96 protein-coding genes and 3 tRNA genes (1 of these 99 cut by a window edge) are annotated in these 114,683 nt (G+C 71.7%); 50 read left to right on the top strand and 49 right to left on the bottom strand.

Annotated features, from left to right (window positions below; genetic code table 11):
• Positions 1–727, top strand: the 3' portion of a protein-coding gene (locus AC07DF_RS24610; RefSeq protein WP_478975214.1) for an SAM-dependent methyltransferase. It extends 86 nt beyond the left edge of the window; only the last 727 of its 813 coding nucleotides appear in the window; the start codon falls outside the window, past its left edge; its stop codon occupies positions 725–727.
• Here the strand turns inward: AC07DF_RS24610 and AC07DF_RS24605 are convergent.
• Genes AC07DF_RS24605 through AC07DF_RS24595 form a run of 3 tightly spaced genes read right to left on the bottom strand, consistent with a single transcriptional unit; the run spans position 717 to position 3,445 of the window.
• Entirely contained in the window at positions 717–2,039 is a 1,323-nt protein-coding gene (locus tag AC07DF_RS24605) for a GH1 family beta-glucosidase (protein WP_478975211.1), read from the bottom strand. The genes AC07DF_RS24610 and AC07DF_RS24605 overlap by 11 nt on opposite strands.
• Before the next feature lie 57 nt (positions 2,040–2,096).
• Positions 2,097–2,363 carry a protealysin inhibitor emfourin gene (locus AC07DF_RS24600; protein WP_478975208.1) on the bottom strand — a complete coding sequence of 89 codons (267 nt, stop codon included), beginning with the start codon at positions 2,361–2,363 and terminating at the stop codon, positions 2,097–2,099.
• Between the two features lie 20 nt (positions 2,364–2,383).
• A complete protein-coding gene (locus AC07DF_RS24595) occupies positions 2,384–3,445 on the bottom strand; it encodes a M4 family metallopeptidase (protein WP_478975205.1) in 1,062 nt (353 codons plus the stop codon).
• A 332-nt stretch (positions 3,446–3,777) separates the two neighbouring features.
• Between AC07DF_RS24595 and leuA the strand changes: the two genes are divergently transcribed.
• From leuA to AC07DF_RS24565, 6 genes are all read left to right on the top strand, one after another.
• A complete protein-coding gene (leuA, locus tag AC07DF_RS24590) occupies positions 3,778–5,499 on the top strand; it encodes a 2-isopropylmalate synthase (RefSeq protein ID WP_478975202.1) in 1,722 nt (573 codons plus the stop codon).
• Positions 5,500–5,685: 186 nt separating this feature from the next.
• Positions 5,686–6,384 carry a tellurite resistance TerB family protein gene (locus AC07DF_RS24585; protein WP_382493448.1) on the top strand — a complete coding sequence of 233 codons (699 nt, stop codon included), beginning with the start codon at positions 5,686–5,688 and terminating at the stop codon, positions 6,382–6,384.
• Positions 6,385–6,531: 147 nt separating this feature from the next.
• Positions 6,532–8,628: an MMPL family transporter gene (locus tag AC07DF_RS24580; RefSeq protein ID WP_478975198.1), complete on the top strand. Its 2,097-nt coding sequence runs from the start codon at positions 6,532–6,534 to the stop codon at positions 8,626–8,628.
• Positions 8,629–8,642: 14 nt separating this feature from the next.
• A complete protein-coding gene (locus AC07DF_RS24575; RefSeq protein WP_478975195.1) occupies positions 8,643–9,851 on the top strand; it encodes a sensor histidine kinase in 1,209 nt (402 codons plus the stop codon).
• Positions 9,848–10,510, top strand: a complete 663-nt coding sequence (locus tag AC07DF_RS24570; protein WP_478975191.1) for a response regulator transcription factor — start codon at positions 9,848–9,850, stop codon at positions 10,508–10,510. Before AC07DF_RS24575 ends, AC07DF_RS24570 begins: the two co-directional genes overlap by 4 nt.
• Positions 10,511–10,549: 39 nt before the next feature.
• Complete coding sequence (locus AC07DF_RS24565; RefSeq protein ID WP_478975188.1) at positions 10,550–11,746, top strand: sialidase family protein; 1,197 nt, start codon at positions 10,550–10,552, stop codon at positions 11,744–11,746.
• Here the strand turns inward: AC07DF_RS24565 and AC07DF_RS24560 are convergent.
• The 5 genes from AC07DF_RS24560 to AC07DF_RS24540 are packed head-to-tail and all read right to left on the bottom strand — an operon-like array spanning position 11,743 to position 18,280.
• Positions 11,743–12,675, bottom strand: coding sequence for a dihydrodipicolinate synthase family protein (locus AC07DF_RS24560; protein WP_478975185.1), 933 nt, complete (start codon positions 12,673–12,675; stop codon positions 11,743–11,745). The genes AC07DF_RS24565 and AC07DF_RS24560 overlap by 4 nt on opposite strands.
• Positions 12,672–13,691 carry an oligopeptide/dipeptide ABC transporter ATP-binding protein gene (locus AC07DF_RS24555; RefSeq protein WP_478975182.1) on the bottom strand — a complete coding sequence of 340 codons (1,020 nt, stop codon included), beginning with the start codon at positions 13,689–13,691 and terminating at the stop codon, positions 12,672–12,674. The genes AC07DF_RS24560 and AC07DF_RS24555 overlap by 4 nt, the downstream gene beginning before the upstream one ends.
• Complete coding sequence (locus AC07DF_RS24550; RefSeq protein ID WP_478975179.1) at positions 13,688–15,661, bottom strand: dipeptide/oligopeptide/nickel ABC transporter permease/ATP-binding protein; 1,974 nt, start codon at positions 15,659–15,661, stop codon at positions 13,688–13,690. Before AC07DF_RS24550 ends, AC07DF_RS24555 begins: the two co-directional genes overlap by 4 nt.
• The gene (locus AC07DF_RS24545) at positions 15,658–16,620 is read right to left on the bottom strand and encodes an ABC transporter permease (RefSeq protein WP_382579235.1); all 963 of its coding nucleotides are present in this window, start codon (positions 16,618–16,620) and stop codon (positions 15,658–15,660) included. The genes AC07DF_RS24550 and AC07DF_RS24545 overlap by 4 nt, the downstream gene beginning before the upstream one ends.
• A 31-nt stretch (positions 16,621–16,651) precedes the next feature.
• The gene (locus AC07DF_RS24540) at positions 16,652–18,280 is read right to left on the bottom strand and encodes an ABC transporter substrate-binding protein (protein ID WP_478975174.1); all 1,629 of its coding nucleotides are present in this window, start codon (positions 18,278–18,280) and stop codon (positions 16,652–16,654) included.
• A 245-nt stretch (positions 18,281–18,525) separates the two neighbouring features.
• Between AC07DF_RS24540 and AC07DF_RS24535 the strand changes: the two genes are divergently transcribed.
• From AC07DF_RS24535 to AC07DF_RS24520, 4 genes are all read left to right on the top strand, one after another.
• On the top strand, positions 18,526–19,239 hold the full coding sequence (locus AC07DF_RS24535; RefSeq protein ID WP_478975171.1) for a FadR/GntR family transcriptional regulator: 714 nt from the start codon (positions 18,526–18,528) through the stop codon (positions 19,237–19,239).
• 41 nt (positions 19,240–19,280) lie between these two features.
• Entirely contained in the window at positions 19,281–19,718 is a 438-nt protein-coding gene (locus AC07DF_RS24530; protein WP_478975169.1) for a protein-tyrosine phosphatase family protein, read from the top strand.
• 113 nt (positions 19,719–19,831) lie between these two features.
• A complete protein-coding gene (locus AC07DF_RS24525; protein WP_478975166.1) occupies positions 19,832–20,974 on the top strand; it encodes an abortive phage infection protein in 1,143 nt (380 codons plus the stop codon).
• A 48-nt stretch (positions 20,975–21,022) separates the two neighbouring features.
• Positions 21,023–21,460: a VOC family protein gene (locus AC07DF_RS24520; RefSeq protein WP_478975163.1), complete on the top strand. Its 438-nt coding sequence runs from the start codon at positions 21,023–21,025 to the stop codon at positions 21,458–21,460.
• Here AC07DF_RS24520 and AC07DF_RS24515 read toward each other — a convergent pair.
• From AC07DF_RS24515 to AC07DF_RS24500, 4 genes are all read right to left on the bottom strand, one after another.
• Positions 21,457–22,926 (bottom strand): alpha/beta hydrolase, encoded by a 1,470-nt coding sequence (locus AC07DF_RS24515; protein WP_478975160.1) that lies wholly within the window; start codon positions 22,924–22,926, stop codon positions 21,457–21,459. The two genes, AC07DF_RS24520 and AC07DF_RS24515, sit on opposite strands and share 4 nt — an antisense overlap.
• Before the next feature lie 65 nt (positions 22,927–22,991).
• Positions 22,992–23,426, bottom strand: a complete 435-nt coding sequence (locus AC07DF_RS24510; RefSeq protein ID WP_478976214.1) for an N-acetyltransferase family protein — start codon at positions 23,424–23,426, stop codon at positions 22,992–22,994.
• Positions 23,427–23,439: 13 nt separating this feature from the next.
• Positions 23,440–23,634 carry a DUF397 domain-containing protein gene (locus AC07DF_RS24505; protein WP_478975157.1) on the bottom strand — a complete coding sequence of 65 codons (195 nt, stop codon included), beginning with the start codon at positions 23,632–23,634 and terminating at the stop codon, positions 23,440–23,442.
• Complete coding sequence (locus AC07DF_RS24500; RefSeq protein ID WP_478975155.1) at positions 23,616–24,446, bottom strand: helix-turn-helix domain-containing protein; 831 nt, start codon at positions 24,444–24,446, stop codon at positions 23,616–23,618. Before AC07DF_RS24500 ends, AC07DF_RS24505 begins: the two co-directional genes overlap by 19 nt.
• 116 nt (positions 24,447–24,562) lie before the next feature.
• Here AC07DF_RS24500 and AC07DF_RS24495 point away from each other — a divergent pair, with 116 nt between their 5' ends.
• The 8 genes from AC07DF_RS24495 to AC07DF_RS24460 all read left to right on the top strand — a co-directional run bounded on the left by AC07DF_RS24495 (position 24,563) and on the right by AC07DF_RS24460 (position 34,552).
• A complete protein-coding gene (locus tag AC07DF_RS24495; protein ID WP_229845541.1) occupies positions 24,563–24,769 on the top strand; it encodes a hypothetical protein in 207 nt (68 codons plus the stop codon).
• Complete coding sequence (locus tag AC07DF_RS24490; RefSeq protein WP_478975151.1) at positions 24,766–24,981, top strand: hypothetical protein; 216 nt, start codon at positions 24,766–24,768, stop codon at positions 24,979–24,981. The genes AC07DF_RS24495 and AC07DF_RS24490 overlap by 4 nt, the downstream gene beginning before the upstream one ends.
• A gap of 26 nt (positions 24,982–25,007) precedes the next feature.
• A complete protein-coding gene (recO, locus tag AC07DF_RS24485; protein WP_359896142.1) occupies positions 25,008–25,754 on the top strand; it encodes a DNA repair protein RecO in 747 nt (248 codons plus the stop codon).
• A 49-nt stretch (positions 25,755–25,803) separates the two neighbouring features.
• Positions 25,804–26,637, top strand: coding sequence for an isoprenyl transferase (locus tag AC07DF_RS24480; RefSeq protein ID WP_478975146.1), 834 nt, complete (start codon positions 25,804–25,806; stop codon positions 26,635–26,637).
• A gap of 94 nt (positions 26,638–26,731) precedes the next feature.
• Positions 26,732–27,886, top strand: coding sequence for a lipase family protein (locus AC07DF_RS24475; protein WP_478975143.1), 1,155 nt, complete (start codon positions 26,732–26,734; stop codon positions 27,884–27,886).
• Complete coding sequence (locus AC07DF_RS24470) at positions 27,874–30,237, top strand: VMAP-C domain-containing protein (RefSeq protein WP_478975140.1); 2,364 nt, start codon at positions 27,874–27,876, stop codon at positions 30,235–30,237. The genes AC07DF_RS24475 and AC07DF_RS24470 overlap by 13 nt, the downstream gene beginning before the upstream one ends.
• On the top strand, positions 30,237–31,238 hold the full coding sequence (locus AC07DF_RS24465) for an AAA family ATPase (protein ID WP_478975137.1): 1,002 nt from the start codon (positions 30,237–30,239) through the stop codon (positions 31,236–31,238). Before AC07DF_RS24470 ends, AC07DF_RS24465 begins: the two co-directional genes overlap by 1 nt.
• A 2-nt stretch (positions 31,239–31,240) precedes the next feature.
• On the top strand, positions 31,241–34,552 hold the full coding sequence (locus tag AC07DF_RS24460) for a caspase, EACC1-associated type (protein ID WP_478975134.1): 3,312 nt from the start codon (positions 31,241–31,243) through the stop codon (positions 34,550–34,552).
• 9 nt (positions 34,553–34,561) lie between these two features.
• Here AC07DF_RS24460 and AC07DF_RS24455 read toward each other — a convergent pair whose 3' ends face one another.
• The 4 genes from AC07DF_RS24455 to AC07DF_RS24440 are packed head-to-tail and all read right to left on the bottom strand — an operon-like array spanning position 34,562 to position 37,689.
• Complete coding sequence (locus AC07DF_RS24455; protein WP_478975131.1) at positions 34,562–34,981, bottom strand: Fur family transcriptional regulator; 420 nt, start codon at positions 34,979–34,981, stop codon at positions 34,562–34,564.
• A 58-nt stretch (positions 34,982–35,039) separates the two neighbouring features.
• Complete coding sequence (locus tag AC07DF_RS24450) at positions 35,040–35,942, bottom strand: metal ABC transporter permease (protein WP_478975128.1); 903 nt, start codon at positions 35,940–35,942, stop codon at positions 35,040–35,042.
• Complete coding sequence (locus AC07DF_RS24445) at positions 35,942–36,709, bottom strand: metal ABC transporter ATP-binding protein (protein WP_478975125.1); 768 nt, start codon at positions 36,707–36,709, stop codon at positions 35,942–35,944. The genes AC07DF_RS24450 and AC07DF_RS24445 overlap by 1 nt, the downstream gene beginning before the upstream one ends.
• Before the next feature lie 20 nt (positions 36,710–36,729).
• Positions 36,730–37,689 (bottom strand): metal ABC transporter substrate-binding protein, encoded by a 960-nt coding sequence (locus AC07DF_RS24440; RefSeq protein WP_478975122.1) that lies wholly within the window; start codon positions 37,687–37,689, stop codon positions 36,730–36,732.
• 194 nt (positions 37,690–37,883) lie between these two features.
• Here AC07DF_RS24440 and AC07DF_RS24435 point away from each other — a divergent pair, with 194 nt between their 5' ends.
• The 5 genes from AC07DF_RS24435 to AC07DF_RS24415 all read left to right on the top strand — a co-directional run bounded on the left by AC07DF_RS24435 (position 37,884) and on the right by AC07DF_RS24415 (position 42,686).
• Positions 37,884–39,266 (top strand): glycine--tRNA ligase, encoded by a 1,383-nt coding sequence (locus AC07DF_RS24435; protein WP_478975119.1) that lies wholly within the window; start codon positions 37,884–37,886, stop codon positions 39,264–39,266.
• Positions 39,267–39,416: 150 nt separating this feature from the next.
• Positions 39,417–40,037 (top strand): LysE family translocator, encoded by a 621-nt coding sequence (locus AC07DF_RS24430; RefSeq protein WP_478975115.1) that lies wholly within the window; start codon positions 39,417–39,419, stop codon positions 40,035–40,037.
• 73 nt (positions 40,038–40,110) lie between these two features.
• A complete protein-coding gene (locus tag AC07DF_RS24425; protein ID WP_478975112.1) occupies positions 40,111–41,115 on the top strand; it encodes an aldo/keto reductase in 1,005 nt (334 codons plus the stop codon).
• A 25-nt stretch (positions 41,116–41,140) separates the two neighbouring features.
• Complete coding sequence (locus tag AC07DF_RS24420; protein ID WP_478975109.1) at positions 41,141–41,728, top strand: TetR/AcrR family transcriptional regulator; 588 nt, start codon at positions 41,141–41,143, stop codon at positions 41,726–41,728.
• A gap of 91 nt (positions 41,729–41,819) precedes the next feature.
• Positions 41,820–42,686 (top strand): GNAT family N-acetyltransferase, encoded by an 867-nt coding sequence (locus tag AC07DF_RS24415; protein WP_478975106.1) that lies wholly within the window; start codon positions 41,820–41,822, stop codon positions 42,684–42,686.
• A gap of 18 nt (positions 42,687–42,704) precedes the next feature.
• Here AC07DF_RS24415 and AC07DF_RS24410 read toward each other — a convergent pair whose 3' ends face one another.
• Positions 42,705–42,911 (bottom strand): hypothetical protein, encoded by a 207-nt coding sequence (locus tag AC07DF_RS24410; RefSeq protein ID WP_189723369.1) that lies wholly within the window; start codon positions 42,909–42,911, stop codon positions 42,705–42,707.
• 116 nt (positions 42,912–43,027) lie between these two features.
• Positions 43,028–44,461 carry an MFS transporter gene (locus AC07DF_RS24405; RefSeq protein WP_478975102.1) on the bottom strand — a complete coding sequence of 478 codons (1,434 nt, stop codon included), beginning with the start codon at positions 44,459–44,461 and terminating at the stop codon, positions 43,028–43,030.
• 102 nt (positions 44,462–44,563) lie between these two features.
• On the opposite strand from AC07DF_RS24405, the gene AC07DF_RS24400 reads away from it, so the two are divergent.
• A complete protein-coding gene (locus AC07DF_RS24400; RefSeq protein WP_478975099.1) occupies positions 44,564–45,454 on the top strand; it encodes an MmyB family transcriptional regulator in 891 nt (296 codons plus the stop codon).
• 34 nt (positions 45,455–45,488) lie between these two features.
• Here AC07DF_RS24400 and AC07DF_RS24395 read toward each other — a convergent pair whose 3' ends face one another.
• Together AC07DF_RS24395 and AC07DF_RS24390 are read right to left on the bottom strand one after the other, a co-directional pair.
• Entirely contained in the window at positions 45,489–46,043 is a 555-nt protein-coding gene (locus AC07DF_RS24395; protein ID WP_478975096.1) for a hypothetical protein, read from the bottom strand.
• 261 nt (positions 46,044–46,304) lie between these two features.
• A complete protein-coding gene (locus AC07DF_RS24390) occupies positions 46,305–47,759 on the bottom strand; it encodes an MFS transporter (RefSeq protein WP_478975093.1) in 1,455 nt (484 codons plus the stop codon).
• Between the two features lie 78 nt (positions 47,760–47,837).
• Between AC07DF_RS24390 and dusB the strand changes: the two genes are divergently transcribed.
• Positions 47,838–48,971 carry a tRNA dihydrouridine synthase DusB gene (gene dusB / locus AC07DF_RS24385; protein WP_478975090.1) on the top strand — a complete coding sequence of 378 codons (1,134 nt, stop codon included), beginning with the start codon at positions 47,838–47,840 and terminating at the stop codon, positions 48,969–48,971.
• Here dusB and AC07DF_RS24380 read toward each other — a convergent pair whose 3' ends face one another.
• The 3 genes from AC07DF_RS24380 to AC07DF_RS24370 all read right to left on the bottom strand — a co-directional run bounded on the left by AC07DF_RS24380 (position 48,972) and on the right by AC07DF_RS24370 (position 54,268).
• Positions 48,972–50,768 carry a sulfatase-like hydrolase/transferase gene (locus AC07DF_RS24380; protein ID WP_478975087.1) on the bottom strand — a complete coding sequence of 599 codons (1,797 nt, stop codon included), beginning with the start codon at positions 50,766–50,768 and terminating at the stop codon, positions 48,972–48,974.
• Between the two features lie 153 nt (positions 50,769–50,921).
• On the bottom strand, positions 50,922–52,859 hold the full coding sequence (locus AC07DF_RS24375) for an amylo-alpha-1,6-glucosidase (protein WP_478975084.1): 1,938 nt from the start codon (positions 52,857–52,859) through the stop codon (positions 50,922–50,924).
• Positions 52,856–54,268: an MGH1-like glycoside hydrolase domain-containing protein gene (locus tag AC07DF_RS24370; RefSeq protein WP_478975081.1), complete on the bottom strand. Its 1,413-nt coding sequence runs from the start codon at positions 54,266–54,268 to the stop codon at positions 52,856–52,858. The genes AC07DF_RS24375 and AC07DF_RS24370 overlap by 4 nt, the downstream gene beginning before the upstream one ends.
• A 121-nt stretch (positions 54,269–54,389) precedes the next feature.
• Here AC07DF_RS24370 and AC07DF_RS24365 point away from each other — a divergent pair, with 121 nt between their 5' ends.
• The 3 genes from AC07DF_RS24365 to AC07DF_RS24355 all read left to right on the top strand — a co-directional run bounded on the left by AC07DF_RS24365 (position 54,390) and on the right by AC07DF_RS24355 (position 60,314).
• Positions 54,390–55,616, top strand: a complete 1,227-nt coding sequence (locus AC07DF_RS24365) for an ROK family protein (RefSeq protein WP_478975078.1) — start codon at positions 54,390–54,392, stop codon at positions 55,614–55,616.
• A gap of 405 nt (positions 55,617–56,021) precedes the next feature.
• Positions 56,022–58,769: a pyruvate, phosphate dikinase gene (gene ppdK / locus AC07DF_RS24360; RefSeq protein ID WP_478975075.1), complete on the top strand. Its 2,748-nt coding sequence runs from the start codon at positions 56,022–56,024 to the stop codon at positions 58,767–58,769.
• A gap of 201 nt (positions 58,770–58,970) precedes the next feature.
• Positions 58,971–60,314, top strand: coding sequence for an erythromycin esterase family protein (locus AC07DF_RS24355; RefSeq protein ID WP_478975072.1), 1,344 nt, complete (start codon positions 58,971–58,973; stop codon positions 60,312–60,314).
• Positions 60,315–60,321: 7 nt separating this feature from the next.
• On the opposite strand, the gene AC07DF_RS24350 is transcribed toward AC07DF_RS24355, so the two are convergent.
• The 6 genes from AC07DF_RS24350 to AC07DF_RS24325 form a co-directional block, all read right to left on the bottom strand.
• Positions 60,322–61,512 (bottom strand): serine hydrolase domain-containing protein, encoded by a 1,191-nt coding sequence (locus tag AC07DF_RS24350; RefSeq protein WP_478975069.1) that lies wholly within the window; start codon positions 61,510–61,512, stop codon positions 60,322–60,324.
• Positions 61,509–62,027, bottom strand: coding sequence for an NUDIX hydrolase (locus tag AC07DF_RS24345; RefSeq protein WP_478975066.1), 519 nt, complete (start codon positions 62,025–62,027; stop codon positions 61,509–61,511). The genes AC07DF_RS24350 and AC07DF_RS24345 overlap by 4 nt, the downstream gene beginning before the upstream one ends.
• Positions 62,028–62,118: 91 nt before the next feature.
• Positions 62,119–62,625, bottom strand: a complete 507-nt coding sequence (locus tag AC07DF_RS24340) for an excalibur calcium-binding domain-containing protein (RefSeq protein ID WP_478975063.1) — start codon at positions 62,623–62,625, stop codon at positions 62,119–62,121.
• 109 nt (positions 62,626–62,734) lie between these two features.
• Positions 62,735–63,892: an alkaline phosphatase PhoX gene (locus AC07DF_RS24335; protein ID WP_478975060.1), complete on the bottom strand. Its 1,158-nt coding sequence runs from the start codon at positions 63,890–63,892 to the stop codon at positions 62,735–62,737.
• A 164-nt stretch (positions 63,893–64,056) separates the two neighbouring features.
• Positions 64,057–65,544: a sensor histidine kinase gene (locus AC07DF_RS24330; protein ID WP_478975057.1), complete on the bottom strand. Its 1,488-nt coding sequence runs from the start codon at positions 65,542–65,544 to the stop codon at positions 64,057–64,059.
• On the bottom strand, positions 65,541–66,392 hold the full coding sequence (locus AC07DF_RS24325) for a response regulator transcription factor (RefSeq protein WP_478975054.1): 852 nt from the start codon (positions 66,390–66,392) through the stop codon (positions 65,541–65,543). The genes AC07DF_RS24330 and AC07DF_RS24325 overlap by 4 nt, the downstream gene beginning before the upstream one ends.
• A 217-nt stretch (positions 66,393–66,609) precedes the next feature.
• Between AC07DF_RS24325 and AC07DF_RS24320 the strand changes: the two genes are divergently transcribed.
• Positions 66,610–67,215 (top strand): carbonic anhydrase, encoded by a 606-nt coding sequence (locus AC07DF_RS24320; RefSeq protein WP_478975051.1) that lies wholly within the window; start codon positions 66,610–66,612, stop codon positions 67,213–67,215.
• A gap of 884 nt (positions 67,216–68,099) precedes the next feature.
• Positions 68,100–69,839, top strand: a complete 1,740-nt coding sequence (locus AC07DF_RS24315; RefSeq protein ID WP_478975048.1) for a SulP family inorganic anion transporter — start codon at positions 68,100–68,102, stop codon at positions 69,837–69,839.
• 79 nt (positions 69,840–69,918) lie between these two features.
• Here the strand turns inward: AC07DF_RS24315 and AC07DF_RS24310 are convergent, their stop codons facing one another.
• The gene (locus tag AC07DF_RS24310; protein ID WP_478975045.1) at positions 69,919–70,347 is read right to left on the bottom strand and encodes a peptidase inhibitor family I36 protein; all 429 of its coding nucleotides are present in this window, start codon (positions 70,345–70,347) and stop codon (positions 69,919–69,921) included.
• Positions 70,348–70,582: 235 nt separating this feature from the next.
• Here AC07DF_RS24310 and AC07DF_RS24305 point away from each other — a divergent pair, with 235 nt between their 5' ends.
• Positions 70,583–71,926, top strand: coding sequence for a helix-turn-helix domain-containing protein (locus tag AC07DF_RS24305; RefSeq protein WP_478975042.1), 1,344 nt, complete (start codon positions 70,583–70,585; stop codon positions 71,924–71,926).
• Here AC07DF_RS24305 and AC07DF_RS24300 read toward each other — a convergent pair.
• The 4 genes from AC07DF_RS24300 to AC07DF_RS24285 form a co-directional block, all read right to left on the bottom strand.
• Positions 71,901–72,839 (bottom strand): SMP-30/gluconolactonase/LRE family protein, encoded by a 939-nt coding sequence (locus tag AC07DF_RS24300; RefSeq protein ID WP_478975039.1) that lies wholly within the window; start codon positions 72,837–72,839, stop codon positions 71,901–71,903. The genes AC07DF_RS24305 and AC07DF_RS24300 overlap by 26 nt on opposite strands.
• A 114-nt stretch (positions 72,840–72,953) precedes the next feature.
• Positions 72,954–73,304 carry a nitrite reductase small subunit NirD gene (gene nirD / locus AC07DF_RS24295; RefSeq protein ID WP_478975036.1) on the bottom strand — a complete coding sequence of 117 codons (351 nt, stop codon included), beginning with the start codon at positions 73,302–73,304 and terminating at the stop codon, positions 72,954–72,956.
• Positions 73,301–75,913, bottom strand: coding sequence for a nitrite reductase large subunit NirB (gene nirB / locus AC07DF_RS24290; protein ID WP_478975033.1), 2,613 nt, complete (start codon positions 75,911–75,913; stop codon positions 73,301–73,303). Before nirB ends, nirD begins: the two co-directional genes overlap by 4 nt.
• Positions 75,913–77,130 (bottom strand): NAD(P)/FAD-dependent oxidoreductase, encoded by a 1,218-nt coding sequence (locus AC07DF_RS24285; protein WP_478975030.1) that lies wholly within the window; start codon positions 77,128–77,130, stop codon positions 75,913–75,915. Before AC07DF_RS24285 ends, nirB begins: the two co-directional genes overlap by 1 nt.
• Before the next feature lie 161 nt (positions 77,131–77,291).
• On the opposite strand from AC07DF_RS24285, the gene AC07DF_RS24280 reads away from it, so the two are divergent.
• Positions 77,292–78,074 carry a sulfite exporter TauE/SafE family protein gene (locus tag AC07DF_RS24280; protein ID WP_478975027.1) on the top strand — a complete coding sequence of 261 codons (783 nt, stop codon included), beginning with the start codon at positions 77,292–77,294 and terminating at the stop codon, positions 78,072–78,074.
• 63 nt (positions 78,075–78,137) lie between these two features.
• On the opposite strand, the gene AC07DF_RS24275 is transcribed toward AC07DF_RS24280, so the two are convergent.
• Together AC07DF_RS24275 and AC07DF_RS24270 are read right to left on the bottom strand one after the other, a co-directional pair.
• Positions 78,138–78,890: a YqjF family protein gene (locus AC07DF_RS24275; RefSeq protein WP_478975024.1), complete on the bottom strand. Its 753-nt coding sequence runs from the start codon at positions 78,888–78,890 to the stop codon at positions 78,138–78,140.
• A gap of 228 nt (positions 78,891–79,118) precedes the next feature.
• Positions 79,119–79,814 (bottom strand): TetR/AcrR family transcriptional regulator, encoded by a 696-nt coding sequence (locus AC07DF_RS24270; protein ID WP_478975021.1) that lies wholly within the window; start codon positions 79,812–79,814, stop codon positions 79,119–79,121.
• 114 nt (positions 79,815–79,928) lie between these two features.
• Here AC07DF_RS24270 and AC07DF_RS24265 point away from each other — a divergent pair, with 114 nt between their 5' ends.
• Positions 79,929–81,308, top strand: coding sequence for a serine hydrolase domain-containing protein (locus AC07DF_RS24265; protein WP_478975018.1), 1,380 nt, complete (start codon positions 79,929–79,931; stop codon positions 81,306–81,308).
• 207 nt (positions 81,309–81,515) lie between these two features.
• Here AC07DF_RS24265 and AC07DF_RS24260 read toward each other — a convergent pair whose 3' ends face one another.
• A complete protein-coding gene (locus AC07DF_RS24260) occupies positions 81,516–82,418 on the bottom strand; it encodes an NAD(P)-dependent oxidoreductase (protein ID WP_478975015.1) in 903 nt (300 codons plus the stop codon).
• A gap of 104 nt (positions 82,419–82,522) precedes the next feature.
• On the opposite strand from AC07DF_RS24260, the gene AC07DF_RS24255 reads away from it, so the two are divergent.
• Positions 82,523–82,915, top strand: a complete 393-nt coding sequence (locus AC07DF_RS24255) for a winged helix-turn-helix transcriptional regulator (RefSeq protein ID WP_478975013.1) — start codon at positions 82,523–82,525, stop codon at positions 82,913–82,915.
• On the opposite strand, the gene AC07DF_RS24250 is transcribed toward AC07DF_RS24255, so the two are convergent.
• Positions 82,853–83,557 carry a class F sortase gene (locus tag AC07DF_RS24250; protein WP_478975010.1) on the bottom strand — a complete coding sequence of 235 codons (705 nt, stop codon included), beginning with the start codon at positions 83,555–83,557 and terminating at the stop codon, positions 82,853–82,855. The genes AC07DF_RS24255 and AC07DF_RS24250 overlap by 63 nt on opposite strands.
• Positions 83,558–83,694: 137 nt before the next feature.
• Entirely contained in the window at positions 83,695–84,213 is a 519-nt protein-coding gene (locus tag AC07DF_RS24245; RefSeq protein WP_478975006.1) for a hypothetical protein, read from the bottom strand.
• A 273-nt stretch (positions 84,214–84,486) separates the two neighbouring features.
• On the opposite strand from AC07DF_RS24245, the gene AC07DF_RS24240 reads away from it, so the two are divergent.
• On the top strand, positions 84,487–85,104 hold the full coding sequence (locus tag AC07DF_RS24240; protein ID WP_478975003.1) for an NADPH-dependent FMN reductase: 618 nt from the start codon (positions 84,487–84,489) through the stop codon (positions 85,102–85,104).
• 645 nt (positions 85,105–85,749) lie between these two features.
• On the opposite strand, the gene AC07DF_RS24235 is transcribed toward AC07DF_RS24240, so the two are convergent.
• Entirely contained in the window at positions 85,750–86,160 is a 411-nt protein-coding gene (locus AC07DF_RS24235; protein ID WP_478975000.1) for a gamma-glutamylcyclotransferase family protein, read from the bottom strand.
• 139 nt (positions 86,161–86,299) lie between these two features.
• Here AC07DF_RS24235 and AC07DF_RS24230 point away from each other — a divergent pair, with 139 nt between their 5' ends.
• Positions 86,300–87,946, top strand: a complete 1,647-nt coding sequence (locus AC07DF_RS24230; RefSeq protein ID WP_478974997.1) for a M4 family metallopeptidase — start codon at positions 86,300–86,302, stop codon at positions 87,944–87,946.
• Positions 87,947–88,048: 102 nt separating this feature from the next.
• On the opposite strand, the gene AC07DF_RS24225 is transcribed toward AC07DF_RS24230, so the two are convergent.
• On the bottom strand, positions 88,049–88,759 hold the full coding sequence (locus AC07DF_RS24225; RefSeq protein WP_478974994.1) for a GntR family transcriptional regulator: 711 nt from the start codon (positions 88,757–88,759) through the stop codon (positions 88,049–88,051).
• 93 nt (positions 88,760–88,852) lie between these two features.
• Here AC07DF_RS24225 and manD point away from each other — a divergent pair, with 93 nt between their 5' ends.
• From manD to AC07DF_RS24200, 5 genes are read left to right on the top strand one after another with little or no spacing between them, the layout of a single operon-like run.
• Positions 88,853–90,061, top strand: a complete 1,209-nt coding sequence (gene manD, locus AC07DF_RS24220) for a D-mannonate dehydratase ManD (RefSeq protein WP_478974991.1) — start codon at positions 88,853–88,855, stop codon at positions 90,059–90,061.
• A 5-nt stretch (positions 90,062–90,066) separates the two neighbouring features.
• Positions 90,067–91,440, top strand: coding sequence for a mannitol dehydrogenase family protein (locus AC07DF_RS24215; RefSeq protein ID WP_478974988.1), 1,374 nt, complete (start codon positions 90,067–90,069; stop codon positions 91,438–91,440).
• A 43-nt stretch (positions 91,441–91,483) separates the two neighbouring features.
• Entirely contained in the window at positions 91,484–92,878 is a 1,395-nt protein-coding gene (locus tag AC07DF_RS24210; protein ID WP_478974985.1) for an MFS transporter, read from the top strand.
• Positions 92,875–93,933: an L-idonate 5-dehydrogenase gene (locus AC07DF_RS24205; protein ID WP_478974982.1), complete on the top strand. Its 1,059-nt coding sequence runs from the start codon at positions 92,875–92,877 to the stop codon at positions 93,931–93,933. The genes AC07DF_RS24210 and AC07DF_RS24205 overlap by 4 nt, the downstream gene beginning before the upstream one ends.
• Positions 93,934–93,973: 40 nt before the next feature.
• On the top strand, positions 93,974–94,942 hold the full coding sequence (locus AC07DF_RS24200; protein ID WP_478974979.1) for a sugar kinase: 969 nt from the start codon (positions 93,974–93,976) through the stop codon (positions 94,940–94,942).
• Between the two features lie 190 nt (positions 94,943–95,132).
• Here AC07DF_RS24200 and AC07DF_RS24195 read toward each other — a convergent pair whose 3' ends face one another.
• The 3 genes from AC07DF_RS24195 to AC07DF_RS24185 form a co-directional block, all read right to left on the bottom strand.
• The gene (locus AC07DF_RS24195) at positions 95,133–97,259 is read right to left on the bottom strand and encodes a molybdopterin oxidoreductase family protein (protein ID WP_478974976.1); all 2,127 of its coding nucleotides are present in this window, start codon (positions 97,257–97,259) and stop codon (positions 95,133–95,135) included.
• A gap of 217 nt (positions 97,260–97,476) precedes the next feature.
• Complete coding sequence (locus AC07DF_RS24190) at positions 97,477–97,785, bottom strand: hypothetical protein (protein WP_478974973.1); 309 nt, start codon at positions 97,783–97,785, stop codon at positions 97,477–97,479.
• 158 nt (positions 97,786–97,943) lie between these two features.
• Positions 97,944–98,642, bottom strand: coding sequence for a SanA/YdcF family protein (locus tag AC07DF_RS24185; protein ID WP_478974970.1), 699 nt, complete (start codon positions 98,640–98,642; stop codon positions 97,944–97,946).
• Between the two features lie 213 nt (positions 98,643–98,855).
• Between AC07DF_RS24185 and AC07DF_RS24180 the strand changes: the two genes are divergently transcribed.
• From AC07DF_RS24180 to AC07DF_RS24160, 5 genes are all read left to right on the top strand, one after another.
• Positions 98,856–99,626 (top strand): sirohydrochlorin chelatase, encoded by a 771-nt coding sequence (locus AC07DF_RS24180; protein ID WP_478974967.1) that lies wholly within the window; start codon positions 98,856–98,858, stop codon positions 99,624–99,626.
• Between the two features lie 114 nt (positions 99,627–99,740).
• Entirely contained in the window at positions 99,741–101,018 is a 1,278-nt protein-coding gene (locus AC07DF_RS24175; protein WP_478974964.1) for a deoxyguanosinetriphosphate triphosphohydrolase, read from the top strand.
• A 134-nt stretch (positions 101,019–101,152) separates the two neighbouring features.
• The gene (locus AC07DF_RS24170; RefSeq protein ID WP_478974961.1) at positions 101,153–102,418 is read left to right on the top strand and encodes an NAD(P)/FAD-dependent oxidoreductase; all 1,266 of its coding nucleotides are present in this window, start codon (positions 101,153–101,155) and stop codon (positions 102,416–102,418) included.
• A 47-nt stretch (positions 102,419–102,465) separates the two neighbouring features.
• Positions 102,466–104,388 carry a DNA primase gene (gene dnaG, locus AC07DF_RS24165; RefSeq protein ID WP_478974958.1) on the top strand — a complete coding sequence of 641 codons (1,923 nt, stop codon included), beginning with the start codon at positions 102,466–102,468 and terminating at the stop codon, positions 104,386–104,388.
• Positions 104,389–104,474: 86 nt separating this feature from the next.
• The gene (locus AC07DF_RS24160; RefSeq protein WP_478974955.1) at positions 104,475–105,752 is read left to right on the top strand and encodes an RNA polymerase sigma factor; all 1,278 of its coding nucleotides are present in this window, start codon (positions 104,475–104,477) and stop codon (positions 105,750–105,752) included.
• Positions 105,753–105,857: 105 nt separating this feature from the next.
• Here the strand turns inward: AC07DF_RS24160 and AC07DF_RS24155 are convergent, their stop codons facing one another.
• The 4 genes from AC07DF_RS24155 to AC07DF_RS24140 form a co-directional block, all read right to left on the bottom strand.
• A complete protein-coding gene (locus tag AC07DF_RS24155; protein ID WP_478974952.1) occupies positions 105,858–107,786 on the bottom strand; it encodes an ABC transporter ATP-binding protein in 1,929 nt (642 codons plus the stop codon).
• On the bottom strand, positions 107,786–109,519 hold the full coding sequence (locus AC07DF_RS24150) for an ABC transporter ATP-binding protein (RefSeq protein ID WP_478974949.1): 1,734 nt from the start codon (positions 109,517–109,519) through the stop codon (positions 107,786–107,788). The genes AC07DF_RS24155 and AC07DF_RS24150 overlap by 1 nt, the downstream gene beginning before the upstream one ends.
• Before the next feature lie 105 nt (positions 109,520–109,624).
• Entirely contained in the window at positions 109,625–111,076 is a 1,452-nt protein-coding gene (locus AC07DF_RS24145) for a xylulokinase (RefSeq protein ID WP_478974946.1), read from the bottom strand.
• Positions 111,077–111,231: 155 nt separating this feature from the next.
• A complete protein-coding gene (locus tag AC07DF_RS24140; RefSeq protein WP_432959910.1) occupies positions 111,232–111,537 on the bottom strand; it encodes a YtxH domain-containing protein in 306 nt (101 codons plus the stop codon).
• A gap of 160 nt (positions 111,538–111,697) precedes the next feature.
• Here AC07DF_RS24140 and AC07DF_RS24135 point away from each other — a divergent pair.
• The 3 genes from AC07DF_RS24135 (at position 111,698) to AC07DF_RS24125 (ending at position 112,115) form a co-directional block, all read left to right on the top strand.
• A tRNA-Asn gene (locus AC07DF_RS24135) sits at positions 111,698–111,770 on the top strand.
• 5 nt (positions 111,771–111,775) lie between these two features.
• A tRNA-Asn gene (locus AC07DF_RS24130) sits at positions 111,776–111,848 on the top strand.
• A gap of 190 nt (positions 111,849–112,038) precedes the next feature.
• Positions 112,039–112,115 (top strand) — tRNA-Ile (locus AC07DF_RS24125).
• Between the two features lie 158 nt (positions 112,116–112,273).
• On the opposite strand, the gene uppS is transcribed toward AC07DF_RS24125, so the two are convergent.
• Entirely contained in the window at positions 112,274–114,019 is a 1,746-nt protein-coding gene (gene uppS / locus AC07DF_RS24120; RefSeq protein WP_478974942.1) for a polyprenyl diphosphate synthase, read from the bottom strand.
• Positions 114,020–114,683 lie beyond the last annotated feature (664 nt).

Raw genomic sequence — 114,683 nt, 5'->3', positions numbered from 1 at the left:
CCACTTCGAGGTCGACAAGCAGGCCGCCGAGCGGGTCGCCGAGGCCTACCCCGCCATCTTCGTGTGCGCCCGTGAGAACCGGGCCTTCATGCACCGGGCCACCCGGGTCCTCGCACGCGAGCACGGCATCCGCCAGTGGCTGGACATAGGCACCGGCATCCCCACCGAGCCCAACCTGCACCAGGTGGCCCAGTCCGTGGTCCCCGACGCCCGGGTGGTCTACGCCGACAACGACCCCCTCGTCCTGAAGTACGCCGAGCGCCTGATGCGCAGCTCCGCCGAGGGCCGTACGACGTACATCGAGGCGGACGTCAACGATCCCCAGACGCTGCTGAACGCGCCCGCGCTGGCCGAGATCCTGGACCTGAGCCGCCCGGTCGCGCTGTCCCTCAACGCCCTGATGCACTTCGTCACCGACGCCCAGGACCCCTATGGCATCGTGCGCCGCCTGCTGGACGTCCTGCCCTCGGGCAGCGCCCTGGCGCTGAGCCACTGCACGCCCGACTTCGACCCGTCGACCTGGCAGAAGGTCACCGACATCTACACATCCGCCGGGACGCCGGTGCGGTTCCGCTCGCAGGCGGACGTCACCCGCTTCTTCGAGGGCCTGGACCTGCTGGAGCCGGGCGTCACGGTGGGCCACCGCTGGCGCCCGGACCCCACCGACGGCGACACCCCGACGGACGCCGAGGTCAGCCTGTGGACCGGCGTGGGCATCAAGCCGTAGCGCCCTGGGCCTTCAGCAGCTCCCGGTACCAGCGGTACGACGACTTCGGGGTCCGCTCCTGGGTCTCGAAGTCGACGTGGACCAGGCCGAAGCGGCGTGCGTAGCCCTCCGCCCACTCGAAGTTGTCGAGCAGGGACCAGACGAAGTAGCCGCGCACGTCGACGCCCGCCTCCAGCGCCCGGTGCAGGGCCCGGACATGGCCGTCCAGGTAGGTGATGCGGTCCTGGTCGTCGACGCCCGGGTACGAGCAGCCGTTCTCGGTGATGACGACGGGCGGGAGCCGGTCGCCGTAGCGCTCGCGGAACGTGGTGAGGAGTTCGGTGAGGCCCTCGGGTACGACCGGCCAGCCGAAGTCCGTGACGGGGTGGCCCGCGATCTCCCGTACGGAGAAGGGCAGTTCGGCGGGCATGGAGACGCCGCCGAACTCGATCTCCGTGCCCTGCGGGGCGCCCACCCGGGTCGGCGCGTAGTAGTTGACGCCGTACCAGTCGACCGGCTCGGCGATCACCTTCAGGTCGGCCTCGACGTCCCCGGGCATCAGCTCGCCGATGCCGTCCGGGTACCGGCCCAGCAGCAGCGGGTCCGCGAAGAGGCGGTTCAGCAGCAGGTCGTAGAACTCGGCCGCCTCCACGTCCGCCGCCTCGGTCGACGCCGCCCAGGTCGGGCCGTGCGAGTTGGCGACGCCGATGTCCGTGGCACCCGAGGCGCGCAGCGCCCGGACGGCCAGCCCGTGGGCCAGCAGCTGGTGGTGCGCGACCGGCAGCGCGTCGAACAGCAGCTTCCTGCCCGGTGCGTGCACGCCCAGGGCGTGGCCCAGCAGGGTGTGCTCGGCCGGCTCGTTCAGAGTGATCCACTTCGTCACCCGGTCACCGAGGCGGTCGGCGACCAGGGACACGTACTCGGCGAAGCGGGCGGCCGTGTCCCGCTCCAGCCAGTCCAGGTCCGCCGGCAGGTCCCAGTGGAACAGGGTCGGCACCGGGCGGATCCCCGCAGCGCACAGGTCGTCCACCAGCCGGTCGTAGAAGTCCAGGCCCTTCTCGGAGCGCACCCGCGGCCAGGAGACCGAGAAGCGGTACGCGTTCACGCCCAGCCCCGCCAGCAGCGCCACGTCCTCCCGGTGGCGGTGGAAGTGGTCGCAGGCCACCGCCGCCGTCGAGCCGTCCTTCACCCGTCCCGGCTCGGCCGTGAAGGCGTCCCACACGGACGGCTCGCGCGCGTCCGCCGCCCCCTCGATCTGGTGCGCCGAGGTCGACACGCCCCAGAGGAAACCGGCCGGGAAACGGGGAATCGGGTTGCCTGCGTCAGTCGCCATGCGCGGATCATCCGTACCGGCGGTAACTCAAGTCAACAGGCCGCCGCCCAGGACCTGTTACGCCCCCTCCTTGAGGACCCGCGAGATCAGCTTGCGCTGCTCGTCCGTCAGCCGGGGATCCGAGCAGTAGACCGTCCTGCCGTCCACCGTGATCTGGTAGCTGAAACCGTCCGGCACCCCGATCGGCGGAGTGCCCCGGCCGGCGGCCACGGCCCGCTCGGCCAGGGCGTGCCACTCGGCGGCATCGGAGCGGCCCGAGGTGTCCACCTCGGCGAACCGCTCGATGCCCGCGAACCCGCCCGTGCGCCTCACCTGAATACGCATGGCACCTGTCTAGTACGGAACTACAGGGTCCGCACCCCGACCTGCTCCCAGGCCTTCGAGACGGCGTCCAGCTCCTCACCGTCGCCGAAGCGCTCCCGCGCGGCCTTGACGGTGAGCGTGGCGAAGTCGGTGAACATCGCCTGCTCCTTCAGCTCCCCGCCGGTCAGCACGTCGTACCAGACCTGTCCCGCGCGCTCCCAGGCGTGGCCGCCGAGGGCCGTGGCCGCGAGGTAGAAGGCGTGGTTGGGGATGCCCGAGTTGATGTGGACACCGCCGTTGTCACGGCCGGTGCGGACGAAGTCGTCCATCGTCGCGGGCTGCGGGTCCTTGCCGAGGACGTCGTCGTCGTACGCCGTGCCCGGCTCCTTCATGGAGCGCAGCGCCACGCCCGTCACCCGCGGGGCGAGCAGGCCCGCGCCGATCAGCCAGTCGGCCTCGGCGGCGGTCTGGCCGAGCGTGTACTGCTTGATCAGCGCGCCGAAGACGTCCGACACCGACTCGTTCAGCGCACCGGGCTGGCCGAAATAGGTGAGGTTCGCCGTGTACTGCGTGACGCCGTGGACGAGTTCGTGGCCGATGACGTCGATCGGGATGGTGAAGTCGAGGAAGATCTCCCCGTCGCCGTCCCCGAAGACCATCTGCTCGCCGTTCCAGAAGGCGTTGTTGTAGTCCCGGTCGTAGTGCACCGTCGCGTCCAGCGGAAGGCCGTTGCCGTCGATCGAGTCGCGCTGGTACGCCGTGAGGAGCAGCTCGAAGGTGGCGCCGAGGCCGGCGTAGGCGCGGTTGACCGTGGCGTCCTTGCCGGGCTTGTCGCCCTCGCCGCGGACCTTGTGCCCGGGCAGGTCGGTGCCGTGCCGGGCGTCGTGGACCGTGCGCTGCGGCTTGCCGTCGGCGACCGACGCGACGGCGCTCGCGCCGATGACCGTGGTGAGGCGGCGCTGGGTGCGCTCGAAGGCGTCGCGCTGGAGGGTGCGGCGGGCCGGGCCGGCCAGCGCGGGGTCCTCGGCCTGGGAGAGCTTGTCGAGGACATGGGGCGGAACGATGGTGCAGAAGACGGGCTCGAAGCCCCCGTGAGTCGTCATGCCTGGCACCCTTGCACTGCGTGACGAGCGTGTCACTGGTCGCCACCATGATTGGTGAAATACGCGGACAAGCGACTTCACGCTCCGTGGCTGAGTGGTATGGCGAAGTGGCATAGCGCACTTTTTGTCCTGTATGCGCGCCCGGTCCCGCATACTGATACGGATCCGCACACCTGGAGGGCCTCGGCTAGCATGCTGCGCATCATGCGTTTCGGGCTGCTTCTCCTTAGCTGCCGCGGCGAGGGCCTGTAGTCGAGGCCGACTCCCTCCCCGCGGAGCTTGGTGCTGCGTCGTCGGCCGTCCATCCGGACATCCTGAGGAGCCCCCGCATCATGGCGAACCGCCAGCAGCCCAGTTCCATGCCGATCCACAAGTACGGCCGCTACGAGCAGGTCGACATCCCGGACCGCACCTGGCCGGCCAACCGGATCACCACCGCCCCCCGCTGGCTCTCCACCGACCTGCGCGACGGCAACCAGGCCCTGATCGACCCCATGTCGCCGGCCCGCAAGCGCGCCATGTTCGACCTGCTGGTCAAGATGGGCTACAAGGAGATCGAGGTCGGCTTCCCGGCCTCCGGCCAGACCGACTTCGACTTCGTGCGCTCCATCATCGAGGAGCCCGGGGCCATCCCCGACGACGTCACCATCTCCGTACTGACCCAGGCCCGCGAGGACCTGATCGAGCGGACCGTGGAGTCCCTGAAGGGCGCCAAGCGCGCCACGGTCCACCTGTACAACGCCACGGCCCCCGTCTTCCGCCGGGTCGTCTTCCGCGGCTCCAAGGACGACATCAAGCAGATCGCGATCGACGGCACGCGGCTGGTCATGGAGTACGCGGAGAAGCTGCTGGGCCCGGAGACGGAGTTCGGCTACCAGTACAGCCCCGAGATCTTCACGGACACCGAGCTGGACTTCGCGCTGGAGGTCTGCGAGGCGGTCATGGACGTCTGGCAGCCCGGTCCGGGCCGCGAGATCATCCTCAACCTGCCGGCGACCGTCGAGCGCTCCACGCCCTCCACCCACGCCGACCGCTTCGAGTGGATGGGCCGCAACCTCTCCCGCCGCGAGCACGTCTGCCTGTCCATCCACCCGCACAACGACCGCGGCACGGCCGTCGCCGCCGCCGAGCTGGCCCTGATGGCCGGCGCCGACCGCGTCGAGGGCTGCCTGTTCGGGCAGGGCGAGCGCACCGGCAACGTCGACCTGGTCACCCTGGGCATGAACCTGTTCTCGCAGGGCGTCGACCCGCAGATCGACTTCTCCGACATCGACGAGATCCGTCGTACGTGGGAGTACTGCAACCAGATGGAGGTCCACCCGCGCCACCCGTACGTGGGCGACCTGGTCTACACGTCCTTCTCCGGCTCCCACCAGGACGCCATCAAGAAGGGCTTCGACGCCATGGAGGCCGACGCCGCCGCCAAGGGCGTCACCGTCGACGACATCGAGTGGGCGGTGCCCTACCTGCCGATCGACCCCAAGGACGTCGGCCGCTCCTACGAGGCGGTCATCCGGGTCAATTCGCAGTCCGGCAAGGGCGGTATCGCGTACGTCCTGAAGAACGACCACAAGCTGGAACTGCCGCGCCGGATGCAGATCGAGTTCTCCAAGCTCATCCAGGCGAAGACGGACGCCGAGGGCGGCGAGGTCACGCCGAAGGCCATCTGGGGGGCCTTCGAGGACGAGTACCTGCCCAACCCCGAGAACCCGTGGGGCCGGATCCAGGTCAAGAACAACCAGTCGACCACCGACACCGACGGCGTGGACACGCTGAAGGTGGAGGCCACGGTCGACGGCCAGGACACCGTGCTGACCGGCTCGGGCAACGGCCCGATCTCGGCCTTCTTCGACGCGCTGCAGTCCGTCGGCATCGACGTACGGCTGCTGGACTACCAGGAGCACACGATGAGCGAGGGCGCCTCCGCGCAGGCCGCCTCCTACATCGAATGCGCCATCGACGACAAGGTTCTGTGGGGGATCGGAATCGACGCGAACACGACGCGCGCCTCGCTGAAGGCGGTCGTCTCGGCCGTCAACCGCGCGACTCGCTGACCAGTCGTAACGGGGATTGTGGGGCTCTGCCCGCCGTTGTCCGGCGGGTGGAGCCCCGTCACATACCGGCCAATCCCTGTGAGGGTCACGGAAAGGTCTCCTCCGGGGTGCTGACTCCTCCTCATGGATGTGGCTAACATCACGCAAGCGCGGCGACGCTGCCGTGCGGCGTGACGGAGGTGCGACGTGCTGCCAGGACGGGGACGAAACGGCCATGCCGCCAGGTTTTCCAGCATCCTGGGCACCCGTATCGCATGGACGGCCGCCGGTGACGGGGAGTTCTTCTGCCCCGGCTGCGGCGGCGACCGCAACTACCAGCGGCTGACCGGACAGCGCCGCTTCACCCTGCTCGGCCTGCCCGTGCTGCCGCGCGGCGAGACCGGACCGGTCGTGGAGTGCGCCGCCTGCCGCCGCCACTTCGGCACGGACGTCCTCGACCATCCGACGACCATCCGCTTCTCCGCGATGCTCCGCGACGCCGTGCACACCGTCGCCCTCGCGGTACTGGCAGCGGGCGGCGCCGGTTCCCGTACGGCCTTGGAGGCGGCTGTGCTCGCCGTGCGCGCGGCCGGCTTCGACGACTGCACGGAGGAGCAGCTGGCCGCCCTCGTCGAGGCACTGGAGGCGGACACCGGCCGGATCTCCGGCGAGCCCTGCGGTGCCGGGCTGGCCATAGAGCTCCACGAGGCACTGGACCCGCTCGCCCCGCACCTCGCCACCGTCGGCCGCGAATCGATCCTGCTCCAGGGCGCCCGCATCGCCCTGGCGGACGGGCCGTACACCCCGGCCGAACGGGACGTCCTGGCGACCGTGGGGGCGGCGCTCACCATCTGCTCCGACGACGTGACGCGCTTGCTGGCGGCGGCCGCGCGTACGCCGTCGTGAAACGCGCGCTACTCCCCGGGGAGTAACCCGCCGCCCGGACCGCCCCTGGCGGTATCCCCCGGCTCGACCTCACGCCCGACGAATCGGCCCCCGTGCGCCGGGAGTCTGGAGAGCGTTCCAGACACCCGACCGGAGGGAGCCGGACAGATGGGGGCTGTGAAAACACGTACGGGGCGACGGCGGGCCGTGCCCTGGGTGGTGGTCGGGCTGTGGCTGGCCGCGCTCGTACTGCTCGGGCCGCTCGCCGGGAAGTTCGCCGACATCCAGCAGAACCGCGCCGTCGACTACCTGCCCGACAGCGCCGACTCGACCCAGGTGGCCCGCGTCCAGGACCGCTTGCCCGGCGGGGAGTCGACCGACCTGGTGCTCGTGTACCACCGGGAGGGCGGGCTGACCGACGCCGACCGGCGCACCGCCGCCGAGCAGGCCGCCGAGGTGAGCGGTGCCTACGACCTGACGGGCGGCGAGGTGCGGGGCGTTCCGTCCAAGGACGGCTCCACCCTGATGTACCCGGTCTCCAGCACCCAGCCGGGCCAGGACGAGGAGGCCCGGGACGCCTTCGTCGACGGGGTGCGCGACATCGCCGAGGGCGGCGGCGGACTGAGCGTCGAGGTCGGCGGCCCCGGGGCGCTGAACACCGACATGAACAAGGTGTTCGGGACGCTCGACGCCACGCTGCTGCTCGCCACGCTCGGTGTCGTCACCGTGCTGCTCGTCCTCATCTACCGCAGCCCCTTCCTGTGGCTGGTCCCGCTCGCCGTCGCGGGCGTCGCCGCTGCCACGGCGATGGCCGCCGGGTACGGGCTGCACGAACTGTTCGACGTCACCGTCACCGGCCAGAGCGGCGGTGTGATGACCGTGCTGGTCCTCGGCGCCGGCACCGACTACGCGCTGCTGATCGTCTCCCGCTACCGCGAGGAACTGCGCCGCCACGAGCGGCCGTACGACGCCATGGGCACCGCACTGCGCGGCTGCGGACCGGCGATCCTGGCCTCCTCGGGGACCGTCGCGGCCGGGCTGCTGTGCCTGCTCGCGGCGGACCTCAACAGCAGCAGCGGCATGGGGCCGGTCGGCATGGTCGGGGTGCTCGCCGCGCTGGTCGCCATGACGACCCTGCTGCCCGCGGTGCTGGTGCTGCTCGGACGGCGGGTCTTCTGGCCGCTCATCCCCGCGTTCGGGAGTGAGCCGAAGGCCCGGCGGTCGCTGTTCGCCGCGATGGGCACCTCGGCGACGCGGCGGCCCGCCACGGTGCTGGCCGGTGGGGCCGTGCTGCTCGGCGCCCTCGCGCTCGGCACGCTCAATCTGTCCGGCAGCATCAAGCAGGAGGACTCCTTCACGGAGCGGCCCGAGTCGATCACCGCGATGCGGACGCTGGCCCGGGAGTACCCCGAGCGCAGCAGCCGGCCCGTGACCGTCATCGCGCCCGCCGGCCGGGCCGACGAAGTCGCGGATCTGGCTCGTACGACGCGGGGTGTCGCCGACGTGGCGCCGGGGCGCAGTGGCTCGGGCTGGACCGAGCTCGCCGTCTTCACCACCGCCGCGCCGGAGACCGCGGGTGAGACCCGGACCATCGAGGCGCTGCGTGCCGGGATCGACGATGCGGGTGCGTACGTCGGCGGGCCCAGTGCCCAGCAGATCGATCTGGCCGAGAGCGAGTCCCGCGACCGCAGGGTGGTCGTGCCGTTGGTGCTCGTCGCGGTGTTCGTCATCCTGGTGGGCCTGTTGCGCAGCCTTGTCGCGCCGTTGCTGCTGCTGGCGGCGGTGGTCGCGGTGTGGGGTGCGGCGCTGGGCATCGGCGGGCTGGTGTTCGAGCCGGTGTTCGGGTTCGGCGGTACGGATCCGGGGCTGGGGTTGCTGTCCTTCGTGTTCCTGGTCGCTCTCGGGGTGGACTACGGCATCTTCCTGATGCACCGGATGCGGGAGGAGTCCGTACGGGGGGCCGAGCCGGAGGTGGCCGCGTTGACCGCGTTGCGGACGACGGGTGGGGTGATCGCCTCTGCGGGGGTTGTCCTCGCGGCGACGTTCGCTGTGCTGACGACCTTGCCGATGGTCGGGCTGGTGGAACTCGGGTTCGTCATCGCGGTGGGGGTGTTGCTGGATACGTTCCTCGTGCGTACGTACTTGGTGACCACGGCGAGTGTGCTGTTGCGGCGGAGGGTTTGGTGGCCGGGGCGGCTCTCGCGTGCGCCGGAGCTGCTTGTCGAGGCTGAGGCGGGGCGGGTGCGCACACATGCCCGCAGCTAGTTGAGGATGTGATCGTGCAGGCACCCAGCATCGGTAACCGGATCATCGCGGCGATCAACCGCGACCCCCTCACCGCCCCGCACGCGCTCCGGAACGACGCCGTGCTCTCGGTCGCCGCCGCCGCGGTCGCCGTTGTCCTCGGGCTGCTGGGCGGCAGCGGGCGTGGGCCCGATGCGGTGGGCTGGGTGCTGCTGGTCGCTTGCAACGTGCCGATCGTGTGGCGGCGGCGTCGGCCATTGCTCGTGCTGCTCGGGGTCGTGGCCTGTGTCGCCCCCTACCACGCCCTCGACAACCCGCATTCCGCCCCGATCCCGGCCACGTACATCGCGCTCTACACGGTCGCCGTCACCGGCCGCCCGCTGCGTGCCGCCCTGGTCGGGGCCGGTGTCCTCACCCTCTCGACCAGCGTGATGCTCACCATCAACGCCCATGAGGCCCTGAGGATGCTCCAGATCTCGGGCTGGGTCGTCGCCGTGCTGTTCTGCGGTGTCGACGTGCGGTTCTACCGCCAGTACGTCGCCTCGATCGTGGAGCGTGCCGAACGGGCCGAACGGACAAGGGAGGAGGAGGCCCGGCGGCGGGTCGCCGAGGAGCGGCTGCGGATCGCCCGGGATCTGCACGACCTGCTCGCGCACAGCATCACCCTTATCGGTGTGCAGACCTCCGTCGCCGCCCATGTGCTGTCCGCGGATCCCGAGCGGCTCGACCGGGAGACCGTCGCCAAGGCCCTCGACGACATCGCCGAGACCTGCCGCAGCGCCCGCGGTGAACTCCGTACGACGCTGGAGGTGCTGCGTGAGCACGACCCGCCGGAGACCCGCGGCCCGCTGCCCGGCCTCGACGGCCTGCCCGACCTGGCTGAGGCCGCGCGGCTGGCCGGCGCCCGGGTCGAGCAGACCGTACGGATACGGCAGGCACCGCCCGCCGTCGGCGCAGCCGCCTACCGCATCGTGCAGGAGGCCCTGACAAACGCGGTGCGGCACGCGGGACCCGGCGTCTCGGTCCGTGTGGAGCTGGACGAGCGGCAGGGCGCCCTGCACCTTTCGGTCAGCGACGACGGCACCGGACCGGACCCGGGCGGCACCCCGGGCTTCGGACTCGTCGGAATGCGGGAGCGGGCCCGCAGCGTGGGTGGCACACTCGACGCCGGACCACGCCCCGGGGGCGGCTTCGAGGTGGCCGCGGTCCTGCCGCTGACCACGACGGGGAAGAGGACCGGATGACCATCCGCGTACTGCTCGCGGACGACCAGACCCTGGTGCGGGAGGCGTTCGCGATGCTCGTGGAGTCGGCCCCCGACATGGAGGTCGTCGGCCAGGCCGCCACCGGCAGGCAGGCCGTGGAACTGGCCCGCGGCGCGCGCGCCGACCTCGTCGTGATGGACATCCGCATGCCCGACCTGGACGGCATCGAGGCGACCCGGCTCATCGCCTCCGACGACGACCTCGCGGGCGTCCGCGTCCTGGTCCTCACCACCTACGACACCGACGAGCACATCGTGGACGCCCTGCGCGCCGGCGCCTCCGGGTTCCTGGTCAAGGACACCAGGCCGGCCGAACTCCTCGACGCCATCCGCACGGTCGCGGCCGGGGACTCCCTGCTGTCGCCCGGGCCCACTGCACGGCTGATCGAGCGGTTCCTGCGCAGCCCCTCGGCACCGGCGACCGGCGGGCCGGAGTGCCTGTCCGACCGTGAGCGGGAGGTGCTCGGGCTGGTCGCACGCGGCCTGAACAACACGGAGATAGCCGAGGCGTTGGGCCTGAGCCCGCTGACCGCGAAGACTCACGTCAGCCGCATCATGGGCAAGCTGGCGGCGCGGGACCGGGCGCAGTTGGTCATCGTGGCGTACGAGTCGGGGATCGTGACACCGGGGAACATCTGACGGACAGGCACCATCCGACGCCCCCGCTTCAGGAGCAGGATGAGACTCCTCAGCCGCACCCTCCTCGTCACGACGGTCCTCCTCACCGCCGTCACCGCGACGACCACCGCGACGACCCCCGCCTCGGCCACCCCCGGCTGTACGTCCTCCGTCCCGTACGTCTCGGGCGAGGGCGGCTACGACACGTACCGCATCCCCGCCACCGTCACCACGGGCAAGCACACCGTCCTCGCCTTCGCCGAGGGCAGACGCGGCGGCGCGGGGGACACCGGCGCCATCGACGTCGTCCTCAGACGCTCGGCGGACGGCGGCTGTACCTGGGGCCCGCTCACCGTCGTCGCCGCCGGGAAGGGCGACACCCGGGGCAACCCGGCCCCCGTCGTCGACCCGCGCACCGGCGCGGTCGTGCTCCTCACCTCCTACAACAGCGGCAAGGTGACGGAGGCCCAGATCATGCGGGGCGAGGTCACACCGGAGCAGAGCCGCCGCGTGTTCGTGCAGCACAGCAGGGACGACGGCCGGCACTTCACCGCACCCCGTGAGATCACCGCGCAGGTCAAGCGCCCGACCTGGCGCTGGTACGCGACCGGCCCCGGCCACGCGCTCGCCCTCACCCGGGGTCCGCACGCGGGCCGGCTGGTCGTCCCCGCCAACCACTCGGCGGCCCCGCCCGCCGGCTCCCCGGACACCGGCCAGGAACCCCGCTACTACGGCGCCCACGCGCTCCTCAGCGACGACGGCGGCAGGACCTGGCGGACGGGCTTCGTCGACGACTCCTACGACGGGGTGAACAACGCCAACGAGTCGATCGCCGCACAGCTCCCCGACGGCAGGGTCTACTTCAACGCACGCGACCAGCACGGCACGAGCCCCGGCAACCGCCTCGACAGCCATTCGCGTGACGGTGGCGGGTCCCTCGACCGGCCCTACACCGTGCAGCCCACCCTGAACGAGGTCCCCATCGTCCAGGGCAGCGTCCTGCAACTCGCTGGGAAACACGCGCCGTTGCTGTTCTCCGGCCCGTCCGTCCCCACCGCCCGCCGGGCGATGGCCCTCTGGCGCAGCACCGACGGCGGCGGCACGTTCACCAAGGCGCTGACGCTCTCCCAGCAGCCCGCGGCCTACTCCGACCTGGTGCCGCTCGGCCGGAAGACGGTGGGGATCCTCTACGAGACGGGGGAGCGGGGGACCTACGAGACGATCGAGTTCCGCCGTCTGAGGGCCGACCGGCTCTAGAGCAACCCGGCCGCCGCCAGGTACTTCCCGACCCGCTCCACCTCGTCCGGCGACAGCGGCACCTGCGGCTCCGCCGTCGCCGGGCAGTCGATCACGCCCCGCAGGTGCAGCGCGGCCTTGAAGGCGCCGATCGCCGAGGAACCAGGGCCCATTCGGGCCGGGTCGCCGACGCTCACCATGCCGAACAGGGCGCACAGCCGCTCCTGTTCGGCACGGGCCTCCTCCCACTTGCCGGAACGGCACAGACGCTCCAGGCGGACGTAGCCGTGCGGGTCGACGTTGCCGAGGCCGGGCACCGTCCCGTCCGCGCCAAGCGCGAGCGCCGCGTCGACGATCAGCTCGGAGCCGGTCAGCACGCTGAAGCCGGTGATGCCCTGGCGGTCCCGGGCGCCGGTCAGGACCTGGCGGAAGGCGGCCAGGTCACCGCTGGAGTCCTTGAGTCCGGCCAGGACACCGTCGGCGGCCAGTTCCAGGACCACGTCCGTGGACAGCTTCGTGTGGACGGCGGCGGGAAGGTCGTAGGCGATGACCGGGACCGGGCTGCCGGCCGCGACCGCGCGGTAGTGGCGGGCGATCTCCGCCGGGTGGGTGCGGGCGTAGAACGGGGCGGTGACGACGACCGCGTCCGCTCCGGCCGCCGTCACCGACGCGACATGGTCCAGGACCCGGGCCGTCGTCATGTCGATCGCCCCGGCCAGCACCGGGAGCTGCCCGCTCACATGGGCCGCGACCGACTCGACGACCAGCCTGCGCTGCCGGTCCGGCAGATACGCCGCCTCCGATGTCGAGCCGAGCACGAACAGTCCGCTCACCCCGCCGGCCAGCAGATGGTCGACGAGCCTGAGCAGCGAGGGGACGTCCACCTCGCGGTCCGGTGTCAGGGGCGTGCACACGGGCGGGATGACACCGGTCAGCGGGGTGAGGGTCATGGAGCCTCCATCGGGGCGCGTCGGTGGGCGAGGTCGCGGGTCGACTCGTCCTCCTGGACAGGATGGTGGCAGCGGAAGCGGTGCGCGGGGGCCGACGCGGCCGAGAAGTCCGGCATCGCCTCCGCGCACGTCCCGTCCGCCTTCCAGCAGCGCGTCCGGAACGGGCAGCCGCTCGGCGGGCGGGTCGCCGACGGAACCGGGCCGACCAGCGGGATCGGGTCGATCGGGTCGAGCAGGCCGGGGGTGGCGGAGAACAGGGCGCGGGTGTACGGGTGCCGGGCCCGGTCGGTGACCAGGGCGGCCGGGGACTCCTCCACGATCCGGCCCAGGTACATGGTGATCACACGGTCGCTCATCCGCCGCACCGTCTGGATGTCGTGCGAGACGAACACCAGCGCCAGGCCCAGGCGTTCCTTCAGATCCAGCAGGAGATTGAGGATCTGGGCCCGGACGGACACGTCCAGGGCGCTCGTCGGCTCGTCCGCCACGACCAGGTCCGGGTCCAGCGCCAGCGCCCGGGCGATCGCCACGCGCTGCCGCTGCCCGCCCGACAGCTGTCCCGGCAGGGCGTCGGCGAGGGCCCGGGGGAGGCCTACGAGCGACATCAACTCCCTCACCCGGTCCTCGCGTTGGCTCCTGGTGCCCCGGTCGTGCACGTCCAGCGGGTCCCGCAGGATCTGCCGGACGGGCAGCCGGCGGTTCAGGGCCGTCGACGGGTCCTGGAAGATCATGCCGGTACTGCTGCCGACGGCCCGCCGGCGCTCCGCGGTCGGCATCGCCCACAGGTCCCGGCCCCGGAACGACACCGTGCCCTGGGTCGGCCGCTGCACGCCCACCAGCACCTTCGCCAGCGTCGACTTCCCGCAGCCCGACTCGCCGACCACGCCGACGGTCTCGCCTGGCGCGATGGCCAGGTCCGCGCCGGTCAGGGCGTACACCCGGTCCCGGGTGAACAAGCCGCCGCTACGGGCCTTGTGGACGACGTGAGCATCCGCCAACTGCACGAGCGCATTCATGACACCGCCTCGGTCTCGGTGGCCGACAGCTCTATGGCCGGGTGATGGCAGGCCGCCGTGTGCGCCTCGGGGCCGGCCAGGACCGGAGCCGTCGTACGGCAGATGTCGCTCGCGCGCGGGCACCGGTCCGCGAACCGGCAGCCCGCCGGGAAGTCCGCCGGAGACGGCACGACACCCTTGATCTGCGTCATCCGCTCCTGCGCCGACTCCAGCGACAGCACACTGCCGAGCAGACCGCGCGTGTAGTGGTGGGCCGGTGCCTCCACCAGGTCGGCGGTCACGCCCGTCTCCACGATCTGCCCGCCGTACATCACCACCACCCGGTCGGTGACGTCCGCGATCAGCGCCAGGTCGTGCGAGACGAGGATCAGCGCGAAGCCCAGCTCCTCGCGCAGCCGCAGCAGCAGCTCTATGACCTGGGCCTGCACGGTCACGTCGAGGGCGGTCGTCGGCTCGTCGGCGACGATCAGCTTCGGGTCGCGGGACAGGGCCATGGCGATCAGGACGCGCTGGCGCTGCCCGCCGGACAGTTCGTGCGGATAGCTGCGCAGGGTGCGCTCGGGGTCGAGGCCGACCATCGTCAGCAGTTCGTCCGGACCGCGCCGCCCGCCGCGCCGGACGACCTGTTTGAGCTGGGCGCGGATCGTCATCGCCGGGTTCAGTGACGACAGCGCGTCCTGGTAGATCATCGCCATCTCGTGGCCGAGGAGCTTGCGGCGTACGCGCATCGGCTCGGCGATCAGATCCCGCTGGTGGAACCGGACCTGTCCGCTGACGCGTGCCCCCTTCGGCTCAAGGCCCATGACCGCCAGCGCGGTCAGCGACTTGCCGCAGCCCGACTCGCCGACCAGGCCCAGCACCTCACCGGGACGCACCTCGAAGCTGATGCCGTCCACGATGTCCACGCCGCCGTGCCGCTGGTCGAAGCCGATCGCGAGGTTCTCCACCGCGAGCACCGGCTGACCGGCCCGGGGCAGCCGGCGGGCCCGGGCCCGCAGCCTCCGGGCCGCTTCCGCGAGGCCCGGCAGTTGTACGACCTCCCCGCTGCCGGGCTCCGGCGCCTCCAGCCGGTCGTCCTCGGGCGCCTCCACCTCCCGGGCCGACGGGGCCGCCCACGCGTCGGACACCCCCTCGGACAGGATGTTCAGCGACAGCACCGTGACCAGCATCAGCAGCCCGGGGAACACCGTCGCCCACCAGCCCCCGGTCAGCACCATGTTCTTGCCGTCCGCGATGACACTGCCCCAGGACGGGTCGGGCGGCCGTACACCCGCTCCGATGAAGGACAGCGACGCCTCGAAGACCACCGCCTCGGCGACCTGGACCGTGCAGAACACCAGCACCGGAGCGGCGCAGTTGATCGCCACGTGCTTGAGCACGATGTGCGGGGTCCGGGCGCCGATCACCCGTTCCGCCGTCACATAGTCCTCGCCGTACTGGTCGAGGACGTTCGCCCGGACGACCCGCGCCACCGGTGGCGTGAACAGGAACGCGATCGCGCAGATCAGCACCGTGATGCCACCGCCGAACACCGCCACGAGCACGGCGGCCAGCGCGATGCCCGGGAACGCCATCACGACGTCCAGACAGCGCATCAGCGTCTCGTCGACCGCCTTGCGCGAGGTGGCCGCGATCGCCCCGAGCAGCGCGCCGGCCACCAGCGCCAGGCCCGTCGCGCCGAGCCCGATCGCGAGCGACCAGCGCGCCCCGTACATCAGCCGGCTCAGGATGTCCCGGCCGAGGCTGTCCTGGCCCATCCAGTGCTCGGCTGAGGGATGCCCGGTGCCGTCGACCGGCGGCTGCTGGTCGAGCGGGTCGTGCGGGGCGAGGACCGGCGCGAGCAGCGCCATCAGCACGACGACCGCCAGGAAGCAGACGGCGACCTTCGACAGCAGCGGCAGCCGGCGCCAGCCGCGCAGCCGCAGGCCGGGCCGGGACAACGTCTCGGTGAGGCTCTTGCGGGTCATCATGTGGTCGCATCCCTCAGTCGCGGGTTGACCAGCAGGTAGAGGACGTCGATGACGAGGTTCACGACGACGAACCCGGCCGCCGTGGTCAGGACGACGCCCTGGACGACGGCCGGATCGCCGTTCTTCACCGCGTCGATCATCAGCTTGCCCATGCCCGGCAGCGAGAAGATCGTCTCGATGACGACCGCGCCACCGAGGAGATAACCGACGCGCAGGCCGAGCACGGTGAGCGGATTGATCAGGGCGTTCCGCAGGACGTTCCGCCCGACCACGACCCGGGGCGGCAGCCCGCTGCCGATCGCCGTCCGTACGTAGTCCTTGTCCAGCTCCTCCACCACGGCCGTCCGCACGATCCGGGTCAGCTGCGCCGCCACCGGCAGCGACAGCGCGAAGGCCGGCAGGGTCATGGTCTTCAGCCAGCCGGTGAAGGAGTCGGCCGGGTTGATGTAGCCGCCGGTCGGGAACCAGCCCAGGTCGACCGCCAGGTACTGGATCATCAGCAGCGCCAGCCAGAAGCCGGGCGCGGCGACGCCGGTCAGCGACACGACCCGGATGATCTGGTCGGGCAGCCGGTCCCGGTAGATCGCCGCGGTCACCCCGCCCAGCAGGGACAGCACGACCGCGATGCCCAGGCCCAGGAAGGTCAGCTGGAGGGTGAGCGGCAGCGCGGTGGTGACCTGGTCGATCACCGGCGCCCGGGTCAGCGCGCTGGTGCCCATGTCGCCGTGCAGCACGTCGGCGACGAAGTCCACGTAGCGCACGGGCAGTGGGTCGAGCAGGCCGTGTTCCTCCCGGAAGTCGTGCAGTTGCTGGGGTGTCGGGTTGGCGCCCTGGAAGAACGCGGACGCCGGGTCGACGTCCGAGAACCGCATCACCAGGAACACGAACAGCACGATGCCGAGCATCAGCGGCACGAGCAGGGCGATGCGGCGGAGCAGGATCCGTACGACGGCGATCACGTGGCGAAGGCCCCCTGTCCGAACGACACGGCTAGGCCCACTTGGCCTGGAGGAGGTTGATACCGGGGTACGGCTGCGGCCTTATCCCGCTGAGCCGCTTGGGGTCCCAGGCCGTCATCAGCTCGTTGTGGACGACCGGGTAGAGCACGGCCTGTTCGGCGACGACGTCGATGTAGTCCTGGACCATCGTCTTCTTCTTCCCGGCGTCCGGCTCCCGGGTGGCCCGGTCCATGTCCCTGAAGAGCGCCTTGGCGACGGAGTTGCCCGCCCACCGCGTGTACTGCATCCACAGGTTCTCGGGCCCGTAGTTGTAATGCATGATCAGATCGGCGTCGAGGCCGAACTGGTTGGGGTTCGAGGCGGCGGCGACGACCTGGTAGTCCTGCTTCTGGTCCATCTTCGTGAAGACGGCGGTCGTCTCCTGCGGGGAGAGGGTCGTCTTCACCCCGATCGCGTCCCAGGAGGACTTGATGGTCGGCAGGCAGTCCACGATCCAGCTGACGTTCACCGCGAGGATCTCGATGCTCAGCCCCTTGACCCCGGCGGCCTTGAGCAGCGCTTTCGCCTTGTCCGGGTCGTAGTCGTAGACGGTCTTGGCCCGGCGGTAGGACGGGTTGCTCTCGTCGAGGAAGGAGCTCGACGGCTTCCCGCGCCCCTTGAGCGCGACCTCCACCATCTTCCCGGTGTCGATGGCGTAGTGCAGGGCCTGGCGCACGCGCACGTCGTCGAAGGGCTTGTGCTGGGTGTTGAACATCAGGAACAGGTTGTTCATCCCGGCCCCGCCGGCGACCGTGAGACCGCCGCTCTCCAACTGGCCGATGTTGGCGTACGGGATGTTGTCCGCGATCTGTGCCCCCGCGCTCGACCCCGAGATCTTCGCGACGCGGGGCGCGGCGTCCACGATCGTCAGCCAGTTCATCTTCCGGAAGGCGGGCTTGCGCGGCCCGTTGTAGTCGGCGAACGCCTCGAAGGTGGTGTTCGACTTGGGGTGGTGCGCGGTCTGCCGGTACGGCCCCGACCCGACGGCCAGCCCCTTGATGGCGTCGTCCCAGCCGCCCGGCTTGGAGAACACGTGCTTCGGCATGATCTTCGCGAGCGTCAGCCGGGACAGCCCGTCCGGGAACGGGAACTTGAGCACCAGCTCCACGTTCTGCGCGTCGATCTTCCGGACCTCCTTCAGCCAGCTCGCGAAGAAGCCCTTGGCGAGCGTCTGGGTGTCCGGGTCGAGGATCCGCTCGAAGACGAACACCACGTCGTCGGCGGTCACGGGCTTGCCGTCGTGGAACTTCGCACCGGCCCGCAGCGTGAACTTCCAGGACGTGCTGTCCGGGTCCTTCGGCACCTCGGTCGCCAGGGCCGCGTACGGCTCGCGGGAGATCGGGTCGGTGTCCAGCAGGCCCTCGTAGATGTGGTTGTTGGCGGCCATGCAGAACGCGGACGCCGTCTGGGTCGGGTCCCAGCTGCCGTCGTTGCCGTAGCCGATCACCGCGGTGAGCGTCCGGTCCTCGCCGTCGCCCCCGCCGGTCTCGTTGGTGGACTCCGGCCCGGACGAACAGGCCGACAGCGACGCGGAGACGGCGGCGGCCGCGCCCAGTGCGCCGGTGTACTTCAGGAAGGTCCGGCGGTGCGGCGCCGGTACGTCGGGGGTCACGTCGCGCACGGGTCCTCCAGCGGTGAGGTCTGGAAAGGGAGTGAAGGGGCGGGAGATACGACGTCCTACGTCCTGGCGGTCAGCGCGACCATAGGAGGGGGCGTGAGGGCGGTCAAGAGGGCGCACACGAATGGCGTATCTGCCAGAGGTCGCACCAATGGCACTGTGAAATGGCGCGAGTTGACGGCCTATCAGGGTCGGCCCGGCACTCGGTACCGCCAGAGGTGGGACGTGGGACGTCCGGGGCGCGTACGATGCGGCGCATGTCCGAGGAGCCCAGGACCAGCCGGATACAGCGCCAGGTCGTCCAGCTCATCCTCGACCGCAGACTCACCGCCGGCGCGCCGCTGCCCACCGAGGCCGAACTGATGGAGGCCCTCGGCGTCAGCCGCAACTCCGTCCGCGAGGCCCTCAAGGCCCTCCAGGCCCTCGACATCGTCGAGATCAGACACGGCTACGGCACCTATGTCGGCCAGGCCTCCCTCACCCCGCTGGTCGACGGCCTGACCTTCCGCACCCTGGCCCGGCACGACGACGACACCGGCGCCCTCGCCGAGATCCTCCAGGTCCGTGAAGTACTGGAGGAGGGCCTGATCCGCCGGGTCGCCGCGACGCTGACCGAGGCGGAACTGGACAAGCTGGAGGGCGTAGTGACCCGTATGGAGTCGGCCAGTGCCATGGCCCGGTCCTTCCCCGACCTCGACCGCGAGTTCCACGAGGCCCTGTACGCCTCCCTCGGCAACGCCCTGGTCCCCCAGCTCCTCGCCGCCTTCTGGACCGTCTTCCGGCGGGTCTCCGGCGCCCGCGGCTGGACCGACGACCCCACCCCGGAGATCACGGTCCGCCGCCACCGCGACATCGTCACCGCCCTGCGCGCCCGCGACGTGGAGGGCGCGCAGCGGGCGATGGCGGTCCACTTCCGGGGGATCGAGGCGCGGGCGGCGGAGGAGTCGCGGGGGGTGGGCTGATTCCGCTCCCGGGCGGGCGGGCGCGGAGCATGATGAGGGGCGTGAGCGATCTGTGGAGCGAGAGTGACACCGGCGTCCTGAGACTGCCTTCCGGCCGGCTGGTACGGGGGCGAGGCCTCCGCCATCCCTTGGATCCCGGCGCGCCCCGTCCCTCCTACGGTGTCTACCTGCTCGGCAAGCAGCCCTCCGAGGTCCCCTGGGAGTCGGCCTGGATCCGCTGGCCCGACTTCCGGCTGCCGTCGGACCTCGCCATCGCCCGTACGGTGCTGGCCGACGTCTGGGAACGGGCCGCCGTGGAGCGCGTGGAGATCGCCTGCGGCGGCGGACGCGGCCGCACGGGCACGGCCCTGGCCTGCCTCGCCGTCCTGGACGGCGTGCCCGGGGAGGAGGCGGTGGCGTACGTCCGCCGTCACTACGACCGGCACGCGGTGGAGACGCCCTGGCAGCGGCGGTACGTACGCCGGTTCGGCGGGGGATGAGCCTGCTGGGCCTGAGGGGTCTCTCCTTCGGCGCGGCACCTCATACCTTGGTCGCGCTGCCGTAGACCGACGGCCGACAGCGGCCCGGGGCCCGGCTCGGCACAGTGAACGGCATGGAAGAGACCAAGGGGAGCAGGCAGGGCAAGGGGATCAGCCGGGCGCAGTTCCTGGCCGGGACCGCGGCGGTGGGGGCCGCCGGGATGGTGGCATCGGCCGGACAGGCCCGGGCGACGGAAGCCGGGCCCGGCCGGGGGCTGCGCCGGCACGGCGTCGTCTACACGGTCGGGGAGGGGGAGACACCCGGCACCGCGTGGAGCGCGCGCCGGATGCGGGCGGATGTGCGGGCCATCCGTGACGAGCTGCACGCCGACACCATCGACGTCACGGGGGACGGCGTCGAACGGCTCACCGCCACCGCCGCCGAGGCCGCCGAACGGGGGCTGCACGTCTGGTTGCAGCCGACCCTCGGGGACGCCCCGCAGCGGGACATCCTGGAACACCTCGCCGAGACCGGCCGGTTCGCGGAGCGGTTACGGCGGCAGGGCGCGAGTGTCGACCTCAGCGTCGGCTGCGAGTTCTGGCTGTTCGTCCCCGGCATCCTGCCGGGCGAGACGGTCCTGGAACGCATCAGGCACCTCCAGAACGGCACGGTCGACTGGCCGCGGACGCTGCGCCGCCTCGCCGAGTTCACGGCGAAGGCCGCGAAGGTCGGCCGTTCCGTCTTCAACGGCAACCTCAGCTATGCCGCCGCCCAGGACATCGACGATCCGGACTGGAGCCTCTTCGACATCGTCGGCATCGACTACTACTCGTACTTCGAGAAGCGGTCCGACTACGTCCGTGAGCTGAAGCAGTACCTGCGCTGGGGGAAGCCGCTCGCCATCACCGAGTTCGGCACGTGCGCGTACGTCGGCGCCCCCGAGGCGGGCGGCATGGGCTGGGACATCGTCGACTACGACAAGGAACCGCCGGAGATCAAGGGGGACCTGGTCCGCAGCGAGCGCGTCCAGGCCGCATACGTGGGCGAGCTGCTGGACGTCTTCGCCTCGATGGGCCTGTACGGGGCGATGACCTTCGAGTTCATCAGCGCGGACGCCCCGCACCGCCCGGACGAGCCCCGGCTCGACCTCGACATCGCGACGTACGCCATCACCAAGGCGATCAAGGACCGTCCGGACGACCCGGCCTCCGGCTGGCACTGGGAGCCGAAGGAGGCGTTCCACGCGGTGGCCCGCCGGTACGGCCGACACGGCTGACGGGCGCGGTCCGCGTCACGGGGGGACCATGGCCGAGGAGGTGTGCGTATGGAATGGACCCTCGAGGTGGTCGCCGTACCGGTCACCGACCTGGACCGGGCCAAGGCCTTCTACGTGGACCGGTGCGGTTTCCGCGCCGAGATCGACGCGTCGTTCTTCGAGGGCGTGGGCCGCTTCGTCCAGCTCACGCCACCCGGCTCCCGCTGCTCCATCGTGCTGGAGTCCGGGATGCCGGAGTCACCGGGGCAGCCGCGCATGACCCCCGGTTCGCTGCAGGGCCTCCAGCTCTGTGTCACGGACATCGAGAAGGCCAGGGCGGAGCTGGTGGGACGCGGGGTGGAGGTGTCACCGGTCCTGCACGTGAGCGCGTCCGGCTGGGCGGAGGGCCGGGGCGAGGAGGGCTGGAACTCCTTCCTCTTCTTCCAGGACCCCGACGGAAACGGCTGGGCGATCCAGGAGGCCCCGGCCCCGCTCGCCCAGCGCTAGGCGCAATAGGTGTCCCGGTCCGGGCGCTCGCCCGTCGCCAGGAAGCGGGAGACGGTCCGGTCGCCGCAGGCGTTGCCGTTGGCGAGGTAGGAGCCGTGGCCCGTGGAGTTCACCGTCACCATGACGGCCCGGTCGCCGAAGGCACGCCGGAGTTCGCGGGCCCCGCTCAGCGGGGTGGCGACGTCCCGCACGTTCTGCACGAGCAGGATGTTGGACGGACCGTCGTCGGTGATCCGTACCGGCGGCTCCTTCTGCGTGAACGGCCAGGCGGCACACGGCATGGCACCGCGCGGCATGCCCGCCGTCAGGGGGAACTTCGCCCGGCTCTCGTCGGTCCCCTTCTGGTAGTGGGCGACGGACTTGGGCCAGACGACGTCGTTGCAGAGCGTGCCGACGCCGACGGCGGCAGCGCTCTGCATCATCGACTCGTCCGGGGCCTCGGGCACGGGCGGCACGGCGCCCTTGCGCGTGGCCAGGATCATCTGCGCCAGCGCGGGGTACTCGTCGGGACCGTAGAGGCTGTTCAGCATGGTCTGGCGCAGGACGTTGCCGTTCAGCTCCGGCGGGTTGGCTCCGGGCCAGGGGAGGGGCTCGTGGTCGAGCCGTTCGGCCAGCCGCAGGAAGAGGGGGCGTACGTCGGCAGCCTTACGGGCCACCCGGTACGGATTCCCGGGCCTGGACGCCCACTTGGCGAACTCCGGGAAGTTGTCCTCCACGCCGGTCTCGAACGCGGCGAGCCAGGCGCGTCCCACCCGGGTGGGGTCGGGGTCGTCGTTGCTGTCCAGCACGATGCGGTCGGTGCGGTGCGGGAACAACTGGCTGTAGAGGGAGCCGACGTACGTGCCGTACGAGTCGCCCCACGCGGAGATCCGGCTCTCGCCCAGGGCGGCCCGGACGCGGTCGAGGTCGCGGGCCTCGTTGGCGCTGCTGATGTGCCGTATCAGCTCACCGCCGTTGCGGGCACAGGCGCCGGCGATACGCCGGGCAGTGGCCATGGTCTCCGTGACGGAACCGTCCGGGGCGGGCCAGGGCAGCTTGGCGAGGGCGAGGTCCTTGTCCTCAAGCCCACACGCGGCGGTACTGGACGGCGCCATCCCGCGCGGCGCGAACCCGATCAGGTCATAGGCGTCCCGAACCTCCTGCGGCAGCTTCCGCCCCTTGCCCGACGGATCCTCGAGACTGACCCCACCCGGCCCGCCCGGGATGAGTAACAGCGCACCCCGGCGAGCGGAGGCCTTCTCACTCGGGATACGGGAGACGGCGATCTGGATCTGCCGCCCGTCGGGGTCGGAGTAGTCCATGGGCACGTCGACGGTGGCGCACTGCTGGCGGGGGTCGAGGCCGGTGCCCTCGCACTTGCCCCACTTGAGGGACGCGGGGCCGGCGGCGGAGGCGGTCAGCGGGACGGCGAGTCCTAGCAGGACGGCGGAGGCCGCGATCAGTGAGGCATGCTTGATCTGCTTCATGGCACGAGCCTGGCGGCTTCCCGACCCGCGCCCCATCCGGGCAACTGGAGGGAATCGCAGGGGGTTTACCCCCTACTGAACGGCGGGCGCAGCATGAAGACGTCGATCGGGTCCTGGCTTTCGACCGTGAAGCCGTGGCGTTCGTAGAGGCGGCGGGCCGGGCTGCCCTGGAGGACGTTCAGGCGTACGGGTTCGGCGGCGGCGTCGGTTCGGGCCAGCAGGGCGCGGAGTACCGCCGAACCCAGTCCCCGGCCCTGGAGGCCGGGATCGAGGTAGAAGTGCTCCAGCCAGGTGCCGTCCTCGGCCGGGCGCAGTGCGACGCTGCCCGCGAAGGTGCCGTCGGCCTCGATGACCGAGGTGTGCTGCGGGACGAAGCCGTCGCGTAGCCGCTGCCTGACCCGGTGCGCGTCGTAGCGGCCCAGCCGCTCCAGATCCGGGCGCATCACGACCGCCCGCAGCTCCGCGATCGGCTCGACGTCCACCGGCTCGGCGGGGCGCATGATCCAGTGCACGTCAGCGGCGGTGGTGACGTATGAACGTGCCCCAGGCGGCTGCCCCGATCAGGACCACCGGGCCGTCGGCCAGCTTGCTGTCGCGGACGGGGACCGTGCCGGGGACTCCGTCGGCGATCTCGACGCAGTTGCCGCCATCGCCGTTGCTGTAGCTGCTCTTTCGCCAGCGGGCGTTGCTCAGGTCGTAGGAGTGCATCGTCTGAAATCCTCAGCCGCCGATCGGACCAGGGCGAGGGACGCCTCCGGCGACAGCGCGGCACCCCTGAGCAGATCGTAGGCGCGCTGTGCACGCTTCACCATGGCCGGGTCGTCGATCAACGTTCCCGAAAACGACGTCTCTGTATAGGCGACGGGCGGCGCGTCCTCGAACTCCATGAACCGTAGCGAGCCGTTGTTGGCCGGCGCCCCGGCCGAGAACGGGAGCACCTGCAACACCACCTTGCGTGCGCCCGCGAGATCGGCCATGTGGTCCAGGGCCTGGGCCGCGACGCCAGGATTGCCGACCGGGATCCGGAGCACGGTTTCGTGCACGATCGCCCAATACACGGGCCTTGTAGCGTCGTCGAGGATCTGGGCGCGTTCCACGCGGGCGGCGACTCTGTCCTCGGTGAACTCGTCCGCCGCGAATGGATGCGTCGCCAGGGTGAGTGCCCTCACGTAGGCAGGCGTCTGAAGAAGACCCGGCACCACGGTCGGTTCGAACTCGCAGATCGCTGTCGCCAGCCTCTCCAGCGCCAGAACCTCCGCGAAATAATCCGCATACCGCTTATCGTCAATCAGCTTCCTGCACAACCGCTCGAAAATACCGTCGGTTTGCAGCACCCCGTCGATCCGCTGCGCCACATCCAACTGTGGCTTGCGAATGGCCTGTTCGAACTGGCCGATGTATCCGCCGGAGACGAAAACCCGCGACCCCAGCTCCACCTGGGTGATCCCCGCGTCCTCCCTCCGTCGCTTGAGCTCCGTGCCGAAGAACTCCCATGCCGCCTGACGAGAACCGTTGGCCATTGCCGAACCCCTTTGTGCTGCCCCGCAGTTGTAGGGCACAGACCCCTCCCGAGTGTAGGCGCGGAGCGTCACCGTAGGGATGCGAAGAGTGAAAACGCCAAAGGAAGGGGAGCACGGTGGAGGCACGACACTCGGCGCACTGCGTCGAAGAAGCGGAGGACGCGGTGAAAGAATTGCGGGCAGAACTCGCGAAGGCGGGAATTACCCTGCCGTCACTGGGCCTGGACCCGGTGAGTCTTGCGCGGGAAGCACCCTGTCCGCTCGTGGAATTGGGCCGGTGTTCCGTGGAGACCGCCCGGCGGCTCGCGGCGGTGCTGCGATGAAGCCCCCAGTCGGCTCGTATGTGGTGGACACCCGCAGTGGACGCATCGGCATCGTCATGGGGCATGAGGGGCCCTACGTGCAGCTGCGGCCGTACGGGGGCGGGAAGGAATGGGACGCGGAGCCCGGCGCCGTCCGGCACGCCACCCCGGCCGAGCGGCTGAGCGCGGCGACGGCGTACGCCAACGCCCGCAGCAGGGGTGAGGTCCCTTGACCCGGTGACCCTGCGAGAATGACGCCATGAGTCTGTTCCGCGACGACGGCATCGTGCTGCGCACCCAGAAGCTGGGTGAGGCGGACCGGATCATCACGCTGCTCACGCGCGGTCACGGACGGGTACGGGCCGTGGCCCGGGGCGTGCGCCGGACGAAGTCGAAGTTCGGTGCGCGCCTCGAACCCTTCTCGCACGTCGACGTGCAGTTCTTCGCCAAGGGGAGCGAGCTCGTCGGGCGCGGGCTGCCGCTGTGCACGCAGAGTGAGACCATCGCGCCGTACGGCGGCGGGATCGTCAGCGATTACGCTCGGTACACGGCCGGGACCGTCATGCTGGAGACCGCCGAGCGGTTCACCGATCACGAGGGGGAGCCGGCCGTGCAGCAGTATCTGCTGCTCGTCGGCGGGCTGCGGACCCTCGCCCGGGGAGAGCACGCCCCGCATCTCGTGCTCGACGCCTTCCTGCTGCGCTCCCTCGCCGTCAACGGGTACGCCCCGAGCTTCACGGACTGCGCGAAGTGCGGGATGCCCGGGCCCAACCGGTTCTTCTCGGTCGCCTCGGGCGGTTCCGTCTGCGTGGACTGCCGGGTGCCCGGCAGCGTCGTACCCTCGCCCCAGGCCCTCGAACTCCTCGCTGCTCTGCTTACGGGAGACTGGGACACCGCGGACGCGTGCGAGGCGCGGTACGTCCGCGAGGGCAGCGGGCTGGTGTCCGCGTATCTGCACTGGCACATGGAGCGCGGGCTGCGTTCCCTGCGGTACGTGGAGAAGTAGGCCCGCCCGTACAGACGTATTGCAAGCAAGCACGAGGAGCGAGAGACACATGGCCGTACGCGGGATCCTGGGGCGCCAGCGCCGGGAGTACAGGACGCCGGAGCCGCACCCGTCCGGCGCACGGCCGCCGAAGCTCGGAGAGCTCGTACCGAAGCATGTGGCGATCGTCATGGACGGCAACGGACGATGGGCCAAGGACCGGGGCCTGCCGCGTACCGAGGGCCACAAGGTCGGCGCCGAGCGGGTGCTGGACGTGCTCCAGGGCGCCATCGAGATGGGCGTGGGCGCCATCTCCCTGTACGCCTTCTCCACCGAGAACTGGAAGCGCTCGCCGGACGAGGTGCGCTTCCTGATGAACTTCAACCGGGACTTCATCCGCAAGACCCGCGACCAGCTCGACGAGCTGGGCATCCGGGTGCGCTGGGTGGGCCGGATGCCGAAGCTGTGGCGTTCCGTGGCCAAGGAGCTCCAGATCGCCCAGGAGCAGACCAAGGACAACGACCGGCTGACCCTGTACTTCTGCATGAACTACGGGGGGCGGGCCGAGATCGCCGACGCCGCGCAGGCGCTGGCCGAGGACGTGAAGAGCGGGAAGCTCGACCCGTCGAAGGTCAACGAGAAGACCTTCTCGAAGTACATGTACTACCCGGACATGCCGGACGTGGACCTGTTCCTGCGCCCGAGCGGTGAGCAGCGCACCTCCAATTACCTGATCTGGCAGAGCGCGTACGCCGAGATGGTCTTCCAGGACGTGCTGTGGCCGGACTTCGACCGGCGGGACCTGTGGCGGGCGTGCCTGGAGTTCGCCTCGCGCGACCGGCGGTTCGGCGGGGCCATCCCGAACGAGGAGCTGCTGGCCATGGAGGGCAAGCAGGCCCCCTGACCGGCCGGCCCGGACTAGCATCGGATACGGGCCGCGCGAAGACGCCCGGCCGTCTGCGTCGCGTGGGGGGAACGTGCAGCGCTCGGTCGTATTCGTGCATGGCACCGGTGTGCGGGAAGAGTCGTACGGCAGGACCCTGGAGACCGTGCGGGCCTCGCTGGCGGAGACATGGCCCGAGGCCGAGGTGCGGGGCTGCTTCTGGGGGCGTGAAGGAGGCGCACGCCTGGCACTGGGCGGTGCGAGCATCCCCGGCTACGTCGGTTCCGGCGGAGGCCGGCATGAGGACGAGCAGGTCGCCGTCTGGGGTGTGCTCTACCGCGATCCCGGCTACGAACTCCGGCTGCTGAGCCTGCGCCCGGCCGTTCCCTCGGGACTGGGCCGGGGGCAGAGCCCGGCGCAGAAGCTGCTCGCCGAGCTGTCCGCGTACGCTCCCTCCCCGCGGGTGCGGGACGCCTTCGCGGCCCACGGGCTGGGCGGCTCCCTCAACGACGCGGTGTGCACGGTCGCCGTGTCGCCGGAGCTGCGGGACGCGGCGGCCACGGCGGACGAGGGCGGCTACGAGCACCGGCACGCCTTCGCGCGGGCCGTGGTGGCGGTGGCCCTGGCGGCGGCGGTCGAGCAGGGAGCCGATGCCTTGGACGGCCTCCAAAGGGACGCCCTGCTCTCCCTGGTCAGTTCCGATCTGCACACCCAGGGACGCTCCCTCGCCGGAGCGGCCTCCCGGGCGGCCGCGACACCTGCCCTGCTCGCGCTGTCCTGGCACGCCCGGCGACGCCGAGGCGCGCTCAACGATGATCTCTTCCTGCCCGCGGTCGGCGACATCCTGCGCTACCAGGCCCGGGGAGAGGTGATGCGCCAACTGATCAAGCGCACCATCGAGCACGCCCCCGGAGACGCCGTCACCGTGATCGCCCACAGCCTGGGGGGCGTGGCCTGCGTCGACCTGATGGTGCGGGAGCGCATCGCGAGGGTCGACCAGCTGATCACCGTCGGTTCACAGGCGCCGTTCTTCTACGAGGCGGGCGCCCTCGTCTCCCTCGAGCACCCGCAGGCACCGCCCGGACACTTCCCGAGACGCTGGCTCAACCTCTACGACAGACGCGATCTGCTGTCGTTCAGCGCCGCCCAGGTCTTTCCCGCACACGCCACCGACCACGAGGTCGACAACCGTCAGCCGTTCCCCTTCGCGCACAGCGCCTACTGGTCCAACCGCAAGGTCTGGGACGCCATCGGCACATGGATGGGCTGAACGTCGTCGACCCGGGGCGCGTCCACGCCGTGGTCGTCGGCATCGAAAAATACCCGAAGCATCCGGACTGGGATCTCACCGGCGCCGTGGGAGACGCCCTGCGCTTCGCCCGCTGGCTGCGCAAAGGAGGCGTGCCTGCCGCCAACATCCAGCTGCTGCTGGCGCCGGGCGAGAAGAGCCGGCGCCGACTTGAGACACAGACCAGGGCCGCCGAACTGACCTGGTGCCCGACCTGGACGCGGGACCAGCTCATGGACGCCTTCACCAGCGACCTCGACCGGCGCACCGGTGACCTGCTGTACGTCTTCTGGGGCAGTCACGGGATCCTGGACCATGGGAACCGGCGCCTGCTGCTGTGTCCGGATGCCTCCCTGAAGGACAAACGCTGCATCGACACGAACGACCTGCGGGAGTACCTCACGCGGGACGACCTGCGGGGCTTTGGACAGCAGGTCCTCTTCTTCGACGCCTGTGCGACCTTCCTGGAGCATCACCACCAGCAGACCGGACCCGCGGTCGCCAGCTTCCCCAAGCCCTCCCGGCGTCAAGTCGAACAGTTCCTGCTGTGTGCCGCCGCGGCCGGCCAGGTGGCGGAGAACGACGCGGCACTGGGCAGCGGGATCTTTTCCCACTCCCTGCTCGACTGGCTGGAGGGGAACGCCGCTGATCTGCGGCCGGACCTGACCGCTCTCGTCGATCACGTCAAGGTGGGGATGCCGGCGTCGCAAACCCCGGTCAGCCTCTACATTCGAGCCTTAGGTGGTTCGGAGGCATGGCCTGTGCTGCCAGGCTGTCCCTCCCTGCCGCAGTCGCCCGACCGTGACGAGATCGCCCTCGCCCTGCGCAACACTCTCACCGACGATGATCTGCGCGCCCGGTGCATCGACCACCTCGCCTCGTCCTGCCCACAGGTCCGACTGGGGCCGTGCCCCTCCGACCAGCAGACAGCCCACGCACTGCTCACCGTGGAACGGGCGATGGCCGCCCTGGTGGAGGCCCTGCACGAACGGGACCGGCAGGCCGCCGACCGGTTCCTCGCCCTGGGCCGCTCGCTGGGAGCGCCGGGACTGCTGTCCCCGCTGGAGTACGCGTCGCTGGGACAGTTGCTCGGCCGGACGCCGGACCTGCCGCCGATGGCGCAGGTGATCGCCGCGGTGCGGGCCGCCCTGCCCCTGGAGAGGAGCTGGCTGCCGCCGGCCGCAGGGGAGCCGCACGGCCCGACGGCGGGTCAGCTGATGGCGTGCGTGGAGCACTTCGAACAGCACACCGGCGGCCGGAGCATGGTGCGCCCCGGGAGACAACTGGTTCCCGCGGTCGTCCGGTTCACCGAGATGCTGGCCGCGGTCACCCCCGGCGCCCGCGACGCCCTGCACACCTGGGGAGACCGCGTGGCCCGCAGGCTGGGGGTCGACGCCGGCGGCGTGGCCGAGCGGCGCGCGGATGCCGCAGCCTGGGCGGGCTCGCTCCGCAGGGCCGGACGACCACCCCGGGTCGTGGCGCAGCTGGACGCGGAGGCATCGGGCCGGACCGGCGACGGACCGCACTTCACCTGCGTGATGTGGGTCGACACCGGGTCCGGTGAACTCGTCCAGGCCGCCGAACAGAGCGGTACACCACTGTCCCCACGGGACGTGGTCCGCCGCATCCAGCGAACGGTGTCGCACATGCGCGCGATCGCCGACCCGTCCGCGCCGCCCGCGGTCGTCGAGATCCTGCTGCAACCCGACGCCCTCCACCTGTCCGTCGACTCCTGGAACGGTGCCGACGACGCGGACCCCGTGCCCCTGCTGCTTGGCGTCGCGCACGCCACGGTGCTGCGCTGCGCGCCGCTGTCCGCGCCCGAGCGCGAGGAGCAGCGCCGGGCGGAGCTGGAGCGCCGCTGGGCCGGACGTCACAACGACGAAGTGGTTCACCTGGACGACCGGCACGCCGAAGGTCATGCGGCCTACGGGGCCCTGATGGCGGACGTCGGTGCCGCCCGAGCCGTGGTGCGGGCCGGCCCGCCAGGCCGGGACCGCCTCGTCCAGGCCGCCCTCCTGCTCGGCTACCCGGTCGTCCTGTGGGACCGGCAGGCCACCGGGCCCACCCCGGACGCCCACTTCACCCCGCTGCGCCCCGAGGCCTCCGTCGAGGGGCTTCCCTGGCGCATCCGGGACTACCGGGCCAGGGCATGCGTGGATCCCGTGGCCCATCCCGCCTGCCCAGCCGTGCTGCTGGAGGACGCCGAGCGCCCGCTGCCCCCGGTGCTGTCGCTGACCGGACTCCCCGACGCTGAATCCTCTGACGCTGAATCCTCCGACTCCGGACGCTCCGGTTCCGCACTCTCCGACTCCGAAGAAGCGAGCCTCTGATGACCCAGCAGCCCGAACCGGACGCCCCCACGGTGCACGGCGCCACCGCCGAAGACGCCGACTGGCAGATCTTCCGGGGAGACGGCCGACGACGCTCCGTCACGATTCCCGAGGCCCCGCCCTGGCGACGCTTCGCCGAGGCCGACGGAGCTCCGGCTCCCCGCGACACCCCGCCCCACTACGTGATCGGCCGCGCCGAGACGGACGTCATCAACGCCGCCATCCACCTTCGACGGCCCCTGCTGGTCACCGGGCACCCGGGCACCGGCAAGTCCTCGCTCGCGGCCGCCCTCGCACACGAGCTCGACCTGGGACCCGTACTGCACTGGCCCGTCAACAGCCGCTCCACGCTCCATGAGGCGCTGTACCGCTACGACGCCGTCGGGCGGCTCCAGGAGAGCAACCTCCACCGGTCCGCGGACGGGCCCCAGCCCGGCATCGGTTCGTTCCTCCGGCTGGGGCCCGTCGGCACCGCACTCGTCCCTACCGCGCGACCCCGGGTCCTGCTCGTGGACGAGCTGGACAAGGGGGACGTCGACCTGCCGAACGACCTCCTCACCGTCTTCGAGGAGGGCACCTTCGAGATCCCCGAACTGTCCAGGCTCCCCGAGGACCAGGCGGACGTCGACGTGCTCACCGCCGATCCGCACCAGCGGGCGCGGGTGACCAGAGGGATGGTGCGCTGCACCCAGTTCCCCCTCGTGGTCATCACCAGCAACGGGGAACGGGACTTCCCTCCGGCGTTCCGGCGCCGGTGCCTGCCCCTGCACCTCGCCGACCCGGACGAGACCCGCCTGCGCCAGATCGTCGAGGGCCACCTCGGTCCGGAGGCCCTCGCCGAGGCGGGTGACCTGGTGCAGGCGTTCCTGGCCCGGCGCGCCCTGGGCGAACTGGCCACCGACCAGCTCCTCAACGCGGTGTTCCTGCGCCACGGAGGGGCACGGCTCGACGCCGACGGCCTGCTGAAGACCGTGCTGCACCGGCTCAACGCGGACGGGTAGGCATGTTCCAGGAGCTGCGGGACGTTCTGGGGGCCGCGGCCATGCCGATGGAGGGGGACGATCTTCTCGACCTCCTCTGGCTTGCGGCACGCATTCCGGCGGGGGCTGCCGCGCCGCTCGCCGGAGCTCTCCGGGGAACCGCCGTACAGGCTCTGGATGACGGTCCTCCGCCGCCGGGCCTTCGCGCAGCGCAGGACGGGTCCGCCGCGGGCGACGCCGTCCCCGACGGGGAAGGCCTTCCGGACGCGGAGCACAGGCAGGAGCAGGAACACCACGTCGGCGTGATCTCCGGTCCCACGGACTCGGCCCCGGCCGACGCCCTGTGGACCCCCGGCGCCAGGGCACTGGGTTCGGGACTGCCCCTCGGCCGGTCCCTGCGGCCGCTCAAGCGGCGCGTTCGGAGCCGTCACCGTACAGAGTTCGACGAAGCAGCGACGGCCGCCCTTCAGGCGGACACCCGGACCCCGCAGATGGTTCTGCGGCCCAAGCCGGAGCGGTGGCTGCGGCTCGCCCTGGTCATCGACGGCGGCATGTCCATGCTGCTGTGGGAGCGTCAGTGCGCCGAGCTGAAGGCGATCTTCGAACGCAGCGGCGCGTTCCGGCAGGTCGAGACGTACCAGATCCGATACGGGCCCGGCGGCGACGTTCGCCTCGGGCGCCCGTGGAGCAGTGACAACTCGGCGACCCGGCCGGCCAACTCCCTCGCGGACGCCTCCGGGCAGACCATGGTGCTGGTCGTGACCGACGGCGCGGCGGCGGCCTGGCGCGACGGACGGATGATCCCCGTGATCGAGGGGTGGGCGCGCAAAGGCCCCACGGCCGTGGTCCACACGCTGCCCCGTCGGCTGTGGGCGGGGTCCGGTGTGCGTTGGGACACTTGGCAGGTCGCCTCACCCAGGCCGGGGGTGTCGAACACCGCCTGGAGCGTGACGCACTCGGTACTCCCGTCGGCCGTCGCCCCGGCCCCGGCTGTCGCCGTCCCCGTCCTGGAGCTGGCCCCCGCCGGTCTCGCCACCTGGGCAGCCGTGAACACCGTCGTCGGGCGGCCCCTCACGATGCGCCTGTGGACACCCCAGCGGGCCTCGGGGCGTGCCGTCGAGCCACTCCGGGTGTCCGCCACGGAGTTCAGCCGGGCCGCGTCCCCGGAGGCCCTGCGCCTGGCGGCTCATCTGGCGGCCATGGCCCCGGTCACCGTGCCGGTGATGCAACTCGTCCACTCCTGCCTCGACCAGGGGCAGGGCGCCGTGCCGCTGGCCGAGGTCCTGCTCGGGGGGCTGGTCCAGCCGCTTCCGTCGTCCTCGGGGGAGTCACCGGCGGGGCGTCACCGCCTGTTCGACTTCACGGCGGAGGCGAAGGACCTGCTGCTCGACGCCGTTCCCACGGCTGAGCTGATCGACTGCGGCCGTCGGGTGGGGCAACGTATCGAATCCCTGGGCGGCGGCTCGTCGGACTTCCCCGCCTGGCCCACGGGCAGGGACGATCCCGGGGGCTCGAAGCCGTTCGCGTATTTGGGGGCCGCGTTGCAGGCGCGACTCGGGCTGTCGGCCGAGTTGCCGCCCGAGGTGGTTCTCCTGTCGCCGTCGCAGCCCAGGGCCCCGCAGGCGCAGGACGTCGACACCGTGCTGTCCTCCGTCCCCCCGGAACTCCGGGCATCGTTTCGCCGCGTGCGTGACGCCATGCGGCGACGGGCGGTTCCGAAGCACGCCGAGCTGTTGCTCGCACACCTCCTTCTGTACGTCCACGCACGGACTCCTGTGTCGCCCGGGGCGAGGGACGACGACGTGGTTCTGGACCTGGGGCGGTTCCTGGAGGAAAGGGGAATCGACCCCGAGACCTACACGCTGGATGTCCGGCGCAGCAGATCACTCTTCTTCACGTGGCCGCCCCTTCCGGTGCGCCGGGACAGCTCTGTGCTCCTCCTCCTGATCGTGGACGAGAGCGCTGAGCTCACCGAGGAGCCGTCCTCCCACGACGAGTGCGTGAAACTCCTGGAGTCGCCCGCCGGTGGGCCCGTCATCGGGCTGCGCCTGCGGACCACGGCGGCCCGGTCCGGCCCGCGGCCGGCACCGGCGGACGCGGTGTGGGTCGCCATGGAGACCGTACGACCGACACGACTGAACGATGCCGCACAACTTGAGGAGATGGAGACCCTGGCGGCGATCACCGAGGCCGCGCTGCGGACGGCAGGCCTCCGCCTTGACGCGTGCCGGATCCAGCGTCGTGGCGACGGCCTCACCTTCCTGCTGCCTCCCGAGCCGGACCAGGCGAGCGTCGTCCCCGCCTTCATCGAAGCGGTGGACGACGGGCTGGCGAACATGCGCAGGCGGGATTGGCCCACGCGCGTGCGCATCGCGATGGGCGACGACGCCGTCCGCGTCAGCCGTCTCCTCGACTCCGCCGTTCTGCGGGAAGCGATGGCGGCGCAGCCGCGAGCGTCCTACGGACTCATCGTGTCCGAGCAACTCCACGCAAGCGTGCCGGCGCTGCACGGACGTCTCCAGCGCGTGCGGGTGGATCTCAAGGGCTACCGGGCATGGGCCTGGTCGTACCCGGTCATGGCCGGCCGCCCCGAGGGGCTCCCCGACCCGAGCCACTCGAACGCGGTCCTGATCGGATCCAGCGACTACCGGGAACTGTCCGCCCTGCCGGCGGTGCGCGACGGACTCGCTGATCTGACCGCCCTGCTGACCGAACCGTCGACGGGAGCCTTCACCCCGTCACGCACCGCCGTACTGGCGGATCCGGAGTACCCCGGCGAGGTCCTGGACGCCGTCGAGCACGCCGCCAGTTCCGCCGAGGACACCGTGCTGGTGTATTTCGCCGGGCACAGCCTGCTTCTCCCGGAAACCGGAGAGCTGAGTCTGGCGGTGAGCGCCACCCGTCCGGCATCGCCGCATACGGCCGTGGCGTACCGAGACATCCGCTACATCCTGAACACGAGCAGGGCCCGCCACAAGGTGGTCATCCTCGACTGCTGCTACAGCGGCCGCGCCGTGCGGGATGCCATGAGCGGCCCCTTCCACAGCGATGGCCGGATGCGTCTCGCCACCGAGAACACCTTCGTGCTGGCGGCCTCAGCGTCCGTGGAACGCGCCCTGGCTCCGTCGGGCGAGAGGCACACGCCGTTCACCGGTGAACTCATCAAGGTCCTGGAAGGCGGCGTGGCATCGGGCGAGGAGACCATCTCCATGGATTCACTCTACGAAGAGCTGCGCCGGCGGCTTCACGACCAGAACCTCCCACTGCCCCAGTTCTTCAGTAGTGGCAGCAGCGGGCGAGCCGTCACGATCGCCCGCAACCGCACCCCCGGATGAAGGACCGGCTCAACCGCCGGAGGCCCTCGCGCAGTCCGCACAGGTCCCGAAAATCTCCACCGTATGAGCCACGTTCACAAACCCGTGCTCCGAGGCGACGGCCTCCGCCCACTTCTCCACGGCCGGCCCCTCCACCTCGACGGCCTTGCCGCACCCCCGGCACACCAGGTGGTGGTGATGGTCGTCCGTGGAGCAACGGCGGTAGACGGACTCGCCGTCGGCGGTGCGCAGGACGTCGACCTCACCGGCGTCGGCGAGGGACTGGAGCGTGCGGTAGACCGTGGTGAGCCCGACCGAGTCGCCCTTGTGCTTGAGCATGTCGTGCAGGTCCTGCGCACTGCGGAACTCGTCGACCTCTTCCAGGGCCGCCGACACGGCGGCCCGCTGCCGGGTGGCGCGGCCCTTCACGGACGGTCCAGCGGTCGTCACCGTTGCCTCCTCACGTCTGCCTTGCCCGGGTCATTGTGCCAGCCCGGGGTGGGGGCGGTCAGACGCCGACTTCGTCGGCCGCCCCCCGGGTACCCGGAATCGCGCACTCGCCGGGGTCATGGGCGGATTGCGCGGCAGCCCGGGCGCGGGCGCGGCGGCGGGCCAGCGGAGCCGCGAGCGCCGTCAGCACGATGAACGCGCCGATGGTCAGCAACACGATCGTCGCACCGGGCGGGACGTCCTGGTAGTACGAGGTGACCGTGCCGCCGATCGTCACGCTCACGCCGATGGCGACGGCGATCGCGAACGTGGCGGCGAAGCTGCGGCTGATCTGCTGGGCCGCCGCGACGGGCACCACCATCAGCGCGCTGACCAGCAGCAGGCCGACCACGCGCATCGCCACCGTCACGGTGACGGCCGCGGTGATCGCCGTCAGCAGGTTCAGGACGCGCACCGGAAGGCCCGTGACCCGGGCGAACTCCTCGTCCTGGCTGACCGCGAACAGCTGCCGGCGCAGGCCGAGCGTGACCAGGACGACGAAGGCGGCCAGGACACAGATCGCCGTGACGTCCGACTCGGACACCGTCGACAGGGAGCCGAACAGGTACGACGTCAGATTGGCGTTGGAGCCCGTCGGTGCGAGGTTGATGAACATCACACCGCCGGCCATGCCGCCGTAGAAGAGCATCGCGAGGGCGATGTCGCCGCGGGTCTTGCCGTACCAGCGGATCAGCTCCATGAGGACCGCGCCGAGGACGGAGACGAGGGTCGCCATCCACACCGGGGACCAGGTCAGCAGGAAGCCGAGGCCGACACCGGTCATCGCCACGTGGCCGATGCCGTCGCCCATCAGGGCCTGGCGGCGCTGGACCAGGTAGATCCCGACCGCAGGGGCGGTGATGCCGACCAGGACGGCGGCGAGCAGGGCCCGCTGCATGAAGGCGTAGTCGAGGAAGTCCATCAGCTCAGCAGTCCCGTACGGATCGGTTCGGCGCCCGCGGGGGCGTGCGGGTGTACGTGGTCGTGGCCGGGGAGGGCGTGCTGCCCGACCGCCTTCGGGGGCGGTCCGTCGTGCACGACGCAGCCGTCGCGCAGGACGACAGCCCGGTCGATGAGGGGCTCCAGGGGGCCCAGTTCGTGCAGGACGAGCAGCACGGTGGTGCCCTGGGCGACCTGCTCGCGCAGCGTGTGCGCGAGCACCTCCTGGCTGGCCAGGTCGACGCCCGCCATCGGCTCGTCCATGATCAGCAGCTCGGGCTCGGAGGCGAGGGCGCGGGCGATCAGGACCCGCTGGTGCTGGCCGCCCGAGAGGGCGTCGACGGAGTCCTTGGCCCGGTCCGCCATGCCGACCAGGTCCAGTGCCTGCCGTACGGCCTTGTGGTCGGCCTTGCGCAGCACGCCGAAGCGGGCCCGGGACAGGCGGCCGGAGGAGACCACCTCGGTCACCGTGGCGGGCACGCCGCCCGCGGCCGTGGTGCGCTGCGGGACGTAGCCCACGCGCCGCCAGTCGCGGAACCGCGCGCGAGGTGTGCCGAACAGTTCGATCTCGCCGGCGCCGGTCTGCACCTGGCCGATGATGCTGCGTACGGCCGTGGACTTGCCGGAGCCGTTCGCGCCGAGCAGCGCGACGACCTCACCGCGGTGCACGGTGAGGTCGATGCCGCGCAGGACGGGGCGCGAGCCCAGGTCCGCGCGGACGCCGCGCAGGGAAACGACGGGCTCGGTCATGCCGTCCTCCGATGAGTGAGTCACTTGGCTCCCAGGGCCGTCCGCAGGGCCTTGAGGTTGGCTTCCATGACCTGGAAGTAGTCGTCGCCGCGGGACTTGTCGGTGATGCCCTCGAGCGGGTCGAGGACGTCCGTCTTCAGGTTCGCGTCCCGGGCCAGGGTCTTCGCGGTCCGGTCGGAGACCAGCGTCTCGTAGAAGACGGTGGTGACGCCGTCGGCCTTGGCCTCCTGCTGGAGCTCCTTGACCCGGGCGGCGCTGGGCTCGCTCTCGGGGTCGATTCCGGAGATGGCCTCCTGGGTGAGGCCGTAGCGCTCGGCGAGGTAGCCGAAGGCGGCGTGGTTGGTGAAGAAGACCTTGGACTTGCTGTCCTTCAGGCCGTTCTCGAAGTCGCTGTTCAGGCCGCCCAGCTTCTTGACCAGGGCCGCGGTGTTCTTCTTGTAGTCGGCCGCGTGGTCCGGGTCGGCCTTCTCGAAGGCCTTGCCGACGCCCTGGGCGATCTCGGCGTACTTCACGGGATCCAGCCAGACGTGCGGGTCGCGGCCGTGCTCCTCCTCGGAATCACCTTCCTCGGAGTGCCCTTCCTCACCCTCGTGGCTGTGCCCGGCGCCGCCGTGGTCCTCGAGGTGGGTCAGCGAGGCCGCGTCTATCTTCGTCTCGATGCCGGTCTGCGAGACGGCCTCGTCGACGGCGGGCTGGAGGCCCTTGAGGAAGAGCGCCGCGTCGGCCTCCTCGAGCTGGGCGCGCTGCTTGGTGCTGATCTCCAGGTCGTGCGGCTCCTGGCCGGGCTCGGTCAGACTGGTGACGTTCGCGTGGTCGCCGCCTATCTGCTCGGCGAGGAAGGCCATCGGGTAGAACGACGCGACGACGTCGAACTTCTCCGTGTTGCCCGTCGCCGCGCTGTCGCTGGAGCAGGCGGTCAGAGCGCCGAGGCCGAGAGAGGCGGCCGCGGCGGCGGGTATGAGGCGTCGTCGTACGTTCATGACACTCATTTTCAACAAATATGGAAACCGTTGTCAACAAACGTCCTGAACTGGGCTTGGAAACAGGGCTCGCAGCCCTCTGGCGGTCGCTGAGGGGGGAGCGATTTGATTGGAGGGGCGTCCCCGCCGGTAACCTGAATCATTCGCTGGAAGCAACTCGCTTCGTCGCCCGTCGTCGTAATGAAGAGAGCACCGTGGCCGCCGACAAGATCGACACCATCGTCAGCCTGAGCAAGCGCCGTGGCTTCGTATTCCCCTGTAGTGAGATCTACGGCGGTCAGCGCGCCGCCTGGGACTACGGCCCGCTGGGTGTCGAGCTCAAGGAGAACCTCAAGCGCCAGTGGTGGCGCTACATGGTGACGTCGCGCGAGGACGTGGTCGGTATCGACTCGTCCGTCATCCTGGCCCCCGAGGTCTGGGTCGCCTCCGGCCACGTCGCCACGTTCACGGACCCCCTCACCGAGTGCACCTCCTGCCACAAGCGGTTCCGCGCGGACCACCTGGAGGAGGCCTACGAGGAGAAGAAGGGCCGCGCCCCGGAGAACGGGCTCGCGGACCTCAACTGCCCCAACTGCGGAAACAAGGGCACCTTCACCGAGCCCAAGCAGTTCTCCGGCCTGCTGTCCACCCACCTCGGCCCGACGCAGGACTCCGGCTCCGTCGCCTACCTGCGGCCCGAGACCGCGCAGGGCATCTTCACCAACTTCTCCCAGGTGCAGACCACTTCGCGCCGCAAGCCGCCGTTCGGCATCGCCCAGATGGGCAAGTCCTTCCGCAACGAGATCACGCCCGGCAACTTCATCTTCCGCACCCGCGAGTTCGAGCAGATGGAGATGGAGTTCTTCGTCAAGCCGGGCGAGGACGAGAAGTGGCAGGAGTACTGGATGGAGCAGCGCTGGAACTGGTACACCGGCCTCGGCATGAGCGAGGAGAACATGCGGTGGTACGAGCACCCCAAGGAGAAGCTCTCCCACTACTCCAAGCGCACCGCCGACATCGAGTACCGCTTCCAGTTCGGCGGCAGTGAGTGGGGCGAGCTCGAGGGCGTCGCCAACCGCACCGACTACGACCTCGGTGCCCACTCCAAGGCCTCCGGCCAGGACCTCACCTACTTCGACCAGGAAGCCGGCGAGCGCTGGACGCCGTACGTCATCGAGCCCGCGGCCGGTGTCGGCCGCGCGATGCTGGCGTTCCTCCTCGACGCCTACGTCGAGGACGAGGCGCCCAACGCCAAGGGCAAGATGGAGAAGCGCACCGTACTGCGCCTCGACCACCGTCTCGCCCCGGTGAAGGTCGCGGTGCTCCCGCTGTCCCGGAACCCGGAGCTGTCCCCGAAGGCCAAGGGCCTCGCCCAGGCGCTGCGCCAGAACTGGAACATCGACTTCGACGACGCCGGCGCCATCGGCCGCCGCTACCGCCGCCAGGACGAGATCGGTACGCCGTTCTGTGTGACCGTCGACTTCGACACCCTCGAGGACAACGCGGTCACCGTCCGCGAGCGTGACTCGATGAAGCAGGAGCGCGTCTCCCTCGACCAGATCGAGGGGTACCTGGCGGCCCGCCTGATCGGCTGCTGATCGCCCTTCGCGTGCACGACGGTGCCGGGTTCCTCTTCGGAGGGGCCCGGCACCGTCGCGTTCGTGGTCCTGCGGTACCGGGGAGTGGTCCTCCAGCGCCATGGTCGATTGGACCTGTATCCCGGGGTGGCGCCGCGCCAGGGTGAGCGCATGACCATCGCGTTTCTGCTGACCACCCTTGTCGTCGTCGCGACGCCCGGCACCGGCGTCGTCTACACCCTCGCCGCGGCGCTCTCCCGTGGCCGCCGCGCGAGTGTCGTCGCGGCCGTCGGCTGCACGCTCGGGATCGTGCCCCACCTGCTGGCCACGGTCACCGGCGTCGCCGCGCTGCTGCACGCCAGCGCGACCGCCTTCGAGGTGCTGAAGTACGCAGGGGTGGCCTATCTGCTGTACATGGCCTGGGCGACCGTGCGGGACAAAGAGGCCCTCGTGGTGGAGGAGCGGGCGGCGACGCCGGAGCCGGTGTCGGCGCGGCGGGTGATCGTGCGGGGTGTGCTGATCAACATCCTCAATCCGAAGCTGACGATCTTCTTCTTCGCGTTCCTGCCGCAGTTCGTGAGCCCGGGGGAGCCGCATGCGGTGGTTCGGATGCTGGTGCTGGGCGGGGTGTTCATGCTGGCGACCTTCTTGGTGTTCGCCCTGTACGGCGTGCTGGCCGCGTCGGTGCGCAGTCACGTCATCGGGCGGCCGCGGGTGATGGCGTGGCTGCGGCGGGGGTTCGCGGGGTCGTTCGTGGCGCTGGGGGCGAAGCTGGCGTTCACGGCGCGGTGACATGGAGGGGGCGGTGACAACTATGGAGTGACAGATATTGAAATCTGTCAGCTGTCATGGCATGGTGGTTGGCATGACGATGCAAACCCGCCCTCTCGGAAACACCGGCCCCCAGGTCTCCGCCCTCGGTCTCGGCTGCATGGGCATGTCCGCGCTGTACGGCGAGGCGGACCGGGCCGAATCCATCGCGACCCTCCACGCGGCGCTCGAAGCGGGCGTCACGCTGCTGGACACCGGCGACTTCTACGGCATGGGCCACAACGAACTGCTGATCGGCGAGGCCCTCCGCGCGGCCCCCGCGCCCCGGCGTGAACAGGCGCTGGTCAGCGTGAAGTTCGGCGCCCTGCGCGGCCCGGACGGCAGCTGGCTGGGCTATGACGGCCGGCCCGCCGCCGTGAAGAGCTTCGCCGCGTACTCCCTGCAGCGGCTCGGCGTCGACCACATCGACGTCTACCGCATCGCCCGCCTCGACCCGGACGTGCCGATCGAGGAGACGGTCGGCGCGATCGCGGAACTCGTCGAGAAGGGATACGTGCGGCACATCGGCCTGAGCGAGGTCGGCGCCGAGACCATCCGCCGGGCCGCCGCCACCGCGCCGATCTCCGACCTCCAGATCGAGTACTCCCTCATATCGCGCGGCATCGAGGACGAGATCCTGCCGACCACGCGTGAGCTGGGCATAGGGATCACGGCGTACGGGGTGCTCTCGCGGGGCCTGATATCGGGCCACTTCACCGCGGACCGGCAGCTCGGCGCGGAAGACTTCCGGGCGATGTCGCCGCGCTTCCAGGGCGAGAACCTCCGGCACAACCTGGACCTGGTCGAGGCGCTGCGGAAGATCGCCGAGCAGAAGGGCGCCAGCGTCGCGCAGACGGCCATCGCCTGGGTGCTCTCGCGCGGTGAGGACATCGTGCCGCTGGTCGGCGCCCGCCGCCGCGACCGGCTCACGGAGGCGCTGGGCGCGCTGGACCTGACGCTGGACGCGGCCGACCTGGCCGCGATCGAGGAGGCCGTGCCGGCCGGTGCCGCCGCCGGCGACCGCTACCCGGCGGCCCAGATGGCGCACCTCGAGAGCTGAACCGGGCTTTGGGTACGGTCAGGACATGGCACCGACCAGCGAAACCCTGACCGCCGAGCGCATCCTCGAGGCCACCGAGGAGGTGCTGCGGCGCCACGGCCCGGCCAAGGCCACCGTCGTGGACGTCGCCCGGGCGCTCGGTGTCAGCCACGGCAGCGTCTACCGCCACTTCCGGACCAAGGCGGCCCTGCGCGAGGCGGTCACCAAACGCTGGCTGGATCGCACGTCCGGGGAGCTGTCCGGCATCGTCGCCGAGGGCAGTGCTCCGGAGGCCCGGCTGCGGGACTGGCTCGCCGCGCTGTTCGCCGCGAAGCGCCGCAAGGCGGGCGAGGACCCCGAGCTGTTCGCCACGTACATGGTCCTCACCGACGAGGCCGGTACAGCGGTCGGCGAGCACATCACCGACCTCACCGCCCAACTGGCCCGCATCATCTGGTCCGGCGTGGAGACCGGCAGCTTCACCGCCACCGACCCGGAGGCCTCGGCCCGGGCGGTCTTCCAGGCGACGGGGCGCTTCCACGACCCCTGCTACGCGCGGGAATGGGAGCAGCCCGGCGTGGAGGGGGAGTTCGAGGCGGTGGTGGAGCTGGTGGTGCGGGGGTTGCGGCCCTGACGGGATCGCCCCACCGGGTGCGCGCCGGCCGGAAGGGGCACAGGATGGAAAGGGAGGGGTGGGTCGCCGCGCGGGGGGCGCTGAGAAGGGGATGGCGATCGTGGATCTCATACTGCGCCCGGGCACTTCGGGCGATGCCGCAGAGTGCGGAAGGATCTGCTACGAGGCCTTCGCCGGCATCGCCGAGGAGCACGCTTTCCCGCCCGACGTCCCGAGCCCCGAAGTGGGTGTCGCGCTGATCGAGGGAGCCCTGACGCACCCGGGCTTCCACAGCGTCGTCGCCGAACTCGACGGGCGGATCGTGGGCAGCAACTTCCTCGACGAGCGCTCGACCGTCGTCGGGGTCGGGCCGGTCACCGTCGACCCCACCGTGCAGAACGCGGGCGTGGGCCGCCGCCTGATGCGCGACGTGATGGAGCGTGCCGACGAGCGCGGGGCGCCGGGCATCCGGCTGTTGCAGAGCGGCTACCACAACAGATCGTTCTCGCTGTACGTGAGCCTGGGCTTCGCCCACCGGGCCACGATGGCGTGCGTGCAGGGCCCGCCGATCCAGCGTGCGATGCCGGGGTACGCGGTGCGGGAGGCCACGGACGCGGACCTCGGCGCCTGCAACGACGTGTGCCGGCAGGTCCACGGCGTCGACCGTGGCGGTGAGGTCGCCGACGCGCTCAAACAGGGCACCGCCCGAGTCGTCGAGCGCGGGGGACACGTCACCGGGTACGCCACCGACCTGGCGTTCTTCTCCCACGCGGTGGGCGAGACCACGCCGGACCTCCAGGCGCTGATCGCGTCGGCCCAGCAGTTCGGAGGCCCGGGCATCCTGGTACCGGCGGGCGACAGCGCGCTGCTCAGGTGGTGCCTGTCCAACGGCCTCAAGGTCGTGCAGCTGTTGAGCCTGATGACCATCGGCCTGTACAACCAGCCCGACGGGGCGTACCTGCCCTCGATCCTCTACTAGGGCCACACGCCCGGCCGTTCACGCCGCCGTCGGGTCCACCGTCGCCTGATGGGCCTCCGCCAGGTGCTCCTCGGCCTTCAGCCACGGCAGGAACTGCGCTCCTCTGCGCCAGCCGCAGGTGTCGCATCTGATCGTGCGCTGCATGCCCGTGCGCCGTACCCGCACCACGTGCTCACGGCCGTGCTGGTCCCAGCGGCTCACCTTGCTCGTGTCGATCTGCGCCATGACGCCTCCCGCGTCCAGGAATCCGGCCCGTCCGGTCCGCTCGCAGTAAGGAGTGTGCGGCAAGACCAACATCAACAGGGTTTCCCCGGATGCGAGTTATCAGGCCGTGAGCTCGCTCAGACGATTTCGCGCGGCAGCCTGAGGCTCAGCAGGCCCGTCAGCACCACCCCGGCGAGCTGCACCAGCAGCGTTGTGACCAGGGCGTCCCGCATGCCCATCGCCGGGACCAGGGACAGGAACAGCGTGCCCAGGGTGGCCACACCGAGGGCCAGTGCCGACTGCTGGGTGGTGATCATCACGCCGCTGCCGACACCGGCGCGGGCGGGCGGCACCTCGGAGAGGACGACCCGGAAGATGACGGGGAGTTGCAGGGCCTGGCCCGCGCCGGCGACCGCCGCGCCCGGGAGCAGCTCGACGAAACCCAGGTGCGGCCAGAAGCGCCAGGCGGACAGTGCCATCAGCACCAGGCCCACGCCCTGGAGGACGGCACCGGCCGTCACCACACGTGTGCCGTACCGGGCGACCAGCCGGGGGCCCAGCAAGGAGAAGACGAAGAACACCACCGCCAGAGGCAGGAGGGCCAGGCCCGCGGCGACCGGATCGAGTCCGGCGCCCTCCTGCAGGGCCACCGCGATCACGAACATGAAGCCGCTGAAGCCGATGGAGAAGGGCAGCACCAGCAGCAGCCCGCGGCGCAGTGAGGTGAGTGCGAACAGGCTCGGCGGGACCAGCGGCGTACGGCCCTCGCGGTCGGCCCTGCGCTCCACCGCGTAGAACGCCGCCGCCACGAACGGGAACGCGGCCAGCGACAGCCAGGTCCACAACGGCCAGCCCGCCGCCCGGCCTTCGGTGAGCGGGACGAGCAGGGTGAGCAGCGAGGCCGCGAGGAGGAACGTGCCGGGGACGTCGACCGGCTCCGGCCGCGGCGAGCGGGTCTCCGGCACCACCCGGACGGCCAGCACCAGGCCGGCCAGGACGACCGGCACATTGACGAGGAACACCGAGCGCCAGCCGGTACCGGCGATGTCGGCCGCGACGAGGACCCCGCCCAGGATCTGTCCGGCGACCATGGACAGCCCGGCAGTCGCGCCGTACAGACCCATGGCCCTGGCGCGCCGGGGGCCGGTCGTGGTGGCCTGGATGGTGGCCAGTACCTGCGGCAGCATCGCGGCGGCCGACGCGCCCTGCGCGACCCGGGCCGCGACCAGCGACCAGGCGTCCGGCGCCAGCCCGCACGCCAGCGAGGTCAGACCGAAGGCCGCCATACCGCCGAGGAACAGCCGCCGTCGGCCGAACAGGTCACCGAGCCGGCCCCCGAGGACCAGCAGGACGGCGTACGACACCCCGTACCCGGCCACGACGAGTTCGAGGACCGCCTCGCTCGCGGCCAGGTCGGTGCCGATGGTGGGCAGGGCGACGTTGACGATGAAGAAGTCGACGAGGGGCAGGGCCGCGGCCAGCAGCACCGCGAACAGTCCGAGCCCGCCGAGCACGGGGGCCGGGGAGGCGGGCGAGCGGACGGGGCGTGAGGTGAGGGATTCCGTGGTCACGGTGACGAGCCTGCTGCCTCAGTCAGGCTGGTACCAGAGTGTCCTTATCCTGGTAGCCGCACCACCTGGAAACAGGGTCCGGGCGGCGGCAGGCTGGAGGGTATGACGACCATGGCCGAGGAGACGGCGGTCCGCGCGCCTGGGGCGCCCCGCGACGGGGATGTCCGGCGGCACGAGCTGGCGGCGTTCCTGCGCAGCCGCCGGGAGCGGATCGCCCCCGAGCAGGTCGGCCTGCCCCGGGGCCGCCGACGCCGTACGCCGGGTCTGCGCCGTGAGGAGGTCGCCCAGCTCTCGGCCGTGGGCGTCACCTGGTACACGTGGCTGGAGCAGGCCCGGGACATCCAGGTCTCCGTCCAGGTCCTCGACGCGCTCGCCCGCGCGCTGCTGCTCGACCCCGGCGAGCGCGCCCACCTCTTCCAGCTGGCCGGCGCGGCCGACCCGACGCCCGCGACCACGTGCCCGTCGGTCACGCCGGCCATGCGGGCGCTGCTGGAGCAGGTCGAGCCGTTCCCGGCGTGCCTGCAGAACAGCCGGTACGACATCCTCGCCTACAACCGCACATACGGGCTGCTGCTGTGCGACCTGGACACGGTGCCGCCCGAGAACCGCAACTGCATGGTCCTGTCCTACACGCACGCCGAGTGGCAGTCGTCGATCGTGCACCTGGAGGAGACCCAGCGCCTGATGGCGGCCCGCTTCCGCGCGGCGATGGCCGGCCATCTCACCGAGCCCGCCTGGAAGATGCTGCTCAAGCGCCTGCGCACCGAGTCCCCCGAGTTCCGCACGGCCTGGGACCGCCACGAGGTCGTGGCCCACCGCACCAAACGCAAGGAGTTCCTCAACCGCCACGTCGGCCGCATCGCCGTCGATCACACGGACCTGTGGCTGACGCCCGGGGCGGGGCCGCGGATCGTGACGTACGTACCGGCGGACGAGGAGTCCCGGGAGCGGCTGGAGAGGCTGCAGGCGATCGCCGCGGGACGGCACGGCTAGCGCGGGGCCTAGGCGGCACGGCCGCCCCGTCGTGCTAGTTGTCCCCTCGACTCAGTCGTACGCAGCCCCACGTGCCTGTCACGACGATCAGCGCTGCCAGGCCGCCGATCGTCCCTCGGTAGGAGCCGGGGTCCAGCTCCACTGCCGTGTCGTCCTCCAACGGAGCGGCCGCGCCCTTGGGGTCGTACAGCACGTGCAGTTCGTCGCCTGCCTCAACCGTTGCCGGGTCGCAGCCGTCCGTCATCTCAGGGGAGATGTCCCGGCCGTCGCGGGTGCGGAGCGTGCACTCGTCGGTCTTGCCGTTCTCGACCTCGGCCACGACGGCCTCGGTCCACCGGCCGCGAGTCTGCAGTGTCCGCTCATCGCCGGCCAAAGCGGTGATGACCGACAGCCCGATTGCGGCCAGGACGGCAACGACGAGCGCGCAGACGGCCGACAGCGGCGTCTTCTTCTTGTGAGTGATGTGGCGGAGCAAGAGGGCCGGCACCAGGACGAGCGCCGCGGGTATCAGCAGCGTGGAAGTGAACCAGGCCGGACCGCGCAGCAGGGCCGGCAGTGGTGCCACCGGCGAGAACCACATCAGTGCCACCGAAGCCACAGTGCATGCGCTGTGGAACAGAAACCAAAGAACCCAGCGAAGGGGGCCCGTAAGGCGTGGGGAAGAAGCGTTCTCGGCAGGCTGGGTCGCTCGGCCGTCTCCTGCCGCCGGCCCGCGGATCTTCCTGTCCACCGCCATGCGCCCCGTCCCTCTCCATCTACGTCGGCCGTTGACGGACGAGCTTATGGGGTGCGGAAACCCGTCTGATCGGCAAGGTCTCGTCCGGGGCTGCCGGAGGGCAGCGAACCACGGCTACGAGGCACGGTCCGCGGTCACCATCACGTCCCGCACCTCAGCCGCCTCCAGCCTTTCGGCGGCCCGCTCGGCGGTCCCCCGAGCCCATCGTCCACTCGTCACCGCCCCCAGCATCAGCACGGCGAAGCCGCACACCGCGAGGATCCACCACCCCGGCCGGGCCGCCGACACGAACGTCTCGCGGTACGACGACGAGCCCACACCGGAGGCGAGCACCGCCCCCACCACCGCGACACCGAGCGTCTGCCCGAGCTGCCGGCTCGTCGAGGCCACCGCCGCGGCGACACCCGCCTGCGCACGCGGCATGCCGGACACCGCCGTGTTGGTGATGGGCGCGTTGACGAAACCGAAACCGATGCCGAAGAGGACGTATCCGGCGAAGAGCGTGACGTCGGAGGTCTCGGCCTCGAACGCGGCGAAGAGCACGCCGCTCGCGGTCATCGCGAAGCCGGCGATCACAAGCGGGAGGCGTGGCCCGCGAGTGCCGACCAGGCGGCCGGAGAGTGGGGCGCACAGGAACGTCGGGGCCGCCATCGGCAGCATCCACAGGCCAGCCTCCAGGGCGGTCAGACCGCGGACGTTCTGGAGGTACAGCGTGGACAGGAAGAGGAACCCGCCGAGCGCGGCGAACGCGCTGACCGCGATGACCGTGGCCCCGCTGAACGGCGCAGAGCGGAAGAACCGCAGATCGATCAAGGGTTCCGTGCGGCGCGGCTCGTACCAGAGCAGGCCGAGGAGCGCGGCCAGGGCGACCGCGGCCAGCGGGGCCGTCGAGGCGAACGGCGTGGTCGGCGCCTCGATGATCGCGTACGTCAGGGAGCCGAAGAGGGCGATCACCAGGAGCTGGCCGACCGGGTCGGGGCGGCGGGCCTTGCCGGCGCGGGACTCGGGGACGAAGCGCAGGGTGAGGAGCAGGGCGGCGAGGCCCACCGGCAGGTTGATCCAGAAGATGGAGCGCCAGCCGACCGACTCGACGAGGAGGCCGCCGACCAGCGGACCGGCGGCCATCGATATGCCGACGACCGCGCCCCACACACCGATCGCACGGGCGCGCTCACGCGGGTCGGTGAAGGTGTTGGTGATGATCGACATGGCGACCGGGTTCAGCATCGAGCCACCCACCGCCTGGATCATCCGGAAGGCGACCAGCGCCTCCAGGTTCGGTGCGAGGGAACAGAGGACCGAGCCGATGGTGAAGACCACCAGGCCCGCCATGAAGACCCGCTTGCGGCCGATCCGGTCGGCCGTCGAGCCCGCGAGCATCAGCAGCGAGGCCAGGACCAGGGTGTAGGCGTCGATCGTCCACTGCAGGCCGGACGTGCTCGCGTGCAGGTCCTGCTGCATGGACGGCAGCGCCACGTTCAGGACCGTGTTGTCGAGGCTCACGATCAGCAGGCTCATACAGCAGATCGCGAGCACCAGCATGCGGCGGCGGGGGCTGAGCTCGGGCATGCGTGCCATCGTACGCCGATTTCAATAGTGTGGCTAACTAATGAATTTTACCGTCTCATTGCACGGCACAATGGATGCATGTCCACGCCCCTCCAGATCGGCCCGCACACCGTCCAGCCACCTGTCGTCCTGGCCCCCATGGCCGGGATCACCAACGCGCCCTTCCGCACCCTGTGCAGGGAGTTCAGCGCAGGCAAGGGCCTGTTCGTCAGCGAGATGATCACCACCCGGGCGCTGGTCGAACGCAACGAGAAGACCATGCAGCTCATCCACTTCGACGAGACGGAGCGGCCCCGGTCGATCCAGCTCTACGGCGTGGACCCGGCCACCGTCGGCAAGGCCGTCCGCATGATCGCGGAAGAGGACCTCGCCGACCACATCGACCTCAACTTCGGCTGCCCGGTGCCCAAGGTCACACGCAAGGGCGGCGGCTCCGCGCTGCCGTACAAGCGGAACCTGCTGCGGGCCATCCTGCGCGAGGCCGTCAGCGGCGCCGGGGACCTGCCCGTGACGATGAAGATGCGCAAGGGCATCGACGACGACCACATCACCTTCCTGGACGCCGGCCGGATCGCCGTCGAGGAGGGCGTCACCGCCATCGCGCTGCACGGCCGCACCGCCGCCCAGCACTACGGCGGCACCGCCGACTGGGACGCCATCGCCCGGCTGAAGGAGCACGTGCCGGAGATCCCGGTGCTCGGCAACGGCGACATCTGGTCGGCCGAGGACGCCCTGCGCATGGTGCGCGAGACCGGGTGTGACGGTGTGGTCGTCGGGCGTGGTTGCCTCGGGCGGCCGTGGCTGTTCGCCGATTTGGTGGCCGCCTTCGAGGGCCGCACCCAGGACATCGCCCGCCCCGCCCTGCGCGAGGTCGCCGACGTCATGGTCCGGCACGCCACCCTGCTCGGTGAGTGGATCGGGGACGAGGCGCGCGGGGTCATCGACTTCCGCAAGCACGTCGCCTGGTACCTGAAGGGCTTCGCGGTCGGCTCCGAGATGCGCAAGCGCCTCGCGATCACCTCCTCGCTGGAGGAGCTGCGGTCCGGCCTGGACGAGCTGGACCTCGACCAGCCCTGGCCCGCCGGCGCCGACGGGCCCCGGGGCCGTACGTCCGGCAACAACCGGGTGGTGCTGCCGGACGGCTGGCTGAAGGATCCCTACGACTGCGCCGGGGTCGGCGAGGACGCCGAGCTCGACACCTCCGGCGGCTGATCAGCCCTCCGAGCGGTGCGGCGTGGAGCCGTACGCCTTGAGGAAGCGGTCGCGGAAGGAGCTCATCTTCCACACCGGGGCGTCGGGGTCGGGCTTGAGGCCCTCCGTCCAGTTCCAGTCGGCGACCTTGTCGAGGACCTTCGGGTCCTTCGCGACGATCGAGATCGGCACGTCCCGGCTGGCGCGGATGCCGCTGACCCGGGCCATGGGCTGGTGGTCGCCCAGGAAGACCAGGACGGTGTCGTCGGTGCCGTAGCGCTCCAGCCACTGGGTGAGGCTGGTGACCGAGTACTGGATGGACTTGCCGTACTCCTGCCGGGACTCGGTGGTGTCGGTGAGGACGTCCGACGCCTTCTTGCCTGCCTTCTGGACGGCGTCGAAGCGTGAGCCGTCGCCCAGTTCGTCCCAGTCGACCATCTTGGGGAGGGGCGCCCAGGGCTGGTGACTGGAGGTCAGGATGACGAACGACATCAGCGGCTTGTCGCGCTTCTTGCCGTGCACCTGGCGCTGGAACGCCTCCAGCGCGTACTGGTCGGGCATGGTCGACCAGCTGAACTTCGGGCCCCGGTAGCCCAGGTCCCGTGAGTCGTAGAGCTTGTCGAGGCCGTACCACTTCTCCTCCGGCCAGCCCTTCTGCACGCCCGGCATGACACCGACGGTGTCCCAGGCGCCGGTCTTCTGGAACGCCTTGGTGAGGGTGAGGTGGCCGCCCGCGGTGACCGTGCGGTAGCGGCGCTGGTTGTCGATCCACAGGCCGGACATGGTCGTGGAGTGGCCGAGCCAGCTGCTGCCGCCGTAGGTCGCCGAGGTCAGCCAGCCGCTGCGGGCGGCGAAGCCGGCCTTCTCCAGGGCCTTGGTGCCGGTGTCGAGGGTGCGGTCGACGCCGGGTGCCATGATCGGGTCCTCGACGGCGCTGCGGCCGTAGCTCTCGATGAACGTGAAGATGACGTCCTTGCCGCGCAGATCGGGCAGCAGCTGGTCGGGCGGCGTGTTGCCGAAGGTGTCCGCCTGGGCCTGCTTCGCGAAGGCCGCCTCGTCGCGCAGGGACTCCACCGTCCGCTGGGCGTGGACCCTGAGCGCGCCGGCGCCGCGTTCGGAGGCGATCGGCCCGCCGAGGAGCGTCAGGCCCATCGCCGAGCAGGTCACCCAGATAACGCCGGCGATGAGCGCGCCCCGGGCCGCCCGGGGCCGGTGGCGGACGAGCAGGTCGCTGAGCCGGATCGTCGCCGCGACCATGACGGCCGCCAGCAGCAGGACCAGCACGATCGCGCCGACGGCTGCGGCGGTCGCGACACCACCGCCCAGGGTGTCCCCGACGTACGCCTGGGCGTCGGGCAGCAGGTCCCAGTCCAGCGCGGCGTTGAAGCCCCGGCCCAGATACTCGTTGAACCCCATGTCGAGCAGGTTCACGGCGGTCAGCGCGGTCAGGCCCAGCCCGTACAGCGTCGCCGCGGCCAGCCGGGGCCGACGCGGCAGCCACAGCATCACGACGGCCCCGACGACGGCCTCGGCCGGTATGCGCGTGAAGCTCTTCGGCCCCACGGCGGGGAGGGTGTTGGGCAGCAGCAGGGCGCCGAGGACCAGGGCGGCGGCGAGGGCGGTGGTGATCCAGGAGAGGGCGCGGGAGGCGCCGGGGTGGCGGGTGCGCCAGGTGCGGAGGCGAGTGAGGCGGGATCTGAGGGTGGGACTCTCCACCTCCTCGGTGACGCCCCCTTCCTTCCCCGCCCGCACCGTCTCGGACTCGGCTCCCGAGACACCCGGCTGCGATGACTGGCGGAGGCGTGTGAAGACAGGCACCCGGAGGTCCTTCCCGTACGAAACCCGGCGAGGTGGCGGACCCGCGTGGGGGTACGGGTCCGCCTCAGTTCCGTACGGGGCGCCCACCAGGTGCGTTCAGCCCGCCGGGCCAGCGCTCGGCAAACACCCGGCAAACGCCCGGCCAACCGCCCTTCAGACGCCCCCGACCGCCGTGAGCAGTGCCAACGGGGCCGAGGCCGAGCGGGATTCGCGTACGCAGGCGTGCGGGTACGGCACCGGCTCCGGGTGGGTGTCGCGGCCGTAGCCCGCGAGGACCTCCGGGAGGCGGTGGCCGGTCGCGGTCGCCGCGTCGACCAGGCCGCGGGCGATCGCGCGGGCCTCGTCGTGCAGTCCGTAGCGGGCCAGGCCCAGCGCGATCAGCGCGTTGTCGTGCGGCCAGACCGAACCGCGGTGGTAGGAGAGCGGGTGGAAGGCCGGCTGACCGGCGGCCAGGGTGCGCACGCCCCAGCCGGAGAAGAAGTCCGGTTCGAGGAGGCGCCGGCCGACCAGTTCGCCGTACTCCTTGTCCAGCAGGCCCGACCACAGCAGATGCCCGGCGTCGGAGGCGAGGGCGTCGACCTGGTCGCCGCGGCCGTCGAGCGCGAGCGCGGGGAAGGAGTGCTCCTCCATCCAGAAGTCCCGCTGGAAACGGTCGCGCAGGTCACCGGCCGCCTGCTCCAGCAGGTCCGCGTACGTCCCGTCCTGCCACACCGTGCGCGCGAGCCACGCCGTGCGGCGCAGCGCGTCGTAGGCATAGCCCTGGGCGCCCGCGGCCGTCACCGGCCCGTGGGGGCGGGTTCCCTCGGCGGAGCAGATGGCGCCGGGGGAGTCCTTCCAGTTCTGGTTGGCGAGGCCGCCCTGGTCGGCGCGGTAGACGAGGTAGCCGCGCGAGGTCAGGCCGCCGTGGTCCAGCATCCAGCCGACCGCGGCCCGGGCGTGCGGCTCGAGGCGGCGGGCCAGGACGGTGTCGCCGGTCTGTTCCGCGTAGGCGCCGAGCAGGACGAGGAACAGCGGCGTGGCGTCGACGGAGCCGTAGTAGCGGCCGTAGGGGACCTGGCCGAAGTGGGCCAGTTCGCCGTGCCGCACCTCGTGGACGATCTTTCCGGGCTGGGCGACCTCGCTCGTGCCGGTGTCCGTGGCCTGGGTCGCGGCGAGCGCGGGCAGGGTGGCGGCGGCCAGCCGGGGCCGGTAGGGCAGCGCGAACAGCGAGGTGAGCAGGGCGTCCCGGCCCAGCAGGGTCAGGAACCAGGGGGCGCCCGCGGCCGGGACGCGCAGTTCCTCGCCGTCCGGGCCCCTCGCCGGGACCTGGAGCGCGGCGAGGTCGGCGAGACCCCGGGAGCAGGCGGCGGCCAGCTCGGGCCAGCCGGCCGGGAAGGCCAGGCCCTCCACGAACTCGCCCTCCCGGGCGAGCAGTCGCTCCCGCACGGCGGCGGGGGAGCGGGGGACGCGCAGGGCCCGCTTCTCGCCGTGCGGGCGGGCCATGACCCGCAGGATCAGCTCGGCGGTGCCGTGCGGTGCGAGCTCCAGGGTCCACACCAGGCGGCGGGCGCCGGTGCCGGTCTCCTCCACGGCGTCCGGCTGGGGCTCGGCCGTCACCGTCGTGCACGAGCGCCACTCGCCGCGCCGGTAGGTGAACTCCACGCCGTGGCCGAGGACCTGTCGGGAGCGGACCGCACCGGCCTTCGTGTAGGTGCGGTGGTCGGAGCGCAGCTCGAACTGGTCGGTGAAGTCGGCGTCGGCGGTGACCGCGAGGCGGACCGTCGTCGGCGCCGGGCGGTTGCTGGTGATGCGCAGGGACTCCACGAACGAGGCGTCGCCGACGGCCTGTTCACGGAAGAGAGTGCAGGCGGGCGGCTCGTCGCGGCCGCCGCGCGGCACGAGGACACAGCGCGCGGTGTCCCCGTCGGCCACCGGCGTCAGCGTGTCGGGCACGGCCCCGTCCACGGTGAGCTGCCATCGGCTGAGGTGCCGTGCGTCCCGTACGAACATGCCGTCCGGGGCGCTGCCACCCCGGTAGCCGCTGATGTCGCCGCGGTCCCCCACGGCGGCGAACGTCCCGCCGTGCACGAGCAGATGATGCCGGTCCGTCATCCCCGGTCCCCTCCTGTGATCGCCGTGACGCCGTTTCTGTCCCCTGCGGGCCGGTCGTGCAGCAGGTCGAGCGTGAGCGCGGCGGTCCAGCCGAAGCCGGTGGCGCCGCAGGGCTGTGCCGTGTACGGATCGACGTACTCCGCGAAATCGGAGGCGCCGGCGGTGTGCAGGATGCCCTTGCGCAGGGCGTCGGCCCGGCCGCGCTCGCCGTGCAGCCGCAGCCCGCCCTCCAGCAGCCAGTTGGTGTTGAACCAGGCCGGGCCGCGCCAGTAGCGGTGCGGGTCGAAGGCCTCGCCGAGCAGGTCGTAGCTGGGCACCAGGCGGGTGGTGCCGCCGAGGCCGAAGTGCGGGCCGCACATCGTGCGGACCAGGGTGGCCGCGAGGTCGCGGGGCAGGGACGGCAGCAGCAGCGGGACCAGCCCGGACACCCCGCGCTCGGGGATCAGCTCCCCGGCGCGCACGTCCCGGCACAGGAACATCCCCGCCGCGGGCTCCCACAGCCGCTCCACCAGGGCCGCCGTCAGCCGCTCGGCGCGGGCCTGCCGGGCCGAGCCCGCCGCGCCCAGCTCGTGGGCGATCCTGGCCAGGGCGTACTCGGAGGCGATGAGCAGCGCGTTGAACGCCGGGTCCTCCACGGCGAACTCCCCTGACCCGTCGGCGTATCCACGGTCCCGGTAGCTGCTCGCCAGCGCCACGTACCGCCCGTAGTCCAGGTCCGTCGGACGGTCCTCGGGCGAGCCGTGGTCGAGGTCGGCGCGGCGGAAGGAGCGGGCCGGGGCCGGGGTGACCCGGGAGAGCGGACGGTCCCAGCAGGGGCTGTTGTCCATACCCTGTTCCCAGGGGTGCACGACGGACACCAGCCCGCCCCCGCCCAGGTCGCGCCGGTGCAGCAGATAACGGTGCCAGGCAGCGAGGCGGGGATACACCCGGGTGAGGAAGCCGCGCGCCCGCGACAAGCCCGGGTCGGCGAGGTGCACCAGCCACGCCGCCAGCGCGTGGACCGGTGGTTGCACGATCCCGGAGGTCTGTACGGTGCGCGGGGCGCCCGCGGTACGTCCCGCGGTCGAGGAGCGCCAGAAGTCGGGGCTCGGGAAGTACGCGTCGAGGGGGACGGAGGGGTTGAAGACGATGTGCGGGATCCGCCCGTCCGCCCACTGGGCCGCCAGCAGCGTGTCCAGTTCCGTCTGGGCGCGTAACGGCGAGACGTGCCGCAGGCCGATCGCGATGAACGCCGAGTCCCAAGACCACTGGTGCGGATACAGGCTGCGCGAGGGCACGGTGGACGTCCCCGTCCAGCCGGCGTCCAGCACGGCGGCGGCCCTGAGGTGCAGGGGTGAGGCGGTGCTGGACGGATCGTATGCAACGGTGCGTCCCGTGGGGCGGGGGGCGCGTTGGGCGGTGCGGTCCACTCGGGGCTCTCCGAAAAGACGTCCGGCCGGCCGGTTAGGCTGCGGCTACCGTGGGGTTACGTCTATTTAACACGCAAAACCCACTATGTAAGGCAAGGTTGGGAAACACAAGGGGGTGTGCATGACCGGACAGCCCGGGAGAACGGGACGAGGTGCCGGCCAGGCGAGCGCCGGGGAACTGCTCGAACTGGTGCGCAGTCGCCGCGCCGTGACCCGGGGTGCCCTGCAGCAGGCGACGGGACTGTCCCGGGCCACCGTCGGGCAGCGGCTGGACCGGCTGTTCCGCGCGGGCTGGCTGCGCGAGGGCGCCGGCGGGCCGGTGGACTCCCCGCTGGGCGGACGCCCCTCCATCACTCTGGAATTCGACGACGAGCACGCGGTGGTCCTGGCCGCCGACCTCGACACCCGGCACGCGCGGGCGGCCGTGCTGTCGCTGAGCGGTGAGATCCTCGCCGAGCACTCCGGCACCCTGGTCGTCGAGGACGGGCCGGACACCGTGCTCGGCGAACTCGGCCGCTGGTTCGCCGAGCTGCTGGAGAAGGCGGGCTGCCCGGCCGAGTCGGTGTGCGGGGTCGGGCTCGCGGTGCCCGGCCCGGTCGACAGCGAGACCGGCCGCGTCGTCCAGCCGCCGATCATGCCCGGCTGGGACGGCTACGGCATAAGGGGCCGGCTGGCCCGGGCGCTCACCGAGCACACCGGCGCCGCCGCCGTGCCCGTGCTGGTGGACAACGACGCCAACCTCATGGCGTACGGCGAACAGCGCACCGGCTACCCCGACTGCTCCGCCTTCGTGCTGGTCAAGGTCTCCACGGGCATCGGCGCCGGGGTCGTGGTGGACGGCTCGGTGTTCCGGGGCATCGACGGGGGCGCCGGGGACATCGGGCACATCCGGGTGCCGGAGGGTGCCCAGGCGCTGTGCCGGTGCGGTTCGTACGGCTGTCTGGCCGCCGTCGCGAGCGGTGGGGCCGTGGCGCGGCGGCTGGCGGAGGCCGGGGTGCCGGCGGCCTCCGGCTCGGATGTGCGGGACCTGCTGGCCTCCGGGCACCCCGAGGCGGTCGGCCTCGCGCGGGAGGCCGGGCGCCGGGTCGGGGACGTGCTGGCGACCGTGGTGACCCTGCTGAACCCCGGGGTGCTGATGATCGCCGGGGATCTGGCCGGAACTGCCTTCCTGACAGGTGTGCGCGAACTGCTCTACCAGCGGGCGCTGCCCCGCTCCACGGCCCACCTGGACGTGGTGACCTCACGGCTGGGCGAGCGTGCGGGGCTGGTGGGAGCGGGTGCGATGGTCGTCGAGCATCTGTACGCCCCCGAGCGGGTCGAGGAGCGGCTGCGGGCGCTCGGGGTGTGACAGGGGCATTTCGCCCCCGCTACGCGTCCGCATGGTGAAATCCGGCTGGCTGTGGCAGCGTGATTCTCGCCACCTCTGATAAGGGTTGCGCTCAGATGAGCGGATCATGAGCGGCTGCACTTCTCCAAGGGGTGGCACTGAGTGCCACCCTTTGATCGTTCATCGATCGAACTCAAGCGTGGCGCAGGCCGCTCAGGTGAGCGCTCAGTGAGCTCGATGGAGGTTTGTGCGTTCAAGAAGTGAACACATGCGGCTGTGATTGCTTGCCAAGCCTTGACTTTCGATCCGCTGGCGGACGAGTGGTTACAGGCGCATGACGCGCGCATGGACGTACCCAGACGCCTTCGATCTGGGTATGTTCCTCGCCGTCAGGGCAGCCACCGCGTCCTCGAGGAGTCGAGACCCGTGTCGGAAAACAAAGATCTCCCGGTAGCCGAGCAGGCCGCGAGCGTTGAGGGCGTGAAGTTCGTTTACGACTTCACCGAGGGCAACAAGGACCTCAAGGACCTCCTCGGTGGCAAGGGCGCGAACCTCGCCGAGATGACCAACCTCGGCCTTCCGGTCCCGCCCGGCTTCACGATCACCACCGAGGCCTGCAAGGTCTACCTCGACAGCGGCGAGGAGCCGGCGGCACTGCGTGACGAGGTGAGTGCGCACCTCGACGCCCTCGAGGCCCGTATGGGCAAGAAGCTCGGCCAGGCGGACGACCCGCTGCTGGTGTCGGTGCGCTCGGGTGCCAAGTTCTCCATGCCCGGCATGATGGACACCGTCCTCAACATCGGCCTCTCCGACAAGTCGGTGCAGGGCCTCGCCAAGCAGGCCGGCGACGACCGCTTCGCCTGGGACTCCTACCGCCGCCTCATCCAGATGTTCGGCAAGACCGTCCTCGGCGTCGACGGGGAGCTCTTCGAGGACGCGCTGGAGGCGGCGAAGGCGGCCAAGAAGGTCACGGTCGACACCGAGCTGGAGGCGGCCGACCTCAAGAAGCTCGTCACCAAGTTCAAGAAGATCGTCAAGACCGAGGCCGGCCGGGACTTCCCGCAGAGCCCCCGCGAGCAGATGGACCTCGCCATCCACGCGGTCTTCGACTCCTGGAACACCGACCGGGCCAAGCTCTACCGCCGCCAGGAGCGCATCCCGCACGACCTGGGCACGGCCGTCAACGTCTGCTCCATGGTCTTCGGCAACCTCGGCCCCGACTCCGGCACCGGCGTCGCCTTCACCCGCGACCCCGCATCCGGCCACCAGGGCGTCTACGGCGACTACCTGCAGAACGCGCAGGGCGAGGACGTGGTCGCGGGCATCCGCAACACCGTGCCGCTCGCCGATCTGGAGCAGATCGACAAGAAGTCGTACGACCAGCTGATGCAGATCATGGAGACGCTGGAGAACCACTACAAGGACCTCTGCGACATCGAGTTCACCATCGAGCGCGGTGTGCTGTGGATGCTCCAGACCCGCGTCGGCAAGCGCACCGCGGGCGCGGCCTTCCGGATCGCGACGCAGCTGGTGGACCAGGGCCTGATCGACGAGGCCGAGGCGCTCACCCGCGTCAACGGCGCCCAGCTCGCGCAGCTGATGTTCCCGCGCTTCGACGAGGACGCGAAGGTCTCGCAGGTCGGCCGGGGCATCGCCGCCTCCCCGGGCGCGGCCGTCGGCAAGGCCGTCTTCGACTCCTACACGGCCGTCAAGTGGTCCCGTTCCGGCGAGAAGGTCATCCTGATCCGCCGCGAGACCAACCCCGACGACCTGGACGGCATGATCGCCGCCGAGGGCATCCTGACCTCCCGCGGTGGCAAGACCTCCCACGCGGCCGTCGTCGCGCGCGGCATGGGCAAGACCTGTGTCTGCGGCGCCGAGGAGCTGGAGGTCGACACCAAGCGCCGCCGGATGACCGTCCCGGGCGGGCAGGTCGTCGAGGAGGGCGACGTCGTCTCCATCGACGGCTCCTCGGGCAAGGTCTACCTCGGCGAGGTGCCGGTCGTGCCCTCGCCGGTCGTGGAGTACTTCGAGGGCCGGATGCACCCGGGTGCCGACGACGCCGACGAGCTGGTCGAGGCCGTCCACCGGATGATGGCCTTCGCCGACCGCAAGCGCCGGCTGCGGGTGCGCGCCAACGCCGACAACGCCGAGGACGCGCTGCGGGCCCGCCGCTTCGGCGCCCAGGGCATCGGCCTGTGCCGCACCGAGCACATGTTCCTCGGTGACCGGCGCGAGCTGGTGGAGCGGCTGATCCTGGCCGACACCCAGAACGAGCGCGAGGAGTCCCTCAAGGAGCTGCTCCCGCTCCAGAAGCAGGACTTCGTCCAGCTCTTCGAGTCGATGGACGGCCTACCGGTCACCATCCGCCTCCTGGACCCGCCGCTGCACGAGTTCCTCCCGGACATCACCGAGCTGTCCGTCCGCGTGGCCCTCGCCGAGTCCCGCCAGGAGCCGCACGAGAACGAACTGCGCCTCCTCCAGGCGGTCCACCGCCTGCACGAGCAGAACCCGATGCTGGGTCTGCGCGGCGTACGCCTCGGCCTGGTCATCCCCGGCCTGTTCACCATGCAGGTCCGGGCCATCGCCGAGGCCGCGGCCGAGCGCAAGGCCGCCAAGGGCGACCCGCGCGCCGAGATCATGATCCCGCTCGTCGGCACGGTGCAGGAGCTGGAGATCGTGCGCGAGGAGGCCGACAAGGTCATCGCCGAGGTGGAGGCGGCCTCGGGCGCGCAGCTCAAGCTGTCCATCGGCACGATGATCGAGCTGCCGCGCGCCGCCCTGACCGCCGGTCAGATCGCCGAGGCGGCCCAGTTCTTCTCCTTCGGCACGAACGACCTGACCCAGACGGTGTGGGGCTTCAGCCGGGACGACGTGGAGGCCTCGTTCTTCACGGCGTACCTGGAGAAGGGCATCTTCGGCGTCTCCCCGTTCGAGACGATCGACAGGGACGGCGTGGGCTCCCTGGTGAAGCTCGCCGCCAAGGCCGGCCGCGAGACCCGCCCCGACCTCAAGCTCGGCGTCTGCGGCGAGCACGGCGGTGACCCGGAGTCGGTCCACTTCTTCCACGAGGTCGGACTCGACTACGTCTCCTGCTCCCCGTTCCGCATCCCGGTGGCCCGTCTGGAGGCCGGCCGGGCGGCGGTCCAGTCCCAGGGCAGCGACCACCGCTAGACCGGCGGCCCGCCTCAGGGCCACCCAGAACCCGGAGCCGTCGTCGGTCCCCGACCCTCACCGATCGCGGCGGCTCCGGCTCACGGAGGAGAACGGGGGCGGCACCTTGTGCGGGGTGCCGTCCCCGTTCTCTCGTTTTCTCGCGGTCCGTTCAGGTATGGGTGGGTTGTGGGGTACCGGGCGCCGGGCACGTATGCGGGTATGCCGCCCTCGCGTGTACTGACCCTCGTCGCCGTGGTGCTGTCCCTCTGTGCCTCGGTCCCCGCGGTCGCCGCCGCTCCCGGTACGGCGGGGGACCCGGTCTTGCCCGTGCTGGAGCGGGCCGCGAGCCCCCTGCGTACCGCCGAACCCGGTGGGGACGCCGGCGACCTCCGGCCGGTCGGCGGAGCGGTCGGGGGCGCGGCCGTGGTGGGGATGGGCGAGGCGACGCACGGCTCGCACGAGTTCCTCACGGTCAAGGACCGGGTCTTCCGGTACCTGGTGGAGAGCCGGGGCTTTCGCACCTTCGCCCTGGAGACGGCCTGGAGCACCGGAGTGCGCCTCGACGACTACGTCGTGCACGGCAAGGGCGATCCGCGGCGCATCATGCGGGAGGACTTCCAGTACACCTACGCGCTGAACAACACCGCCGAGAACCTGGCACTGGTGGAGTGGATGCGGGCGTACAACCGCGAGCACCCCGGGGACCCGGTCCGGTTCATGGGCGACGACTGGGGCTACACGGGGCCTGAGCTGTACGACCGGGTGACGGAGTACGTGGCCCGCGTCCGGCCTGAACTCGCGCCGCGCTTCGCGGAGTTGTACCGGGGGCTGCGGCCGACGGTTCCTTCCGGCGAGTACCAGAAGGCCTATCTCACCCGGCCGCTCGCCGAGCGGCGGGAGATGGCCTCCCGGACCGAACGCGCCCTGAAGCTGCTCGAGTCGCCGGCGCCGGGCGGGGAGGCGGGCCGGTTCGCCGAGGTGCTGCGGCACGCCACGGTCATCCACCAGACGGCGACCGGCTACGGCTTCGACTTCGAGGATCCGTCGCAGGTCGCCGAGGCGATGCGGTGGCGGGACGAGGTCATGGCGGACAATGTCGTCTGGTGGCGCGAGCACACCGGGCACCGGATCCTGCTGGCGGGTCACAACAACCACATCGGCTACGAACCCGAGGACCCGAAGGTGCTGCCCAGGACGCAGGGGGCGTTCCTGCGCGACCGGCTCGGCAGCGGCTATGTGAGCATCGGGCTCACCTTCGGCCGTGGCGCGTTCAAGGCCACCGACCCGGAGGAGACGCACATGCTCACCCACACGGTCGGCCCCGCCCGGCCCGGCGGCAACGAGCACACCCTGGACCAGGTGCGCCACGACCGCTACCTCCTGGACCTGCGGGCCGTGCCGCGCCCGGCACGTCACTGGCTGGGCACGGCCCGGCCCACGCGCAGCGTCGGCACCGCCTACCCGGAGGAGCGCAACGAGTTCGACATCGCGCTGGGCCGCTGCTTCGACCTGCTGATCCATCTGAAGCGGGTGCGGGCCGTCGACCTGCTGCCGACGGCTTGAACGCCGGTCATGGCCGGCACAGCAGCCGGTCGATGATCCCCTGGAGGGTCTTCTCGGTGGTGATGAGGTGGGTGTCGTCGGTGGTCCTGCCGTTGACCGTGACGACCACGGACCGGCTGCCGTCGGCGGTGAAGCCCGTTCTGACGAAGGTGCCTTCGAGGTCGCCGTGGTGGCCCCAGCGGCTGCCGCCGCACGGCAGCGGCTGTCGCATCAGGCCGAGGCCGTAACGCATCCCGGGCGTGAACCGCTGGTGCTCCTCGTTGCTCGGGACGGTGGTGCGCATCGCGGCGAGCTCGCGTGGCGGCAGCAGTTCGCCGGTGAGCAGGGCCGTGAAGAACCGGTCCAGGTCGCGGGACGTGGAGACCAGCGCACCGGCGGCACCGGCCCACGCCATGTTCCGGACGGTCGTGTCGGTGTAGCCGCCGGACCCGGCGAACCGGTGGTACGTGCGGGCGTACGGCTCCGGCAGGTACGGGTCGTCTCCCGGGACACGGGTTCCGCGCAGCCCCAGCCGGCGGACGATCCGGGCCTGCACCTCCTCCGCCCAGGGGCGTCCCGTGGCCTTCTCGATGATGGCGGCCAGGAGGTGGTAGCCGGTGTTGGAGTAGCTCCAGCGGGGCTCGGGGTCGCCGGGGGCGGCAGGGGGGAAGTCCGGGGGGTGCCGCAGGGCGGCGGCGACGAGGTGCCCGGGGTCGATGTGGTCGAGGCGATGGCGCTCGAAGTCGGGGGCCGTCCTGCCGGTCAGCTCGGTGCTGTCGTAGTCGTGGAGTCCGCTGGTGTGCTGGAGCAGGTGTCCGACGGTGATGCGGCCACCGTCGTTGCCATGCCCCTGGACGAGGCCGGGCAGCCAGTGCTCCACCGTGTCGTCCAGGGACAGCCGCCGCTCGGCGGCCAGGTGCAGCACGGTCGCGGCCACGAAGGACTTCGTGACGCTGGCGGTCCGGAAATGCGCGCCGTTCGGCACGGGACGGCCGGTGCCGAGGGCGGCCTCGCCGGCGCTTGCCTCGACGGTGTGCCGTCGGTCCCGGACGCGGATGTGGAGGCTGACCGCCCGGGTGGTTTCCAGGGCCCTCGCCGCCTCCTTTTGCAGCCGGTCCGGTGTGAGGGGTGTCGTGGCCGGGGACGAGGGCGTGGTCAGGGTCAGGGACAGCGCGAGGGAGGCCAGGACGGCCGCCGCCAGGCGGCGTGGTGCGGTCACTGGGGCAGGCCTTCCCGCAGGCAGACGACGGTTCCGGTCAGCGCGGCCGTGTGCAGGGCGGTCAGGGCGGGCAACAGGTCTGTCAGCGGGGTGGATTCCAGGTCGCTGAGGGCGAACAGGCCGTCGTCGTCGTGCTCGGCGCTGCGCTGGACGGACAGCTCGTCCGGGAGGCGGCCGCCGTGGAAGTAGAAGTCGATGACCGGGCCCGTGCCGTTCACGTCGGCCCGGTGGTCGTAGCCGATGAGCCGGGGATCGTGGTCGAGGACGATGCCGGTCTCCTCGTACAGCTCCCGGCGCGCGGCCCCGAGGGGGTCCTCCCCGTGGTCGAGCATGCCGCCCGGCAGCCCCCAGAGCCCGGCGGCGGGCTGGCCCCCGGCATAGCGCAGCAGCAGGATCCGGTCCTCTGCGTCGAGGAGCAGAACGCACGAGGCGACGATGGTCTGCGGCAGCGTCTTGACCCATTCGGCGCGCGGCAGCACGGGCTGTGCGTCGGGGGCGGGCACGGTCGTGTCCACGGTGATGTTCCTTCCGTCGGCCGGGCAGCCCGTACGAGCTGCCCAACCGGAGGAACGGCCGGACGCACCGATGGTCACCGGCGCGCCCGGGTCACGTGTCGCAGGCGACCCCGTCGTTGTCCCGGTCCAGGTGGGAGGCGTACCCGGGTTCACCACGACTGATGGGGGCGGCACCGGCGGCGCGGACGGCGGTGCAGTTGGCGTAGTAGACGTCCGCGCCACCGGAACCGCCGTCGTCCGAGCCGCTGTCGCCGGAGCCGCCGCCCGCCGCCGGCCGGGCGGTGACGGTGACGGTGGCCCTGACGGTCTTCGTGGCGGTGACCGTGGGAGCGGGTTCCGGCTTCTTCGCGAGCGGTGTCGCCGTCGCCGTGGCCGTCGCGGTGACCGTGACGGTCGGCTGGGGCTTCGCGGCCGCGGGCTTCGCGTCGGTGGTGGTCTCCCCGCCGCCCGCGCCGATGGCCGCGCCTATGAACAGGGCCAGGCCCAGGGCGGGCAGCACGTAGCGCTTCCTGGCCCAGCGGGGCGCCGGGCGTGCGGACTGCGGCGCGGGCGGTGCGGGATACGGGTTGTTGTGCGGGCTGCCGTACGGATTGGTCATGGTCATCCCCCCAGAGGTCTTACGTGAGGGGATGACCGTAGGACCGGCGGGCCCTCGATGAGGGCAAGGTGACCATCTTGTGATGGTTGTGTGAAGCCGAGCCGTGCGGTTACGAGCGGAACGGGCCCTTCACCTCGTAGGTGATGCCTCCCGACGAGCTGCCGGTCGTGCCGCGCTGGCTGGAGAAGTAGAGGCGGGTGCCGTCCGGGGAGAATGCCGGGCCTGTGATTTCGGAGCCCGACTGGCCGTCTACGCGCAGGAACGAGGCGACGACATCGTCCGGGGTGATGACGCAGATCTCCATGTTGCCGCCGTCCTCGGCGACGAAGAGGTCGCCGGAGGAGGTGCCGGTGATGTTGTCGACGCCGGTGAGAGGGGCCGTGCCGTTGACGAGGGAGTCGTCGTAGGCCAGTTCGTAGGTGTTGTTGAGGAGGTTGAGCTGCCAGACGCGGTTGTCGCCCTTGGTCGTGAACCAGACCGTGTCGTTCGCGTAGTGGCAGCCCTCGCCGCCGTTGAAGGACTTGGAGCCGGAGACCTGGGAGCGGGTGGCCGTGGGGGAGCCGTCCGGGTCGGGGACGTCCGTCCAGGTGAAGGAGCCGCTCGTGGCGCTGCCCGCGACCATCACCTGGAGTTTGCCGGACGACAGGTTGCCCCAGGTCGTCGGCACGAAGCGGTAGAAGCGGCCGTTGGTCTCGTCCTCGGTCAGGTAGACCACCTTGCGCACCGGGTCGGCCGCCGCCGCCTCGTGCTTGAAGCGGCCCATCGCGTCGCGCCGGGTCGCCGCGTTCGTGCCCCACGGGTCGGTCTCGTAGACATAGCCGAGGGACACCTCCTCGCAGGACAGCCAGGTGTTCCACGGCGTCTTGCCGCCCGCGCAGTTCTGGCGGGTGGAGGAGAGGATGCGGTACGCGGCCGTGATCGCGCCCGTCGACGAGAACTTCACCGCGCTCGCGCCGCCCGAGGGGTTGATCTCGGAGTTGGAGACATAGATCCAGCCCGTGCCGTCGGCGTAACAGGCGCCGCCGTCCGGGGCGTTGTGCCAGGTGTACGACGTGCTCCCGACCCGCTGGCCGGAGCGGGCGATCACGCGGCTGGTGAAGCCGCCCGGGAGCCTGATGCCGTTGGCGTCCGGGGAACCCAGCGCCCCGTAGGGGCCCGAGCCGGGCTGGGCCGGGGCCGCGTACGCGGCGCCGCGCCACAGGGTTCCGCCCAACGCGGCCGAAGTGCCGCCGATGACGGCCGCACGCAAGAGGCTACGACGTTCCACTCTCACTCCAAGAGGTGCCGTACCGCCCTGCCGACGGTCGACGGCAGGGTTGTGCGTGGGGGGGGCGGACAGGACGCTATGGGGAGAGGGTTGACGGGGCATGGACACCTCGTGGCCGCGGGACGGCATGCTGTGTGCCGCCTGTGTCCCGTGCGGGACCGGCTCTACGCGGGCAGCGCCGGCGCCTCCCGTCTCGGCCTCCTCGACCGGTCGCCGCCCGGCCCGGGCCCCTCGACCGGCGGCCGTACGGACGGCAGCCTGATCACCACGTCCAGACCGCCCGTCGCCGCCGCGTGCAGGGTCGCCTCGCCGCCGCTGGCGTGCGCGAGCCGCTGCACCAGGGCGAGGCCCAGCCCCGTGCCGCCCTTGGGGGCGCCCGGCGCGCGCCAGAAGCGGTCGAAGGCGCGGGCGCGCTGCTCCTCCGTCATGCCCGGGCCCTCGTCGGTGACGTGCAGGTCGACCCAGCGCGGGCGGCTGTCCCGCAGAGCCCGGCGGGACGGGGCCTGCAGACGCAGCTCGATGGTGACGGTGCTGCCGGCCGGGGACGCCCGCAGCGCGTTGGAGAGCAGGTTGTCCATGATCTGCTCGACGGCTCCCGGCACCGCGAGCACCGGGCCCACACTTCCCGCGAAGAGCACGAGGGAGACATCCTCCCGCGCGAACATCGGCTGCCAGGTGCGGTGCCGTTCCGCGCAGACCGCGCCCAGGTCGACGGTGGCCGGGATGGCCGCGTGCTCCTCCAGCCGGGCCATCGCCAGCAGGTGCTCGACCATCCGGGCGAGCCGGTCCGTCTCCGTCACCGCGGCGGCGAGGCTGCCCCGGGCCCGGGCGGCCACGTCCGGCTCCAGGTTCTCCAGTCGCAGCCGCAGTGCCGCGAGCGGTGTCTTCAGCTGGTGCGAGGCCTCACCCGCGAACGCCCGCTGGGAGGCGAGCAGATGGGCGAACCGGGCCGCGGTGTGGTTGAACGCGGCGGCCAGACTGCGCACTTCCGGCGGTCCCTTGGTGATCGTCACCGGGGTGAACCCGCCACCGCGCTCGGCCAACTCGTGTGCCGCGTCCTCCAGTTCGAGGATGGGGCGCCCCGCCCACCGGGCGAAGGCGAAGCCGACCAGGGCGACCGCCGTCAGCACGGCGAAGCCGCCCAGGGCGAGCAGCAGCCACACGTGGTGGACGCGCTCGTGCACCATGCGGGTGGGCACCGTCAGCCACACCGCGCCCACCGGCCGCGCCTCCTGGCCGACCGGCGCCGCCACCGACAGGTACTCGACACCGCCGATGGTCGAGGTGCGCACGTCCACCGTCGAGGTGCCCCGCAGTGCGGCCGCGATGCCCGGCCGAGCGGCCAGATTGCCGGACATCGCGGCGTCTTTCGGGTGCGAGGTGGCGAGCGATGCGCCCGAGGCGTCGACGATCACCACCTTCCCGCCGATGCGCTGCGCGCAGTGCGTCACCCGCGCGGGCAGGTCCCGCTCGGCCCGCCCCGCCGCCAGGGACAGCGCGGCGTACGCGGAGACCGACTCGGCCTCGTCCTTCGCCGCGTTGACCACCCGCTCCCGCTCCCCGCGCGAGTAGACGAAGCCCAGCGGGATCTCCAGGCAGAGCAGCACCAGCGCGGCGAGGCTGAGGTAGCTGAGCAGCAGCCGGCGGGTCACGGAGAGGCCACCCGCGCGGCGTTCGGCCCGGTGTGCACGGACAGCCGGAAACCGACGCCCCGCAGCGTCCGGATCCACGCCGGATGACCCAGCTTGCGGCGCAGCGCGGCCACATGGACGTCCAGCGTCTTGGTCGGGCCGTCGTAGTGCGGGTCCCAGACGCGGTCCAGGATCTGCTGGCGCGAGTAGACCGCGCCCGGGTCCTCGCTGAGGAGCGCCAGCAGGTCGAACTCCTTGGGGGTGAGCAGGACGGGGACCTCGCCGACCCAGACCTGGCGGGTACGGCGGTCCACCACGAGCGGGCCCGGGTCGTGCGGGGGATCGGGGGCGGGATCGTACGAGGCTGCCGCGGGAGGCTCGTAGGAGAGGGCGGGGGCCGGTTCGTACGGGGGTGGCGGTGCGGGGGCGGGGTCGTACGACGCCGGTGGCTGTGCCTCGGGGGTGGCCGGGGTGCCCGGTGTGGCCGGTGCCTCGGGGAACGCCTGGTGGGCGCGTTGCGTGCGCCGGGTCACCGCCCGGACGCGGGCCACCAGCTCTCGTACGCTGAAAGGTTTCGCCAGATAGTCGTCGGCGCCCAGTTCCAGGCCCAGTACGCGGTCTGCCTCCTCGCCGCGTGCGCTGAGGATGACGATGGGGACGTCCGAGACCTGCCGGATGCCCCGGCAGACGTCGATGCCGTCCATGTCCGGCAGTCCCAGGTCGAGCAGGACGACGTCGTTGTAGGGGCCTCTCAGCCCGTCCGTGCCCGTGGCGACGTGATCGACCGTCAGTCCGAAGTGGCCGAGCCCCTCGGTGAGCGGCTCGGCGATCGTCTCGTCGTCCTCGATGAGCAGCACTCGTATGCCCATGCGTCCTGTCTCTCCGTGAGCCGGCATGAATCCGGGCAGCGCGAATTCGCATTCTCCGCCCGGGAGTTCACACGCTACAAGATGACCGTTCGTCTGTATATGCGGGACAAAGAATGTTCAATTCCTGGCCGGGCTCTGGAGTTCGCTTAACCTTCCTCTGTAGGTCGGCCGTCTACGGTGGGGTGCAGCGAAAGAAACCCCAGCTCAGGAGGCGGAGTTGAAGGCACTGCTCGACCGGGCGCGCACGTTCAGGACGCGCGTCGATTTCGACAGCGGCGAATACCGGAAACTGGCTGAAGGGCAATATCCGGAGGTGTTGTTCATCACCTGTTCGGATTCGCGGGTCATACCCGCGCTGATCACCGGCGCGCGGCCCGGTGAAATATTTGAGCTGCGCAACGCGGGAAATATCGTGCCGCCCTACGGACGGCCCGGGGCCTCCGGCGAGGCGGCCACCATCGAGTACGCACTGGAGGTGCTCGGGGTTCAGGACATCGTGGTGTGCGGTCACTCACACTGCGGTGCGATGGGCGCGCTGAAGTCCGGCGACGACCTCTCCGCACTGCCCGGCGTCGACGCCTGGCTCCGCATCGCCCGCCCGGAGCTGACCTCCGTACTGGAGACCGCGCCGGACGACCCGTCACTGCCGGAGGTCTCCCAGGGCAACGTCGTCAACCAGTTGGCCGCACTGCGGAGTTACCCGGTGGTGCGGCAGCGTCTCGACGCCGGCCGGCTGCGGCTGCACGGCTGGTACTACGAGGTCGACACGGGGTTCGTGTACGAACGCGGCGACGACGGCACGTTCCAGGTGCATGCCGCATGAGCGGGGCGCACGCGCGGGGACGGGGCGCCGCACGGGGTGCTGCCGCACACGGTGGCCGGGGGGCCGGCCCGGCGGGAGGCATGGCGGACCCGGGAGCGGCCGGGGCCGAGGGGGGCGTCTCTGACTGGGGGGCGAGTGGTCCGGCGGGGGATGCCGGGGAGTGGGCGGCGACTGGCCCGGTGGAGGACACGGGGGGTTGGCGGTCGTCGGGTGCCGCGGGTCGCGTCGCCGACTGGGCTGCTGACGATTCGGTGGGGGGCGCTGAGGGCTGGGGAGCCAGTGGTCCCGGGGAGGGCACGGGGAGTTGGGGGTCGGCGGGAGCCGCGGAGGCCGTTGCGGATTGGGGGGCCGGTGGTCGTTCGGAGGGCGGGACCAGCCGGGGAGCGAGCGGTCCGGCGGCGGGGGCTGCTGCGGACTGGGGGGCCAGTGGTCCCGGGGAGGGCACGGGGAGTTGGCGGTCGGTGGGAGCCGCGGAGGCCGTTGACGACTGGAGGGCAGGCGGTCGTTCGGACGGTGGGGGCGACTGGCGGTCGGGCGATGCGGCCTGGGGGCCGGGGAGCCCCGGGGAGGGTACGGGGAGTTGGGGGCCGGGCGGGTCTTCGGACGTCCTCGCGGACTGGGGGGCGGGCGGTCGGTCCGAGGGTGGGGGCGATTGGCGGTCGGGGGGTGACGCGGACTGGCGGGCCGGTGCGATGGGCGGGCCGTCGGGAGGGGCGGCCGGGGGGTGGCCGGGGGGTGGCTTCGGGGGAGGCCCGACGGTGGGTGGAGCTGCCGGAGGCCGGGCAGGGAGCGGCCCTGCCGTAGGCATGGCAAAGGGCGGTCCTGGCGGAGGTCGGGCAGGAGCCGGCTCTGCCGCAGGCCCGGCAGGGCCGGGCGGCGAAGGTGTGCTGGGCGGGCTCGTCCGCAAGGTGACGGGTGGCGCGCAGGGGAAGGGCGCCAAGGCCGGGGGCAGACAGGATCTCGTCACCGACATCACCGCCTCGCTCGTCGTCTTCCTCGTCGCACTGCCGCTGTGCATCGGTGTGGCCGTCGCCTCGGGGGTCCCGGCCGAGCTCGGGATCATCTCCGGGGTGATCGGCGGCCTGGTCGTCGGCGCGGTCAAGGGCAGTACGCTCCAGGTCAGCGGACCGGCCGCCGGGCTCGCCGCGCTCGTGGCGGACACCGTCGCCGACGTCGGCGTGGCCATGCTCGGCGTGATCGTGCTCTTCGCCGGCCTGCTGCAGATCGTCCTGGGCCTGGTGAAACTGGGCCGGATGTTCCAGGCCACCTCGGTCGCCGTCGTCCAGGGCATGCTGGCCGGCATCGGCGTGCCGCTGATGTTCAGCCAGGCCTACCCGATGGCCGACGCCAAGGCCCCCGGCACCGCGCTCGAGAACATGGCCGGGATCCCCGGGCTGCTGGCCGGCATCCTGACCGACCCGCAGGCGATGATCGCCACCCTGCTCGGCATCGTCACGATCGTGCTCAGCTTCGTGTGGAAGAAGGTGCCCGGCCCGGCGGGGAAGATCCCGGCCGCGCTGGTCGCCGTGGGCATCGGCATGCTCGTCGCCGCGCTGCCCGGCGTGGACGTGAAGACGCTTCAGGTGGGCAACCTGCTCGCGTCCGTGAGCCTCCCGGGAGCGGAGCAGTTCGGCGCGCTCACCGACGGGGCGATCATCACCGCCATCCTCACCTTCACGGTCATCGCGTCCGCCGAGAGCCTGTTCACGGCCGCCGCCGTGGACCGGATGCACAGCGGCCCGCGCACCCGCTACAACACCGAGCTGGTCGCCCAGGGCGTCGGCAACACCGTCGCGGGCATCCTCGGCGCACTCCCGATCACCGCGGTCGTGGCCCGCAGTTCGGCGAACGTCCAGGCCGGGGCCAAGACCCGGCTCTCCCGCACCCTGCACGGCCTGTGGCTGCTCGCGTTCGCGCTGCTGCTGCCGCAGGTGCTCGCGCTGATCCCGATCTCCGTGCTCGCCGGTGTCCTCGTGCACAGCGGCTGGAAGCTGTTCGCGCCCGCCGAGTTCCCGAAGATGTGGCGGCAGGACCGGGGCGAGTTCGCGGTGATGACGCTGACCACGCTGGTCATCGTGGCGACCGCGCTGCTGGAGGGCGTGCTGTTCGGCGTCGCCGCGGGGATCGTGCTGGCCGCGCTGCGCATGTCGCAGACCGTGATCCGCCAGCACCTGGAGGAGGACACGGCCAAGGTCGTGATGGCGGGCAACGCCACGTTCCTGCGCCTGCCGAAGGTGATCGAGGCGCTGGAGGCGGCCGCCGCGTCCGGAAAGCCGCGGATCCGGCTCGACCTGACCGGCGTGACCCACCTCGACCATGCCTGCCGCAACCAGGTCGAGGAGTTCACCGCCCAGCAGCGCGGACTGGGGATCCGGGTGGAACTGCTGATGCCCGGGGAGGCCAAGCAGTCCGAGGCGGCCGGTTCCCGCACCGCCGCGTCCGCCGCGTCCGCCGGGGAAGCCCCGGCCACGGCGCCGCTGCCCAGGCGCCCGGTCGCAGCCATGGGGGAGGAGCCGGCCGAAGCGGGGGAGCCGTCGCCCTGGCCCACCGCCGACGCCGAGTGGTTCTACCTCGACACGCGGCCTCTGCCGGAGGAGCAGTCCCGCTCGTCCCTGCTGGGCTGAAGCCCCGCGCGGGACAAGCCGCGGTGGCGTGCACGCCGGAGCAGGCGTGCACGCCACCGCGTGCGGATCCCCGGGTGCGTCAGCCGCAGCTGCCGCTGATCCACCGGTGCGAGCGGACCTTGTACGTACCGGCCAGGTTGCCGCCGTGCTGCTGCCGGGTGCAGCCGACCCGGTCGCTGTAGTTGGCGCCCCGGTAGTAGGCGACACCGGTGGAGCTGCTGGTGCCGGCGTTCCACACCGACTTCACGTTGGTCGTGGCGGCCCAGGAACACCTGACGGCGCCGCTCTGCCAGTCGGGGTCGGCCACGTCCCACGCGCACTTGCTGCCGGTGAAGTTGGCGCCGGTCCAGAAACAGATGTGCCCACTCGCACAGTCCACCGCCGCGGGAGCGGCCGGGGCGGCCGAAGCGGAGGACGGCACGGCCAGCGTGGTGATCGCCGCGGCGCTGACGGCGAGGACCGCGAACAGCGGTGTGGTGCGGGAGTTCCTGCGGACGGAAAGGCGCATGAGCCTGGTCTCCTCGAGGGGTCGGAGGGCCGGTCGTTCGGACGGCCCGACGCTGGCAAGGCACGACGCCGCCGGGCAAGGGCGGCGGGGGCGGCTGGGATGCCGGGACGGGTGGGACGCCGGTCAACTGGCGCGTTCCGGAACCGTTGGGACGGCCATGGGACGCCGTTGGTGGCACAGTGGCGGTCCGAGACGCCCGACCAGCGTCCGTGGGGGTATCCGAGGGGGGAACCCGATGTCCGTATGCCCGGAAACGGAACGGTTCGCCGCGCAGCTGCGCGCGCTGAAGAGCCGGTCCGGGATGAGTTACGAGGCACTCGCCAGGAAGTCCGGCCTGGCGGGTTCGACACTGCACCGCTACTGCCGTGGCACATCGGTGCCCCAGGACTACGGCAGCGTCCACCGGCTGGCCACGGTCTGCGGCGCGACCCCGGAGGAACTCCGCACCCTGCACCGCCTGTGGGCCCTGGCGGACGCGGCGAGAACCGCGGCGGCCGGTGCGGAGGAAGAGCGGGCGGAGCAGGACACAGGACAGGAAGCGGAAGAAGAAGAGACCCAACCGGAAGCCGAGGGCGAGAAGGAAGGCGAACCGGCCCGCGACACTGTTGGGGATCCCGCCCCTGGACCGGCCCGTGACACTGCCGGGGCGCCTGCCCCTGGACCGGTCCGTGGCACCGCCGGGGAGCCCGCCCCCGGACCGGTCCGTGGCACCGCCGGGGAGCCTGCCCCTGGACCGGCCCGTGACACTGCCGGGGAGCCTGCCCCTGGACCGGTCCGTGGCACCGCCGGAGACCCCGACCCTCGACCGCCCCGTGACACCGCCGGAGACCCCGGCCCAGAACCGGCCCCCGCGCCCCGGCCCACCGACCGCACACGCCGGCGCCGCCTCCGCACCTCCGTCGTCACCGCCGCGATCCTCGCGGCCCTCAGCGTCTCCGCCTGGGCGCTGTACGGCGGCGCCCGGACACCGTCCGGCAGCGGCGGTGGCGGGCGCGGCTCCGGTGACGACCGGCCGTTGTTCTCGGCCAACTGCCCACCCGTGATCGCCATGGGCGAGCACGACGAGTGCGTACGGGAGGTGCAGCGCCTGCTGCACGCCAAGGGCGCGGACATCGGCGTCGACGGCAGCTTCGGGCCGCAGACCCTGCGCCGTGTCACCGCCTTCCAGGTGCTGGCCGGGATCCAGCCCAACGGCGTCGTCGAGGAACCCACCAAGAAGGCGCTGTACGCCTCACGGGTCCGGATGAGCGTGTGGTCGCAGGAGAAGGTGCGGCAGCGGGTCCGGGAGGTGTTCCCGGAGGTTCCGGACAAGGCGGTGGCCATCGCCGACTGCCAGTCCTTCCTGGACCCGCTGCACATCCTGCCCAACACCAACGGCACCCGGAACTGGGGCCTGTTCCAGATCTCCGACGCCCGGCTGCGCGAACTGGGCGGTACCCCGCGTCAGGCCCTTGACCCGGAGTGGAACATCCAGGCGGCCAGACGGCTGTGGAGCCGGGACCGTGACTTCGGCGACTGGCCGCACTGCGCACGGGCTGCCGGAGCCACACCCCTCAAAGCGACACCGACACCGCGTTGAACGTCGTCTCCGGCGTCTGCGGGCTGGTGAAACGGGCGTTGACGAGGTAGAGGCGGTCGCCGAAGCGGGCGGCGGTCGTGGGGACGTCGAAGCGGGGGTCGGTGATCGTCCTGCGCAGGGTGGCCGTGGTGGCGTTCCGGTCGAGGTCCCAGACGGTGATCTTGTTCAGCCGGTTCTGGACGACGTACAGGGTGCGGCCGAGGCGGACCAGGCCGTCGCCGCCCGTCACATCGGTCGCGCCCGACAGCGCGACCTCGGTGGCGTGACCGTTCCTGAGGTCGACGGTGTACAACCGGCCCGCGTTGACGACGATCAGGCCGCGTCCGTCGGGGGCGGCGACCAGGCCGTTGGCGCTGTTGGTCCCGGCCGGTGCCTGCACCCACTCGCCGGTGAGCGGGAGGGCGCGGACCTCGCCCTCGCGGCCGCGCGGGACGCCGTGGAGGACGGCGTCCCGGGAGTCGGTGAACCAGGCGCGGTCCCGGTGCAGGACGACGTCGTTGATGAAGGGCGCGGCGTTCCGGGTGAGCTGGTAGGTGGTCAGCAGCTCACCGCTGCGCGCGTCGACGATTTTCGCGGTCCCTCCGGCGCCGCCCGCCACGTACAGCAGGCCGTCGCGGTCCAGCTTCAGACCGATCGAGGCGAGACCGGTGGCGCCCCGGTGGAGAACGCCGCCCTCGCCGGTACGCAGGTCGGTGCGGTAGATCGAGCCGTCGGCACGGGAACCCATGTACGCGTACGGCCTGCTGCCTGTGGTGATCCCCTCGGGGAGCCACCCGTCGGGCAGCGGGAACTCGCTCGGCCAGGCCGAGGCCCCGGGCGAGGCCTGGGCCGTACCCGTGCCGGCGGCCGCGAGCGCGGCGACGGCCCCGCCGAGGACGGACCGCCGGGACGGCTTGAAGTGGTTCCGGGTCATGATCGCGCCTCCGTGGGAGGGAAGGTGGGGGTGTGCCTCGATGAAACGCGAAGCACCCCGTGCACCGCTCCCGATCGGCGAACTCGACAGGAACCCGACAGAAGCCCGGCGCTCCTACGCCGTGCGCACCTTGTACGCCGTCACACGCACCTCCTCGTCGTCCAGGCACTGCCCGGACGCCAGGTCGAAGCGCTGCTTCAGCAGCGGCGAGGCCACGAACGGACGGCCCTGGTGGGTGCCGGTCAGGCCGCGGGAGAGGACGGCCGCGCCGGTGAAGGGGTCGCGGTTGTCGATGGCGAACAGTTCGCCGGAGCGGTCGCGGAAGATCGCGGCCTGCCGGCCGTCCGGCAGCAGGGCCGCCACCCCGCGGCCCGGGAGCAGCGTGCTCAGGTCGCAGACCGTGAACCAGTCGTCGTCCAGGGCGAGTTCGACCTTGAGGTCGGTGGTCTCCAGTGCCAGGGTCATCGCTGGGCGCTTCCTTCCAGTACGTCGGCGGGTCGCATGCCGATGGACAGCAGCGGCAGGTCGGGCTTCATTTGGTCGCGCTCGGGCACGAAGGCGACGACCGGGTCCGGGGTGTCCGGGGCGTTCACGAAGGACACGAACCGGGCGAGCTTCTCGGGGTCGTTGATGGTCTCGGCCCACTCGTCGCGGTAGTGCGCGACGTGCGCCTGCATCAGCTTCTCCAGCTCGTCGCAGATGCCGAGCGAGTCGTGGACGACGACGTCCTTCACGTGGTCGAGGCCGCCCGGGATCCGCTCCAGCCAGGTCGAGGTGCGCTCCAGACGGTCGGCCGTGCGGATGTAGAACATCAGGAACCGGTCGATCAGGCGGACCAGTTCGGCGTCCGACAGGTCCTGCGCGAGCAGGTCCGCGTGGCGCGGGGTCGCGCCGCCGTTGCCGCCGACGTAGAGGTTCCAGCCGTTGGCGGTGGCGATCACGCCGAAGTCCTTCGACTGGGCCTCGGCGCACTCGCGCTGGCAGCCGGAGACCGCAGACTTCAGCTTGTGCGGGGAGCGCAGACCCCGGTAGCGCAGCTCCAGGTCGATCGCCATGCGGACGGAGTCCTGGACGCCGTAGCGGCACCAGGTCTGCCCGACGCAGGACTTCACCGTGCGCAGCGACTTGCCGTAGGCGTGGCCGGACTCGAAGCCGGCGTCGACCAGGCGGGCCCAGATCAGCGGGAGCTGCTCGACGCGGGCGCCGAACATGTCGATCCGCTGACCGCCGGTGATCTTCGTGTAGAGGCCGAAGTCGCGGGCGATCTCGCCGATCACGATCAGCTTCTCCGGGGCGATCTCGCCGCCGGGGATGCGCGGGACGACCGAGTAGGAGCCGTTCTTCTGCAGGTTGGCCAGGAAGTGGTCGTTGGTGTCCTGGAGGGAGGCCTGCTCGCCGTCCAGGACGTAGCCGCTCGCGCCGATCGCCGGGGCGAGCGAGGCGATGATCGAGCCGACGGCCGGCTTGCAGATCTCGCAGCCGTCACCGCCCCGGGCCTCCTCGCGGCCATGGCGGTCCAGCAGGTCCTGGTAGGTGTTGATGCGCAGGGCGTGGACGATCTCGTAGAGCTCCTCGCGGGTCTGCCCGAAGCAGCCGCACAGGCCCTTGTCGACCTCGATGCCACTGGCCTCCAGCTCGGCGTTGACGAGCTGGCCGAGGACCTTGACGCAGGAGCCGCAGCCGGTGCCGGCCTTGGTGCACTTCTTCACCTCGGGCACGGTCGTGCACTGGTGGTCGGTGACCGCGCCGCGGATCGTGCCCTTGGAGACGTTGTGGCAGGAGCAGACGATCGCCTCGTCCGGCAGCGCGGACGGGCCGAGCTGGACGGACTCCCCGGCGCCCGCGGGCAGCACGAGCGACTCGGGGGAGACCGGCGGGACCGAGCCGGTGAACGCCTTCAGCGTGCCGTACGCCTCGGCGTCGCCGACCAGGATGCCGCCGAGCAGCGTGCCGTCGCGGCCGATGACCAGCTTCTTGTACAGGCCGGAGCGGGAGTCGGAGTAGACGACGTCCAGGCAGTCCTCGGCGGTGCCGTGCGCGTCACCGAAGGACGCCACGTCCACGCCGAGCAGCTTCAGCTTGGTGGACAGGTCGGCGCCGGTGAAGGAGGCCTCGTCGGCGGCGATGGTGGCCGCCGCCGTCTCCGCCTGCTCGTAACCGGGCGCCACCAGGCCGTACACCCGGCCGTCGGAGGCCAGGGCGCACTCGCCGATCGCGAACACGTGCGGGTCGTTCACGGTGCGGCACTGCTCGTCGACCGTGATGCCGCCGCGCTCGCCGACCGTCAGACCGCAGTCGCGGGCCAGCTGGTCGCGGGGGCGGACACCGGCGGAGAACACCACCAGGTCGGTGGCGAGTTCGGAGCCGTCGGACAGCTTCATGCCGGTCACGGCGCCGTCCTCGCCGACCACGACCTCCTGTGTGCCCACGCCGGTGTGGACGCTCAGGCCCATCTCCTCGATGGTGCGCAGCAGGGCCGCGCCGCCGCCCTCGTCGACCTGCACCGGCATCAGGCGCGGCGCGAACTCGACGATGTGGGAGGTCAGTCCGAGACCCTTGAGGGCACCGGCCGCCTCGAGCCCGAGCAGACCGCCGCCGACCACGGCACCCACCTGGGCGTTCTTCGCGTACTCCTCGATCGCGAGCAGGTCCTCGATCGTGCGGTAGACGAAACAGCCCTCGGCGTCCTTGCCCGGGACCGGCGGCACGAACGGGTAGGAGCCGGTGGCCAGGACCAGCACGTCGTAGTCGACGACGAGACCGGAGCGGGCGGTGACCCTGCGGGCCTCCCGGTCGACCGTCTCGGCCGGGTCGCCGACGTGCAGCTCGATGCCGTGGTCCTTGATGAACTCCATGTCCGTCATGGACAGGTCCTCGGGCGTCCTGCCCGCGAAGTACGAGGTGAGCTGCACGCGGTCGTACGCCGGGCGCGGCTCCTCGCAGAGCACGACCACGCGGTGCGTGGCGGTCAGGCCGCGCTCGGCGAGCGCTTCGAGGAAGCGCTGGCCGACCATGCCGTGGCCGACGAGCACGATCGTGGGGGTGGCCTCCGTGGCCTCCGGGGTGGCGGTCATCAGGAGCCTCCATCGTTGGTGAGCAGGTGGAGCAGCGGGCCGCCGTCGGAGGGGAGCGGCTCTGCTCCCTCCCAGGCGCGGGCGAGCGCGCCGACGGTGCCGAGTTCGCCGACGAGGACCCCGCCGACCAGGCGGTCGTCGCGGACGACGACCTTGCGGTAGGTGCCGCGGGTGGCGTCGGCGAGCTGGACGACGTCGTCGCCCGGGAGTGCCTCGGTCTCGCCGAACGCGGCGAGGTCGAAGGGGCTGTCCTGCCCCGTGAGCGTGAGCCGGGTCAGCGAACGCGTGCCGGTGTAGCGGGTGGTCGCGTCACCGGCCAGCAACTCGGCGAGCGCGTCGGCCTGTTCGAGCGCCGGGGTGGCGAGGCCGTAGAGCACGCCGTCGTGCTGGGCGCAGTCGCCGATCGCGTGGATGTACGGGTCGGAGGTGCGCAGCTCGTCGTCGACGACGACGCCCTTGCGGACGTCGAGCCCGGCGGCCTGCGCGAGGCCCACCCGCGGGTGCACACCGCAGGCGACGACCACCAGGTCGGCGTCGAGCGCGTACCCGTCGGCCATCTCCACCGAGCGGACGGCACCGCCGACGCAGCGCACGTCCCGTACGCGGCACTCGGTGTGCACCTCGACGCCCAGTTCGGTCAGGTGCCGCTTGACGAGTTTCGAGGCGGCCGGGTCGAGCTGGCGCTCCATGAGCCGCTCGGACTGCTGGGCGAGCACGACCTGGGCGCCGCGCAGGGCGAGCGCGCGGGCCGCGGAGACCCCGAGGAGCCCGCCGCCGATGACGACGGCCTTCGCTCCCGGCCGGACCGCCTTGGAAAGGCCCAGGCAGTCGTCCATGGTCCGGAAGGCGTGCACGCCCTCGGGCAGTTGGTGGTTCTCGGTGAACAGCCCGCGCAGCGGCGGCAGTACGGGGTTGGAGCCGGTGGCCAGCACCAGCCGGTCGTATGCGATCACCGAACCGTCCGCGCACGCGACGGTGCGCGCGTCACGGTCGATGCCGGTGACCCGGCCGCGGGTCAGCTCCGCGGGCGCCGGCAGGGCGATCACCTCGGGGCTGTACCGTCCGGCCAGTACCTCGGCGAGCAGCACCCGGTTGTAGGGCCGGTGCTCCTCCTCGCCGATCAGCAGCGCGGGCGTGCCGAGCTCACCGAGCCGCCGGGCGAGCCGTACGCCCGCGAGGCCGGTGCCGATCACCACCACACGCTCATTCGAGGTCATGTCCTTGAGCGTGCGGTGCCGGTGTTACCCGGCAGCATCACGTCTGTTTCCCACGGGGAACGCTGCCCTCAGCGGGGGCGGGGGGCGGATGTGAGGGTTCCTGAACTGCGGCGAGGGCGGGCTGTGAGGGGCGGGCACGGGCCTCGCATAGGGTCTCGATCATGCCCGACATATCGCTGACCATGATCGTTCTGCTGTGCCTGGCGGCGCTCGCCGCCGGATGGATCGACGCCGTGGTCGGCGGCGGCGGGCTGCTCCTGTTGCCGGTGCTGCTCCTGGGCCTGCCCTCGCACACGCCCGCCGCGCACGCGCTCGGCACCAACAAGGCGGTCGCCATCGTCGGCACGACGGGCGCGGCGGTGACGTACGCCCGCAAGGCGCCGGTGGACGTGAGGACAGCGGTCCGCATCGGTCTCGCCGCCCTCGCCGGCTCCTCCGCCGGGGCCTTCTTCGCGGCCGGGATGAGCGCCGACGTCCTCAAGCCGGTGATCATGGTGGTGCTGCTCGGTGTCGCGGCCTTCGTGATCCTGCGGCCGGCCTTCGGCACGGCCCCCGCGACCGGCCCGGCCACCCGCCGCCAGATCCTCGCGGCGATCGGCCTCGCGGGCCTCGGCATCGGCTTCTACGACGGTCTCATTGGCCCCGGCACCGGCACCTTCCTGGTCCTCGCCCTGACCGCGGTCCTCCACCTCGACCTCGTCGCCGCCTCCGCGACCGCCAAGATCGTCAACTGCTGCACCAACGCGGGCGCCCTCGCCACCTTCGCCTGGCAGGGCGCGGTCCTGTGGCAACTGGCCGCCCTGATGGCCGTCTTCAACCTGGCGGGCGGCACCCTGGGCGCCCACACCGCCCTGAAGAAGGGCAGCGGCTTCGTCCGTGTCGTGCTGCTGACGGTGGTGTTCGCCCTGGTGGGGAACCTGGCGTACGAGCAGTGGCTGGCCTGAGGGTATGCGGAGAATCACCTCGCTGACTCTCCGCAAGCGGGCGAACGGCCGGAGTACGGCCCTTCACGGCGTGGGGATTCCCGCGGGGCGCGCCGGACGGCCGAGGCGGACGGGGACGCCGGGGGAGTACAGCACGCTGGCCGGGGCGCCGTTCGGCGTGGGGAGGCCGGATGCCGCGATCAGGTTCTCGTCGCACGTGATCAGGTCGGCGCGGTACAGGGGCCAGCGGGGGTGGTGGTTGGGCAGGTAGCCCGTTCCGCCGAAGAACGCGTTGTGCATGCCCCAGCGGGCGGTGAGGAAGTGCTCCAGCTCGGTGGGTTCTTCGATGCGTTCACCGGTTCGTACGGTGATGCGGCTGTAGGCGCCGCGGGGGCCGGGCCAGCGGCGGGAGCTGGTGTAGGTGATGGTGTCCCCGGCACGGCGGACGGTCATCCGGGACCACAGGTACGGCAGCCGGAAGCCGACACGCCCCATCACAACCGGTATCAGCCGGGAGGCGTCCATCGACCGGAAGACGACTCCGCGCCGCCCGTCGGCGTCCACCGAGTACAGGCGCACGTTGGTCTCCGGAAACGTCCCGAGATACGGGACTCCTGGCAGCCGCAGCCAGCCGACCCGGTGCATCCGGAAGGCGACGAGCCCTACGTAGGTGACCCCGTCGTGCGTATCGGGAACGGTGCCGCCCGGCAGGTGTGGCGCCACGGCGTCCGGATCGACGGCCCAGTGGATGAAGGCGAGGTCGAGCCACTGCTGGGTGAGGAGCGGGGCGGACACGGCGGCGGGCGCGTCGGGGGTGACGGAGGTCGGCTTCTGCACCCTTCCAGCGTGGCAGAGGCCTCGGGAGGGGCGGTCCGCTTTCCCTCGTGCGCTGGGACTCGGGTCTTGTGCGGTGCGCACGGCTGTGAGCGGCGCATGATGCGCACCGGCCTGCGCCCCGGGTCGCCCTGTCATCGGGCTGCGCGGCCCGGAACGGCTGGGTCGCTTCGCCCCCTCAGCCTCGCGGATCACCCCCTGGGACCCGGCACAGGGGACCGGGGGCGGGCGTCACTCGCGTCGACCGGCGCGATCGGCGGCGAGGCGGGCCTCGAAGCCGTCGAGGAGGGACCGCAGCCCGAACTCGAAGGTGCTGTCGGGCGCCGCGGCGTACTCCACCGCGGCCTTGGTGCCGAGGCGCTCGCGCAGGTGCGGGAACTGCTGGGCGGTCTCGGTGGCGCGTGCCACGGCGTCGGCCAGCAGTCGCTCGGCGTCCGCGCCGTTCCTGCCCAGCCGGCGGTTCAGTGAGACCTGGGCGGCCGGGCCGAGCGTGCTGCCGAGCACGAAGGTGAACACGGAGCCGGCCGCCCGATCCGCGTCGTCGGCGGCGAAGCCCGCCTTCTCGTAGACGGCCAGGCTGAGGTCGTTGTACCGGGCCTGGCCGGGGCCGTACAGGAGATGGCTGCTGAACGCCTGGACCAGCCAGGGGTGCCGGGTGAGCATCGCGTGCATGCCGTCGGCCTGGGCGGTGGCGGCTGTGCGCCAGTCGGTGGCGTCGAGGTCGGGCAGTTCGACCTCGTGCCAGACCGTGTCGCTGGCGAGCCGGACCAGGTCGTCCTTGGTCTTGATGTGCCAGTAGACGGCCGTGGCGGCCGAGCCGAGCCGTTTCGCCAGGCTCCGCATGTTGAGGCCGTCCAGCCCCTCTTCGTCGAGCAGCTCGATGGCCGCCTGAACGATCCGGTCTGCGGTGAGTGTGTCTCGCGGCATGACCGTCACTGTACTTGCACTTAGTTCATGAGTGTCGCGAAGAGGCTTGCACTTTGTTCAAGTGCTGGCCTACGCTCTCACTCGTACTTAGTTCAAGTGCCCGGAGGGGGAGCCATGTCGCAGGAGAAACTGTCGGATTTCGTCGCCACGCAGGCCATGGAGTTCGGTGTTCCAGGTGTCGCCGTCGGGGTGCTCCTGGACGGCCGGGAGCACTACGCCTCGCACGGCGTGACCAGCGTCGGCAACCCGCTGCCGGTCGACGAGAAGACGCTGTTCCCGCTGGCGTCGGTGTCCAAGACCTTCACGGCGACCGCCCTGATGCGCCTGGTCGCCGAGGGGAAGGTGGACCTGGACGCTCCGGTGCGGCGTTACGTGCCCGAACTGCGGCTGGCCGACGAGCAGGCCGGGGAACGGATCACCGTCCTCAACCTGCTCAATCACACCGCGGGCCTCGACTGGAACCTGATCGACGACGGTGAGGGCGACCGCTCCCTGGCCGGGCTCGTGCGGAAGCTGCCCGCGCTGCCGCTGATCGCACCGCCCGGGACCCGGGCCTCGTACAGCCAGGCCGGCTACAACCTGGCCGGCCGCGTCGTCGAGAAGGTCACGGGCCTGCCCTTCGAGCAGGCCATGGACTCGCTCCTCCTGGAGCCGGTGGGCCTGACGGACACCGTGTACGGGCTGTCGGAGGTGATGGTCCGCAAGTACGCCGTGGGCTACAACCGCGGCGACGACGGAGAACTGCGAGCGGCCCGCCCCTGGGGAGCCTTCAAGGAGGGCGCCCGCGCCGACAACCCGGGCGGCGGCCTCGCCTCCTCGGTGAGCGACCTGCTCCGCTGGGTGCGCTTCCAGCTCGGCGACGGCGACGGCGTACTGCCCGGCGCGGAACTGCGTCGCATGCGGGAGCAGACGGTCGCCCTGCGCGGCAGCACGCTCGGCGACGGCTTCGGCATCTGCTGGTTCGTGCACGACTTCGACGGCCTGCACGGCATCGGCCACGGCGGCTCGGGCAACGGCCACTTCGCCGAGCTGCTCATCGTGCCCGAGCGTGACTTCGCGGTGGTCTCCCTGTCCAACGTCGGCCCGGACGGCTACCCCTTCAACCAGTCCGTCGTGCGGTGGGCGCTCGAGCACTACCTCGGCGTCGTCGAGAAGCCGGTGGAGCCGGTCCCGTACGAGGAGGGACGGGCCCGGCGGGTCGCCGGCCGCTACGAGATCGACGCCATGAACCTCGACCTCGCCACCGACGGCACCCGTCTCACCCTGGCGGTCGGCATCAAGCCGGAGATCCGCGAGGCGTCGGACCAGGAGATGCCGCCGGACTACCCGGCCGCGGACATCGGCTTCCTCCCCGGCGACGGTGACGAGTACATCGTCACCGAAGGCGGCCTCAAGGGGCAGCGCGGCTACTTCTCCCGCGACGAGGACGGCACGGTCACGGGTATCGACCTCGCGGGGCGGCTTTTCAAGCGGGTGGTGCCGGGGGCGTCCTGAGCCGCCGGCAGGGGCGGGACCGGACGGCCGACCCTGTCGCCATCGCGAACCAGCCGTGTCCGTGCGGCCGCGGCAGCCTTCTGAGGCAGGTCGTCGCTCGGCCGACGCGGACCGTCGGACCGTCGGGGCGGCGCGGCGGTCGGGCGAACCCGGCCGGTCCCCTGGCGGTGCGTCACCGCCCGGAGCAGGGTGAGGCGTCGCCACCCGCTACGAGGAGGCCGCGCCCCCCTGCGCCAGCAGCTCGACGATCCCCGTGCCGTCCTCGTCGCCGTGCCCCAGGGCGAGGCGGCGCTCCATCAGGGCCATGTACGGGGTCAGCAGCTCAGGGCTGACGCGCTGCTCCTCGGCCGTGCGCAGCAAGGTGGCGTTGCCCTTGACCTGCATCGCGAGGTTGGAGACGACGTTCCTGGTGTAGTCGCCGCTCTCCAACTGGTCGGCGGTCTGGTGCACGGCCGGGGCCATCGCGGTCAGCCAGTCCATGAGCAGCGGCGCGAAGTCCTTCGGCGCGATGTCCTCCGGGCGGATCAGCGCGAAGGCGTGTGTGACGCCCGCGAACATGCCGCTCATGGCGCTCAGCAGCGCCACGTCGTGCAGCGCGGCGAAGCCCGGGTCGGCTCCGACATAGCGGGTGCCGACCGGGACGGCCAGGGTGTCGCGGTGCTCCTCGAACAGCTCGGGGGAGCCGCTGTAGAAGACGTAGCCGCCTGCTTCCGGCTGCCCCACCATCGGCGGTACGGCCATGATCCCGCCGTCCAGGAAACGGGCGCCCCGGGCGTCGGCCCAGGCGGCGCGGGTGCGGCCCTCGGTGGGCGTTCCGGTCGTGAGGTTCACCAGGTCGCGTCCCGCCAGATCGGCCCCTTCCAGGGCTTCGCCCACGGAGGCGTCGTCGAGCAGGCAGGCGATCACCAGGCGGTTCGCGGCCACCGCCTCGGCGGCACTCGCGGCCACGGCCGCGCCCTCGGCGGCCAGGGCCTCGGCGCGGGCCGGGGTGCGGTTCCAGACGGTCACCGGGTGACCGGCGGCGAGCCAGGCGCGGGCGAGGGCGGTGCCCATCGCGCCGGCGCCGAGGAGGGTGAGGGGTGGGCGGGAAGCAACGGCGTTGTCAGTCATGGCGTTTAGAGTCGTCCGAAGGGAACGGCCTGCTCAAGTACGTACTTCGAAGTGGGTGGTTACCTGGGGGCAAGCGTGCAGGCAGCAGGGGAAGGGGCTGGGGCATGGGGACGACGGGGCGGCGGCCGGGTGCGTACATCTGCGGGATCGACGCGGCGATGGACGTGATCGGCGGCAAGTGGAAGGTGCTCATCCTCTGGGCGCTGAACGAGCGGCCCTGCCGCTTCGGCGAGCTGCGCCGGGAGCTGCCGGGCGTCACCGAGAAGGTGCTCGCCTCGCAGCTGCGGGAGATGGAGGCCGACGGCCTGGTGCACCGCGAGGCGTACGACGAGGTGCCGCCCCGCGTGGAGTACTCACTGACGCCGCGGGGCCTGTCCCTGAACGAGGCCTTGGAACCTCTCGGAGCCTGGGGGAGGGCCAACATCCTGGGAGGGTCACCGGCTCCCGGTCAGGTGCGCGAAGACGACCACGTTGCCCTGATAGCCGGTGGCCCGTGAGTAGCCGCCGCCGCAGGTGATGACCCGCAGCTCGGGGCGGCGGGCGGGGCCGTAGACCCTCTCGTCGGGGAAGTCCTTCGCGGCGTACGCCTCGACGGCGTCCACGGTGAACACGGCTACCGTGCCGTCGCGCCGGTCCACCTCGATCGTGCTGCCCTTGGTCAGGGCGCCCAGGCCGTAGAAGACGGCGGGGCCGTCGGCGTTGTCGACATGGCCGGCGACGATCGCGGTGCCCCGCTCGCCGGGGGTGGTGCCGGCCTCGTACCAGCCGGCGAGATTCCCGCGCTCGGCGGGCGGCGCGGCCAGGCTGCCGGTCTTCGTCAGACCGAGCCCGGTCAGGGGCGCGTTCACGCGGATCGCCGGGATGCGGATGCGATCCGGCGGCGACGGCGGCAGCGCTGGCGCGGCATGCCGCTCACCGGCCCGGCCGGCCTGGCCGGGCCGGAGTTCCTGCCCGTCCTGGCTGTCCTGCCCGTCCTGACCCGTGCGGGCCTGTGTGAGGGACGGCTCGGGCGGGGCGTGTGTCTCGGCGCCGTTGCGCAGCAGCCAAGCGCCGGAGCACAGGGCGAACAGCGTGACGGCCGCCATGGCGGCGTTGGCCGGATTGCCGAACGTGCTGCCGTACCTGGGGAATCTGCGCATGGCCGGCCCTTTCCTGATCTGCCCTCTGCGTTCCAGGAGCCCTGCGGGCCCCGTACCCCCCTCCGGGCCGCGAGGGGCGTCGGACCCGGAGGGGGAGGGGACATGCGGTACCGGCGACGGACAGCGGAGGGTGTCCGTCAGATCCCGTCGCCTCTCGCCCGGCGATGCAGGAGCCAGGTACCGCCCGCGGCGGCGACGGCGAGGGCCGCCACACCGGCCGCGGTCTGCACGGGATCGGGGCCCAGGGCGCCGCCGACCCCCGTCTTCACACTCCCCCTGGGATGTACCTGCTGGCGCACGGACGTCAGCGTGACCACCAGGTCCCCCGTGACCACCCGGCCGCTGCCGGTGCACGTCGCGGTGATCTCGTACGTCCCCGGCTGCGCGCTCGGCGGCACCCTGAACCGGCCGGTCGCGTCCTGGTCGTCCGGGCCCGGTGCCAGGCTGAGGGAACCGGCCCCGACCGCGCTGGCGTCACCCGTCGCCGTGCCGCCGTCGCCGCAGGCCGCCGTGCGCACGGTGACCTGCCCGCCCGGGACCACCGAGGAGGGGGAGACCTCCAGACCGCCGGCGGCGCCGTACGCGGGAGCGGCGGCGAGGGCCGCGGCGGCGACGGCGAGCGCGGTGCCGGCCAGCGGCCGGGCGGTACGTCGCATCGGTGCTCCTTCGAGCGGTTCGTTCGTGCACCTGCCCTTCCGAGGTAACGGGCAGCGCGGCGGCCGCGCTTTCTGAGGGGGCGTCAGAATTGGGGTGAATGGGTGTCGGGGGTGCTGGACCCGACGGCCCGCCGGAGGGTATTTCGGCAGGTCAAGGGTGCTGCCGCGTGCGGGGGCCGGAAAAGCCTGAGCAGCGCGTGTGAACGGGTGACCCGGTCAGGGAGTGCATCCGGGCTTGACCTCAACAAAGGTTGAGGTATGAGGCTGTGCCGTATGAACTCAGCCGTTACGCACGCACCCACCGCCGTCCGTTCCGCGACCGAGCCCCTCCAGGTGACCCTCGTCGTCGGCAGCAACCGCCACGGCCGCTTCGGTCCCGTCGTGGCCGACTGGCTCCTCGATCATCTCCGGGACCGGGACGACCTGGTCGCCGAGGTCGTGGACGTCGCCGAGGCCGAGCTGCCGATGTCCTTCGAACCGACCCCCGGGGCGACCGCCGCCCTCTCCGGCATCACCCCGAAACTGGCCCGCGCGGACGCCTTCGTCGTCCTCACCCCCGAGTACAACCACTCCTACCCGGCCGGCCTGAAGAACCTCGTCGACTGGCACTTCGCCGAGTGGCGGGCCAAGCCGGTCGCCCTCGTCTCCTACGGCGGACTGTCCGGCGGCCTGCGCGCGGTGGAGCACCTCCGCCAGGTCTTCGCCGAACTCCACGCCGTGACGGTCCGCGACACCGTCTCCTTCCACAACGCGGGCGCGTCCTTCGACGACGAGGGAACCCTGCTCGACCCCACGGCCCCGGACGCCGCGGCGAAGACCATGCTGGACCAACTGGTGTGGTGGGGCGAGGCGTTGCGGGACGCGAGGAAGACCCGACCGTACGGGGGCTGACCGGCGGTCCGGCAGGCCGGCGGTCCGTCGGTCCGGCAGGCCGGCTGGGCGACTGTCCGGCTGACCAGCGGACCGGCTGGGCGACTGTCCTGCGGACCTGCGGACCTGCGGACCTGCGGACCTGCTGACCGGCAGGGCGACAAACCGTCGGTCTGACCGGCGGACCGGCTGGGCGACCGGCCGGCGGACCAGCAGACCGGCGGACCGGCTGGGCGACTGTCCTGCGGACCGGCAGACTGGCAGCCGACTGTCCGGCAGACCGCTGTCCAGCCATCGGCGTCCGCCCTGCCGCTGAGGAGCGAGCCATGCTTCCGGCCGCCCTCGGGGTCCGCCCGCGCTCCGGGTCTGGCCTGAGCGGGCTGCGTGTGTCGCTACGGGCCTCGGGTGGCGTGTCGGGGACGCGTTTCGGTGCCTGCGCTGCATGCGTCCGTCTTCCTGCCGGCCGGGGGCATCGCGGGTCTCGGCCCGTCCTGGTGCCCGTACCCGTGTGCGGCCCGCCGGGCCGACGCCGCCTGCGTCGGCCCGCTAATGACCCCGGGCGCTGCGGTCACGACCCGCCAGGCGCCCTCGCATCTGGGCGCCCCGTTCCGCGCGCTCAGCTACTGACCGAGGGAGTGCACCCGCCCCGGCGCCCGCGCGCACTCCTCACCCCCGCCAATCCCCACCCGCAATCCGCCTCCCCCCGGCCCGTAGCCGCGAGGCCACAGCCGGGCCGGCGACATACACCCAGGCCCGGACCGTCGCCCCGTCCGCGGCCCGCACGACCTTGCGCTCGACGCGCTCGTACAGGCTGCGCGGATCGCCCGGTACGTAGTCCTCCAGCCGGTCCAGCTCCTCGAGCAGTGTCTCGTACGAGTCCGGCAGCGCGGTGATCAGCTCGCCGTTCACCGTGCCGCCACCTGGTTCGTCGACGGCGTAGGGGTAGCCGGGGCCGGCGTACAGCACCGCGTCATCGAGCCGTCCCGGGGCCTCGGAGCGGATGCGGCCCCGCAGGAAGAGGTCGTGGTTGACCTCGCCGGGGCGGAGCGTTCCGTAGACGAAGAAAGGGAGGGTCACAGGAACGATTCTGCACCCTCACACACCTGCACAACGGGCCTATGGACACGCCAGGTCAGGGCCGAATTAACTCGCGGTCAACATCAACGCCGCCCCCGGTCGACCCCACGCGACCGGGTGCGCCCGTATGAGGAGACCGATGAGTCGGATACGTCCCGTCCGAGGTTCCCGTCTCGCCACCGCAGGCGTGGCCGCCACCGGCGTCGGCGCCCTGGTAGCCGCCGTACTTTCCCCCACCGCCCAGGCGGACGAACGGCCGACCCGGTCCGACGCGATCGAGAGCGCGGAGACGGTCCTCACCGACCGGGCCGCGGAACTGGGCCTGGGAGCCGCCCAGGAGACGAAGGTCCGGGACGTGGTCGTCGACGAGGACGGTACCCAGCACGTCCGCTACGACCGCACCTACCACCGACTCCCGGTCCTCGGCGGCGACTTCGTGCTCCACCTGAACCCGGACGGCACGTACCGCGGCGCGAACCGCGCGACGAAGTCCGCGCTCTCCATAACCAGCGTCACCCCCAAGGTGACCGCCCCGAAGGCCGCCGACCTGGCCGCGAGCCTGCTGCGCGCCGCACACCTCGGCGAGACCCTGAAGAAGCTGACCGCCAAGCCGCGCCTGGTCGTCGACGCCCTGCACGGCGCCCCGAAGCTGGCCTGGCAGACCGACGCGGTCGCGCACGACGGACTCGGCAACCCCGTCGGGCGCACGGTGCTGACCGACGCGACGACCGGTGACCGAATAGACGCCTGGGACACCATGGAGACGGTGTCGGGCGACGGCAAGTCCCTCTACGGCGGCACGGTTGCGCTGGAGACGACGAAGTCCGGGTCGTCGTACGGTCTGAAGGACGCGACACGCGGCGGCACGTACACCGGCGACGCGGAGAACAAGACGGACCGGTGCCTGCTGACGGTCTGCGTGGCCCGCGCCCCCGCGACGCTCTTCACCGACGCGGACAACCACTGGGCCACGGGCACGACCTCCGACCGCGCCACGGTGGCGGTGGACGCGCAGTACGGCACGGACGTCACCTGGGACTACTACAAGAACGTCCACGGCCGCAGCGGCATAGCCGGCGACGGCAAGGGCTCGTTCAACCGCGTCCACTACGGCAAGAACTACAACAACGCCTTCTGGGACGACAACTGCTTCTGCATGACGTACGGCGACGGCGACGGCAAGCAGCTCGGTCCGCTGGTGTCGCTGGACGTGGCCGGGCACGAGATGTCCCACGGCGTCACCTCGAAGACGGCGGCGCTGACGTACTCGGGCGAGTCCGGCGGGCTGAACGAGGCCACCTCGGACATCTTCGGCACGCTGGTGGAGTTCCACGCCGGCAACGCCAAGGACCCCGGTGACTGGCTCATCGGCGAGAAGGTCGTCCGCTCCGGGCTCGGCCGGGAGGCCCTGCGCCGCATGGACAAGCCGTCGAAGGACGGCAAGTCCGTCGACTGCTGGAGCGACAAGGTCGCCGACCTCGACGTGCACTACTCCTCGGGTGTCGGCAACCACTTCGCCTACCTGCTCGCGGAGGGCAGCGGCGCCAAGACGATCAACGGCGTCAGCCACTCCTCCCCGACCTGCGACGGCACCACGGTCAAGGGCATCGGCAAGGCCAAGCTGGGCAAGATCTGGTACCGCGCCCTGACGGTCTACATGACGTCCTCGACCGACTACGCGGCCGCCCGCAAGGCGACCCTGAACGCCGCGAAGGACCTCTACGGCAGCGGCAGCACGGAGCAGAAGGCCGTGGCCGCCGCCTGGGGCGCGGTCAACGTGGGCTGAGTCGCCCCTCACGGTCCCGGCCCCCTCACAACACTCGGTGGTGTCCGCAGTTCGGGTGCGGACACCACCGAGGCCTGTGCCGGGAGGGTCCCGCTCCGCTGCTTACTCCCAGACCACCACGTTGCGCCGCACCGGCACGGACGAGGAGCCGGTCGCGAAGAGCTCGGGTGAGTGCGCCCGGATGCGCTCGATGTCGCTGAAGACGGCGCGCAGGTGCGTACGCATGGCCGCGCGGGCCAGTGCGAGGTCGCCGCTGACGACCGCGTCGAAGATCTCCCGGTGCTGGTCGGCGAAGACCGCGGGGGAGACGTTCTCGTGCAGGCCCAGCCGGCGGGCCCGGTCCAGGTGGCCCTTGGCCGCGGCTACCGTGGTCCACACGTTGCCGTGGCCGCCCAGCCTCATCAGGCCGTGGTGGAAGGCCTCGTCCAGCTCGAAGAACTCCTCCAGGCCCAGCGGTGTGCGCTGCTGACGTGCGAGGTTGTCCCGCAGTTCCGCCACGACCGACGCGTCCAGCTCGGACGGCAGGGCGTCCAGCGAGGCCAGTTCGACGGCCTCCCGCAGGAACTGCGCGTCCGCGACCTGCGCCGGGTCCACCCGGGACACGAACGAGCCGATCTTGGGGAAGATCTGCACCAGCCCGTCCTGGGCCAGCAGGATCAGGCTCTCCCGCACCGGCGTCCGGCTCACGCCCAGGGACGCGGCCAGCTCGTTCTCCGACAGAGCGGCGCCCGGGGGGAGTTCGAGGGTCAGCACCATCTGACGCAGCTTCAGGTAGATGGAGCGCCGGCTGGTCCGCCGGTTCGTCTGGGCCATGTGCACATCCTACGTATCGAAGCGAGGGTATTGCTCCCCTGTGCGACAGGTGCTTGTATACAAGCACTCCACGACAGGGAAGGAGAGCCCTCAGTGAGCACCATCGAGCGCGTCGAGGTCTTCGTCGCCTCTCCGGGCCGCACGTTCGTCACCCTGCGCGTCACCACCTCGGACGGGGTGACCGGCCTCGGCGACGCCACGCTCAACGGGCGCGAGCTGGCCGTGGCGAGCTATCTGCGCGACCACCTCGCCCCGCTGCTGATCGGCCGCGACCCGGCGCGCATCGAGGACACCTGGCAGTACCTCTACAAGGGCGCCTACTGGCGGCGCGGCCCGGTCACCATGACCGCCATCGCCGCCGTCGACACGGCCCTGTGGGACATCAAGGGCAAGACCGCCGGGCTCCCCGTGTACGAGCTGCTCGGCGGCCGCTCCCGGGACGGCGTCCTGGTCTACTCGCACGCCAGCGGCACGGACGTGCCCTCCCTCCTCGACGACGTCGAGCGCTATCTGGAGCTCGGCTACAAGGCGGTACGCGCCCAGGCGGCCGTCCCGGACGTCGGCGGCACCTACGGCGTCCGCAAGGGCAAGGTCTACGAACCGGCCGCGACCGATCTGCCCGACGAGCAGCCCTGGGACACCGAGGCCTACCTCGGCTTCGCGCCGTCCTACCTGGAGGCCGTACGGGAGCGCTTCGGCTTCGGCTTCCACCTCCTGCACGACGTGCACCACCGGCTGACCCCGATCGAGGCGGCCCGCTTCGGCAAGAGCGTCGAGGCCTGCCGGCTGTTCTGGATGGAGGACCCCACCCCGGCCGAGAACCAGGAGGCGTTCCGGCTCATACGGCAGCACACCACGACGCCGATCGCCGTCGGCGAGGTGTTCAACTCGATCTGGGACGTCCAGCACCTGATCACCGAGCAGCTCATCGACTACGTGCGCACCACCGTGGTCCACGCGGGCGGCATCACCCACCTGCGCCGGATCTTCGACCTCGCCGCGCTCTACCACGTACGCACCGGCTCGCACGGCGCCACCGACCTCTCCCCGGTCAGCATGGCCGCGGCCGTGCACCTCGACCTCGCCGTGCCCAATTTCGGCATCCAGGAGCACATGGGCCACCCCGACGAGGCCGCCGAGGTGTTCCGCACGGGCGTCACCTTCGCCGACGGCATGCTGCACCCCTCGGACGAGCCGGGCCTCGGGGTCGAGTACGACGAGAAGGCCGCCGAACGCTTCCCCTACCAGCGGCGCTATCTCCCGGTCGCCCGCCGCCTCGACGGCTCGGTGCACGACTGGTGAGCGGCGTGAACCGCGTGAACCAGCTGAACCGCGCCGCGCTCGGCGCCCTCCCGGCCGCCTCGCGCCCCCGCGTCGACCCCGCCGGACTGCGCACCCGCGTCGTCCACTTCGGCATCGGCGCCTTCCACCGGGCCCATCAGGCCGTCTACACCGAGAACGCCGTCGCCCACTCCGGCGAGCCCTGGGGCATCGCCGCCGTCGCTCCCCGGTCGACGGCGACCGTCGACGCCCTGCGCGCCCAGGACTGCCTGTACTCGGTGACCGAGCGCCGCGCCGAGAACGGCGTCTGCCGGGTCGTCGGCGCGCTGACCGGCGCGTACGCGCTCGGGCGGGACGGGGCGGCCGTCGACGCCCTGCTCGCCGACCCCGAGGTGACGGTGGTGACGCTGACGATCACGGAGAAGGGCTACCGGGCCGCAGGCCCGGACACGGTCGTCGGGCGCCTCGCCGCCGGGCTGGCCGCGCGGATGCGCTCCGGTGCCGCCCCGGTCAGTGTCGTGTCCTGCGACAACATGGCGGACAACGGCGCCGTGCTGCGGACCGCGATCCAGGACGCCGTGCACGCGGCGGGCGGGCGGGACCGGGACCGGACCCTGGAACTGATCGACCGGCATGTGGCCTTCCCCGCCACCGTGGTGGACCGGATCGTCCCCGCCACCGCCGCGGAAGACCGCACGGCGACGGCCGCCGCGCTGGGCGTCCACGACGCCCTGCCCGTGAGCGGTGAACCGTATCGGCAGTGGGTCCTTCAGGACCGCTTCACGGCCCCGCGTCCCCCGTGGGAGCTGGACGGCGCCCTCCTGGTGCCCGATGTCGCGCCCTACCAGCTGACCAAGCTGCGGCTGCTCAACGGCGCGCACTCGGCCCTGGCCGCCCTCGGGATCGCCGCGGGCCGCACCACCGTCGCCGACGCGATGGCCGACGGCTGGGGCGAGCGGCTGGTCAGGTCCCTGTGCGCCGAGGTCGCGCCCACGCTGCCGGACGGCGGCCCGGACCCCGCCCGGTACGCCGACGACCTGGTCACCCGCTTCCGCAACCCGGCCGTCCGCCACCTGCTGCGGCAGATCGCCTCGGACAGCTCGCTCAAGATCACCGAACGCTGGCTGCCGGCCCTGCGCGCCCTGCGCGAACGCGGTACGGCCACCCCGGTCCTCGAACTCGCCCTGGCGGGCTGGGTGAACCTCACCCGGGACCACGACATCCCGGACCCCGCCCGGGACGCCCTCGCCGCCTGCTGGCACACCGGCGCGGACGACACGGCCGCCGTCCGCGCGCTCCTCACCACCGTCGGCGCGCCCGACCTCGCCGGCGACTCCGGGCTGGTCACCGCCGTGGTCCGGCATCTCCCCGCCCTGCGTGCCGGACACGTGGACCTCTAGGCACCCACAGGATCGTCCCCGCTCACGAACAACGGAGTTCACGATGAAGGACACCACGACCAAGGCCGAGCAGGCCGGCGGCGTGCGACGCACCACCCGTGACCTGACCAAGGCCGCCGTGTCGGGCTGGCTGGGCACGGCCATGGAGTTCATGGACTTCCAGCTGTACTCGCTGGCAGCCGCGATCGTCTTCAACAAGATCTTCTTCCCGGACGTCAGCCCCGCCATCGGCCTCATCGCCGCGATGGCCACCTACGGCGTCGGCTACGTCGCCCGGCTCGCCGGCGCGGTCTACTTCGGCAGAATGGGCGACCGGCTCGGCCGCAAGAAGGTCCTGACGATCACCATCCTGCTGATGGGCGCCTCGACCACCCTCATCGGCGTCCTGCCCACCTACGCGACCATAGGCATCCTGGCGCCCGTCCTGCTCGTCGTCCTGCGACTCGCCCAGGGCTTCGGAGCGGGCGCGGAGATCGCGGGCGCGACGGTGATGCTCGCCGAGTACGCCCCGGTGAAACGGCGCGGTCTGGTCGCCTCGCTGGTGTCGCTGGGCACCAACTCGGGGACGCTGGCCGCCTCCGGGCTGTGGGCGGTGCTGCTCGCCGTGCTCAGCGAGGACCAGCTGCTGTCCTGGGGCTGGCGGCTGCCCTTCCTGCTGAGCTTCGGACTGCTGCTGTTCGCGGTGTGGCTGCGGCGCAACCTCAAGGAGAGCCCGGTCTTCGAGGAGCGGCCCGACGTCGTGGACGGCGTGGCGATGAGCCGGCGCGAGGTGGAGACGGCCGTCACGAAGGGGGCGGACGACGACGCCGGGCTGCTGGAGGCGGGCCTGAAGCAGCGCAAGGGCAAGGCGTTCTTCCTGGCGCTCGGGCTGCGCTTCGGGCAGGCCGGCAACTCCGGGCTGATCCAGACGTTCCTCGTCGGCTACATCGCCACCGAACTCTCGGCCGAACGCTCCGTACCCACCGACGCCATCGTGTACGGGTCGCTGCTGGGCTTCCTCACGGTGCCGGCCATCGGGATGCTCGGCGACCGCTTCGGCCGCCGCCGGATGTATCTGGCGCTCACCTCGCTGACGGCCCTCGCCGCCTTTCCGCTCATGATGCTGATCACCTCGGGCAGCACGCCCGCCCTGATGCTCGGCATGGTCCTGGGCCTGAACCTCGGCGTCCTCGGGCTGTTCGCGCTGGAGAGCGTGACCATGGCCGAACTCTTCGGCTCCCGCACCCGGTTCACCCAGCTCGCGCTGGCCAAGGAGATCGGCGGCGTCCTCGCCACCGCGATCGGGCCGGTCCTGGCGGCGAGCCTCACCGCCGCCACCGGAAGCTGGTGGCCCATCGCGGCGATGCTCGTCGTCTACTCCCTCATCACCCTCGTCAGCGCGCTGCTCTCGCCCGAGACGCGCGGACGCGACCTGGTCCGCCTGGAGGACGCCGCATGACCGCTGTCACCGCCATGAAGGCCGTCGTCGTGCACGGCGCCGGTGACGTCAGGATCGACGAGCGGCCCCGGCCCGAGCCCGCGCGGGACGAGGTGCTGCTCGCCCTGGAGTGGGGCGGCATCTGCGGCTCCGATGTCGCGTACTGGAAGAAGGGCGCCTCCGGCACCGCCGCCCTCGCCCACCCGCTGGTCCTCGGCCACGAGTTCGCCGGCCGGGTCGCGGCGCTGGGCTCCGGGGTGACCGGCCTGTCGGAGGGCCAGCCCGTCACCGTCCACCCCGCCCAGCTCGTCGGCGAGCCCTCGGAGCGGCTCGCCGGGCGCACCAACCTCCACGAGCGGGTCCGCTACTTCGGCTCGGCGGCCCTCACCCCGCACACCGACGGCGGGTTCAGCGAGTTCCGTACGGTCCGCGCGGACCAGGTCCGGCCGCTGCCCGAGGGCGTGGACACCGAGTCGGGGGCCCTCGCGGAGCCGCTGGCGGTCGCCCTGCACGCCGTGGGCCGGGTGCCGTCGCTGCGTGGCCGTACGGTCCTGGTCAACGGGGCCGGTCCGATCGGCTCGCTGGTCGTCGCGGCCGCGAAGTACCGCGGCGCGGACTCGGTGTGCGCCGCCGACCTGTCCTCAGCGTCGCTCGCCGTGGCCCGTCGGATGGGCGCCGACGCGACGGTCGACGTCTCCCGGGGCGAGGAACTGCCGCACGACGTCGACGTCGTCTTCGAGGCGTCCGGCGCACCGGCCGCGCTGGGGGCGGTGCTGCGGGCCGCGGCCCGGGGCGGCACCGTCGTACAGGTCGGGAACCTGCCGGGCACGGCCGAGCCCGCCGTCCTGGGCGACCTGGTCACCCGGGAGATCACCTGGATCGGCTCCTACCGTTTCGTCGACGAGATCGACGACGCCCTGACCGCCCTGCGCGACGGCCTGGACGTGTCACCCGTCATCAGCCACCGCTTCCCCCTGGAACAGGCCGAGCGGGCCCTCACGGTCGCGGCGGACCCGGCGAGCGCGAGCAGCAAGGTGATGCTGCGGCTCGGCGGGGGAACGCCGGTCGTCCTCTGACAGCACGCTTGTAGTCCCACCGTTCCCGTAGGAGAACTCCGTGCCCCACCCGACCGCCGTATCCCTTGAGCACGCGCCGGCGGACGTCGTGTGTCTCGGCGAGACCATGGCCGTGCTCAGCCCGCCGGACGACAGGCCGCTCGCCGACCAGTCCGCGCTCCGCCTCTCCGTCGGCGGCGCCGAGTCCAACGTGGCCTACGGGCTGGCCGCGCTCGGGCACCGCGCGGCCTGGCTGAGCCGGGTGGGCGACGACGCGTTCGGGCGGCGGATCCGCTCCGAACTCGCGGCCCGGGGCGTCGAGGTGGGTGCCGTCGCCGTCGACCCGGCGCATCCGACCGGCGTGTACTTCAAGGACCCGGGCCCGGACGCCACCCGGCCCCTGTACTACCGGAGCGGATCGGCCGCCGCCCACATGGGACCGGAGCTGGCCTCCGCGCCCGAGCTGCGGGGGCCGCGGATCGTGCACGTGTCGGGCATCACCGCGGCGCTGTCCGGCAGTTGCGCCCGGCTGCTGGAGGAGATCGTCGTACACCGCGCCCCGTGGGGGGAGACGGGGCCTCGCCCGCTGGTCTCCTTCGACGTCAACCACCGCCCCGCCCTGTGGAGCGGACGGAACGCCGACGCGGCACCTGCGCTGCGGGACCTGGCCCGTGCCGCGGACCTGGTGTTCGTCGGGCGTGACGAGGCCGAGGCCCTGTGGGGCACGGCCCACCCCGACGACATCGCGGGCCTGCTCGCCCCGGCACCGCTCGTCGTCGTCAAGGACGCGGAGCACGGCGCCACCTCGTACGCGGCGGGCGAGGCCACCTTCGCGCCCGCCCTCGCCGTCGAGGTCGTCGAACCGGTCGGCGCGGGCGACGCCTTCGCCGCCGGGTACCTCTCCGGTGTCCTGGAGGATCTCGACGAGCCGTCCAGGCTGCGCCTCGGCCATCTGACGGCGGCGACAGCGCTCCGCAGCCGGGACGACATCCCCGACCTCGGCCAGGCCCTTGCCCTGGCCCGGCGCTAGGTCGTGTCCGCAAAGTCCCGGCGTCCGCCCGGAGGGCGGGCCCCGCGGCGTCTGGTGCGTGCTCTCGGCGTGCCGGGCGGAGCCCCGCGTACTGGATGTACTTGGGGGTTCGCCCGGTGCGGCGAGAGTGCGTGCCAGGCGTCGCGGGGCAGGCGGGACTTTGCGGACACGGCCTAGGCCCCCGGGCCGCTCAGCCCCGCACCGCCTCCAAGCGCACCGCACACGCCTTGAACTCCGGCATCCGGGAGGTCGGGTCGAGCGCGGGGTTGGTGAGGGTGTTGGCGCGGCCCTCGCCCGGCCAGTGGAAGGGCATGAACACGGTGTCGGGGCGGATGGCGTTCGTGATCCGCGCGGGCGCCACGGCCCGGCCCCGCCGCGACACGACGGCGACCGGATCCCCCTCGGCCGCCCCGAGCCGCGCCGCCAGCCGCGGATGCAACTCCACGAACGGCCCGGGCGCCGCGGCGTTCAGCTCCGCCACACGCCGCGTCTGCGCCCCGGACTGATACTGCGCCACGACCCGTCCGGTGGTGAGCAGCACGGGGTACTCGTCATCCGGCTCCTCGGCGACCGCACGATGCGAGACGGGCACGAACCGGGCCCGTCCGTCGGGGGTGGCGAAACGGTCGAGGAAGAGGCGGGGGGTACCCGGGTGTGCCGTGGCCTTTGACGTACCACCTGCCGCGGGCGACTCCGGCTCCACCGCCTCCGCGGAACCCGGACAAGGCCAGAACACCCCGTCCTCCTCCACCAGCCTGCGGTACGTGATGCCCGAGTAGTCCGCCGGGCCGCCCGCGCTCGCGCGGCGGAGTTCCTCGAAGACCTCCTCGGCGTCGGTCGGGAAGCCCTTCTCCACGCCCAGGCGGGCGGCCAGTTCGTGGAGGACCTCCAGGTCGCTGCGGATGCCCTCGGGCGGGGTGATCGCCCGGCGGCGGAGCAGGACCCTGCCTTCGAGGCTGGTCGTCGTGCCCGTCTCCTCCGCCCACTGCGTGACCGGCAGGACCACGTCGGCGAGCGCCGCCGTCTCCGACAGGACCACGTCGCACACGGCGAGGAAGTCCAGCGACCTGATGCGCTCCTCGATGTGCGCGGCACGCGGCGCCGACACCACCGGGTTGGACGCCATCAGCAGCAGGGACTTGATGTCCGTGCCCAGCGCGTCCAGCAGTTCGTACGCACTGCGCCCGGGGCCGGGCAGCGAATCCGGGTCCACTCCCCACACCTCGGCGACATGCCGCCGCGCCGCCGGGTCGTCGAGCTTGCGGTAGCCCGGCAACTGGTCGGCCTTCTGCCCGTGTTCGCGTCCGCCCTGCCCGTTGCCCTGCCCGGTCAGACAGCCGTACCCGGACAGCGGACGGCCCGCCCGGCCGGTCGCCAGGCACAGGTTGATCCACGCGCCCACCGTGTCCGTGCCCTTGGACTGCTGCTCGGGCCCGCGCGCGGTGAGCACCATCGCCGACTCCGGCTCGCAGAACAGCCTGACGGTCTCCCGCAGTTGAGGAACGGACACCCCCGTGATCCGCTCCACGTACTCCGGCCAGTGCGCCATCGCCGCGGCCCGCGCGTCCTCCCAGCCCACCGTGCGCTCCTGGACGTACTCCTCGTCCACCCGCCCCTCGGCGATCACCAGGTGCAGCAGGCCGAGCGCCAGGGCCAGGTCCGTGCCCGGCCGGGGCGCCAGGTGCAGGTCCGCCTGCTCGGCGGTCTTCGTACGGCGCGGGTCGATCACGATCAGCGTGCCGCCGTTCTCCCGCAGCTCGTTGAAGAAGCGGAGCGACGGCGGCATGGTCTCCGCGAGGTTCGACCCGACCAGGATCACGCAGCCGGTCTTCGGGATGTCCTCCAGCGGGAACGGCAGCCCCCGGTCGAGCCCGAACGCCTTGATGCCGGCGGCGGCCGCCGACGACATGCAGAAACGGCCGTTGTAGTCGATCTGGGACGTGCCGAGCACGACCCGCGCGAACTTGCCGAGCGTGTACGCCTTCTCGTTCGTCAGACCGCCCCCGCCGAACACCCCGACCCCGTCCGGCCCGTGCTCCGCGCGCGTCCTTCGCAGCCCCGCGGCGATCCGGTCCAGCGCCTCGTCCCAGGAGGCGGGCACCAACTCGCCCCCGGACCGCACCAGCGGCGAGGTCAGACGAACGCCGGAGGCCAGCACCGCGGGTGCCGTACGGCCCTTGCCGCACAGCGCGCCCCGGTTCACCGGGAAGTCCGCGCGCTCGCTCACCTCGACGGTCCCGTCCGGCGTGGGCGTCAGGTTCATCCCGCACTGCAGGGCGCAGTACGGGCAGTGCGTGGGCGTGGCGGTGTTCTGCATACCGTTCAGCGTGCTTCGGCCGTGTTACGCGCGGCACGGTCCCCTGTTACACGGCCGGGACGGGGACCTCCCCGCCGCCGCCCGGTCCGCGTGAGGCGCACGCCACGCTCGCACGGAAGCCGGCCACCACGGGAAAGGCCGGGGACGGGACGCGCGGAGCGCGCCGGCCGTCCCCGGCCACGTTCAGGGGCTGTGCCTGGTCAGGGCACGGCCCCGGTCAGCACTCGTACGCGTAGTACGGCTCGTCGCCCACGTCCAGACCGATCCTCCCGACACCGCCGGGGCCGATCTGGATGCACGAGGGGTCCCAGCCGTCGACTTCCACGCTGGCGGAGATGGTGTGCCCGCACACGTTGTGGATGTCGGCCCACCACTGGCCGGAGGCGCCGAGCTTCGCGCAGCCCGGCTCCGGGGCCTTGACCGCCGCGGCCGCCACGGGCGCCGCCGCGGCGGTCCCCATGGCGGCCGGCACGGCCAGCAGCGCGCCCGCGGCGGCCATCACCAGCGCGGTGCGAAGTCGAGTCATCAGATGTCCTTTCCCCCAGATCGCGGCGGCGGCCCGATCCGCCGCCGCACGGCGAAGACACTAAGCGTGATCTCGTGAACACGGAGAGCGCCGAAGGTGTATTTCACGCTCTGGGGTGAAATGTGCGCGTCAAACCCGCTCCGGCAGAACGTCCTGATTCATCCGACAGGCCATTCGGCCGTGGCCAACGCCCGCCGCACACCCGGCTCCTGAGGCCCGAGGAACCGGGGATCCGGCCGGAACGCCGCGTCCAGCGCCGCCTTCCCGGCGGCGAAGATCTCCCGGGCACCCCCGTAGTACCAGGTCGCGTCGTGCACCGCGTCCACCCCGACCCCGTACGACTCGACCCCCGCCGCCCGGCACAGCGCCACCGCCCGCCGGATGTGGAAGCCCTGGCTGATCAGCACGGCCTCGTCCACCCCGAAGATCTTCTTCGCGCGCACACAGGAGTCCCATGTGTCGAACCCGGCGTAGTCGCTGACGATCCGCCCGTCGGGCACCCCGTGCCGCGTCAGATACCCGCGCATCGCGTCCGGCTCGTCGTAGTCCTCGCGGCTGTTGTCCCCGGTGACGAGCACCACCTTCACCCGCCCCTTCCGGTACAGCTCGGCCGCCGCGTCCAGCCGGTGCGCGAGGTACGGCGAGGGCTCCCCGTCCCACAGCCCGGCCCCGAACACCACGGCCACATCGGTACGCGGCACGTCCGCCGCCGTCCGCAGCCGGTCACCCGCCACCGCGTACATCCAGGTCGCCGGGAGCAGCCCGAGCACGCACCCGGCCATCACGGCCTGCACCAGCCGCCGCTGCCCCCGGCGGGTACGCGGCAGCCTCGGTCTGCGGAACTCCGGAACACGCATCGGACAGGCCCTCCCCAGGTCGGTCTGACCTTCGAGGACGCTTGATCGGCCCGTCCGGTTCACCGCTCGGCGGGTGAGCAGCTTCACGTGAAACCCCGAAACCCCAGGTCAAAAGCGCTCACACCGGCCATGACCCCCATGGTGAACCGCCGGAAAACACACCGGTGACCCCCACGCAACGGGAAGGCAACGTGGCGCCGCGACCATCGGTACATGCCCAGCCAGCTCAGTCTCGTCCCGCCGACCGCGGCCCGCCGCCCGGTCCAGCCCGCCCTCGTCGTCGTGGCGCACGGCAGCCGCGACCCGCGCGCGCTGAGCACGGTCCGTGCCCTCCTCGACCGGGTCCGCGCGCTGCGCCCCGGCCTGCCGGTGCACCTCGGGCACATCGAACTGAACGAGCCCCTGCTCCCCGACACGCTCGCCGCCCTCACAGACAAGGAAGCGGTCCTCGTCCCGCTCCTCCTCAGCCGCGGCTACCACGTCAAGCAGGACATCCCCGAGATGGCGGCGGCCGCCCCGGCCCGCACGCACCTGGCCGCCCCCCTGGGCCCGCACCCCCTTCTGGTGGACGCCCTCCAGGCCCGCCTGACAGAGGCCGGATGGGGCCGGACACCCCGCAGCACCAGCGCGGTCGTCCTCGCGGCGGCAGGCTCCCGCGACCCGGACGCGAAGCGGGACACCGCCCGCACGGCCCACCTCCTGGCGGCCCGCCTGGGCGTCCCCGTCCTCCCGGCCTACGCCTCGGCCGCGACCCCCACGGTCGAAACGGCCGTCCGCACCCTCGTCGCGAGAGGCCGACACCAGATCGCCCTGGCGTCCTACTTCACAGCCCCGGGCCGCTTCGCCACGGAGTGCGCCCAGAAGGCCCCCTGGATAGCGGCCTCCCCCCTCGGCACCCACCCGTCGATGGCCCGCCTCCTCCTCCACCGCTACGACGAGGCGCTGACGAAGTCGCTGACCGCGCGGGAACTCGCTTCCGCTTAGATCGCGGGGTGGTGCACGCCCCAGGGGCGCGGGGAACTGCGCGAGAAACCACACTCCGCCCGCACACGCCCGAAATCAGAACCCGGTACACGCAGACGCGCTTACTGTCGTCACATGGACGGCACCGCACAACACCCCCCGGCCTACGACCCGACGTCAGTCGACCGCTGGGCCCAGGAACCAGACAAGCGCCCAGGCCGCACCGCCTTCCAACGCGACCGCGCCCGGATCCTCCACTCCGCCGCCCTGCGACGCCTCGCCGGCAAAACCCAAGTGGTGACGCCCGGCACCATGGGACCGGCCTGGGACGCCAGCCCCCGCACCCGCCTCACCCACTCCCTCGAATGCGCCCAGGTCGGCCGGGAGCTGGGCGCGGCCCTCGGCTGCGACCCGGACCTCGTGGAAGCCGCCTGCCTCTCCCACGACCTGGGCCACCCGCCCTTCGGCCACAACGGCGAACAGGCCCTCAACGAGTTCGCGGCCGACTGCGGCGGCTTCGAGGGCAACGCCCAGTCCCTCAGACTCCTCACCCGCATCGAGCCCAAGCGGTTCACCCCGGACGGCTCCGTCGGCCTCAACCTCACCCGCGCGGCCCTCGACGCCGCCACCAAGTACCCCTGGCCCCGAGGCGCCCACCCCACCGACCCGGACTCCCCGAAGTTCGGTGTCTACGAGGACGACCGCCCCGTCTTCGACTGGCTCCGCAAGGACGCCCCCGGCACCCGCACCTGCTTCGAGGCACAGGTCATGGACTGGTCCGACGACGTGGCCTACTCGGTGCACGACGTGGAGGACGGCCTGCACGCCGGTCACATCGACCCGAACTGCCTGCACGCCGAACCCGAACGCCAGGACGTCTTCGAGGTCGCCCGCGGCCGCTACGTACCGTCCGGCACCGATCCCGCGGAGCTGGCCGAGGCCCTGGACCGGCTCCTCGCCCAGGAGTGGTGGCCGCACGGCTACGACGGCACCGCCGTGGCCCAGGCCCGGCTGAAGGACGCCACCAGCCAGCTCATCGGCCGCTTCTGCCTCGCCGCCGAGGCCGCGACCCGCGCCGCGTACGGCAGCGGGCGGCTCACCCGGTACGCCGCTGAGCTGGTCGTGCCGCGCCAGGCCCGTATGGAGTGCGCCGTCCTCAAGGCCGTCGCCGACCTCTACGTCATGCAGCGCGCCGAGCAGGAACGCCTGCGCGCCGACCAGCGGATCGTCGTGGCCGAACTGGCCGAGGCGCTCACCGCCCGCGCCCCGGACGGCCTGGACCCGCAGTTCCGCGCCCTGTTCGACCGGGCGGCGGACGACCGTGCCCGCAAGCGGGTGATCGTCGACCAGATCGCCTCCCTCACCGACATGTCGGCCCGTTCGCTTCACGCCCGTCTCACGGGGCAGGCATGAGACTGATGCGACGCTCGGGACCTGAGCACCCCCGAATGTGACCCTCCGTGGCCTGATCGGGTCACTCCCTCTTCCCGCATCACGCTCCGTGCGGGACGCTCGCAAGTGGCGACACCTTTACGAGGAGGCATCAAGTGGTCGACGCGGATCAGACTTTCGTCATCGTCGGAGGCGGACTGGCAGGCGCCAAGGCAGCCGAGACGCTCCGCACGGAGGGCTTCACCGGCCGCGTGATACTGATCTGCGACGAACGTGACCACCCCTACGAGCGCCCGCCGCTGTCCAAGGGCTACCTCCTGGGCAAGGAGGAACGCGACAGCGTCTTCGTGCACGAGCCCGCCTGGTACGCGGCCAACGACATCGAGCTGCACCTGGGCCAGACCGTCGACGCGATCGACCGCACCGCGAAGACCGTCCGCTTCGGCGAGGACGGCACCGTCGTCCGCTACGACAAGCTGCTCCTGGCGACCGGCGCCGAGCCCCGCCGCCTCGACATCCCGGGCACGGACCTGGCGGGCGTGCACCACCTGCGCCGCCTCGCCCACGCCGAGCGGCTCAAGCACGTCCTGACCAACCTGGGCCGCGACAACGGCCACCTGGTGATCGCGGGCGCCGGCTGGATCGGCCTGGAGGTCGCGGCGGCGGCCCGCGAGTACGGCGCGGAGGTCACGGTCATCGAGCGCGGCCCGACCCCCCTGCACCACGTCCTGGGCCCGGAGCTCGGCGGGCTCTTCGCCGAGCTGCACCGCGAGCACGGCGTCCGCTTCCACTTCGGCGCCCGGCTCACCGAGATCGTCGGCCAGGACGGCATGGTCCTCGCGGCCCGCACCGACGACGGCGAGGAGCACCCGGCGCACGACGTCCTGGCCGCGATCGGCGCGGCCCCCCGCACCCACCTCGCGGAGGCGGCCGGCCTGGAGATCGCCGACCGGGCCCACGGCGGCGGTGTCGTCGTCGACGAGCGGCTTCGCACCTCCGACCCGGACATCTACGCGGCCGGCGACGTGGCCTCCTTCCACCACGCCCTCTTCGAGACCAGCATGCGGGTGGAGCACTGGGCCAACGCGCTGAACGGCGGACCGGCGGCCGCCCGCTGCATGCTCGACCGCGGGGTGACGTACGACCGCGTGCCCTACTTCTTCTCCGACCAGTACGACATGGGCATGGAGTACTCCGGCTGGGCGCCCCCGGGCACCTACGACCAGGTGGTGATCCGCGGGGACGCGGGCAAGCGCGAGTTCATCGCCTTCTGGGTGAAGGAGGGCCGCGTCCTGGCCGGGATGAACGTCAACGTGTGGGACGTCACAGACAAGATCCAGCACCTGATCCGCACCAAGGCCCAGGTGAACCCGGAGTCGCTGGCGGACCCGCACGTGCCGCTGGACAACCTCGCCCCCTAGCCGTCGGGGCTGTCAGGACTGTCGGCGGGCCACCGTAGAATTCACGCGTGGCAGGACGGATCAACGACGAGGACGTGAAGGCGGTACGGGACGCGGTCCCGATCGACGCCGTGGTGTCCGAGTACCTCCAGCTGCGCAACGCGGGCGGCGGGAACCTCAAGGGTCTCTGCCCGTTCCACGACGAGAAGTCACCGTCCTTCCAGGTCAGCCCCAGCAAGGGGCTGTTCCACTGCTTCGGCTGCCAGGAGGGCGGCGACACCATCACGTTCGTGATGAAGATCGACCACCTCTCCTTCTCGGAGGCGGTCGAGCGCCTGGCCGGCCAGGCGGGCGTCACCCTGCGCTACGAGGAGGGCGGGTACAACCCCTCCCACCAGCGCGGCGAACGGATCCGCCTGGTCGAGGCCCACAAGATCGCCGCCGAGTGGTACGCGGAACAGCTCGCGACGTCCCCCGAGGCCGACACCGGCCGGGTCTTCCTCGCCGAGCGCGGCTTCGACCAGGCCGCCGCCGTCCACTTCGGCGTCGGCTACAGCCCCCAGGGCTGGGACCACCTCACGCGCTTCCTGCGCGGCAAGGGCTTCACCGACAAGGAGCTCCTCCTCTCCGGGCTCTCCCAGGAGGGCCGCCGCGGCCCCATCGACCGCTTCCGCGGCCGCCTGATGTGGCCCATCCGCGACATCGGCGGCGACGTCGTCGGCTTCGGCGCCCGCAAGCTCTACGAGGCGGACAACGGCCCCAAGTACCTCAACACGCCAGACACCGCGATCTACAAGAAGTCCCAGGTCCTCTACGGCATCGACCTGGCGAAGAAGGACATCGCGAAGTCCAGCCGCGCGGTCGTGGTCGAGGGCTACACGGACGTCATGGCCTGCCACCTGGCCGGCGTCACGACAGCCATCGCCACCTGCGGCACGGCCTTCGGCGGCGACCACATCAAGATCCTCCGCCGGCTCCTCATGGACAACGGCTCGGCCCGCGTCATCTTCACCTTCGACGGCGACGCCGCCGGCCAGAAGGCGGCCCTGCGCGCCTTCGAGGACGACCAGAAGTTCGCCGCCGAGACGTACATCGCCATCGCCCCGGACGGCATGGACCCCTGCGACCTGCGCCTCGCCAAGGGCGACGAGGCCGTGGCCGACCTGGCCGAACCCCGCACCCCGCTCTTCGAGTTCGCCCTCCGCCAGATCGTCGCCCGCTACGACCTCGACACCCCGGCGGGCCGCGCCGCCGCCCTGGACGAGGCGGCGCCCATCGTCGCCCGCATCAAGAACAGCGGCGCCCAGCACGAGGTCGCCGTCCAGCTGGCCGGCATGCTGGGCATCCTCGACACCCAGTTCGTGGTCAAGCGCGTGGCCCACCTGGCCCGCTGGGCCCGCGACCGCGGCGGCAAGGGCCCGGCCCCGGACCGGCACCAGCAGGCGTCCCGGCAGTACGCCACCGCCCAGCCGTCCGCCGCCCCCCGCGGCCCGGCCCTCAACCTCCGCAACCCCGTCTTCGCCACCGAACGCGAACTCCTCAAGCTGGCCCTCCAGCGCCCGGAACTCGTCTCCCCGGCCTTCGACGCCTACGGAGCCGACGAGTTCACCGCCCCGCCCTACACGGCCGTACGCATGGCCATCCAGGACGCGGGCGGCGCCCAACTGGGCGTCGAGGACCCCCAGGACTACCTGGTCAAGGTCCGCGAGGCCGCCCCCGACGACGCGGTCCGCGCGATGGTCACCGAACTGGCCGTCGAGGCGATCATGCTGCACAAGGGCGTGAAGGGCGTCGACGAGGTGTACGCCGGCGCCCAACTGGTCACCGTCCGCCGCCGCGCGGTGGAACGCCGCATCCGCGACATCACCAGCCAGCTCACCCGCCTGGGCACCCAAGGCGACCCGGCCCAGCTGGCCGCCGTACAGAACGAGCTCTGGGTCCTCCAGCAGTACGACCAGACCCTGCGCGAACACGGCGCCGCCGCGCTCTGACGTCACCGCGCGGTCACGTCCCGAACGCAAAAAGTCATCGCACGCCCCTCGTGGCGACGATGTGTCTTCCCCCACACTGGGTTGCGGTGCCTGAGTCCTCGGAGCGCGGCCGATCCGTCACCGACGGGTCCCAGACCCCCGCGGTTCCGCTCATCGCGTACGGGACGGAAAGCGGCGAGGCCGTCGACTCCGCCCCCGAAGTACCGCTGCCGCACACCTTGGCAGCGATCATCCTGGAGGTCGCCCCCGTGCAGACCCAGACCCTCACCCAGACCGACGCCGCTGCCGTGCCGGACGCGGAGGACGACGCCCTGCCCGCGGTTCCGTCGCAGAGCCTCGTCGTGCACCACCCCGAGACGGAACCGGAGCCGGAGGAGCCGCCTGCCGAGGTCCTCGAGACGGCCGAGACCGCCGAAACCGTCGTGAGGCCGCCCGTCCGTACCGAGAGCGGCAGTCCCTCCTCGGACCTGTTCCGCCAGTACCTGCGGGAGATCGGCCGCATCCCCCTGCTGACCGCGGCCGAGGAGGTCGAACTCGCCCGCCGTGTCGAGGCCGGCCTGTTCGCCGAGGAGAAGCTGAGCAACACGCCTAGTCTGGACAGCCAGTTGGCGCTGGACCTCGACCGGCTCGTCGTCATGGGCAGGATGGCCAAGCGCCGGCTCATCGAAGCGAACCTGCGGCTCGTCGTGTCCGTGGCGAAGAGGTACGTCGGGCGCGGGCTGACCATGCTCGACCTCGTCCAGGAGGGCAACCTCGGCCTCATCCGGGCCGTCGAGAAGTTCGACTACGCCCGCGGCTACAAGTTCTCCACCTACGCCACCTGGTGGATCCGCCAGGCCATGTCCCGCGCCCTGGCCGACCAGGCCCGCACCATCCGGGTCCCCGTCCACGTCGTGGAGCTGATCAACCGCGTCGTGCGGGTGCAGCGGCGGATGCTCCAGGAACGGGGCTACGAGCCGACGCCTGAGGAGGTCGCCGCGCACCTGGACCTGGCGCCGGAGCGGGTCAGCGAGGTGCTGCGCCTCGCCCAGGAGCCTGTGTCGTTGCACGCGCCCGTGGGCGAGGAGGACGACGTCGCCCTCGGCGACCTCATAGAGGACGGTGACGCCACCAGCCCCGTGGAGTCGGCGGCGTTCCTCCTCCTCAGGGAGCACCTGGAAGCGGTCCTGTCGACGCTGGGGGAGCGGGAGCGAAAGGTTGTCCAGCTGAGGTACGGCCTGGCCGACGGCCGCCCGCGCACGCTGGAGGAGATCGGCCGCATCTTCGGCGTGACGCGGGAACGGATAAGGCAGATCGAGTCGAAGACCCTCAACAAGCTGCGGGATCACGCTTTCGCGGATCAGCTGCGGGGTTATCTGGACTGAAGGGGCGTCAGCTGCACGTACCCAAGGGGCGCGGGGAACTGCGCGACCAGCCACGAAGGCGCCGCGGTCGCTCGACGGCGTACCGCGGCACCACCAGCGGAGCACTCAGTCCACCTCCGCCACCGCCTGCGCGAACTGCGCCTTGTACAACCGCGCGTAGGCCCCGTCCGAGGCCAGCAGCTCCTCGTGCGTCCCCTGCTCCACGATCGACCCGTTCTCCATCACGAGAATCGCGTCCGCGTCCCGGATCGTCGACAGCCGGTGCGCGATGACGAACGACGTCCGCCCGTGCGCCAGCTTCGCCATGGCCTTCTGGATCAAAACCTCGGTCCGCGTGTCGACCGACGACGTCGCCTCGTCCAGCACCAGGATCACCGGGTCGGACAGGAACGCCCGGGCGATGGTGATCAGCTGCTTCTCGCCCGCGCTTACCCCGGTCCCCTCGTCGTCGATCACCGTGTCGTACCCGTCCGGCAGCGTACGGATGAACCGGTCCGCGTGCGCGGCCCGGGCCGCCTCCTCGATCTCCCCCCGGGTCACCTTCCGGGACGCCCCGTACGCGATGTTCTCCGCGATCGTGCCGCCGAACAGCCACGTGTCCTGGAGCACCATGCCGATCCCGGCCCGCAGTTCGTCCCGGGACATCCGCGCGATGTCGACCCCGTCGAGGGTGATGCGCCCGCCGGTGACGTCGTAGAACCGCATCAGCAGATTCACCAGCGTCGTCTTGCCGGCCCCCGTCGGGCCGACGATGGCCACCGTGTGCCCCGGCTCGACCTTCAGCGACAGGTCCTCGATCAGCGGCTTCTCCGGGTCGTAGCGGAACGACACGCGCTCCAGCGCCACCAGCCCGCGCAGTTCCTCGGGCCGCACGCCCGGCACCGGATCGGCGCTCTGTTCCTCCGCGTCGAGCAGCTCGAAGACCCGCTCCGCCGAGGCGACACCCGACTGCACCAGGTTCGCCATGGACGCGACCTGCGTCAGCGGCATCGAGAACTGCCGCGAGTACTGGATGAAGGCCTGCACATCACCGATGGACAGCGAGCCCGAGGCGACCCGCAGCCCGCCGACGACCGCGACCAGCACATAGTTGAGGTTCGACACGAACATCATCAGCGGCTGCATGATCCCGCTGTTGAACTGCGCCCGGAACCCGGCCTCGTACAGCGCCTCGTTCTGCTCGGCGAACTGCTGCGCCGACTCCTCCTGCCGCCCGAACACCTTCACCAGGGTGTGCCCGGTGTACATCTCCTCGATGTGCGCGTTCAGCTTGCCCGTCGTACGCCACTGCTGCACGAAGTGCGGCTGCGACCGCTTGCCCACACGCGTGGCGATGACGAACGACAGCGGCACGGTCACCAGCGCGACCAGCGCCAGGATCCAGGAGACCCAGAACATCATCGCGAGGACGCCGATGATGGTCAGCACCGAGTTGATGAGCTGCCCCATCGACTGCTGGAGCGTCTGCCCGATGTTGTCGATGTCGTTCGTGGCGCGGGAGAGCACCTCACCGCGCTGACGCTTGTCGAAGTACGACAGCGGCAGCCGCGACAGCTTCGTCTGCACGTCCTCCCGCATCCGGAACATGGTCCGGTTCACGGCCCGGTTCACCAGCCGCGTCGCCACCGCCATCAGCAGCCCCGCCACCATGAACACGCCCAGCGCGAGCAGCAGCACGTTCCCCACGGCCGTGAAGTCGATGCCCTTGCCCGGGGTGAAGTCGGTGCTGCGCAGCATGTCGGCGACGTCACCGTCCCCGCGCTGCCGCATGGAGTCGAGGACCTGCTCCTTGCTCGCCCCCTCGGGCATGCCCCGCCCGACGATGCCCGCGAAGACCAGGTCGGTGGCCTTGCCGAGGATCTTCGGCCCGACGACGCTGAGGCCGACGCTCAGCACCACGCACAGCAGCAGCACGTAGATGGTCACGCGCTCCGGCCGGAACCGCGCGACCAGCCGTTTGCCCGACCCCTTGAAGTCCAGCGAGCGCTGGTCGGGGCCGCCCCCGGCCATCATCCGCCCCATCGGCCCGGCCATCAGGCAGCCTCCGCTTCCGTGAGCTGGGAGAGCACGATCTCCCGGTAGGTCTCGTTGTCCGCCATCAGCTCGTGGTGCCGGCCGGTGCCGACGACCCGGCCCTCGTCGAGGACGACGATCCGGTCGGCATCCCGGATGGTCGCCACCCGCTGGGCGACGATCACGACGGTCGCCTCGGCGGTCTCCCGCGCGAGCGCGGCCCGCAGGGCAGCGTCCGTGGCGTAGTCGAGCGCGGAGAAGGAGTCGTCGAAGAGGTAGATCTCGGGCCGCTGCACCAGGGTCCGGGCGATGGCGAGCCGCTGCCGCTGACCACCGGAGACATTCGTCCCGCCCTGCGCGATCGGCGCGTCGAGCCCGCCCTCAAGACGCTCGACGAAGTCCTTGCCCTGCGCCACCTCCAGCGCGTGCCACAGCTCCTCGTCGGTGGCGTCCGGATTGCCGTAGCGCAGGTTCGTCGCCACCGTGCCCGCGAACAGATACGGCTTCTGCGGCACCAGCCCGACGGTCCGCGCGAGCAGCACCGGATCGATCTCCGCCACCCCGACACCGTCCACGAGCACCTGCCCGTCGGTCGCGTCGAACAGCCGCGGCACCAGCCCGAGCAGGGTCGACTTGCCGCTGCCGGTCGAGCCGATGACGGCGGTCGTCTCGCCCGGCCGGGCGAGCAGGTCCACGGACCGCAGCACCGGCTCCTCGGCACCCGGATAGCGGAAGCCGGCCCCCCGGATCTCCAGATGCCCGTGCCGGCGCAGCTCCCGTACGGGCTCCGACGGCGGCACGACGCTGGAGGAGGTGTCCAGCACCTCCTGGATGCGCTCGGCGCACACCTCCGCGCGCGGCACCATCATGAACATGAAGGTGGCCATCATCACGGACATGACGATCTGCATCAGATAGGCGAGGAACGCCGTCAGGTCACCGATCTGCATCCCGCCGCTGTCGATGCGGTGCGCGCCGAACCACACCACGGCGATCGACGACAGGTTCACCACCGTCATGACGATCGGGAACATCAGCGCGAGCAGATTGCCGGTGCCCAGCGCGAAGTCCGTGAGATCGGTGTTGGCCTTCCGGAAGCGCTGCTGCTCGTACTCGTCCCGGACGAAGGCCCGGATCACCCGGTTGCCGGTGATCTGCTCGCGCAGCACCCGGTTCACCGTGTCCAGCCGCTCCTGCATCGCCCGGAACAGCGGCCGCAGCCGCCGCACGATCAGCGTCACGCAGATGCCCAGCACCGGCACGACCGCCACCAGCACCCCGGACAGCGGAACGTCCAGGCCGAGCGCCAGCACGATGCCGCCCACGCACATGATCGGCGCCGACACCAGCAGCGTGAACGTCATCAGCGCCAGCATCTGCACCTGCTGGACGTCGTTCGTCGTACGGGTGATCAGCGATGGCGCCCCGAAGTGGCCCAGCTCACGCGAGGAGAACGACTGCACCCGGTCGAACACGGACGCCCGCACGTCCCGCCCGAGCGCCGAGGCCGTACGGGCGCCGTAGTACACGGCACCGATGTTGCACACGACCTGGACCAGCGAGATGCCGATCATCAGACCGCCGTAGCCCACGATGTAGCCGGTGTCGCCGTTCACGACACCCTGGTCGATGATGTCCGCGTTCAGCGTGGGCAGGTAGAGCGTGGCGCAGGTCTGCAGGAACTGCAGCAGCACCAGCAGGGCGATGGGTCTCTTGTAGGGCCTGAGGTAGGTCCGCAGGAGTCGTATGAGCACGCTGCTTCTCTCGGAGTGGGCGACGGAGCGGTTGGTTGCCCCTGGCCCCTATCGTCGAACACTCCACCCGCGTTACCTCAACCGAATTAACCCAACAGGGGCCTGTTACCGGAGCGCCCCAGGGTGCGTCTGCTCCCGTACCGCCACGAACTGCTGCCGCACCGCCTGGCCCACCGCCAGGTCCTCACCCGGCTCCAGCACCTGCGCGACCGCGCCCTGCCAGGCCGGTGGGGTGCGCGCGTCGAGGGCGCCCTGCGACACGCCGAGGGCCCAGGCGGCCTGGCGGGCGGCGCCGATCGCGGCGTAGTCGGCGGGCTGCGGCACCACGACCTGCGTCCCGAACAGCGAGGGCGCGGCGGCCTGCACGGCGGGCAGTTCGGCGGCCGACCCGAGCAGGAAGACACGCCGCACCTCCACGCCCCGGCCGCGCAGCACGTCCAGCGCGTCCGCGAGCCCGCACAGCATGCCCTCGAACGCGGCCCGCGCCAGATGCTCCGCCTTCATCGACTCACGCCGCAGCCCCGCCAGGGTCCCGGCGGTGTGCGGCAGGTTGGGCGTCCGCTCACCCTCCAGATAGGGCAGCAGCACCAGCCCGTGCGACCCCGGCGTCGACTTCATCGCCAGGTCGGACAGGCTCTCCAGATCGGGCAGCCCGAGCAGCTCGGCGGTACCGCGCAATGTCCGAACGGCGTTCAGCGTGGTGACGACCGGCAGGTGCATACCGGTCGCGTCGGCCAGCGCGGTGATCATCCCGGACCCGTCGACCAGCGCCTCGGGGTGTACGGCCATCACGGACCCGGAGGCACCCAGCGACACGACCGCGTCACCGAGGCCGATGCCCAGCCCGAACGCCGCCGCCATGGTCTCGCCGGTCCCGACGGAGATCAGCAGCCCCTCCGGCGTCCTGCCGGCCGCGTCCGCCGGGCCGATCACCTCCGGCAGCATCACCTGCTGCCCGAGCGCGAGCTCGACGAGATCGGTCCGGTAGCCGCCGGTCGCCGCCGACCAGTACCCGGTGCCGGACGCCCCGCCCCGGTCGGTGGTTCTTCTGACCGGGCGGCCCAGCAACTGCCACACCAGCCAGTCGTGCGCCTGCAGGAGGATCGCGGTGCGCTGCGCGTTGTCGGGCTCGGTCCGGGCCAGCCAGCGCAGCTTCGTCACCGGCTGCGCGGCCTGCGGCACACAGCCCACGGCCTGCGCCCACGCCTCGCGCCCGCCGAGCGCGTCGACCAGATCGGCCGCCGCGACCTGCGTCCGCTTGTCACTGCCGACCATGGCCGGCCGCACGGTGTTGCCCTGCGCGTCCAGCGGCACGACGGCGTTCTGCTGCGCCGACACGCCGATGGCCTGCACGCCTTCGAGGAGCCCGCCGCCCGCCGCCTCGCCCAGGGAGAGCAGCCAGGCCTGCGGGTCGACGTCGGACGGCCGGCCGCCGCCCTCGGGGCTTTCCACCGGATGCTGCGCATATCCCTGCCTGAGCACGGCTCCGGAGTCCGTGTCACAGACGACGATACGAGTGAAATCGGGTGAACTGTCCAACCCGGCGACTATCCCCATGGCCAAAATTCTGCCGCACGCTCCGCTCGGGTCGGGCCGTGGGCGCCGTGGGGGTGTGTCGCCGGGCCTCGGGTGCGGGCGCGTCGTGGCTGGTCGCGCAGTTCCCCGCGCCCCTCAGGGGCGCGAGTGCGTGCTCGGGGTCTGAAAAGGAACTGTTACGTGTTGCTCGTGCCCCAGTCGTCCTCGCCGCCGTTGTGGGTGGCGCGGTCCTTGAGGTGGCGGACGCGGTCGGCGACCGACTCGGGGACGCGGTCCCCGACCTTGTCGCTCACCACGTGGTACGCCTTGCCCGCGAACTCACGGCCCTGATGGGCCGCCGACTCCGCGGTGTTGCGGACGGCCGGGTTCTGCGCGAACTGCTGGGCCGTCTTCTTCAGCTGCTCGTAGCGCTCGCGTCCGGCCCTCGTGCCCAGCACGTAACCAAGGACGACTCCGGCGACGAACGTGAGCCGGTAACGCATGGCGGCCACCCTTCCCTTGCGTAGGTCTCCGGTGCGGTGTCGGCGCCCCGCGGGGTACCGATTGGCGGAGCACCCCCCTGCTTGCGCTAATGTATGTGTCGCAGCGAGCGAGCGCCCCCTGGCGGATACCCAGGTAGGTACGTTCGATGCAACGAGGCATTCCTCGGTAGCTCAATTGGCAGAGCAGCCGGCTGTTAACCGGCAGGTTACTGGTTCGAGTCCAGTCCGGGGAGCTCGGTCCTCCGTAGCTCAATTGGCAGAGCAGCCGGCTGTTAACCGGCAGGTTACTGGTTCGAGTCCAGTCGGGGGAGCATGGTGATCGAGGACCCCTCTCAGGGGTCCTTTTTCATGTCCGTTCCGATCTTCTGGGAACCGCGCGGAGCCCGGCGCAGTCCTCATGGTCACGAAGGCCGTGCGAAGCCGACCATCCGAAGCAGGAGATCGTATGAGCGGCTATGCTGCGGCAGACGGCGCGCACACATGTACGCGACACGCCGCTATGGGGCGGTAGCTCAGCCGGTTAGAGCAGCGGACTCATAATCCGTCGGCCGTGGGTTCGAGTCCCACCCGCCCCACCACGTGCTACACGCGCAGAACCGTTTCTACTCGCGGAAGCGCGAGAACGAGGGCGCCGCTCCCGGGTGGCGCCCTCAGTTCATTCGTTCGGCCCCGCGGTGGCCCCCGATTGCCCAAGACCTCGGCGAAATAGAGCGACAGGGCGAGTTCCCGAAATGCGCTATTCCAGCGGGCCCGCGGTGGCCGGAGTCGTGCCGTGGCGGCGTTGGCGGCGGGTGTAGGTGCTGACGGCCTGCCAGAGGTCGCGTCGGTCGGTGTCGGGCCACAGGCCCGGGGTGAAGTGCAGTTCGGCGTAGGCCGTGTGCCAGGGCAGGAAGTTGGAGACGCGGTGTTCTCCGCCCGTGCGCCAGAGCAGGTCCACGTCCGGCAGGTCCGGGCGGGGCAGGTGCCGGGCGAAGTCGTCCTCGGTGATCAGGTCCGGATCAAGGTGGCCGGCCCGGGTACGGCGGGCCAGGGCGGCGGCCGTTCGGGTGATCTCGTCCCGGCCGCCGTAGTCGATGCACATCGTCAGCGTCAGGCCGGTGCGGGTGCGGGTGGTGCGCTCCCGGAGGTGGAGGAGGTCGACCAGGTCGGGCGGCAGGCGGCGGGCGCGGCCGTGCCAGCCCATCCGGACGTCGAGGTCGCGGAAGGGGTCGTCGGCCAGTTCACGGCGCAGGAGGCCGAGGATCGCGTCGACCTCCTCGGCGTCGCGGTGCCAGTTCTCGGTGGAGAAGGTGTACAGGGTCAGGTGCCGCAGACCGATGTCCAGGGCGCCGTGCACCACCTCGCGGACGGCGGTGGCTCCGGCGCGGTGACCCTCGTGCCGGGGGAGGCTCCGCTGCTGGGCCCAGCGGCCGTTGCCGTCCATGATCACGGCGACATGGACGGGCAGCTGGGCGGCCGGGATCTCCGGTGGCCGCTCGCCGCTGGGGTGGGGCGGCGGAGGGCGGAAGGCCGCGGTGTGCGCCGGACGGGTGAGGGTGGCGTGCCCGCCGTGGGCGGGCCGGGGTGCGGGCGGCACCGTCAGGGGGGTCAGGCTCCAGGCCAGGGCCGCGCGGGCCCGGGCGGGGACGAGGATCCGGGCGCGGGTGAGAGGTCCGGGCCGGGGCGTGGCCCGGAGTACGGCCGGCCCGGCGGTGTCGATGGCGTCGAGCTGGGCGCGCAGCAGGGCCGCCATCGTGTGCAGGACGGTGGCGGGGCCGGGGTGCATGCCGCGGCTGAGGCTCTCCTGCGTCACCCACCGGCGGGCCAGGCCGGTCAGGTGCGTGATCAGGGCGGATACGGCGGGGCTCCAGCGGCGGTGCGCCAAGTCGGCGGCGGACCCGGGGTGGTTGTCGAGGGCCTCGCCGGGCAGCAGGAGGTCGCCCTGGGCGAGGTCGGCGGACAGATCGGTGAGGATGTCCGTGAGCCGGACGCCATCGAGGAACTCCTCGTAGGTCTCCCGGGTGTCTAGCCGGAGCGCCACGGGTACCCCGGCCCGGTCGAAGACCGTGCGGACCTGGCCGAACCAGGGCAGCAGGTTGTCCCGGCCCCAGGTGCGCCACTCGGTCCAGTCGGTGAAGTGCCTGCCCCGGGTGTCGTCCTGGACCTGGGTCATGGCCGCGTGCAGTTCGGACAGGTCCAGGCGCCAGCGGGCCGCGGTGTGCACGAGGGCGTGGCGGACGGGGTCCGGGCTGGTGCCGGTGGGCAGTTCGCGGTGCAGGGCGGTGATCCACTCCCCGACGCGGGCGGCCCGTTCGGCGGCGGGGGCGGTGCGGTCGTCGCCGAGGTCGTCGAGGGCGTTGGCGGCCGCCCACAGGGCGTGCAGCGCCGGCCGCAACTCGGCGGGCACCAGCTGGATCAGGGCGTACTCCGCGGGGTCCTGCCGCCTGGTCCGGAGCCGGCACAGCCGGTAGGCCGCCCGCAGTGCCGGGTCTTCGCCGATCACCGTCCGCGCGGTGCTCGTGCGTCGGTCTGCCGGGGCTGGGGTCGCGGGAGGCACATCGCTGACAACGAGAGCGGTACGTCCAGGTATTGCGCTGATCAAGTGGGTTGCCGCGAATGGGCCCGGGGTGGTCGGCGGGGCGTTCGCCCCCGCGCGCGGGTCATCACCGGCCGGCCGTCGGCAGGGTAGGAGCGCTCTCCGACGGAGGCCGACGGGGCCGCCACCGAGGCCACACGGGTCCGGGCACGTCACCGGCCTCGCTGCTCCAAGCCGCAGCCGGGCGGCTCCGCGGCACCGGGGGGTCGCCGCCCCGGGGGGCGGGCCCGGGTGATTACGGGAGACGGCTCCGGCAACTTGCGGGGCGTGCCCGGGCCTGGTGGCTCGGCTGTGGTGGCGGCCCGGGGCGTTCCCGAGTGGACGCGTCCGGTGACTTCAGGGGCGTACTCGGGCCTGGTGGCTGGGCTGTGGTGGGCGGGCCCGGGCGTTCCCGAGGGGACGGTTCCGGTGACTTCACGGGGGCCCGGACGGGCCGGTCGCGGGTGGCCCCGTGTGGACGTGTCCGGTGACTCCGGGGGCGTACTCGGGCCTGGTGGCTGGGCTGTGGTGGGCGGGCCCGGGCGTTCCCGAGGGGACGGTTCCGGTGACTTCACGGGGGCCCGGACGGGCC

The organism is Streptomyces sp. NPDC044719 (genome assembly GCF_056433405.1).
This window is presented reverse-complemented; position numbering and strand designations above follow the sequence as displayed.

Bases quoted from the DNA above. Each gene is read 5' to 3' on its own strand.
- AC07DF_RS24605 (WP_478975211.1), bottom strand. From the start codon at position 2,039: ATGGCGACTGACGCAGGCAACCCGATTCCCCGTTTCCCGGCCGGTTTC.
- AC07DF_RS24600 (WP_478975208.1), bottom strand. From the start codon at position 2,363: ATGCGTATTCAGGTGAGGCGCACGGGCGGGTTCGCGGGCATCGAGCGG.
- AC07DF_RS24595 (WP_478975205.1), bottom strand. From the start codon at position 3,445: ATGACGACTCACGGGGGCTTCGAGCCCGTCTTCTGCACCATCGTTCCG.
- leuA (WP_478975202.1), top strand. From the start codon at position 3,778: ATGGCGAACCGCCAGCAGCCCAGTTCCATGCCGATCCACAAGTACGGC.
- AC07DF_RS24580 (WP_478975198.1), top strand. From the start codon at position 6,532: ATGGGGGCTGTGAAAACACGTACGGGGCGACGGCGGGCCGTGCCCTGG.
- AC07DF_RS24570 (WP_478975191.1), top strand. From the start codon at position 9,848: ATGACCATCCGCGTACTGCTCGCGGACGACCAGACCCTGGTGCGGGAG.
- AC07DF_RS24565 (WP_478975188.1), top strand. From the start codon at position 10,550: ATGAGACTCCTCAGCCGCACCCTCCTCGTCACGACGGTCCTCCTCACC.
- AC07DF_RS24560 (WP_478975185.1), bottom strand. From the start codon at position 12,675: ATGACCCTCACCCCGCTGACCGGTGTCATCCCGCCCGTGTGCACGCCC.
- AC07DF_RS24555 (WP_478975182.1), bottom strand. From the start codon at position 13,691: ATGAATGCGCTCGTGCAGTTGGCGGATGCTCACGTCGTCCACAAGGCC.
- AC07DF_RS24550 (WP_478975179.1), bottom strand. From the start codon at position 15,661: ATGATGACCCGCAAGAGCCTCACCGAGACGTTGTCCCGGCCCGGCCTG.
- AC07DF_RS24535 (WP_478975171.1), top strand. From the start codon at position 18,526: ATGCGGCGCATGTCCGAGGAGCCCAGGACCAGCCGGATACAGCGCCAG.
- AC07DF_RS24525 (WP_478975166.1), top strand. From the start codon at position 19,832: ATGGAAGAGACCAAGGGGAGCAGGCAGGGCAAGGGGATCAGCCGGGCG.
- AC07DF_RS24520 (WP_478975163.1), top strand. From the start codon at position 21,023: ATGGAATGGACCCTCGAGGTGGTCGCCGTACCGGTCACCGACCTGGAC.
- AC07DF_RS24515 (WP_478975160.1), bottom strand. From the start codon at position 22,926: ATGAAGCAGATCAAGCATGCCTCACTGATCGCGGCCTCCGCCGTCCTG.
- AC07DF_RS24510 (WP_478976214.1), bottom strand. From the start codon at position 23,426: ATGCGCCCCGCCGAGCCGGTGGACGTCGAGCCGATCGCGGAGCTGCGG.
- AC07DF_RS24505 (WP_478975157.1), bottom strand. From the start codon at position 23,634: ATGCACTCCTACGACCTGAGCAACGCCCGCTGGCGAAAGAGCAGCTAC.
- AC07DF_RS24500 (WP_478975155.1), bottom strand. From the start codon at position 24,446: ATGGCCAACGGTTCTCGTCAGGCGGCATGGGAGTTCTTCGGCACGGAG.
- AC07DF_RS24490 (WP_478975151.1), top strand. From the start codon at position 24,766: ATGAAGCCCCCAGTCGGCTCGTATGTGGTGGACACCCGCAGTGGACGC.
- recO (WP_359896142.1), top strand. From the start codon at position 25,008: ATGAGTCTGTTCCGCGACGACGGCATCGTGCTGCGCACCCAGAAGCTG.
- AC07DF_RS24480 (WP_478975146.1), top strand. From the start codon at position 25,804: ATGGCCGTACGCGGGATCCTGGGGCGCCAGCGCCGGGAGTACAGGACG.
- AC07DF_RS24470 (WP_478975140.1), top strand. From the start codon at position 27,874: ATGGATGGGCTGAACGTCGTCGACCCGGGGCGCGTCCACGCCGTGGTC.
- AC07DF_RS24465 (WP_478975137.1), top strand. From the start codon at position 30,237: ATGACCCAGCAGCCCGAACCGGACGCCCCCACGGTGCACGGCGCCACC.
- AC07DF_RS24460 (WP_478975134.1), top strand. From the start codon at position 31,241: ATGTTCCAGGAGCTGCGGGACGTTCTGGGGGCCGCGGCCATGCCGATG.
- AC07DF_RS24450 (WP_478975128.1), bottom strand. From the start codon at position 35,942: ATGGACTTCCTCGACTACGCCTTCATGCAGCGGGCCCTGCTCGCCGCC.
- AC07DF_RS24445 (WP_478975125.1), bottom strand. From the start codon at position 36,709: ATGACCGAGCCCGTCGTTTCCCTGCGCGGCGTCCGCGCGGACCTGGGC.
- AC07DF_RS24440 (WP_478975122.1), bottom strand. From the start codon at position 37,689: ATGAACGTACGACGACGCCTCATACCCGCCGCCGCGGCCGCCTCTCTC.
- AC07DF_RS24430 (WP_478975115.1), top strand. From the start codon at position 39,417: ATGACCATCGCGTTTCTGCTGACCACCCTTGTCGTCGTCGCGACGCCC.
- AC07DF_RS24425 (WP_478975112.1), top strand. From the start codon at position 40,111: ATGACGATGCAAACCCGCCCTCTCGGAAACACCGGCCCCCAGGTCTCC.
- AC07DF_RS24420 (WP_478975109.1), top strand. From the start codon at position 41,141: ATGGCACCGACCAGCGAAACCCTGACCGCCGAGCGCATCCTCGAGGCC.
- AC07DF_RS24415 (WP_478975106.1), top strand. From the start codon at position 41,820: ATGGCGATCGTGGATCTCATACTGCGCCCGGGCACTTCGGGCGATGCC.
- AC07DF_RS24410 (WP_189723369.1), bottom strand. From the start codon at position 42,911: ATGGCGCAGATCGACACGAGCAAGGTGAGCCGCTGGGACCAGCACGGC.
- AC07DF_RS24400 (WP_478975099.1), top strand. From the start codon at position 44,564: ATGACGACCATGGCCGAGGAGACGGCGGTCCGCGCGCCTGGGGCGCCC.
- AC07DF_RS24390 (WP_478975093.1), bottom strand. From the start codon at position 47,759: ATGCCCGAGCTCAGCCCCCGCCGCCGCATGCTGGTGCTCGCGATCTGC.
- dusB (WP_478975090.1), top strand. From the start codon at position 47,838: ATGTCCACGCCCCTCCAGATCGGCCCGCACACCGTCCAGCCACCTGTC.
- AC07DF_RS24375 (WP_478975084.1), bottom strand. From the start codon at position 52,859: ATGACGGACCGGCATCATCTGCTCGTGCACGGCGGGACGTTCGCCGCC.
- AC07DF_RS24365 (WP_478975078.1), top strand. From the start codon at position 54,390: ATGACCGGACAGCCCGGGAGAACGGGACGAGGTGCCGGCCAGGCGAGC.
- AC07DF_RS24355 (WP_478975072.1), top strand. From the start codon at position 58,971: ATGCCGCCCTCGCGTGTACTGACCCTCGTCGCCGTGGTGCTGTCCCTC.
- AC07DF_RS24340 (WP_478975063.1), bottom strand. From the start codon at position 62,625: ATGACCAATCCGTACGGCAGCCCGCACAACAACCCGTATCCCGCACCG.
- AC07DF_RS24325 (WP_478975054.1), bottom strand. From the start codon at position 66,392: ATGGGCATACGAGTGCTGCTCATCGAGGACGACGAGACGATCGCCGAG.
- AC07DF_RS24310 (WP_478975045.1), bottom strand. From the start codon at position 70,347: ATGCGCCTTTCCGTCCGCAGGAACTCCCGCACCACACCGCTGTTCGCG.
- AC07DF_RS24305 (WP_478975042.1), top strand. From the start codon at position 70,583: ATGTCCGTATGCCCGGAAACGGAACGGTTCGCCGCGCAGCTGCGCGCG.
- AC07DF_RS24300 (WP_478975039.1), bottom strand. From the start codon at position 72,839: ATGACCCGGAACCACTTCAAGCCGTCCCGGCGGTCCGTCCTCGGCGGG.
- nirD (WP_478975036.1), bottom strand. From the start codon at position 73,304: ATGACCCTGGCACTGGAGACCACCGACCTCAAGGTCGAACTCGCCCTG.
- nirB (WP_478975033.1), bottom strand. From the start codon at position 75,913: ATGACCGCCACCCCGGAGGCCACGGAGGCCACCCCCACGATCGTGCTC.
- AC07DF_RS24285 (WP_478975030.1), bottom strand. From the start codon at position 77,130: ATGACCTCGAATGAGCGTGTGGTGGTGATCGGCACCGGCCTCGCGGGC.
- AC07DF_RS24280 (WP_478975027.1), top strand. From the start codon at position 77,292: ATGCCCGACATATCGCTGACCATGATCGTTCTGCTGTGCCTGGCGGCG.
- AC07DF_RS24270 (WP_478975021.1), bottom strand. From the start codon at position 79,814: ATGCCGCGAGACACACTCACCGCAGACCGGATCGTTCAGGCGGCCATC.
- AC07DF_RS24265 (WP_478975018.1), top strand. From the start codon at position 79,929: ATGTCGCAGGAGAAACTGTCGGATTTCGTCGCCACGCAGGCCATGGAG.
- AC07DF_RS24260 (WP_478975015.1), bottom strand. From the start codon at position 82,418: ATGACTGACAACGCCGTTGCTTCCCGCCCACCCCTCACCCTCCTCGGC.
- AC07DF_RS24255 (WP_478975013.1), top strand. From the start codon at position 82,523: ATGGGGACGACGGGGCGGCGGCCGGGTGCGTACATCTGCGGGATCGAC.
- AC07DF_RS24250 (WP_478975010.1), bottom strand. From the start codon at position 83,557: ATGCGCAGATTCCCCAGGTACGGCAGCACGTTCGGCAATCCGGCCAAC.
- AC07DF_RS24245 (WP_478975006.1), bottom strand. From the start codon at position 84,213: ATGCGACGTACCGCCCGGCCGCTGGCCGGCACCGCGCTCGCCGTCGCC.
- AC07DF_RS24240 (WP_478975003.1), top strand. From the start codon at position 84,487: ATGAACTCAGCCGTTACGCACGCACCCACCGCCGTCCGTTCCGCGACC.
- AC07DF_RS24230 (WP_478974997.1), top strand. From the start codon at position 86,300: ATGAGTCGGATACGTCCCGTCCGAGGTTCCCGTCTCGCCACCGCAGGC.
- AC07DF_RS24225 (WP_478974994.1), bottom strand. From the start codon at position 88,759: ATGGCCCAGACGAACCGGCGGACCAGCCGGCGCTCCATCTACCTGAAG.
- AC07DF_RS24210 (WP_478974985.1), top strand. From the start codon at position 91,484: ATGAAGGACACCACGACCAAGGCCGAGCAGGCCGGCGGCGTGCGACGC.
- AC07DF_RS24205 (WP_478974982.1), top strand. From the start codon at position 92,875: ATGACCGCTGTCACCGCCATGAAGGCCGTCGTCGTGCACGGCGCCGGT.
- AC07DF_RS24195 (WP_478974976.1), bottom strand. From the start codon at position 97,259: ATGCAGAACACCGCCACGCCCACGCACTGCCCGTACTGCGCCCTGCAG.
- AC07DF_RS24190 (WP_478974973.1), bottom strand. From the start codon at position 97,785: ATGACTCGACTTCGCACCGCGCTGGTGATGGCCGCCGCGGGCGCGCTG.
- AC07DF_RS24185 (WP_478974970.1), bottom strand. From the start codon at position 98,642: ATGCGTGTTCCGGAGTTCCGCAGACCGAGGCTGCCGCGTACCCGCCGG.
- AC07DF_RS24180 (WP_478974967.1), top strand. From the start codon at position 98,856: ATGCCCAGCCAGCTCAGTCTCGTCCCGCCGACCGCGGCCCGCCGCCCG.
- AC07DF_RS24175 (WP_478974964.1), top strand. From the start codon at position 99,741: ATGGACGGCACCGCACAACACCCCCCGGCCTACGACCCGACGTCAGTC.
- AC07DF_RS24155 (WP_478974952.1), bottom strand. From the start codon at position 107,786: ATGGCCGGGCCGATGGGGCGGATGATGGCCGGGGGCGGCCCCGACCAG.
- AC07DF_RS24145 (WP_478974946.1), bottom strand. From the start codon at position 111,076: ATGGGGATAGTCGCCGGGTTGGACAGTTCACCCGATTTCACTCGTATC.
- AC07DF_RS24140 (WP_432959910.1), bottom strand. From the start codon at position 111,537: ATGCGTTACCGGCTCACGTTCGTCGCCGGAGTCGTCCTTGGTTACGTG.